This window comes from Aeromonas sp. TS_SC_11, assembly GCF_057318915.1.
Window position 1 is genome coordinate 4,376,007 of record NZ_CM170470.1, and the last position, 115,343, is coordinate 4,491,349.

Annotated in this window: 105 protein-coding genes (1 of these 105 only partly in view); 35 read left to right on the top strand and 70 right to left on the bottom strand. The window is 57.8% G+C overall.

From position 1 onward, the window contains the following. Nucleotides 1–295 precede the first annotated feature (295 nt). The 7 genes from AC1P02_RS20205 to AC1P02_RS20235 form a co-directional block, all read right to left on the bottom strand. Nucleotides 296–1,585: a nucleotide sugar dehydrogenase gene (locus AC1P02_RS20205; RefSeq protein WP_265421179.1), complete on the bottom strand. Its 1,290-nt coding sequence runs from the start codon at nt 1,583–1,585 to the stop codon at nt 296–298. 167 nt (nt 1,586–1,752) lie between these two features. After that, entirely contained in the window at nt 1,753–2,634 is an 882-nt protein-coding gene (rfbA, locus tag AC1P02_RS20210; protein ID WP_429178795.1) for a glucose-1-phosphate thymidylyltransferase RfbA, read from the bottom strand. 64 nt (nt 2,635–2,698) lie between these two features. Then, nucleotides 2,699–3,643 (bottom strand): dTDP-4-dehydrorhamnose reductase, encoded by a 945-nt coding sequence (gene rfbD, locus AC1P02_RS20215; RefSeq protein WP_429178797.1) that lies wholly within the window; start codon nt 3,641–3,643, stop codon nt 2,699–2,701. Then, on the bottom strand, nt 3,643–4,743 hold the full coding sequence (gene rfbB / locus AC1P02_RS20220; RefSeq protein ID WP_429178799.1) for a dTDP-glucose 4,6-dehydratase: 1,101 nt from the start codon (nt 4,741–4,743) through the stop codon (nt 3,643–3,645). Before rfbB ends, rfbD begins: the two co-directional genes overlap by 1 nt. Before the next feature lie 769 nt (nt 4,744–5,512). Continuing rightward, nucleotides 5,513–6,928 (bottom strand): efflux transporter outer membrane subunit, encoded by a 1,416-nt coding sequence (locus tag AC1P02_RS20225; protein WP_485183125.1) that lies wholly within the window; start codon nt 6,926–6,928, stop codon nt 5,513–5,515. After that, nucleotides 6,921–10,070 carry an efflux RND transporter permease subunit gene (locus tag AC1P02_RS20230; RefSeq protein WP_058394241.1) on the bottom strand — a complete coding sequence of 1,050 codons (3,150 nt, stop codon included), beginning with the start codon at nt 10,068–10,070 and terminating at the stop codon, nt 6,921–6,923. The genes AC1P02_RS20225 and AC1P02_RS20230 overlap by 8 nt, the downstream gene beginning before the upstream one ends. A 17-nt stretch (nt 10,071–10,087) precedes the next feature. Further along, nucleotides 10,088–11,269 (bottom strand): efflux RND transporter periplasmic adaptor subunit, encoded by a 1,182-nt coding sequence (locus AC1P02_RS20235; RefSeq protein ID WP_485183128.1) that lies wholly within the window; start codon nt 11,267–11,269, stop codon nt 10,088–10,090. A gap of 143 nt (nt 11,270–11,412) precedes the next feature. Between AC1P02_RS20235 and AC1P02_RS20240 the strand changes: the two genes are divergently transcribed. The 3 genes from AC1P02_RS20240 to AC1P02_RS20250 all read left to right on the top strand — a co-directional run bounded on the left by AC1P02_RS20240 (nt 11,413) and on the right by AC1P02_RS20250 (nt 14,240). Then, nucleotides 11,413–12,054: a TetR family transcriptional regulator gene (locus tag AC1P02_RS20240; RefSeq protein WP_277734283.1), complete on the top strand. Its 642-nt coding sequence runs from the start codon at nt 11,413–11,415 to the stop codon at nt 12,052–12,054. Between the two features lie 203 nt (nt 12,055–12,257). Continuing rightward, nucleotides 12,258–12,944 carry a class I SAM-dependent methyltransferase gene (locus tag AC1P02_RS20245; protein ID WP_219590216.1) on the top strand — a complete coding sequence of 229 codons (687 nt, stop codon included), beginning with the start codon at nt 12,258–12,260 and terminating at the stop codon, nt 12,942–12,944. 117 nt (nt 12,945–13,061) lie between these two features. Further along, complete coding sequence (locus tag AC1P02_RS20250; protein WP_408132392.1) at nt 13,062–14,240, top strand: dicarboxylate/amino acid:cation symporter; 1,179 nt, start codon at nt 13,062–13,064, stop codon at nt 14,238–14,240. Between the two features lie 63 nt (nt 14,241–14,303). Here the strand turns inward: AC1P02_RS20250 and tesB are convergent, their stop codons facing one another. From tesB to rnm, 6 genes are all read right to left on the bottom strand, one after another. Further along, complete coding sequence (gene tesB, locus AC1P02_RS20255) at nt 14,304–15,167, bottom strand: acyl-CoA thioesterase II (RefSeq protein ID WP_005319118.1); 864 nt, start codon at nt 15,165–15,167, stop codon at nt 14,304–14,306. Nucleotides 15,168–15,370: 203 nt separating this feature from the next. Beyond that, nucleotides 15,371–16,294: a 23S rRNA pseudouridine(2605) synthase RluB gene (rluB, locus tag AC1P02_RS20260; RefSeq protein WP_021139995.1), complete on the bottom strand. Its 924-nt coding sequence runs from the start codon at nt 16,292–16,294 to the stop codon at nt 15,371–15,373. Nucleotides 16,295–16,436: 142 nt separating this feature from the next. Further along, the gene (scpB, locus tag AC1P02_RS20265) at nt 16,437–17,006 is read right to left on the bottom strand and encodes an SMC-Scp complex subunit ScpB (protein WP_021139994.1); all 570 of its coding nucleotides are present in this window, start codon (nt 17,004–17,006) and stop codon (nt 16,437–16,439) included. Nucleotides 17,007–17,104: 98 nt separating this feature from the next. Then, the gene (locus AC1P02_RS20270; protein WP_170946482.1) at nt 17,105–17,989 is read right to left on the bottom strand and encodes a segregation and condensation protein A; all 885 of its coding nucleotides are present in this window, start codon (nt 17,987–17,989) and stop codon (nt 17,105–17,107) included. Continuing rightward, nucleotides 17,982–18,602: an L-threonylcarbamoyladenylate synthase gene (locus tag AC1P02_RS20275; protein WP_005319127.1), complete on the bottom strand. Its 621-nt coding sequence runs from the start codon at nt 18,600–18,602 to the stop codon at nt 17,982–17,984. The genes AC1P02_RS20270 and AC1P02_RS20275 overlap by 8 nt, the downstream gene beginning before the upstream one ends. Before the next feature lie 136 nt (nt 18,603–18,738). Beyond that, the gene (gene rnm / locus AC1P02_RS20280; protein WP_256684579.1) at nt 18,739–19,620 is read right to left on the bottom strand and encodes an RNase RNM; all 882 of its coding nucleotides are present in this window, start codon (nt 19,618–19,620) and stop codon (nt 18,739–18,741) included. Between the two features lie 424 nt (nt 19,621–20,044). On the opposite strand from rnm, the gene AC1P02_RS20285 reads away from it, so the two are divergent. The 6 genes from AC1P02_RS20285 to trpA all read left to right on the top strand — a co-directional run bounded on the left by AC1P02_RS20285 (nt 20,045) and on the right by trpA (nt 26,858). Then, nucleotides 20,045–21,682, top strand: a complete 1,638-nt coding sequence (locus AC1P02_RS20285; protein WP_111587520.1) for an anthranilate synthase component 1 — start codon at nt 20,045–20,047, stop codon at nt 21,680–21,682. Continuing rightward, a complete protein-coding gene (locus AC1P02_RS20290; protein WP_485183135.1) occupies nt 21,675–22,274 on the top strand; it encodes an aminodeoxychorismate/anthranilate synthase component II in 600 nt (199 codons plus the stop codon). The genes AC1P02_RS20285 and AC1P02_RS20290 overlap by 8 nt, the downstream gene beginning before the upstream one ends. A 10-nt stretch (nt 22,275–22,284) precedes the next feature. Next, a complete protein-coding gene (gene trpD, locus AC1P02_RS20295; RefSeq protein WP_485183137.1) occupies nt 22,285–23,298 on the top strand; it encodes an anthranilate phosphoribosyltransferase in 1,014 nt (337 codons plus the stop codon). Beyond that, the gene (gene trpCF, locus AC1P02_RS20300; RefSeq protein ID WP_485183139.1) at nt 23,298–24,794 is read left to right on the top strand and encodes a bifunctional indole-3-glycerol-phosphate synthase TrpC/phosphoribosylanthranilate isomerase TrpF; all 1,497 of its coding nucleotides are present in this window, start codon (nt 23,298–23,300) and stop codon (nt 24,792–24,794) included. The genes trpD and trpCF overlap by 1 nt, the downstream gene beginning before the upstream one ends. A 67-nt stretch (nt 24,795–24,861) precedes the next feature. Then, nucleotides 24,862–26,055: a tryptophan synthase subunit beta gene (trpB, locus tag AC1P02_RS20305; RefSeq protein ID WP_021139986.1), complete on the top strand. Its 1,194-nt coding sequence runs from the start codon at nt 24,862–24,864 to the stop codon at nt 26,053–26,055. Beyond that, entirely contained in the window at nt 26,052–26,858 is an 807-nt protein-coding gene (trpA, locus tag AC1P02_RS20310; RefSeq protein ID WP_219597536.1) for a tryptophan synthase subunit alpha, read from the top strand. The genes trpB and trpA overlap by 4 nt, the downstream gene beginning before the upstream one ends. 616 nt (nt 26,859–27,474) lie before the next feature. Here trpA and AC1P02_RS20315 read toward each other — a convergent pair. Then, nucleotides 27,475–27,816, bottom strand: coding sequence for a phage integrase N-terminal SAM-like domain-containing protein (locus tag AC1P02_RS20315; RefSeq protein ID WP_485183141.1), 342 nt, complete (start codon nt 27,814–27,816; stop codon nt 27,475–27,477). 146 nt (nt 27,817–27,962) lie between these two features. Between AC1P02_RS20315 and AC1P02_RS20320 the strand changes: the two genes are divergently transcribed. The 4 genes from AC1P02_RS20320 to AC1P02_RS20335 all read left to right on the top strand — a co-directional run bounded on the left by AC1P02_RS20320 (nt 27,963) and on the right by AC1P02_RS20335 (nt 31,027). Beyond that, complete coding sequence (locus tag AC1P02_RS20320; RefSeq protein ID WP_485183143.1) at nt 27,963–29,207, top strand: hypothetical protein; 1,245 nt, start codon at nt 27,963–27,965, stop codon at nt 29,205–29,207. 93 nt (nt 29,208–29,300) lie between these two features. Continuing rightward, nucleotides 29,301–29,843, top strand: coding sequence for a cysteine hydrolase family protein (locus tag AC1P02_RS20325; protein ID WP_485183145.1), 543 nt, complete (start codon nt 29,301–29,303; stop codon nt 29,841–29,843). A 121-nt stretch (nt 29,844–29,964) separates the two neighbouring features. After that, on the top strand, nt 29,965–30,384 hold the full coding sequence (locus AC1P02_RS20330; RefSeq protein WP_485183146.1) for a hypothetical protein: 420 nt from the start codon (nt 29,965–29,967) through the stop codon (nt 30,382–30,384). Between the two features lie 316 nt (nt 30,385–30,700). Next, nucleotides 30,701–31,027, top strand: a complete 327-nt coding sequence (locus AC1P02_RS20335) for a hypothetical protein (protein WP_485183148.1) — start codon at nt 30,701–30,703, stop codon at nt 31,025–31,027. Here the strand turns inward: AC1P02_RS20335 and AC1P02_RS20340 are convergent. Then, entirely contained in the window at nt 31,021–31,554 is a 534-nt protein-coding gene (locus AC1P02_RS20340) for a metal-dependent hydrolase (RefSeq protein WP_485183150.1), read from the bottom strand. The two genes, AC1P02_RS20335 and AC1P02_RS20340, sit on opposite strands and share 7 nt — an antisense overlap. A gap of 508 nt (nt 31,555–32,062) precedes the next feature. Between AC1P02_RS20340 and AC1P02_RS20345 the strand changes: the two genes are divergently transcribed. Further along, nucleotides 32,063–34,162 carry a hypothetical protein gene (locus AC1P02_RS20345; protein WP_265432021.1) on the top strand — a complete coding sequence of 700 codons (2,100 nt, stop codon included), beginning with the start codon at nt 32,063–32,065 and terminating at the stop codon, nt 34,160–34,162. 182 nt (nt 34,163–34,344) lie between these two features. On the opposite strand, the gene AC1P02_RS20350 is transcribed toward AC1P02_RS20345, so the two are convergent. Then, nucleotides 34,345–34,836 (bottom strand): Dps family protein, encoded by a 492-nt coding sequence (locus tag AC1P02_RS20350; protein ID WP_159166804.1) that lies wholly within the window; start codon nt 34,834–34,836, stop codon nt 34,345–34,347. Next, nucleotides 34,826–35,011, bottom strand: coding sequence for a hypothetical protein (locus tag AC1P02_RS20355; protein ID WP_275906694.1), 186 nt, complete (start codon nt 35,009–35,011; stop codon nt 34,826–34,828). Before AC1P02_RS20355 ends, AC1P02_RS20350 begins: the two co-directional genes overlap by 11 nt. Before the next feature lie 101 nt (nt 35,012–35,112). On the opposite strand from AC1P02_RS20355, the gene AC1P02_RS20360 reads away from it, so the two are divergent. After that, nucleotides 35,113–35,358 (top strand): hypothetical protein, encoded by a 246-nt coding sequence (locus AC1P02_RS20360; RefSeq protein ID WP_485183152.1) that lies wholly within the window; start codon nt 35,113–35,115, stop codon nt 35,356–35,358. 546 nt (nt 35,359–35,904) lie between these two features. Here AC1P02_RS20360 and AC1P02_RS20365 read toward each other — a convergent pair. Further along, nucleotides 35,905–36,777, bottom strand: coding sequence for a LysR substrate-binding domain-containing protein (locus AC1P02_RS20365; RefSeq protein WP_485183154.1), 873 nt, complete (start codon nt 36,775–36,777; stop codon nt 35,905–35,907). 98 nt (nt 36,778–36,875) lie between these two features. On the opposite strand from AC1P02_RS20365, the gene AC1P02_RS20370 reads away from it, so the two are divergent. The 11 genes from AC1P02_RS20370 (at nt 36,876) to AC1P02_RS20420 (ending at nt 49,737) form a co-directional block, all read left to right on the top strand. Next, nucleotides 36,876–37,289 (top strand): EamA family transporter, encoded by a 414-nt coding sequence (locus AC1P02_RS20370; protein ID WP_485183155.1) that lies wholly within the window; start codon nt 36,876–36,878, stop codon nt 37,287–37,289. 894 nt (nt 37,290–38,183) lie between these two features. After that, nucleotides 38,184–40,091 (top strand): fructose-specific PTS transporter subunit EIIC, encoded by a 1,908-nt coding sequence (locus AC1P02_RS20375; RefSeq protein WP_485183157.1) that lies wholly within the window; start codon nt 38,184–38,186, stop codon nt 40,089–40,091. 469 nt (nt 40,092–40,560) lie between these two features. Beyond that, nucleotides 40,561–41,967 (top strand): hexose-6-phosphate:phosphate antiporter, encoded by a 1,407-nt coding sequence (uhpT, locus tag AC1P02_RS20380; RefSeq protein WP_059113923.1) that lies wholly within the window; start codon nt 40,561–40,563, stop codon nt 41,965–41,967. Between the two features lie 260 nt (nt 41,968–42,227). Next, nucleotides 42,228–42,533, top strand: coding sequence for a PTS fructose transporter subunit IIB (locus AC1P02_RS20385; protein WP_059113924.1), 306 nt, complete (start codon nt 42,228–42,230; stop codon nt 42,531–42,533). Then, on the top strand, nt 42,534–43,301 hold the full coding sequence (locus tag AC1P02_RS20390) for a PTS sugar transporter subunit IIA (protein ID WP_485183160.1): 768 nt from the start codon (nt 42,534–42,536) through the stop codon (nt 43,299–43,301). A gap of 79 nt (nt 43,302–43,380) precedes the next feature. Beyond that, the gene (locus AC1P02_RS20395) at nt 43,381–44,346 is read left to right on the top strand and encodes a pseudouridine synthase (protein ID WP_485183162.1); all 966 of its coding nucleotides are present in this window, start codon (nt 43,381–43,383) and stop codon (nt 44,344–44,346) included. Further along, nucleotides 44,343–44,822: an NUDIX hydrolase gene (locus AC1P02_RS20400; RefSeq protein WP_034524276.1), complete on the top strand. Its 480-nt coding sequence runs from the start codon at nt 44,343–44,345 to the stop codon at nt 44,820–44,822. The genes AC1P02_RS20395 and AC1P02_RS20400 overlap by 4 nt, the downstream gene beginning before the upstream one ends. A 157-nt stretch (nt 44,823–44,979) precedes the next feature. Next, entirely contained in the window at nt 44,980–46,086 is a 1,107-nt protein-coding gene (gene mnmA / locus AC1P02_RS20405; protein ID WP_005319178.1) for a tRNA 2-thiouridine(34) synthase MnmA, read from the top strand. A gap of 198 nt (nt 46,087–46,284) precedes the next feature. Beyond that, nucleotides 46,285–46,896: a high frequency lysogenization protein HflD gene (gene hflD, locus AC1P02_RS20410; RefSeq protein WP_017412872.1), complete on the top strand. Its 612-nt coding sequence runs from the start codon at nt 46,285–46,287 to the stop codon at nt 46,894–46,896. A 175-nt stretch (nt 46,897–47,071) separates the two neighbouring features. Continuing rightward, nucleotides 47,072–48,442, top strand: coding sequence for an adenylosuccinate lyase (purB, locus tag AC1P02_RS20415; protein WP_021140595.1), 1,371 nt, complete (start codon nt 47,072–47,074; stop codon nt 48,440–48,442). A gap of 164 nt (nt 48,443–48,606) precedes the next feature. Continuing rightward, on the top strand, nt 48,607–49,737 hold the full coding sequence (locus AC1P02_RS20420; RefSeq protein ID WP_485183165.1) for a ribosomal protein uL16 3-hydroxylase: 1,131 nt from the start codon (nt 48,607–48,609) through the stop codon (nt 49,735–49,737). Nucleotides 49,738–49,871: 134 nt separating this feature from the next. Here AC1P02_RS20420 and AC1P02_RS20425 read toward each other — a convergent pair whose 3' ends face one another. The 7 genes from AC1P02_RS20425 to AC1P02_RS20455 form a co-directional block, all read right to left on the bottom strand. Then, complete coding sequence (locus tag AC1P02_RS20425) at nt 49,872–52,739, bottom strand: hypothetical protein (protein ID WP_485183166.1); 2,868 nt, start codon at nt 52,737–52,739, stop codon at nt 49,872–49,874. A gap of 634 nt (nt 52,740–53,373) precedes the next feature. Further along, the gene (locus tag AC1P02_RS20430) at nt 53,374–53,883 is read right to left on the bottom strand and encodes a GNAT family N-acetyltransferase (RefSeq protein ID WP_005319210.1); all 510 of its coding nucleotides are present in this window, start codon (nt 53,881–53,883) and stop codon (nt 53,374–53,376) included. A gap of 32 nt (nt 53,884–53,915) precedes the next feature. Further along, nucleotides 53,916–55,550, bottom strand: coding sequence for a GNAT family N-acetyltransferase (locus AC1P02_RS20435; protein WP_485183168.1), 1,635 nt, complete (start codon nt 55,548–55,550; stop codon nt 53,916–53,918). Then, complete coding sequence (locus tag AC1P02_RS20440) at nt 55,550–56,164, bottom strand: glutathione S-transferase family protein (RefSeq protein ID WP_087755286.1); 615 nt, start codon at nt 56,162–56,164, stop codon at nt 55,550–55,552. Before AC1P02_RS20440 ends, AC1P02_RS20435 begins: the two co-directional genes overlap by 1 nt. Before the next feature lie 47 nt (nt 56,165–56,211). Then, nucleotides 56,212–56,850 carry a pyridoxamine 5'-phosphate oxidase gene (pdxH, locus tag AC1P02_RS20445; protein ID WP_219592767.1) on the bottom strand — a complete coding sequence of 213 codons (639 nt, stop codon included), beginning with the start codon at nt 56,848–56,850 and terminating at the stop codon, nt 56,212–56,214. Nucleotides 56,851–57,011: 161 nt separating this feature from the next. Next, nucleotides 57,012–57,335, bottom strand: coding sequence for a hypothetical protein (locus AC1P02_RS20450; RefSeq protein ID WP_099993944.1), 324 nt, complete (start codon nt 57,333–57,335; stop codon nt 57,012–57,014). After that, nucleotides 57,332–59,308 carry a reprolysin-like metallopeptidase gene (locus AC1P02_RS20455; RefSeq protein WP_485183171.1) on the bottom strand — a complete coding sequence of 659 codons (1,977 nt, stop codon included), beginning with the start codon at nt 59,306–59,308 and terminating at the stop codon, nt 57,332–57,334. Before AC1P02_RS20455 ends, AC1P02_RS20450 begins: the two co-directional genes overlap by 4 nt. 210 nt (nt 59,309–59,518) lie before the next feature. On the opposite strand from AC1P02_RS20455, the gene AC1P02_RS20460 reads away from it, so the two are divergent. Next, complete coding sequence (locus AC1P02_RS20460; protein ID WP_058395689.1) at nt 59,519–60,730, top strand: RsmB/NOP family class I SAM-dependent RNA methyltransferase; 1,212 nt, start codon at nt 59,519–59,521, stop codon at nt 60,728–60,730. Between the two features lie 66 nt (nt 60,731–60,796). Here the strand turns inward: AC1P02_RS20460 and AC1P02_RS20465 are convergent, their stop codons facing one another. Then, nucleotides 60,797–61,141: a Grx4 family monothiol glutaredoxin gene (locus tag AC1P02_RS20465; RefSeq protein WP_005319230.1), complete on the bottom strand. Its 345-nt coding sequence runs from the start codon at nt 61,139–61,141 to the stop codon at nt 60,797–60,799. Between the two features lie 286 nt (nt 61,142–61,427). Between AC1P02_RS20465 and sodB the strand changes: the two genes are divergently transcribed. Then, complete coding sequence (gene sodB, locus AC1P02_RS20470; RefSeq protein ID WP_005319233.1) at nt 61,428–62,012, top strand: superoxide dismutase [Fe]; 585 nt, start codon at nt 61,428–61,430, stop codon at nt 62,010–62,012. 116 nt (nt 62,013–62,128) lie between these two features. Here the strand turns inward: sodB and AC1P02_RS20475 are convergent, their stop codons facing one another. The 10 genes from AC1P02_RS20475 to ccmA all read right to left on the bottom strand — a co-directional run bounded on the left by AC1P02_RS20475 (nt 62,129) and on the right by ccmA (nt 70,249). Further along, nucleotides 62,129–62,941 (bottom strand): MlaA family lipoprotein, encoded by an 813-nt coding sequence (locus AC1P02_RS20475; protein ID WP_485183174.1) that lies wholly within the window; start codon nt 62,939–62,941, stop codon nt 62,129–62,131. Between the two features lie 77 nt (nt 62,942–63,018). Then, on the bottom strand, nt 63,019–64,287 hold the full coding sequence (gene ccmI / locus AC1P02_RS20480; protein ID WP_485183176.1) for a c-type cytochrome biogenesis protein CcmI: 1,269 nt from the start codon (nt 64,285–64,287) through the stop codon (nt 63,019–63,021). After that, on the bottom strand, nt 64,284–64,763 hold the full coding sequence (locus AC1P02_RS20485; protein ID WP_058395685.1) for a cytochrome c-type biogenesis protein: 480 nt from the start codon (nt 64,761–64,763) through the stop codon (nt 64,284–64,286). The genes ccmI and AC1P02_RS20485 overlap by 4 nt, the downstream gene beginning before the upstream one ends. Nucleotides 64,764–64,774: 11 nt before the next feature. Then, nucleotides 64,775–65,305, bottom strand: coding sequence for a DsbE family thiol:disulfide interchange protein (locus AC1P02_RS20490; RefSeq protein WP_005319248.1), 531 nt, complete (start codon nt 65,303–65,305; stop codon nt 64,775–64,777). Further along, nucleotides 65,302–67,257 (bottom strand): heme lyase CcmF/NrfE family subunit, encoded by a 1,956-nt coding sequence (locus AC1P02_RS20495; RefSeq protein WP_485183178.1) that lies wholly within the window; start codon nt 67,255–67,257, stop codon nt 65,302–65,304. Before AC1P02_RS20495 ends, AC1P02_RS20490 begins: the two co-directional genes overlap by 4 nt. 82 nt (nt 67,258–67,339) lie before the next feature. Next, the gene (gene ccmE / locus AC1P02_RS20500; RefSeq protein ID WP_005319256.1) at nt 67,340–67,831 is read right to left on the bottom strand and encodes a cytochrome c maturation protein CcmE; all 492 of its coding nucleotides are present in this window, start codon (nt 67,829–67,831) and stop codon (nt 67,340–67,342) included. Then, nucleotides 67,828–68,034, bottom strand: coding sequence for a heme exporter protein CcmD (gene ccmD, locus AC1P02_RS20505; RefSeq protein WP_058395683.1), 207 nt, complete (start codon nt 68,032–68,034; stop codon nt 67,828–67,830). Before ccmD ends, ccmE begins: the two co-directional genes overlap by 4 nt. 2 nt (nt 68,035–68,036) lie before the next feature. Beyond that, nucleotides 68,037–68,777, bottom strand: coding sequence for a heme ABC transporter permease (locus AC1P02_RS20510; protein ID WP_005319261.1), 741 nt, complete (start codon nt 68,775–68,777; stop codon nt 68,037–68,039). A 163-nt stretch (nt 68,778–68,940) separates the two neighbouring features. Next, nucleotides 68,941–69,609: a heme exporter protein CcmB gene (ccmB, locus tag AC1P02_RS20515; RefSeq protein WP_485183181.1), complete on the bottom strand. Its 669-nt coding sequence runs from the start codon at nt 69,607–69,609 to the stop codon at nt 68,941–68,943. Between the two features lie 4 nt (nt 69,610–69,613). Next, nucleotides 69,614–70,249: a cytochrome c biogenesis heme-transporting ATPase CcmA gene (gene ccmA / locus AC1P02_RS20520; RefSeq protein WP_485183183.1), complete on the bottom strand. Its 636-nt coding sequence runs from the start codon at nt 70,247–70,249 to the stop codon at nt 69,614–69,616. 14 nt (nt 70,250–70,263) lie between these two features. Here ccmA and AC1P02_RS20525 point away from each other — a divergent pair, with 14 nt between their 5' ends. After that, on the top strand, nt 70,264–70,419 hold the full coding sequence (locus tag AC1P02_RS20525; protein WP_155601922.1) for a hypothetical protein: 156 nt from the start codon (nt 70,264–70,266) through the stop codon (nt 70,417–70,419). Here the strand turns inward: AC1P02_RS20525 and AC1P02_RS20530 are convergent. From AC1P02_RS20530 to fliE, 29 genes are all read right to left on the bottom strand, one after another. Continuing rightward, a complete protein-coding gene (locus AC1P02_RS20530) occupies nt 70,414–70,800 on the bottom strand; it encodes a DUF2802 domain-containing protein (protein WP_043134707.1) in 387 nt (128 codons plus the stop codon). The two genes, AC1P02_RS20525 and AC1P02_RS20530, sit on opposite strands and share 6 nt — an antisense overlap. An 18-nt stretch (nt 70,801–70,818) precedes the next feature. Further along, entirely contained in the window at nt 70,819–71,307 is a 489-nt protein-coding gene (locus AC1P02_RS20535) for a chemotaxis protein CheW (RefSeq protein ID WP_005298836.1), read from the bottom strand. Between the two features lie 69 nt (nt 71,308–71,376). Continuing rightward, nucleotides 71,377–72,249, bottom strand: a complete 873-nt coding sequence (locus AC1P02_RS20540) for a chemotaxis protein CheW (protein ID WP_485183194.1) — start codon at nt 72,247–72,249, stop codon at nt 71,377–71,379. Then, complete coding sequence (locus tag AC1P02_RS20545) at nt 72,246–73,040, bottom strand: ParA family protein (RefSeq protein ID WP_011898511.1); 795 nt, start codon at nt 73,038–73,040, stop codon at nt 72,246–72,248. The genes AC1P02_RS20540 and AC1P02_RS20545 overlap by 4 nt, the downstream gene beginning before the upstream one ends. A gap of 4 nt (nt 73,041–73,044) precedes the next feature. Then, the gene (locus tag AC1P02_RS20550; protein WP_485183197.1) at nt 73,045–73,962 is read right to left on the bottom strand and encodes an OmpA family protein; all 918 of its coding nucleotides are present in this window, start codon (nt 73,960–73,962) and stop codon (nt 73,045–73,047) included. Nucleotides 73,963–73,964: 2 nt separating this feature from the next. Continuing rightward, nucleotides 73,965–74,702 (bottom strand): flagellar motor protein, encoded by a 738-nt coding sequence (locus AC1P02_RS20555; RefSeq protein ID WP_034524367.1) that lies wholly within the window; start codon nt 74,700–74,702, stop codon nt 73,965–73,967. 2 nt (nt 74,703–74,704) lie between these two features. Further along, the gene (locus AC1P02_RS20560; RefSeq protein ID WP_021140838.1) at nt 74,705–75,820 is read right to left on the bottom strand and encodes a protein-glutamate methylesterase/protein-glutamine glutaminase; all 1,116 of its coding nucleotides are present in this window, start codon (nt 75,818–75,820) and stop codon (nt 74,705–74,707) included. 32 nt (nt 75,821–75,852) lie between these two features. Further along, nucleotides 75,853–78,021, bottom strand: coding sequence for a chemotaxis protein CheA (locus AC1P02_RS20565; RefSeq protein ID WP_485183199.1), 2,169 nt, complete (start codon nt 78,019–78,021; stop codon nt 75,853–75,855). 11 nt (nt 78,022–78,032) lie between these two features. Further along, a complete protein-coding gene (locus AC1P02_RS20570) occupies nt 78,033–78,773 on the bottom strand; it encodes a protein phosphatase CheZ (RefSeq protein WP_005319293.1) in 741 nt (246 codons plus the stop codon). A 12-nt stretch (nt 78,774–78,785) separates the two neighbouring features. Then, entirely contained in the window at nt 78,786–79,157 is a 372-nt protein-coding gene (gene cheY, locus AC1P02_RS20575) for a chemotaxis response regulator CheY (protein WP_425267348.1), read from the bottom strand. Nucleotides 79,158–79,280: 123 nt separating this feature from the next. Beyond that, complete coding sequence (locus AC1P02_RS20580) at nt 79,281–80,000, bottom strand: RNA polymerase sigma factor FliA (protein WP_005319297.1); 720 nt, start codon at nt 79,998–80,000, stop codon at nt 79,281–79,283. Beyond that, entirely contained in the window at nt 79,993–80,877 is an 885-nt protein-coding gene (locus AC1P02_RS20585) for a MinD/ParA family protein (protein WP_034523505.1), read from the bottom strand. The genes AC1P02_RS20580 and AC1P02_RS20585 overlap by 8 nt, the downstream gene beginning before the upstream one ends. After that, the gene (gene flhF / locus AC1P02_RS20590; protein ID WP_021138444.1) at nt 80,870–82,288 is read right to left on the bottom strand and encodes a flagellar biosynthesis GTPase FlhF; all 1,419 of its coding nucleotides are present in this window, start codon (nt 82,286–82,288) and stop codon (nt 80,870–80,872) included. The genes AC1P02_RS20585 and flhF overlap by 8 nt, the downstream gene beginning before the upstream one ends. 16 nt (nt 82,289–82,304) lie before the next feature. Next, nucleotides 82,305–84,407, bottom strand: coding sequence for a flagellar biosynthesis protein FlhA (gene flhA / locus AC1P02_RS20595; protein WP_042468828.1), 2,103 nt, complete (start codon nt 84,405–84,407; stop codon nt 82,305–82,307). Nucleotides 84,408–84,514: 107 nt separating this feature from the next. Next, nucleotides 84,515–85,645: a flagellar biosynthesis protein FlhB gene (flhB, locus tag AC1P02_RS20600; protein ID WP_485183203.1), complete on the bottom strand. Its 1,131-nt coding sequence runs from the start codon at nt 85,643–85,645 to the stop codon at nt 84,515–84,517. 86 nt (nt 85,646–85,731) lie between these two features. Continuing rightward, nucleotides 85,732–86,529 (bottom strand): flagellar biosynthetic protein FliR, encoded by a 798-nt coding sequence (gene fliR, locus AC1P02_RS20605; RefSeq protein ID WP_005319307.1) that lies wholly within the window; start codon nt 86,527–86,529, stop codon nt 85,732–85,734. Nucleotides 86,530–86,608: 79 nt separating this feature from the next. Then, entirely contained in the window at nt 86,609–86,878 is a 270-nt protein-coding gene (fliQ, locus tag AC1P02_RS20610) for a flagellar biosynthesis protein FliQ (protein WP_005319310.1), read from the bottom strand. Between the two features lie 27 nt (nt 86,879–86,905). After that, on the bottom strand, nt 86,906–87,685 hold the full coding sequence (gene fliP, locus AC1P02_RS20615) for a flagellar type III secretion system pore protein FliP (RefSeq protein WP_265452649.1): 780 nt from the start codon (nt 87,683–87,685) through the stop codon (nt 86,906–86,908). Continuing rightward, nucleotides 87,672–88,055 (bottom strand): flagellar biosynthetic protein FliO, encoded by a 384-nt coding sequence (gene fliO, locus AC1P02_RS20620; RefSeq protein WP_087755272.1) that lies wholly within the window; start codon nt 88,053–88,055, stop codon nt 87,672–87,674. Before fliO ends, fliP begins: the two co-directional genes overlap by 14 nt. Nucleotides 88,056–88,116: 61 nt before the next feature. Further along, the gene (fliN, locus tag AC1P02_RS20625) at nt 88,117–88,509 is read right to left on the bottom strand and encodes a flagellar motor switch protein FliN (protein WP_017412373.1); all 393 of its coding nucleotides are present in this window, start codon (nt 88,507–88,509) and stop codon (nt 88,117–88,119) included. Between the two features lie 49 nt (nt 88,510–88,558). Next, complete coding sequence (gene fliM / locus AC1P02_RS20630) at nt 88,559–89,629, bottom strand: flagellar motor switch protein FliM (RefSeq protein WP_005319319.1); 1,071 nt, start codon at nt 89,627–89,629, stop codon at nt 88,559–88,561. A 9-nt stretch (nt 89,630–89,638) separates the two neighbouring features. Beyond that, nucleotides 89,639–90,157, bottom strand: a complete 519-nt coding sequence (gene fliL / locus AC1P02_RS20635; RefSeq protein ID WP_404297618.1) for a flagellar basal body-associated protein FliL — start codon at nt 90,155–90,157, stop codon at nt 89,639–89,641. Between the two features lie 57 nt (nt 90,158–90,214). Further along, nucleotides 90,215–92,134, bottom strand: coding sequence for a flagellar hook-length control protein FliK (locus AC1P02_RS20640; protein WP_485183208.1), 1,920 nt, complete (start codon nt 92,132–92,134; stop codon nt 90,215–90,217). A gap of 92 nt (nt 92,135–92,226) precedes the next feature. Beyond that, nucleotides 92,227–92,667: a flagellar export protein FliJ gene (fliJ, locus tag AC1P02_RS20645; RefSeq protein ID WP_005319326.1), complete on the bottom strand. Its 441-nt coding sequence runs from the start codon at nt 92,665–92,667 to the stop codon at nt 92,227–92,229. Between the two features lie 26 nt (nt 92,668–92,693). Then, nucleotides 92,694–94,025, bottom strand: a complete 1,332-nt coding sequence (fliI, locus tag AC1P02_RS20650) for a flagellar protein export ATPase FliI (RefSeq protein WP_005319328.1) — start codon at nt 94,023–94,025, stop codon at nt 92,694–92,696. A 53-nt stretch (nt 94,026–94,078) separates the two neighbouring features. Then, on the bottom strand, nt 94,079–94,885 hold the full coding sequence (gene fliH, locus AC1P02_RS20655; protein WP_131729761.1) for a flagellar assembly protein FliH: 807 nt from the start codon (nt 94,883–94,885) through the stop codon (nt 94,079–94,081). Between the two features lie 68 nt (nt 94,886–94,953). Next, on the bottom strand, nt 94,954–96,015 hold the full coding sequence (fliG, locus tag AC1P02_RS20660; RefSeq protein ID WP_017412370.1) for a flagellar motor switch protein FliG: 1,062 nt from the start codon (nt 96,013–96,015) through the stop codon (nt 94,954–94,956). Then, nucleotides 96,008–97,717: a flagellar basal-body MS-ring/collar protein FliF gene (gene fliF, locus AC1P02_RS20665; protein ID WP_005319335.1), complete on the bottom strand. Its 1,710-nt coding sequence runs from the start codon at nt 97,715–97,717 to the stop codon at nt 96,008–96,010. The genes fliG and fliF overlap by 8 nt, the downstream gene beginning before the upstream one ends. A 46-nt stretch (nt 97,718–97,763) precedes the next feature. Continuing rightward, the gene (gene fliE / locus AC1P02_RS20670; RefSeq protein WP_011898507.1) at nt 97,764–98,081 is read right to left on the bottom strand and encodes a flagellar hook-basal body complex protein FliE; all 318 of its coding nucleotides are present in this window, start codon (nt 98,079–98,081) and stop codon (nt 97,764–97,766) included. Nucleotides 98,082–98,238: 157 nt separating this feature from the next. Between fliE and AC1P02_RS20675 the strand changes: the two genes are divergently transcribed. Further along, nucleotides 98,239–99,147 carry an AraC family transcriptional regulator gene (locus AC1P02_RS20675; protein ID WP_404297860.1) on the top strand — a complete coding sequence of 303 codons (909 nt, stop codon included), beginning with the start codon at nt 98,239–98,241 and terminating at the stop codon, nt 99,145–99,147. Between the two features lie 66 nt (nt 99,148–99,213). Further along, entirely contained in the window at nt 99,214–100,965 is a 1,752-nt protein-coding gene (locus tag AC1P02_RS20680; protein WP_404297862.1) for an amidohydrolase, read from the top strand. A 92-nt stretch (nt 100,966–101,057) separates the two neighbouring features. On the opposite strand, the gene befA is transcribed toward AC1P02_RS20680, so the two are convergent. Together befA and AC1P02_RS20690 are read right to left on the bottom strand one after the other, a co-directional pair. Beyond that, the gene (befA, locus tag AC1P02_RS20685; RefSeq protein WP_058395669.1) at nt 101,058–101,843 is read right to left on the bottom strand and encodes a beta cell expansion factor BefA; all 786 of its coding nucleotides are present in this window, start codon (nt 101,841–101,843) and stop codon (nt 101,058–101,060) included. Nucleotides 101,844–102,041: 198 nt separating this feature from the next. Further along, on the bottom strand, nt 102,042–102,410 hold the full coding sequence (locus tag AC1P02_RS20690; RefSeq protein WP_005319346.1) for an ArsR/SmtB family transcription factor: 369 nt from the start codon (nt 102,408–102,410) through the stop codon (nt 102,042–102,044). A 251-nt stretch (nt 102,411–102,661) separates the two neighbouring features. Here AC1P02_RS20690 and AC1P02_RS20695 point away from each other — a divergent pair, with 251 nt between their 5' ends. From AC1P02_RS20695 to AC1P02_RS20705, 3 genes are read left to right on the top strand one after another with little or no spacing between them, the layout of a single operon-like run. Further along, a complete protein-coding gene (locus tag AC1P02_RS20695) occupies nt 102,662–102,970 on the top strand; it encodes a DUF134 domain-containing protein (RefSeq protein WP_005319348.1) in 309 nt (102 codons plus the stop codon). Further along, entirely contained in the window at nt 102,967–103,491 is a 525-nt protein-coding gene (locus AC1P02_RS20700) for a NifB/NifX family molybdenum-iron cluster-binding protein (protein WP_087755267.1), read from the top strand. The genes AC1P02_RS20695 and AC1P02_RS20700 overlap by 4 nt, the downstream gene beginning before the upstream one ends. Further along, nucleotides 103,476–103,658 carry a hypothetical protein gene (locus AC1P02_RS20705; protein WP_059112915.1) on the top strand — a complete coding sequence of 61 codons (183 nt, stop codon included), beginning with the start codon at nt 103,476–103,478 and terminating at the stop codon, nt 103,656–103,658. The genes AC1P02_RS20700 and AC1P02_RS20705 overlap by 16 nt, the downstream gene beginning before the upstream one ends. 39 nt (nt 103,659–103,697) lie before the next feature. On the opposite strand, the gene AC1P02_RS20710 is transcribed toward AC1P02_RS20705, so the two are convergent. Then, nucleotides 103,698–104,834, bottom strand: coding sequence for an HD-GYP domain-containing protein (locus tag AC1P02_RS20710; RefSeq protein WP_485183214.1), 1,137 nt, complete (start codon nt 104,832–104,834; stop codon nt 103,698–103,700). Nucleotides 104,835–105,125: 291 nt separating this feature from the next. On the opposite strand from AC1P02_RS20710, the gene rimO reads away from it, so the two are divergent. Beyond that, a complete protein-coding gene (gene rimO / locus AC1P02_RS20715; RefSeq protein WP_096118139.1) occupies nt 105,126–106,454 on the top strand; it encodes a 30S ribosomal protein S12 methylthiotransferase RimO in 1,329 nt (442 codons plus the stop codon). A gap of 147 nt (nt 106,455–106,601) precedes the next feature. Here the strand turns inward: rimO and AC1P02_RS20720 are convergent, their stop codons facing one another. Together AC1P02_RS20720 and rtxA are read right to left on the bottom strand one after the other, a co-directional pair. Further along, nucleotides 106,602–107,069, bottom strand: coding sequence for a GNAT family N-acetyltransferase (locus AC1P02_RS20720; RefSeq protein WP_096118138.1), 468 nt, complete (start codon nt 107,067–107,069; stop codon nt 106,602–106,604). A gap of 380 nt (nt 107,070–107,449) precedes the next feature. Then, nucleotides 107,450–115,343: the 3' portion of an MARTX multifunctional-autoprocessing repeats-in-toxin holotoxin RtxA gene (gene rtxA / locus AC1P02_RS20725; protein ID WP_485183218.1), read on the bottom strand. The gene runs 6,164 nt beyond the window's last position; 7,894 of the gene's 14,058 nt are visible here — the last part of the coding sequence; its start codon lies beyond the right edge, outside the window; its stop codon occupies nt 107,450–107,452.

Below are 115,343 nucleotides of genomic sequence, written 5' to 3' on the forward strand. Positions count from 1 at the left end.
AATTACCTTATTTGTTTAACACCAGACGGAGGGTGTTTACTCGGTTTGTCTATATATTTGTTTTGCTTGGAGTGCCGCATGGTTGACTGCATTCACTCGCCCCATCACATATCCTCGCAGGATTGTGAAAACTGTTCATGGCTCACACTAACGACCAACAAGAAAAATTTAGTCGCTAATATGGCACATCATCACAGTTTTAATGGCTAAATTTTTAGTGTATTCAGTCATTCCAATAGTTCATTGAAAATTGCAAGAGGGCATCTTATGGCAGCCTCTACAATTGAACCGGAGATTAAAAGCGGAAAAGCGTAAACCCCGCCTTGTCACAGGCCTCCCGTGTATAGAGAGCCTTGATATCTGCCAGCACAGGTTGATCAGTACGACAGAACTTGCGTAACTGTTGTGGAGAGAGCTCTCGAAACTCCTGATGACCTACGGCGACAATGAGGCTATCGACTGGAGATTGCTCGCTAATGACACCCAATTCAATACCATACTCATGTTGCACTTCGTCAGTATTAGCCCAAGGATCTATTACGACCACATTCAACCCCCAATTCTTCAGTTCAGTAATCAGGTCAATTACCTTGCTATTACGAATATCGGGACAGTTCTCTTTGAAGGTAATACCCATCACACCAACAACACTGCGAGCAACATCAATACCATTTTTCAGCATCAGCTTTATGACATTTCTGGCAGCATAACGTGCCATGTTATCGTTGATGCGACGACCTGCAAGAATTACCTGAGGGTGATATCCCAACTCTTCGGCCTTGTGCGTCAGATAATAAGGATCAACACCTATACAATGGCCACCAACCATACCAGGACGGAAAGGAAGAAAATTCCATTTGCTACCAGCGGCTTCTAATACTTCTATGGTGTCGATGCCAATACGATCAAAAATGATGGAGAGTTCATTGACGAAGGCAATATTGAGGTCACGTTGACTGTTTTCGATCACCTTTGCTGCTTCCGCAACCTTGATACTGGTAGCAGGGAAGGTGCCGGCTGAAATAATCGAGTTGTAAAGCGCATCTACCTCTACAGCAATTTCAGCAGTCGAACCACTAGTGATCTTCTTGATTTTCGTCAGAGTGTTGACCTTGTCACCAGGGTTTATGCGCTCCGGGCTGTAGCCGCAATAGAAGCCTTCATTGAACTTAAGGCCTGAGAACTTCTCCAGCACAGGTACACATATTTCCTCAGTGCAACCTGGATAGACAGTGGACTCATAGATAACGATAGCCCCCTGCTTCAGCGCCTTAGCCACTGTCTCGCTAGCTTTCACCAATGGCGTTAAATCAGGACGGTTAGCTCCATCAATAGGTGTTGGGACGGTAACGATAAAGATGTCACAATCTTTCAAGGCATTCTGGTCACTGCTATAGGTCAGCCTTGTCGCCTGTTTCAGTTCTTCAGGGGTGACTTCAAGAGTACTGTCCTGAAAACTCATCAGTTCATTGATGCGCGATTGGTTAATATCAAATCCGAGCACGGAACGGTATTTCCCAAACTCTACGGCTAAAGGCAACCCAACATAACCTAGCCCAATAATGGCCACTTTCTTGTTTTGCATCTTTACTCCAAAAGAATATAAAAATAAAATAATAAAATGGTTCAAAGTCAGGATAGTGGTTTGAATACTTCATTTGAGAATGACTAATAAACCTTTAAAAGAAGATCTACATAATATGCAACGTAGTTACTAACCGACTTAAATGTAAAAGAACCTAAAAACACTTGTTATTTCACCTTGGAAACCAATCTCATCAAGTATTGACCATAAGCATTCTTTATCAATGGCGCAGCTAATAGCCTCACTTGAGCAGCATCAATAAATCCCTGACGGTAGGCTATCTCCTCCGGACAAGAAACTTTTAGTCCTTGTCGAGTTTCAATAGTCTGAATAAAGTTGCTCGCCTCAATCATACTCTCGTGAGTACCGGTATCAAGCCAGGCATAGCCACGCCCCATCATGGCCACCGACAGATTTCCTTGCTCAAGATAAATTCGATTAATGTCTGTAATTTCCAGTTCACCGCGAAGAGATGGCTTCAAGTTCTTGGCTATCTCCACAACATTGTTGTCATAAAAATAGAGACCCGTTACCGCATAGTTGCTCTTCGGCTCTTGCGGTTTTTCTTCTAGGGAAATGGCAATTCCCTCGTCATCAAACTCTACTACACCATACCGCTCTGGATCATATACATGGTAGGCAAATACGGTCGCTCCACTGGGAGTGTCTGCGGCTGACACCAACTGTTTCTGCAAATTGTGGCCGTAAAATATATTATCGCCCAAGACCAGAGCACATGCATCTGAACCAATAAACTCCTCACCCAAAATAAACGCTTGTGCCAAACCATCCGGGCTCGGTTGTACCTTGTATTGCAAATTCAACCCCCACTGACTGCCATCTCCCAGCAGCTGTTCAAAACGGGGGGTATCTTGTGGCGTACTGATTATCAAGATATCTCGTATTCCCGCCAGCATCAGGGTACAGAGTGGGTAGTAAATCATTGGTTTGTCATAAATGGGTAGCAGCTGCTTGCTGACTGCCATGGTGACGGGGTAGAGACGAGTGCCTGACCCACCGGCCAGAATAATACCTTTACGTTTGGTCATAATGCTTCATTTCTTATATTTGAATTATTTAACCATGAAAAAGTGTGGCCAAGCGCCACTTCTTTTACCCTTTATTACTATCGACAAGACACGAAATCCCCTTGTCTCGCTTGCCATCCTCATATTGACTCAGGATCTCTACCAGCATCCGCTCGACACCAACAGTCCAGTCTGGTAGCACCAGACCGAATGTTCGCTGGAACTTGCTCGTATCCAGGCGTGAGTTATGAGGCCGCTTGGCAGGCGTCGGAAATTCACTGGCCGGCACAGCATTGAATTGCATGACCGCCAGTTCAACCCCTGCCTCTCTGGCTTTGGCAAACACCAGCTGGGCATAGTCAAACCAGGTGGTGGTACCGGAGGCGACCAGATGATACAGCCCCGCCACCTCTGGTTTGTACTGCGCAATACGGATCGCATGGGCCGTGCAATCGGCCAGCAACTCTGCACCGGTCGGGGCGCCAAACTGGTCATTGATAATCGACATTTCGCTGCGCTCTTTGCCAAAGCGCAGCATGGTCCTGGCAAAGTTTGCCCCACGGGCGGCATACACCCAGCTGGTGCGGAAGATAAGATGACGAGTGCAAAGCACAGCTGCATCTTCCCCTGCCAGCTTGGTTTCACCATAGACGTTGAGCGGTGCGGTCTGATCGCTCTCGACCCAGGAGCGCTCGCCACGGCCATCAAATACGTAGTCGGTGGAGTAGTGCACCAACCAAGCACCCAGTGCCTCAGCTTCTTTGGCAATCGCAGCAACACTGGTGGCATTGAGCAATTGGGCTAGTGCCCGCTCGCTCTCGGCCTTATCAACCGCAGTGTAAGCGGCAGCATTGACAATCACATCCGGCTTGAGCAGACGTACCGTCTCGGCGACACCGGCAGGATTAGTGAAATCACCGCAATAATCGGTGGAGTCAAAATCCACCGCTGTAATATGTCCTAGTGGCGCCAATGCTCGGTGCAGCTCCCAGCCCACCTGGCCATTTTTACCAAACAACAGGACATGCATCAGGCACGCCCATCGTAATTCTGCTCAATCCAGGATTGATAGGCACCGCTCTTCACGTTATTAACCCACAGCTGGTTATCCAAATACCACTGTACCGTCTTGCGGATGCCGGACTCGAAGGTCTCTTGCGGTTGCCAGTTCAGCTCGGCGCTCATCTTGCTGGCGTCGATGGCATAGCGGCGATCGTGACCGGGGCGATCCGCCACATAGGTAATTTGATCGCGGTAAGAACCAGCCTTGGGGACCATCTCGTCGAGCAAATCGCAGATGGTATGGACCACATCCAGATTCTGCTTCTCGTTGTGACCGCCGATGTTGTAGGTCTCCCCTACCGAGCCAGTGGTCACCACCTTGTAAAGCGCGCGAGCATGATCTTCTACGTAGAGCCAATCACGGATCTGGTCACCCTTGCCATAAACCGGCAGTGGCTTGCCATCCAGCGCATTAAGGATCACCAGAGGGATCAGCTTCTCGGGGAAGTGGTAGGGACCATAGTTGTTGGAGCAATTGGTGACCAGGGTCGGCAGACCGTAAGTTCGGCGCCAGGCGCGGACCAGATGGTCGCTGGAGGCCTTGGAGGCCGAATAGGGGCTGCTGGGAGCGTAAGGAGTGGCTTCGGTAAAGAGCGGCAGTGGCTTATTCCACAAGGGATGACCGGCACTCACCTCATCTGGATGGGGCAGATCGCCATACACCTCATCGGTGGAGATGTGGTGGAAGCGGAAAGCCGCTTTGCGTGTCTCGTTCAATTCGTTCCAGTAAGCACGCGCCGATTCCAGCAACGTATAGGTGCCAACAATATTGGTTTCGATGAAATCGGCAGGCCCCGTGATGGAACGATCGACATGGCTCTCGGCCGCCAAGTGCATCACAGCATCCGGTTGATGCAGGGCAAACACCCGATCCAGTTCACCACGGTTGCAGATATCCACCTGCTCGAAAACATAACGCTCACTGGCAGCCACGTCGGCCAGGGACTCCAGATTCCCCGCATAGGTGAGTTTGTCGAGATTGACCACGGCATCCTGCGTGTTTCGAATAATATGACGAACAACCGCCGACCCGATAAAGCCAGCGCCACCAGTGACAAGGATTTTCATAGGTATGCTCTTGAAATGAATATAAAAAAATGAAGGTAAAACGACTTGTAACAATGAGAGTGGAGACAAGGATAAACATGTCTGACCGGCAGATTTCTGACTATCAACGGAAAAAGTGCAATGGCTACCGCCCCTGAGTTACAGCTCCCAGTTCGCTGCTTTTAACCAGAATGAGTGTGCTGTTGGCCATCATGCCCTCCAGCTTGTGGCGTAGCGGCAGCTATCCTTGCCAACTACTTACTTAATAACGGTTCGATGAGAAGTTGATTCTCGAACCTATCTTATTGAGCTATTCCATTTCAACAATAGCGGTGGATTCTAACGCCTTTAGCAACCTGTTGCACCGTCAGATCTTCCCATGCTCCGGGGAAGACGTCATCCCGGCTCATTTTCTTTCCATTCCCGCAGTTTGCTTATATAAGGCAAGTACCGTTGCGGCTAGTCTTTCGCTTGTTCAGTTGCTATTTCTTTGATCTTAAATGCAAAAATGAATTTTTTACTCACCAGGTCTTGCGACAAGCACTAATATGTACGGTCCTGAAAGGGTCTCTCTGTCTTTCGCACACAGCTCAAGTGCTATTTTGCGGTGCTGCCGTCAATTCACATACTACTCAATGACCTGGACATCGGAAACAGGGGTCCTAACTCGATAAAGCACGACGCATTATGTCATCAAGGTGCCATATGCATATGATCTTGCTCAAAAAAACAGGGCGAACCTTGTGGTTCGCCCTGTGGCGTCAGGATAACTCAAAACAGGAAGTGATCGCTACTGCTGGCGCTCGCTTGCTGCATCGGTGTCAGGCTCTTGCCAACCACCACCTATGGCCTTGTAGAGCGCCACCTGGTTGGTCAGCTGGGCCAGACGGGTGCTGATCAGGCCCTGCTTGGCACTGAACAACGAACGCTGGGCATCGAGCCGGGTCAGGTAACTGTCCACACCTTGCTCATAACGGAACTCCGCCAGCTTGAAATAGGTCTGGTTGGCTTCGACCAGAGCCTGTTGTGCCTGCAACTGCTGCTGATAGTCCGCCTGGGCACCCAGGGTATCCGCAACCTCCTTGAAGGCGGTCTGGATGCTCTTCTCGTAGCTCGCCACCGCCTGCCGGGTACTCACTTCAGCCACATCAAGATCGGCGATACGTTTCCCACCGTCGAAGATGGGCAGGTTGATCTGGGGGATAAACGACCAGGTGCCGGTTCCTCCGTCAAACAGGCCGCTCAGCTGGTTGCTGGCCGTCCCCGCCGTCGCGGTGAGCGAGATGGAGGGGAAGAAGGCGGCGCGCGCCGCGCCTATATTGGCATTGGCCGCCTTCAGACTGTGCTCGGCGGCCAGAATATCCGGGCGCTGTTGCAGCAAGCTCGAAGGCGCGCCCACCGGGATCGCCGCCAATTTTACCTCGGCCAGGGTCACCGGCTGGCTATCCAGCACTGGAACCTGGGTGCCAAGGAGCAGTGCCAGACCATTGCGATCCTGCTTCACCTGGCGTTGGTACTGGGCCAGGCTGACCCGGGCGCTTTCCAGTGCGGTACGCCCTTGCGCCAGCTCCATCTCGGAGGCCGCGCCCAGGCGATACTTGTGCTCGGTCAGGCCATAACTTTCCTGCTCGGTCGACAGGGTCGCTTCGCTCAGCGCCAGCAACTCCTGATCCGCCAGCAAGGTGAGATAGGCATTGGCCACCGACGCTATCAACGCAATCTGGGTGCTGCGCCGGGTCTCGATCTCGGCAAGGTAGGTCTCCAGAGCCTGATCTTTCAGGCTCTGGATCCGGCCAAACAGGTCCAGCTCATAGGCGGTGATGCCGAGATTGGCATCATACTGGCTGCTGATGGTCCCCTGCCCCGTGCTGCTGAGATCGTCGGATCCCTGCTGGCGGGTGCCCGAGCCGTTCGCTGCCAGGGTCGGCAGTTGCGCCGCCCGCTGAATACGGTACCTGGCTTCATACGCCTCGACGTTGAGAGCCGCGATCCGCAGATCCCGGTTGTTCTCCAGTGCAGTATCGATGAGCCTTTGCAGCGTCGGGTCGAGAAACTGTTGCTGCCAGGGGGAGACGGCCGCCTCCCCTGCGGTCTCATTGCTCTGCCAGGAGGCGCCTTGGGGTAATTCAGGTCTTTGATAGTCAGGGGCCATGGAACAGGCCCCCAGCAGCAGTGTCACGCTCAAGGCGACCAGCGTCTTAGTCATGATGGGTCTCCTTGGCAAGCGCAGCCTGCTCTTCCTGTGAATTGTGCTTGGTGAAGTGGCGAGTCACCAGCACGAAGAACAGCGGCACGAAGAAGATGGCCAGCACAGTCGCACTGATCATCCCCCCCATCACACCGGTACCGATGGCGTTACGACTGCTGGCACCGGCACCCGAGCTGATGACCAGCGGCAGTACACCCAGGATAAAGGCGAGGGAGGTCATCAGGATGGGACGCAAACGCAGACGCGCAGCCTCCACCACGGCTTCACCCAAGCCCATTCCCTTGTCGTACAGCTCCTTGGCAAACTCAACGATAAGTATCGCGTTCTTGGCCGACAGCCCTATGGTGGTGAGCAAGCCTACCTGGAAGTAGACGTCGTTCTCCAGCCCGCGCATGGTCGCTGCCAATATGGCCCCCAAGACTCCAAGCGGTACCACCAGCATGACAGAGAAGGGAATGCTCCAGCTCTCGTACAGCGCCGCCAGACAGAGGAACACCACCAGCAGAGAGATGGCGTACAAGGCTGGCGCCTGGGAACCCGCTTGCCGCTCCTGCAAGGAGAGGCCAGTCCACTCGATACCTATCCCTTCCGGCAACTGCTTCACCATCTGCTCGATGGCTGCCATGGCGTCACCGGTACTCTTGCCAGGCGCCGCTTCACCCACTATCTCCATCGCCGACACGCCATTATAGCGTTCCAGACGGGGCGAGCCGAAGCTCCACTCCGTGCTGGCAAAGGCGGAGAAGGGCACCATCTGGCCTGTGCTGTTGCGCACATACCACAGCTTGAGATCTTCCGGATTCATCCGGAAGGGGGCATCCGCCTGCAGGTAGACCTTCTTGACCCGACCCCGGTCGACGAAGTCGTTCACGTAAGAAGAGCCCCAGGCCGTAGAGAGAGTGCTGTTGATGTCGCTGATGGAAAGCCCCTGAGCCAGCGCCTTCTCGTAGTCAATCTTGACGTCGAGCTGGGGCGTGTCTTCCATCCCGTTCGGGCGCACCCGCACCAGGTTGGGATCCTGCGCCGCCATGCCAAGCAACTGGTTGCGCGCCGCCATCAGCTTGTCATGACCCAGTCCTGCGCGATCTTGCAGGTAGAAGTCAAAGCCGGTGGCCGTGCCCAGTTCAGGAATGGGAGGCAGGTTGAAGGCGAACACCTGAGCTTCCTTGATGCTGAACAGATAACCCATGGCGCGGCCTATGATGGCATTGGCGCTGCGATCAGGGCTGCTGCGCTCTTTCCAGTCTTTCAGCTTGATAAACGCCATGCCGCTGTTCTGGCCGCTACCGGCGAAGCTGAAGCCCGCCACCGTCAGCACAGAGTCGACGTTGTCCTTCTCGTTTTTCAGGAAGTAATCGCGCATGTCCGCCAGTACCACTTCGGTGCGCTGCTTAGTAGCGCCGACCGGCAGTTGCACCATGGACATGATGACCCCCTGATCCTCTTCCGGCAGGAAGGAGGTGGGCATGCGCATAAACAGCACGGCCAGCACCGCCAACATGGCGACATAGATGATGCTGTAGCGGGCGCCCTGCTTGATCACCTTGCGCACACCGCTCTGGTAGCGGTTGGCACCAGAATCAAAGGCCCGGTTGAACCAGCCGAAGAAGCCACGCTGGGCACCGAACTCCCCATGCTTGATGGGCTTGAGCAGGGTAGCACACAGTGCCGGCGTCAGGATCAGGGCCACCAGCACAGACAACACCATGGCCGAGACGATGGTGAGAGAGAACTGGCGATAGATGGCACCGGTCGAACCACCAAAGAAGGCCATGGGCACAAAGACCGCAGAGAGCACCAGGGCGATCCCCACCAGGGCACCGGTGATCTGGGTCATGGACTTGCGGGTCGCTTCCAGCGGGGAGAGATCCTCCTCGCTCATCAGCCGCTCCACGTTCTCCACCACCACGATGGCATCATCCACCAGCAGGCCGATGGCCAGCACCAGACCAAACATGGTCAGGGTATTGATGGAGAAGCCGAACGCCGACATGACGCCAAAGGTCCCAAGCAATACAACCGGCACGGCTATGGTCGGGATCAGGGTGGCACGGAAATTCTGCAAGAACAGATACATAACGCAGAACACCAGGAAGATCGCCTCGATCAGGGTCTGTACCACCTCCTCGATGGAGATTTGCACGAAGGGGGTAGTGTCGTACGGATAGACAACCTTCATGTTGGCCGGGAAGTAGGCGGAGAGCTCGTCCAGCTTGCCGCGTATCTTCTCGGCGGTATCGAGGGCGTTGGCACCGGTCGCCAGCTTGATGGCAACCGCCGCGGTAGACTGGCCGTTGTAAAGCGCATCAGCGTCGTAGTTTTCACCCGCCAGCTCAACCCGGGCCACATCCTGCAACCGTACCTTGGAGCCGTCCTGATTCACCCGCAGCAGGATATTGTTGAACTCCTCCACGGTAGAGAGACGGGTCTGCCCCATGATGGTGGCAGTAAACTGCTGACTTTCGACCGAGGGCGTGCCCCCCACCTTGCCAAACGCCACCTGGGCATTCTGTGCCTTGATGGCGTTCTGCACATCAATCGGGGTCATCTGTACCCGGGTGAGTTTGTTCGGATCGAGCCAGACACGCATTGAGTACTGGCTGCCGAACAGTGTGATGTCCCCTACCCCGTCCAGACGGCTCAGCGGCTCCTTGATGTTGGCCACCACATAGTCGGCCAGGTCATCGTTGTTCATGCTGCCGTCACCGGAGATGAAGGCCGCCACCATCAGGAAGCTGCTGGAGGTCTTCTGAACCCGGATCCCCTGTTGCTGAACCTCTTGCGGCAACAGCGACATCGCCTGCTGCAGCTTGTTCTGCACCTGCACCTGGGCGATATCGGGATCTGTCCCCGCCTGGAAGGTGAGGGTCACCGACACATTGCCGGAGGAATCAGATTGGGAGGACATGTAGAGCAGGTGATCCAGCCCCGTCATGTTCTGCTCGATGATCTGGGTCACAGAGTCTTCTACCGTCTTGGCAGAAGCTCCCGGATAGCTTGCAGATATGCCCACGGCGGGCGGTGCAATGCTGGGATACTGGGCGATCGGCAGGCCTATGATGGCCAGGCTCCCTGCCAGCATGATCACCAGGGCAATTACCCAGGCGAAAATGGGTCTGTCTATGAAAAATCGTGCCATGAGGCGACTACTCCATCCTACTTGTTGGCCGGGGTCTGTTCAGACGGCACGGTGGCCGCCTGTTCAGTGGGCGCGACGACAGCCCCGGGTTGTACCTTTTGCAGACCGGCGACGATCACCCGCTCACCCGTCTTGAGACCGGATTCCACCACCCAGTCACTGCCAACGATGCGGCTCACCTGCACCTCGCGCAGCTCGACCTTGTTGTCCGCCGTCACCACCATTACAGTAGCGCCCCCCTTGGGGGTGCGGGTCACGGCTGTTTGCGGCACCAGCAGCCCTTTTGCACGCTCGCCCTCTTGCAGAGTGGCGCGCATGAACATGCCGGGCAGCAACAGTTGATGAGGGTTCGGCACTATCACCCGAAGAGTCACCATGCCGGTGGTCTCATCCACGGTCACGTCGGAGAACTGCAATGAGCCCTCTTCGCTGTAGCTGCTGCCATCTTCCAGCTGGAAGCGCACCTTGGCGCCCTTGTTCTCGTCCTGAACGAGCTTGCCAGCGGCGATCTGGCGCTTGAGGCGCAACAGGTCGGCGGTGGACTGGCGCACATCCACATACATGGGATCGAGCTGCTGGATGGAGGTAAGGCTGTCAGCCTGCTGGGCTGTCACCAGAGCACCCTCGGTCACAGCTGACTTGCCGATGCGACCGCTGATGGGAGCCGTGATACGGGTATAGGCCAGATTGATGTTGGCACTCTGCAAGGCCGCCTTGGCAGCGCCTATCTCGGCCAGTTGCTGCTTCCAGGCGGCATCGGCGTCGTCATACTCCTGGCTGCTGATGGCTTTCACCTTCACCAGTTCGGCATAACGCTTTGCCTTGAGGCGAGCGCTCTGCTCGTTGGCCTGCGCCTTGGCCAGATTGGCCTTGGCACTGGCCACGTTGGCCTGATAAACCGCAGGATCGATCTGATAGAGCAGTTGCCCGGCCTTGACGTCGCTGCCTTCGGTAAACAGACGCTTGAGAATGATGCCACTCACCTGGGGACGCACCTCGGCGACCCGCAGCGGCGCGCTGCGACCGGTCAGCTCAGAGGTGAGTTGCAGCGGTGCCGTATGCAGGGTCACCACATCCACGGCGGCGGGTGGCATGTCACCCGGCCCTTGCTGGGCACCGCCCTGTTCGCCACAAGCTGCCAGCAGACCACCTGCCAGCAGGGCAAGGCCAACCGAACGTGCGAGAATATGTTTATGCATGGAGAACCTTAACCTTTGTCAGTCAATGAATAACCACAGGGTTTACAGGTCCCTGTTGGTAAAATCGGAAAGATGAGGCAATATACATACATTCATAAATGTATGTAAGTGACTTTTTTTACTTTTACAAGGCGCAGATATCGATGGCCAGAAGAACCAAAGAAGAGGCGCAGCAGACCCGCTGCCACATCATGAGTACGGCCCTTAATCTGTTCTGTTCACACGGCTTGGCCAAGACCAGCCTGACCGATATTGCCAGGGCCGCCGACCTGACCCGTGGCGCCATCTACTGGCACTTCAAGAATAAAGAAGAGCTGTTCGTCTCCTTGTGGGAGGAGTTGTGCCAGCCGCTCTCCCACCAGCTCGATGCCTGCGTTGCCGAGCAGGAGCCCGATCCCCTCGGCAAGCTGCGCAGCTTCCTCAAGGAGGTGCTGGTGAAGATCAGTACCAATCCGGCTCATCAGCAGATGTTCACCATCATGTTCAATCTGGAATCGCTGGAAGGGGAAGCCATCTCCCTGCGCGAACATATGCGCGGCCAGGCCGCCAACTTTTTCCGGGATCTTGAGATCACCCTGACCAATGCCATCCGCCAGGGTCAACTCCCCAAGACGCTGGATACCCAGCGCGCCGCCACCCTGCTGCACTGCACTCTGGATGGCTACATCATCAACTGGCTGCACTTCCCTGAGCGTATCAACCTGACCCGCGAGGCCGATTTCCTGCTCGACAGCCTGTTTACCCTGATAGCCCTCCCAAACGGCCCGGCCACCTGCCGCCCCTGATCTGCATGGGCCGGCCCCGAGCTGGCCCGCATTCCTTGCTGGCAAGGCGCAACGGGATCTTGCCCTGCTTCTTGCTCAGCCAGGAGGTAGTCACAGCGTCACGGTTCAGTGTCCACCCAGGCGGTATTATTTCGCTTACCTGAGCCTTTGGTAGCGCGCCGCCAAATTTGCTAGAGTAGCGCCCTCGAAAGAAGGTGCCTGCCATGTCCATATCGCCACTGCCCAACCATGATGCTTCCCCCAGTCATGATGCCTCCCCCAGTCTGCCATCTGTGGCGGATCCAGGCACACTGTCAGCCCGTCAGCGTTTTCTGAAACCGCTGGCGGCAGGCGCCCATCTGCTGGAAGCGGGCTGCGGAGCGGGCGAGGATCTGCTCTTTTTCCGGCAGCAGGGGTTCATGGTCACCGCCTTTGATGCCAGCCTGGCCCAGGCCAAGCTGGCCTCGCGCCGCTGCGGCCAGCCGGTGCGGGTCTGCCGCTTCGAGCAGATGCACAACGTCCTGCCCTTTGACGGCATCTGGGCCAGCGGCTCCCTGCCCTGCCTGGTCGAGGAGGAGCTTGCCCCCGCCCTGATGCATCTCGCCAGCCTGCTCAAACCCCGGGCGCCGCTCTACTGCTCCTTCCCTTATGACGAGGGAAAATCCGGCAACCCAGTGGCATCCTCACAGGACGAATACCCGCTGCAGACCCGGCTCGATGAAGCCCGCCTGCAACAACTGATCGCTCCCCTGCCGTTTGAGCTGCATCAGAGCTGGTGCGGCGAGGATGCCGAGCACGGCCGCTGGCTGCATGCCCTGCTGATCCGGCTACCCGATCTCGCTCCCACCACGAATCAATATCGCCGCCGTCGCTTCAAAGGGCCCATCCCCCGCAATTCATCATCCAGCTAACAATATTTAACTCTGAGCTAACCAGGTGTTGGAAGACAAGATGCGGCACTTGTGTTAAAAAGCGGCATTAAAATCAGAATTAAATAACAAATCAGACACTAACACCTGGATTTCCTTATGAAACTTGTCCTCAAACTGGTTGCCGGTATTCTTGCCGGTCTCTTGCTCGGTCTCTACGCCCCGGAATGGGTTGCACGCCTGCTGTTTACGGCCAAGACAGTCATAGGTCAGCTGATCACCTTCACCATTCCGCTCATCATTCTGTTCTTCATCATGAGCGGTATCGCCAGCCTGCCGAAGAACTCCGGCAAGCTGCTGGGCAAGACGGTGGCTCTCTCTTATTGCTCCACCATACTGGCAGGTCTGTTCGCCTTCACAGTGGCAAGCCATCTGATCCCGCTGCTGACCACAGCCGCCGAACCCACCACGGAAACCGCCATCAAGCTCAGCTCCTACGTCACTCTGGAGATACCGCCGCTGTTCGGAGTCATGTCTGCCCTGGCCGCCGCCTTCGTGTTCGGCATCGGCATCAGCGCCACCGAGGCCACCGACCTGCGCCGCGTAGCCGATCAGGGCCGTGACATCATAGACCGCCTGCTGGCCCGCGTGATTATCCCGCTGCTGCCGTTCTACATCGCCGGTGTCTTCGTCGAGATGACGGTGGAGGGCACCGTCTTCGCCACCCTCAAGACCTTCGGCGTGGTGCTGGTGATGGCCATCGTCATGCACTGGTTCTGGCTCAGCGTGCTGTTCGTCGGTACGGGTCTGGCGCTCGGTCGCTCACCCGCCATGCTTATCAAGAACATGCTGCCCGCCTACTTCACCGCTCTCGGCACCATGTCCAGCGCCGCCACCATTCCGGTTGCGCTGCAGGCCAGCAAGAACAACGGCGTGAGCCATGGCATCGCCAACTTCACAGTGCCCCTGTGCGCCACCATCCACCTGTGTGGCTCCACCATCACGCTGGTGACCTGCGCCACCGCAGTCATGTTCCTCTCCGAGCACCTGGCCATTCCCGGCTATGGCACCATGCTGCCCTTCATCATGATGCTGGGCGTCATCATGATAGCCGCACCGGGCGCACCGGGTGGCGGCGTCATGTCGGCCCTGGGTCTGCTCACCTCCATGCTGGGTTTCGGGGAAGCCTCCATCGCCCTGATGATCGCCCTCTACCTGGCGCAGGACAGCTTTGGCACCGCCTGCAACGTCACAGGTGATGGCGTCATCGCCCTGTGGGCCGACCGTTTCGCCCAGGGTGGGGAAGTACAGCTCGCCCCCGAGCGTGAAACGGCCTGACTGCCGGTTCGGAAAACAAAACGGGAGCCACTGGCTCCCGTTTTTTATAGCTGGCATCTGAGGTCAACCGCGTCGGCGGATCACCCCTTCCTGCGCCGTGCTCGCCACCAGCACACCATCGCGGGTAAAGAACTGGCCGCGCACCAGACCACGACCTGCGCTGGCGCTCGGGCTGTCCACCACGTAGAGCAGCCAGTCATCCAGCCTGAAGTCCCGGTGGAACCACATGGAGTGATCGATGGTGGCCACCTGCATGTCCGGCTCCCAGTAAGAGACGCCATGGGGCTGCAGGGCGGTAAACAGGAAGTGGAAATCGGAGGCATAGGCTAGCAGGTACTTGTGGACCCGCTGATCATCCGGCATCTGGCCATTGGCCTTGAACCAGACATGGCGCAGCGGCTCGTGCACATCCGGACGGATCGGGTCGACCAGGGTCACAGGGCGAATTTCGATGGGCTTCTCGCACATGATCTTGTCACGCAGGGCGGGCGGGATCTGATGCTCGTAGGGACGCACCAGCTCCAGTTCGCTCTTGAGCTGCTCGGGTGGGGTGATCCCCGCCGGCATGCTGATCTGATGCTCGAACCCTTCGGCCTCGACCTGGAACGAGGCGTTGAGATAGAAGATGGGCTTGCCACCCTGGATGGCCTTGACCCGGCGGGTAGAGACGGTCTGACCGTCGCGGATATTCTCCACGTCGTAGATGATGGGACGATTGGCATCACCGGGACGCAAGAAGTAGGAGTGAAAACTGTGCACCTGACGATCGGCGGCCACCGTCTGTTTGGCGGCTGACAAGGCCTGCCCCATTACCTGTCCGCCAAACACGGCCCGCAGACCGAGATCCTGGCTCTGGCCCCTAAACAGGCCCTCCTCAATTTTCTCGAGCGCCAGCAGGGCCAGCAGCTCATCCAATACCTTGCTCATTATTATCTCCTGTATCAGTGCCGCAAAGGCTAACAAGCCCGCTCTGGCAGAGCAACCTTGCCCCTCTCCCCCAGCGGGTCCGCCGGGTGGTTTAATTCAGCAAGGAGGGGATTGGAATAATAAGCGGCAAACAGCTGCAACAAAAAGGCCCGCCTGAGAGGCGGGCCTTTCCTTGCATGAACCCATGAGGCTCAGCGCAATGCTTACTTGCTGCCGGTACCCGAGTTGCGGGTAGAGGAAGTCGGCTTGCGACGGGCCGTGGTGCTGCGGGCGCGCGGCTCCATACCCTGCATGTCCTTGTGACGCTTGACGGCACGACGGATCTGGGCAGCCTGCTTGTGGCGGGTGCTCTTGCCATCCTGCTGCAGATCGACCTTGGATTCGGTCTCCGGCGGCATGTTGACTAGGCCGCGCAGGTAGTTCACTTCCGGCAGTTTCAGCTCCTGCCAGCCACCGCGGGGGATGCCACGATCCAGGGTGACGTCGCCGTAGCGCACCCGCATCAGGCGGCTCACCTGCACTTCCTGGGATTCCCACAGGCGGCGCACTTCACGGTTGCGACCTTCGGTCAGGGTGACGTTGAACCACTGGTTCAGACCTTCACCGCCGGCCGGTTTGATCTTGTTGAACTTGGCCATGCCATCTTCCAGCTGCACGCCTTTGCGCAGGCGCTGCAACATGGCTTCGGTGATCTCGCCAAACACGCGCACTGCGTATTCGCGCTCCACTTCGTGGCTCGGGTGCATCAGGCGGTTGGCCAGTTCACCGTCTGTGGTGAACAGCAACAGGCCTGAGGTATTGACGTCGAGACGGCCTACCGCGATCCAGCGGGCACTGTCCAGCTTGGGCAGACGATCGAACACGGTCGGACGACCTTCCGGATCGTGACGGGTACACATCTCCCCTTCGGGCTTGTGATACGCCAGCACACGGCAGATCATCTCTTCCTCGGCACGGGTCTTGACCGTATGGCCATCGACACGGATCACGGCGTTCACTTCGACGCGATCTCCCAGTGTGGCGACCTTGCCATCCACACTGACCCGACCTGCGGTGATCAGGGCCTCCATCTCACGACGGGAGCCGTGACCCGCGCGGGCCAACACTTTTTGCAGTTTTTCACTCATCGGGGTTACCTGATTGTTGATCGCTGCCCGCCAGCATAACGGGCAACGTTGACTACTGTGCCAGATCCCGTCAGGGCAATCCGGCACCACTTTAATCATTAAGAGACCTGGCCCGCGCCTTGGCAAATGCCAACGACATGGATCAGGTTTCACGGCCCTCAGCCGGCATAACGGCCAGGGGGGTTTGCAGTTCAGGATCCAGCTCGGGGAGCTGATCCAGGCTCTGCAGATTGAAATAATCCAGAAATTCCCGGGTGGTGGCGAGCAGCTCCGGGCGACCCACCACCTCCTTGTGACCAACGCTGCGCACCCAGCCACGGTCTTTCAGGGTATTCACTATCTGGCTAGACACCGCCACCCCGCGGATGGCTTCGATCTCGGCCCGGGTGATGGGCTGCCGATACGCAATCAGCGTCAGCGTCTCCATCACGGCGCGCGAATAACGGGGAGCCCGTTCGCTCCAGAGCCTTGAGAGCTCCTCGGCATACTCCTGGCGCGCCTGAAAGCGCCAGCCGGAGGCAACTTCTTTAAGCTCCACTCCCCGCTCGCTGTAATCCTGTCGCAATTCGGCCAGCAGCAGCTGAATATAGCGGCCGGTGACGGGGTAATCCGCCAGCACACCGCTTTTCAGCTCGCTCACGGTCAAAGGGCGCCCGGCAATAAAAATCGCGGCTTCGACCAGTGTCTTGAGTCGTTCAGCAGGCAGCGCCACGGTTGCCCTCCTTGCTCATGACGTCGGGCTGGCTGGGCAACGGGAAATTCACGCAACCCCCGGCAAGTTGGCTGCGAGGAAGTGACAAAGAAAACAACTCAGTGCGCATGTTCACGCTCCCCGGTCTCCTCTTGGCTCGCCAGGGCAAAATGGATCGGACCCAGGGGTTCAGCCTGCAGGATCCAGATCAGGGACTCCTTGCACAGCTCCAGCAGCGCCAGAAACGTCACCAGCACCCCCATGCGTCCCTCTTCCATTTTGAGTACCTGTTCCAGCCGCAATGTCTGGCCCAGAGAGAGCATGGCCAAGATCTCCGCCATGCGCACCCGGGTCGGGATCTGCTCACGGCGGATCTGGTGATGTTCGAAATGAGTCGCGCGTTTTACCACACTTTGCATGTAAAGGGCGAGCTCAACCAGTGAAACATCGGGAGTCAGTGGCTTGAGAGAGCCGAAATCCGGCGGCAGGGCGGCGGCGATATAAATCTCCCGCTCCACTCGTGGCAAGGCATTGAGGCGCTCGCCCCCCACCTTGAAGCGCTCATATTCCTGCAGTCGACGAATAAGGGTGACGCGGGGATCTTCTCCCTCCTCTTCGTCCTCAAGTTCGGGGGCCTTGGGCAGCAAAAGACGGGATTTGATCTCCGCGAGCCAGGCCGCCATCAGCAGATATTCAGCCGCCAGCTCCAGATTGAGCCCCTGCATCAGCTCCACGTACTCCATGTACTGGGCGGTGATCTGCAGGATCGGCAGGTTCAGGATATCCAGCTGCTGGCGCCGAATGAGATAGAGCAGCAGATCGAGGGGCCCTTCGAAGGTATCGAGAAACACTTCCAGCGCATCGGGCGGAATAAACAGATCCTGGGGCAGCTCATGATAGGGCTGCCCCAGCACTTTCGCGATGGGGGATGGGGCAAGCCCCTCCCCCATGGTGACCTGTGCTGGCGTGGCCATCACAGGTGCCGGGTCGGCAGTATCACTCAAACGGCGTGGGATCCCCGGCACCGCGACGACGCAGCACTGTCTCGTCGTCGGAGAAGTCCACCACGGTTGTGGGCTGCTCGCCCAGATAGCCACCGTTGACCACCAGATCCAGCTGTTTGCCCAGCTTGTCGAAGATCTCTTCCGGATCAAACTCCGCCATCTCCGAACCCGGCAGGATCAGGGTGGTGGAGAGCAGCGGCTCACCGAGCGCTTCCAGCAGGGCCAGCGCTATGTTGTTGGCCGGCACCCGGATGCCGATGGTCTTCTTCTTCTCGTTCATCAGGCGGCGCGGCACTTCCTTGGTCGCCTTGAAGATGAAGGTGTAGGGCCCGGGTGTGTTGCCCTTGACCAGACGAAACGCCGTGTTGTCTACCTTGGCATAGGTAGAGATCTCGGAGAGATCCCGGCACACCAGGGTGAAGTCGTGGGTGGGATCAATGCGACGGATGCGGCAAATGCGCTCCAGCGCGCCCTTGTCACCCATCTGGCAACCGAGCGCATAACCGGAATCGGTCGGATAGGCAATGACGCCGCCGTTCTGGATGATCTGCACCGCCTGGCCGATCAGACGGGCCTGAGGGTTTTCCGGGTGTACGTAAAAATGCTGACTCATAGCTCGTTCTCGCAATGGGGGCGGCAATGCCTGCCCGCTCGTATGGTCACGGGTTCCAGACCCATGACGCTACCTTAACCTGTTTGACGCCGGTTTGCCCTCCCATGCAACAGAGGGCCAACCGGCAGACCCCGTGCTAGCGATTGGCCAGCAGGGCGGCGTGCTGCTCGGTGGTGAGACCAAAGTGGTCCGGATAGGCCAGCCAGAGCGGCATGCCTTCTTTTGGCAGCCAGAGGTGGCGGCCCAGCTCGGTCCAGCTGGACGGAAAATGAAAATCAGACCCCACCGAAATATAGAGGTCGTGATCCTTGGCCCACTGGCCCAGATTGGCCCGTTCCTGCGGACTCTGCTGGGGAAGTGACACCTCCATGGCATCGCCACCGGCCGCCTTGAAGGCCACCAGCAGCCGCTTGATCCACTTGGCGGTGAGATCGTAACGGCTGGGGTGAGCCAGTACCGCCAACCCACCGGCGGCGTGAATGGCGGTGATGGCCTCGCTCATCTCGGGCCATTCGGCCGGGGCATACCCTTTATTGCCACGGCTCAGGTACTTTTTGAATACCTTCTGCATGTTGTCAGCCACACCGCGCGCTACCAGCACACGGGCAAAATGGGCCCGGGTCACGGCAGCATCACCGGCCAGCGCCTTGGCCTCTTCATAGGTGCCGGGGATCAGGCACTTCTCCAGACGGCGCCCTATTTCCAGCGCGCGCGTCTCGCGGCGAGCCCGTTGGCCCGCCAAAAACGCCACCAGCTGCGGATTTTTTTCATCCACCCCCAGCGCCACCACATGGATCTCGTGGTGCTCCCAGCCGGTGGAGATCTCGACCCCGCTCACCAGTCGTAGCGGCAGCTGCTCGGCTTCGATGGTACGACGCACCTCATCAAGCCCGTCAAGGGTATCGTGGTCAGTGACTGCTAACACTTCGACCTGTTTTTCGGCGGCGCGGCGCACCAGATCGGCGGGGCTCAGCACGCCGTCGGAGGCAGTGGTATGGCAGTGAAGATCGAATCTCATCAGGTTATTCCGCTCTCATGGTCAGGTCCCCATCGGGATAGATAGGCAAAAAAGCGACTTGACTTGGCCGCGGCTTTATCGTTTTCTGTAGGCACTTCATTGCAAACATCTTTTTACAGGACTTTATCATGCAAACGACTTCCATCCTGACCATCTGGTGGTGGCACACTCCCTGACATGCGGGCGTGTGGTCGTTGCTGTATCTGTAATCTGACAGCAAATTAAGAACCCAAAGAAAAAGCCCGCTGACCCCAGCGGGCTTTTTTATTATCCGGCAAATGGACCTGTGATGAAACCGAGAATTCAGACAAGAACACTGACATGGCGATGGCAACCCTACTGAAACCGCCTAAACCAATTTAATTTTCAAGGAATTCAATGTCATGAACATCGGTAAAACGCATCACACGCAAGGGAACGCACTATGACCGTCAATACGACTCGCTTGCCCCTGGGTGAATTCGATACCCTCAAGCTCAATGCCCCCTATGTGGCCGACCCGCTGGCACTCTATACCCAGCTCTGCCAGGGGCGCCCCAACAACCTGCTGCTGGAATCGGTGGAGATCGACTCCAAGGCCGGCAAGCAGAGCCTGCTGCTGGTCGATGCCTGCCTGCGCATCGAGTGCCGGGGGCGCACTGTGCGGGTTCGCACTCTGAACGACAACGGCGCCCAGTTGCAGAGCCTGCTGGCCGAGCGTCTGCCCGCCGTCATCAGCCAGACGCTGGTGGATGGCGAGTTGCAGCTCGACTTCCCCGCCTCCGATCGGGCTCTGGATGAAGACAGTCGCCTCAAGGGAACCAGCGTGCTGGACGTGCTGCGCACCCTGCAACAGGAGCTGCAGTGCCAGCTGGGTAAAGAAGCACTGTTTATGGCAGGCAGCTTCGCCTACGACCTGATCGCCTCTTTCGAGGATCTGCCAGAGGTGCCGGAGGGGAGCAACAACTGCCCCGACTACTGCTTCTATGTGGCCGAGACCCTGATCACCATCGACCATATCGAGCGCTCTACCCAGCTGCTGGCCTGCATCTTTGGCGGCGACAGCGACGAGAGCCATGTGGACGACAGATATGCCCGTCTCACCGAGCGACTCACCGACTTCAAACTGGCCTGCCAGCAAGCCCGGATCCCGGCGCAAACCACTGCGGCCCTGACCGGCGGCATGAGTGTGGACAAGAGCGACAAACAGTTCTGCGCCGAGGTGGAGAAGCTCAAGGGCTTTATCCGCCGTGGCGACATCTTCCAGGTGGTGCCGTCCCGCTGCTTCTCCCTGCCCTGCCCGAGCCCGCTGGCCGCCTATCGCCGCCTCAAGCAGACCAACCCCAGCCCCTACATGTTCTACGTGCAGGATGAGAACTTCACCCTGTTTGGCGCCTCGCCGGAGAGCGCGGTCAAGTTCTGCGCCGCCAGCCGCGACGTCGAGATGTACCCCATCGCCGGTACCCGCCGCCGCGGCTTCAACCCGGATGGCAGCATCAACCGGGATCTCGATGGTCGCATCGAGCTGGAGCTGCGTCAGGATGAAAAAGAGGTGGCCGAACACCTGATGCTGGTGGATCTGGGCCGCAACGACATAGCCCGCATCTCGGAGCCGGGCACCCGCTACGTCAAGGAGCTGCTCAAGGTGGATCGCTACAGCCACGTGATGCACCTGGTCTCCAAGGTAGTGGGCACATTGCGCTCTGACCTTGACGCCCTGCACGCCTATCAGGCCTGCATGAACATGGGCACCCTCACCGGCGCCCCCAAGATCCGCGCCAGCGAGCTCATTCGCATGGTGGAAGGCAAGCGCCGCGGCAGCTACGGCGGCGCCGTCGGCTACATCAATGGCGCGGGGGAGATGGATACCTGCATCGTCATTCGCTCCGCCTTTGTCAAAGATGGCGTGGCTCATGTGCAGGCCGGTGCCGGTGTGGTCTATGACTCCAAACCCCAGGCCGAAGCGGACGAGACCCGCGCCAAGGCGGCCGCCGTGCTGGCCGCCATCGCCGCCAGCCATGGCACCTCACTGCAAGCCCTGAGCGCCCAGCAGGAGCAACATAAGGACGTGAGCCATGACTGATATCTTCCTGCTCGATAACTTCGATTCGTTCACCTACAACCTGGTGGATCAGTTCCGCTCCCTCGGCTATCCGGTGCAGATCTACCGCAACAGCCTGCCCGCGAGCCGCATCATGAGCGAGATCGCCGCCTGCGAAGGGGATGCCGTGCTGGTGCTCTCACCGGGGCCGGGCGCCCCCCATGAAGCGGGTTGCCTGATCGATCTGATCAAGCTGGCCCGTGGTCAGGTGCCCATCCTCGGCATCTGCCTCGGTCATCAGGCCCTGTGCGAAGCCTACGGCGGCACCGTCGGTGCGGCGGGGGAAATCGTCCACGGCAAGCGCTCCCTGATTGAGCACAACGGCCACGGCGCCTTTGCTGGTCTGCCGAGCCCGCTGCCGGTGGCCCGCTACCACTCGCTGGTCGCCACCTATGTGCCGGAAGAGCTGACTGTGATTGCCCACTATCAGGGCATGCCCATGGCCATAGAGCAGCAGGATGACAGGGTGCTGGGCTTCCAGTTCCACCCCGAATCCATCATGACCTCGGAAGGGGCCCGTCTGCTGACTCAGGCGCTCGCCCATATCACCCGTCCAGTTAGCAGTGTGCGGTAAGGAAGACCCTATGCATCATCATCTCAACACTCTCTATCAGGGTCAGTCTCTGAGCCGTGAAAGCACCCGTGACGCCTTCGGGCAAGTGGTTCGTGGCGAAGTGGATCCCATAGTGCTCGCCAGTTTATTGACCGCCCTCAAGATCAAGGGGGAGACACCGGAGGAGATCGCCGGCGCCGCCGAAGCCCTGCTGGCGGAAGCGCGCGACTTCCCGCGTCCGGATTATGAGTTTTGCGACATCGTCGGTACCGGTGGCGATGGCCTCAACACCATCAACGTTTCCACCACCTCGGCGCTGGTCGCCGCCGCCTGCGGCCTGAAAGTGGCCAAGCATGGCAACCGCTCGGTATCGAGCAAGTCGGGTTCGAGCGATCTGCTCGACAAGATGGGCATCAAGCTCGACATGAGCCCGACGCAGGCGCGTCACTGCCTGGACGAACTCGGCATCTGCTTCCTGTTCGCCCCCCAGTACCACGCTGGCGTGCGCCACGCCATGCCGGTGCGTCAGGCCCTCAAGACCCGCACCCTGTTCAACGTGCTGGGGCCGCTTATCAACCCCGCCCGCCCCACCTATCAGCTGATGGGGGTCTATGCCCCCGAGCTGGTGCGCCCCATCGCCGAAACCCTGCTGGCACTGGGATTGAAAACAGGTATGGTGGTTCACGGCGCCGGGCTGGATGAAATTGCCATCCACGGCCCGACCCAGGTGGCCCAGATCCGTGACGGCGAGATCCGCGAATTCATGATCACCCCGGCTGACTTTGGCCTCGAGACCTATCCGGTCAGCGCCATTCAAGGGGGCGAGCCGGAAGAGAACCGCGCCATCACCGCCGCCATTCTGGCAGGGCAAGGCACTCCGGCGCACAACGCCGCCATCGCCGCCAACGTGGCCCCGCTGCTGCTGATGGCAGGCAAGGCGGCGGATCTCAAGAGCGCGGCGGCCGAGGTGCTGGCGGTGCTGGCGAGCGGCAAGGCGGCTGATCTGGCCGCCCGGCTGGCCACCCTGAGCCATCAGGAGGCATGATGTCAGCCACTACTTCGCACAGCAGTCATTCAGAACGCCCGACCGGCAATACCCAGTTTCGCAAGGATAACGAGATGTCAGACCCCATTGCCCCCCATGCCTACCTGAATATGGCCTCCATCAACCAGACCATTCTCGGCAAAATCGTGGCGGCCAAGCAGGAGTGGGTTGCCACCCGCAAGCTGGCCCAGCCACTGGAGAGCTTCCAGAGTGAACTGGTAGCAAGCGATCGGGATTTTGTCGGTGCGCTCAAGGCCGGTTCCACCCGCTTTATTCTGGAGTGCAAGAAGGCCTCCCCTTCCAAGGGCTTGATCCGCAATGACTTCAGCCCGGAGGCCATCGCCGATATCTATGGCAAATACGCCACCGCCATCTCTGTGCTGACCGATGAGAAGTTCTTTCAGGGGGATTTCGCCTTTTTGCCGCGAGTGCGCACCCGCGTCCAGCAACCGGTGCTGTGCAAGGATTTCATGATTGACCCCTATCAGCTCTATCTGGCCCGCCACTATCAGGCGGACGCCATACTGCTGATGCTCTCCGTGCTCACCGACGAGGGCTATCGCGCCCTGTTTGCGGTGGCCAAAGAGCTGGATCTGGGCGTGCTCACCGAGGTAAGCAACGAGGAGGAGCTGACCCGCGCCATCGCGCTGGGGGCGCCGGTCATCGGCATCAACAACCGGGATCTGCGGGACTTGAGCGTGGATCTCAACCGCACCAAGCTGCTGGCCAGAGACATTCCCGCCGACCGGGTCGTGATCAGCGAATCGGGCATCAAGGATCGCACCCAGGTGGCCGACCTTCGCCACCATGCCAAGGGCTTCCTGGTGGGCTCCTCCCTGATGGAGGAAGCCGATCTGGAGGCCGCAGTGCGCAAGCTGGTGCTGGGCCAGAACAAGGTATGCGGCCTGACCCGCGCCGAAGATGCCACCGCCGCCCATCAGGCAGGCGCCGTATTCGGCGGACTTATCTTTGTGGCGAAGAGCCCGCGCTATGTGGACATTCCCACCGCCCGTACCGTGATGGCGGGTGCGCCGCTCTCCTATGTGGGGGTGTTTCGCAATGCCCAGCAAGAGACCATCGCCAAAACGGTGGAGGTGCTGGGACTGGCCGCGGTGCAACTGCATGGGGATGAAGACGCCGCCTATATCGACAACCTGCGTCCGCTGTTGCCGGCGACCTGCCAAGTCTGGAAGGCAGTCGGCATCACAAGTGGCGAGCCGCTGCCCGCTCTCGACTATCCGGCGGATCGGCTGCTGCTCGATACGAAAGTAGGCAGCCAGAGCGGCGGCACCGGTCAGGCGTTCGACTGGCGCCTGCTGGCCAATCTCGATAAAGCCAGGCTGATGCTGGCAGGCGGGCTGAATCCCGACAACGCCCTGCAGGCGGCTCAGGTCGGCTGCCTCGGCCTTGATTTCAACTCGGGGGTAGAGAGTGCCCCGGGCCAGAAAGATGGCCACAAACTCGCCGCCGCCTTCGCCGCCCTGCGCGCGCTCTAAGGCGGCCACTGGATCTCTGTATCGTTTTTGATGTTCCGTTTTTGACTCAAGGTATAAGGAAGAAACCATGACCCTGCTCAACCCGTTTTTTGGTGAATTTGGCGGCATGTATGTGCCCCAAATCCTCATCCCCGCCCTGCTTCAGCTGGAAAAAGCCTTCGTCGATGCCCAGGAAGACCCGGCCTTTATCGCCGAATTTCAGGAGCTGCTGACCGAGTATGCCGGTCGCCCGACCCCGCTCACCCTGACCCGCAACCTGACCAAGGGCACCAAGACCCGCCTCTACCTCAAGCGCGAAGACCTGCTGCACGGCGGCGCCCACAAGACCAACCAGGTACTGGGTCAGGCGCTGCTGGCCAAGCGGATGGGCAAGAGCGAGATCATCGCCGAGACCGGCGCCGGTCAACATGGCGTCGCCACTGCGCTGGCCTGCGCCCTGCTCGGCCTCAAGTGCCGGGTCTATATGGGCGCCAAGGATTGCGAGCGCCAGAAGCCCAACGTATTTCGCATGAAGCTGATGGGCGCCACCGTCATTCCGGTGCACTCCGGCTCATCCACCCTGAAAGATGCCTGCAACGAGGCGCTGCGTGACTGGGCTGCCAACTACGACTCCGCCCACTACCTGCTGGGCACCGCTGCCGGTCCGCACCCCTTCCCCACTATCGTGCGGGAGTTCCAGAAGATGATCGGCGAAGAGGCCAAGGCCCAGTGCTTCAAGAAAGAGGAACGGCTGCCTGATGCGGTGATCGCCTGCGTCGGCGGCGGTTCCAACGCCATCGGCATGTTTGCCGACTTCATCGACAACAAGGAGGTACGTCTTATCGGGGTCGAGCCGGGTGGTCACGGCATCGAGAGTGGCGAGCACGGTGCGCCGCTGGGTCACGGCAGCAAGGGGGTCTTCTTTGGCATGCACTCCTACCTGATGCAGGACAAGCAGGGGCAAATTCAGGAGTCCTACTCCGTCTCGGCGGGGCTCGACTTCCCCTCCGTCGGCCCGCAGCACGCCCATCTGGCTTCCATCGGCCGCGCCGAGTATGTCTCCATCACCGACAAGGAGGCGCTGGACGCCTTCCAGGAGCTGGCCAAATCCGAGGGGATTATCCCTGCGCTGGAGTCCTCCCACGCGCTGGCTCACGCCCTCAAGATGGCCCGCAGTGAACCGGAAAAAGAGCAGGTGCTCATCGTCAACCTCTCCGGCCGTGGCGACAAAGATATCTTCACCGTTGCCGACATCTTTGAAAAAGAAGGAACCTTGTCATGAACCGTTACGCACAACTCTTCTCCCGTCTGGATGCGGTCAATCAGGGCGCCTTTGTACCGTTCGTGATGCTGGGTGACCCCACCCCCGAATTGTCGCTGGCCATCGTCGATGCCCTGGTCGAAGGGGGCGCCGATGCCCTCGAACTCGGCATTCCCTTCTCCGATCCGGTGGCGGACGGCCCCACCATTCAGGGCGCCGCCCTGCGCGCCTTCGAGAGCCACACCACCCCGGACGACTGCTTCGATCTGCTCGCTCGCATCCGAGCCAAGTACCCGCAGCTACCCATTGGCCTGCTGGTTTACGCGAATCTCGTTTATGTGCGCCACATCGACGGCTTCTATGAGAAGTGCCAGCAGGCGGGTGTGGATTCTGTGCTGGTCGCTGACGTGCCGGTACAGATGTGCGCCCCCTACAAGGCGGCCGCCGACAAGTTCGGTATCGACAGCATCTTTATCGCCCCGCCCAATGGCGATGCCGAGACCCTGAAACAGGTGGCGGAGCTGGGCAGTGGTTACACCTATCTGGTGAGCCGCGCTGGCGTGACCGGTGCCGAGACCAAGGCCGGTATGCCGGTGGATGGCCTGATCAATACCCTGCGCGAGTTCAAGGCGCCCCCCGCCCTGCTCGGCTTTGGCATCAGCGAACCGGCGCAAGTACGTGAAGCCATTGCCGCCGGTGCCGCCGGTGCCATCTCCGGCTCCGCCGTGGTGAAGATCATCGAGACCCACCACAAGAATCCGGAGCATATGCTTACTCGTCTGAAAGAGTTTGTGGAAGGGATGAAGGCCGCGACCAACCGATAAGGGACGGCATTGGTCAAATACCATTGGCCGTGTCTGCAAAAAGGGAGCCTGATAGGCTCCCTTTTCTTACCCGACGTCTGGTGTTGGCTTCTCTGTAGGTCTGATTAGCGAAGCGTAATCAGACGATCGCGGAGTTGATCTGGTAGCGCGGCTTCGCCACGCAGGACGCGAGGACTCCGTCCTCGATGGGGTTTCGCCCGCCCTTCTGGCCGGGGCGAGTGACTTTGGAAAGACCCAAAGTCACCAAAGGTCTTCTCCCCCGCCAAGCCGCCCGCCTACGGCGGTTTCCCTTATCTCGCTCTCTGGGTCGGACGGAACGCCGCAGATGGTACATCCCTGTACCAACCGCGGCTGCGCCGTCATCCCTGACGGCGCTCCTGACTCATTGAGCTGGACTCGGCGGTTTGGAGGGGGATCAAGACAAGACAGTGCCAACCCACAGCCCCCGTCTAACCGCAGATATGCTCCCTCTCCCCTTGGGAGAGGGTTGGGGTGAGGGGAATTTCCATACTCTCTGCTGAAGCAATGACGCACTTAAAATATCGATTGCTCACTAATTAATTGAGCCAACTCAGGTTTCTATCAACTTCCTCTTTCCATGTCTCAATCCGGCCCCTTAAGATGACAATCGACAATCCATCTCTCGGGAACATGTCATGGAAGCGATTGTTGCTACCTCGCGGGTGAAAAGCAGCGAACTGGGGGCTGAAACCCAGGGGCGGTAGCCTTGCCTGAAGAAACAGACAAGCAAGGTGAGAAAGGCATTGACCTCGACGGCACCGAGTTTTTGCGGGTGTAGTAGTTGATTAAAAAATATGAAATTGCGGACCCAGTACCAGTAGGACTTTTCAGTACGGATGCTGTAGTGATGCAAACGCATCACTGTCCTGAACTGTTTTTTTATACAGTGGTAATGATAGAGTAAAAAAGAGGAGGTCAAGCGAGTACATTCAAGCATCAGAGGTAGACTAGTAACGCTTTGATTTAATTGTTTTTTTCATGACCACCATCAGTGCAGAGCGGAGTTATATGGAAGGCTCTACTATCGGATTAGTGCCGCCTTCTATCTAATCACTGTTATCTGCTTAATTAGGAGAAGTGAATTTGAATGTTGAATATCTTGTTCTAATTGATTCAAAAGAACCTTATTGCCAGTCTGTGGATTCCTTAAATAACCTGATTCAAGCATATGATCAGGTAAGAATTTGTGGAAATAAAATATTTTTTTCTGAGTGCGAGTTTAAATATGATGTAAATTTCGACAATGTCGGAGAAGGGCATCAAAGATATTTTCATATAAAACTCGCTCTAGTAAATAGTGCCAATCAACAGCAATTTCGGGAGCTTCTAAAGCTGCTTCGAGCCATCTTGACAAAAATTAGCGGCAGGCCCGCAGAGATTTTATGGGATGAAATAGCGAGTAAGCTTTGTGAGGACGCTTATCCCAAAATACATCACACAGAAAATTTGCTAAGAAAGCTGATAGCTAAATTTATGCTTGCGAATATAGGTGTCCGTTGGACAAAAGATGCCATTCCAAATGAAGTAGAAGAATCGATTAAAACTAAAAAATCAGACCGTTCAGATAATTATCTGCATGATCTGGATTTCATTCAACTTTCTAACCTGCTTTTTAAGGAGTATTCCACTGGAGATATTAGAAAGATAACCGAAAGAATATCTGAGGCGAGTAGCATATCTGATCTTGATATAGGCGAATTAAAAGAACTCGTTCCCCAGTCAAACTGGCAAAGGTACTTCTCGCCAATTGTTGAGTGTGATAGTGGATATCTGAAGAAGCGTTGGGATCGATTATATGAGCTGCGATGTAAAGTCGCGCATAATCGCTTTATTACATTAGATGAGTCGAATGAAATTAATGTAATAACCCGTGAAGTTGATGAGAAATTTGTTAGGGCAATTGAAGGTCTTGGTCAAGTAAAGGTGTCCGACGAACAAAAAGAAGAAGTTGCAGAAAATGTAGCTGCGACATCAAACGATTTGTTTGCCGACTTCTTAAGGAAATGGGAGTTACTTTTATCATCTATAAGAGATCTTGATGAGCTGGTTGCAACTGACGCTAATGAAATTAGCAAACTGCAGGGTAAGAATAATTGGAGAAACCTAATCAACTTTGCAATTAAAAAGAAATATCTTACAAAAGAATTCAAAAACAAAGTTCAAGAAGTTGGCCAGTTTCGCAACGCGATTGTTCACAATCCCGACCTCATATTTACCGAAGAAGGTATTTTGGAGAAGATTTCAATAATGGATGATCTTATTGAGGAGTTGTGGGAGAGCGCCGAAGGAGTGCGGATAGGTCTTTCGAGGATGAGAGAAGCACTTTAATGCAGATAACAAACGCGTCAATTAGGACGCTCGCAAGCTCGCGCCTGTTACGCGGGCGTTAACTAGCAATTAAAATTTCGAGTATACATTCAAATGACAAAAGCATTATTAATTATTGACGTCCAAGTCGGCTTATTTGAACCAACACCATCACCTTACAAATCTGATGAAGTGATTTCAAATATCAATAAACTCACTGATAAGGCGCGACCGTCTAAAACGCCGATCATTTGGATACAACATGAAACACCAAGCCATGAAATTCTAAAGTTTCAAAGTTCTGGCTGGAAATTGCCTAATAATTTGAATCGGACTGAATCAGATTTTTATGTTCGCAAAACCACACCTGACTCTTTTTTTAAAACCGACTTACTTCAAATATTAACAAACCAAACTGTTTCTGAATTGGTGGTCTGTGGTTATGCAACTGAATTTTGTGTAGATACAACGATTCGAAGTGCAGCGGAAAAAGGTTTTCAAATCACGTTAGTGAGTGATACTCATACCACACATGATAAACAACACGCACCTGCTGAGTTCATAATTCAACACCACAACGCCACGTTGCCAAATATTACAAGTTTCGGTGTAAAAATTAAAACTGAGCAATCCGCATTAGTCGAATTTGCTAGTTAAAAAACTTGATGCGGGACCGCTTTGCGGTCCCACAAATTGAAGTTAAGTGCCTATGAGAATCGTCAGCATCATTGCTCTATTACTGATGATTTGCTGCAACCTAAATGCAGAGGACAAATCAATGGATCAAGAAGAAGCCAAAAAAACTTGGGACGAGTACCATGAAAAAATAAAAATGCGCCGCCTTGCAGAAGCGAAAATTATAAATGCTGAACTTGGCAGCAATGGCATCACTACAGAAACCGATCTAATACTAGACTTCAATTTCTTCACTCAAGATAAAGAAGGTGCCAAAGGTATAAAAGAGCAGCTTAGTGAAAACTATGAAATGTCGATGTATCAGGATGGCGAATACTGGAAAATTTCAGGCACCTCTCGACCATATGCTGTGAATTTATCCACTGAGCAACATTTAGGCTGGGTAGAGTTCATGCACGATGTGGCTCTTTCTTATGGCTGCATTTTTAGCTCATGGACTGTTACCGAACATAAAACAAAGAAGTCATGGTCAAATGAAAATATTGAAACAGAGTTTAATTAGGGTAGCACTAAACAAGCGCATGTTGCCGGACTGGTGTTCCGCTGCGATCCAAACCAGCAGCAAATGCGGACGTTGTTTATTATATAGGAAATATGAAAGCTCATTTATTGAAATGATAGCGCTTATTTGAGGTCAGTTGCTGAAGCATTACTGATACTTCGTCCTTATTTTTATTTGGGCTCTTTGTCAGAACACAAACCTGGGACACCCACCTTTCTGAACCAGACATGGCATAGCCAACATTCAAAATGATGGGTGTCCCAGCTCTGCTGCATCTCAGCCCCAAAAGTTAGCGTTAGGATATTTGAGAAGTTGTGTGATAAATATCAACCGAAAAACAAAACGATTGGCCATTCTCTGCACCTTCCTGTTTCTGATCAGACTCGGATTTCGCGCCTTTGGCTATGACCTGTTTTATCACAATCCAAATAACCCCTCTGGCATATCGGATTTGATTGAAGTGGCATTGGCCATCATTTATCTGGCGAGTCTGGGTCTCTGCATACTGCATGCCCTGTGGATATTGCTCCGGCACTGGGATCAAGGTGCCTTGGGGGCCTCAGCCCTGCTCGCCCTCTGTGCCGTCCAGTGGCACAGCTATGACTATCTTCATCACCTGGCCGCCAGTCTCAACCTCTACTGAGAACCCCTCCACACCCGCCACCCCATCAATACCAGCATCAATACAACCCCCGGCAGCCAGATCCAGTAGAGCTCGGAGAGGATCACGGCCTCGCCTCGGGCGGTGAGATAGGCCTCCAGCTTGAAGGGGGCGACCCGGATCACCTGCCAGGGGGCAAAGAAGCGCTCGTCACGCCACGGCCAGAGCCAGCCAACCCCCTTGCCGCCGGTGGTGAGCGAATCGAGCAGGCTGTGGGAAAGCAGAGAGACCAGCAGAAACGACCAGACGGTGGCAGCGCTCGCCCTAAGCTGCCGATGAAACAGCATGACCAGCGTGGGCAGGGCAAAGGCGAACAGCAGGGAATGGGTAAAGCCGCGGTGGCCGAGAACATGGCCGTAGGCGACCCCCAGTTTAAAGGCGAGCACATCGGCATCGGGCAGCATGGCGATGGCAATACCTGCCAGCAGCAGGTGCGGCGGGATAATCCGGCTGCCAAGCCCGAGCCCAAGGCAGAGGGGCACGGCGGCGTGGGTGACTATGGTAGGCATCTCGTAAAGCTCCAACTGAAAACTGGTGCCTACCCTACCCCCGCTCGGTGAAGTGAACATGAAGTGCCGCACGACTCTGCAAGCCAGATCAGTCCATTCCTCACCCCCTTCCTTTTATGAAAACGTGAACGTTGCTATCACAACCAGTATTCAGATGCTGCCATTATCATGGTGAAACGGCCAATCCCGCCGAGCTTGGCTATCTGGCACGCTACCGGTGCGAGGTTAAGCGCCCTTGCCACCATTTTCAGGCACAGGCTGCGCTGTGGCCCAATCAGCAGTTGTAACCAGCCAATGGAGGCAGGTCACTATCCCAGCCAGCCCAACTCTTGCTGCACGCATGAAAAACGAACTCATGGATTTGCGGCCAGTTGCTGTGCCCATGATCACACAGTGACAACTCTCACGACCCTCTCACCGCCCCCTCGCTTTTTATCATCTAGAGTTACCAGGCAGTGCAAAAGCTGCTGATTTATATACATTCGCCGCCAAAGAGGGATCTTGTTTCATGACAGAGCATACTGATCTGCTGCCCACCAGCACGGATGATGAGCAAAACGCCGGCAACCGCTATCTCTACTACACAGAGGGGGACCTGGCCCGCATTCTCGACAATCTTGAGCAGCTTCGCAGTGCTGTATTCCCCACCGCCCCGGGGGATAACGAAACCGGCACCACAGTGCCGCATAATTTTCCGTCCGTCTGCCTGGTGGGGCTGGGGCGCTGCGGCTCCAACATCGCCCAGGATGTGGCCTCGCTGGTTTACAACGCCCGCAGCTTTTACATGAACGAGTTCAACAGCGAGGAGCAGCGCAAGCGGGAGAAGGAGTTTGGCCCCTTGAGCTGGATCCGCCGCAACCTGCGACTGCCCAGCAATGGCGCCCGCCCTGTCTTTCTGATCGAACCCATGGTGATGCTGGGGGACCTGGACAAGGACATAGATGGCCGCATCCGCCACTCCAATCGCAGCGGCGAAGGTGGCTCCTTGCGCGACTACGCCAAGATGCGGGTGATGGACTTGTCTGAGATCCACGCCGGGGGCGCGGGGAACGCCCCCATCCTGGGTCAGTATCTGGCCAAGATCATTCTCAACAAGAGCCCCCACTACTTCGCCAACTCAGAGTGGCAGGCGATCCATACCTATCTGGTGGACTCCTGCGGCATCAAGGCCAACCAGTCCCGCCTCTATTTCTACATTTTCAGTGCCGGGGGCGGCACCGGCTCCGGCATGGCCTCCGAATTCGGGCTGGCCCAGCAGTACTCCTACATGAGCAAGACCTTCTCGCCCCCGTCAGAAGAGGAAGAGCACCTCTCCCTCGGGGAGCACTTCATGTTCGATCCCATCTTCACCAGCGGCATCTGCATACTGCCCAATATCTGTGATCGGGGCATCGAGATTTCAGAAGCGCTGCACATCAACGCCGGGCGCCTGTTGTGCAAATACCTGGCCGAGGAGTGGGACTTCTCCTATCACTTCGACAACGAGCAGGCGTGCGATGCCAGCATGCTCAAGCGGATCAGGCCCTGGAATGCCATGATGCTGATCTCCAACGACATCATGCGCTACGCCGAAGAGAGCGACGATGGCGAGATCCAGCACGTTGACGTCAACACCATGGAGAAGTACGCCAACCAGTACATCTCCCAGCAGATCTTCAACATTCTCACCGCTCAGGCCGTCACCACCGACTACGACGAGAACTACTTTCGCCGGGCAGGCATCGACATCAGCGAGACCATTCGCCTCGATGCCAATGACCTCTTCATGAGTCTGGCGGGACCGGTGGCGGTGGCTTATGCCGAGTCCATCTCGCCCCCCGGCGGCATGTTTGACAAGGAGGGCGGGCTCAATGTGGACGACCTCTTCATTCGATCCATCGAGCTGCCCCACTTCAACAAGATGACCCAGGCCATAGAGGGGATCAGCCTGCTGCCCATCGAAGCGGGCAACTATCGGGAGTATCTGGACGACTATGTGAAAAGTGGCCATGACCCGGCCCACCTCAACGAACTGCACTTCTTCAAGAACTGCTCCTCTGTGGTGTCTATCATCTCCCTGCCCAAGGAGTACAAGCTCTCCTATATGGATCTCAACCGGCTCAAGTCACACCTCAACGGGCTCTTTCCCAATACCACCCTCAAGCGTTATGCCCTGGTCATAGGTGCGTCGGCCAACATCTCCCTCACCACCCTGATCGTCAAGAGCCCCTGCCTGAGCGATGACTTCCTGACCCTGATAGTGGCCTTTATCAAGCGCTGCTTTGCCAAGGATCACTATCGCTTCGACGATCACCTCGACAAGGTGGTGATCGAGATGATCTGCAACGAGGAGTGGAACGAAGAGCTGCTCGACAGCATGCTCAACGAGTTCGAAAACCCGGCCAAGATCCTCGATACCAACTGGTACGCCATCAAGCCCATGTACGAGAAGAAGTACCGTGAGCTTATCCGCGAGAAAGAGAAGTTCGTCTCCATCAACGACATTCGCCTCAGCCGCGAGTCGGTGAAAAAGGCACTGCTTTATCTGAGGGAGATCTATCGCCACAGAGTCAGCAAGACCCGCATCCTCTCCCTCAATCCCAGACTCGGGGAGACAGGGCCAGGGTAGCCCCATGGCAGTTCCGCGAGGCTCACCGCCTGACCTGTGGCGGTGAGCTCACCGCCTTCTGAGAGGGATGGACCAAGAGACAGCTGACAGGAAAATTACCGCCCCCAAAAACGAAGGAGCCCAATGGGCTCCTTTTTATTGATCTCGTTGCAGCTGGCCACACAAGGCCAAGGCACACAGTGTCAGGAGAGCATGCTTCTCAGCATCCAGGCCGTCTTCTCATGCACATCAAGGCGCTGGGTGAGCACATCGGCGGTGGGCTGATCGTTGGCCTCATCCACCAGATTGAACAACTTTCTGGCGGTTCTGGCCGTGGCCTCTTGTGCCAGCACCAGATGCTTGATCATTTCATTGGCACAAGGCACCCCTTCCACTTCTTTGATGGAGGAGAGCCGTACAAATTCCTTGTAGGTACCCGGTGCCGGAAATCCCAGGGCGCGGATCCGTTCTGCGATAATATCCAATGCATTCCACTGCTCCGTGTACTGGTCCATAAACATATTGTGCAGACTATTGAACTGGGGGCCGGTCACGTTCCAGTGGAAATTATGCGTCATCAGATACAAGGTATAACTGTCTGCAAGCAGTGCCGACAGACCATCTGCAATTTTTTGGCGATCGGTGGTTGAGATGCCTATATCCATTTCTGGTAAAACCATGATGTCATTCTTCATTAATAAAACTCCTGTCATTCACTTTTTTCTCAATGAATTTTGCTGACGCTTTTGCAACAACAACCCCATCGACCGACGCTACGGCATTCAACCGGTGAATACCGTGACCTTGGTCTACTATTTGCGCCGAAAGATATATTTCGCTTCCGATATTAATCGGCGCCTGAAACGCCATGACAACCTCCAGATAAAGAGCTGTGGCGTACCTTGCATAGCTGTAATTTGTGTATGACAGGCGTATGCTATTGGCGCCCCATACGAGAGTGAAGGCCACAAGTGACCACCCAGACTGAACTGCATGTTTGCGCTAAATGCGGCATCAAAACCAACCATCTGGTGGTACTGGTCGCCCGCGACCACAGCCAGGACATCATGCCCAAGGAGCCGCGCAAAACCTTCTGGCAAGCCTTTCGCGCCAGCCTCCTGACCAACGCGGTATTCGGCCAGACCCTGGCCTATCAGACCACCCATGTACGGCATCTGATTTGCGAGCGCTGCGGCGAGAAGTTTCTTGAGTATTGAGTACCTGTTGCCCCCGGCAAGGGGCGATAGCCAGCCTGCTGCCGCACAAATACGCCACGCTCGCTCACCCATTTGTTGATCACCGGCCGCTTTCTCGCAAAGCACCGTTTTACCCCCTTCCACCACCGCTTGCTATGCCCCACTTGCAACCAGGCTCCCTCGGGATCGCTGTCTGTGCCGCAACAAGGTAATCAAACAGCCATGTCCCGTTATATCACCGGTTAACCGCAGCAGACTGGAAGCTGTCATCACAGGTGGTAGCGTAGTTTTTAGGTTGGCGCAGAGCGTAGCTAAGCCCGACAGGCGAGCATTATTGCGCCAGCCAGAGCGGAATAAACGTGGATGCAAGAGATTGGCACACCAGAATTGACGATACATTTCGCGGTAAACCTTGGCTTCACTTCGTTCAGCACCAGCCTACGATTTTTAGCCCAAGATACGAGATGAGCCATATATCTAACGAGACGGCAATCGAAACGACGGCACCTTGCCCATGAAGTGCTTCCTGATCGCACAAACTGGGCTGAGCCCCCTTTCTTCAGTGCTCTACTGTCCTTCACCATCATTGAGCGTTACAACATTATGCTGCATTTCTCTTAGAAACAGATTGGTTAAATCTTGAACCGTTTCATCCATATCTCCCCGCTGGCGATAAACTGCAATTGTAATATTTGGAAGTGTAGGGAGCTGGGTCAATCTCTGGCTATGCTTGGGGGGTGTTTGAGAAAATAAAGCGACGACGCCCAGCCCAGCCTCTGTAGCAGCCTGTAAAGCTGCAAGGCTACTGCTCTCAAATGCTATATGCCAAGGAATACCTTCTCTATTCAATGCCTCTAATATACGATTACGCCATGAGCAAGGTTGACTAAAAATGACTAAAGGTAATGATTCACCTTGATGTTCGAACCCATGCGCTGCAAACCAATAAAGTGGGAAACTGAATTCCTGAATTGGTGCTGGCGCATTGACAATCGGCATGCTGACCAACACATCCAACTCACCACGTTCAAACGCAGCAAATAGTGACTGTTTGTTAGTCACCTCAACCCGCAAGCTTAATCCAGGATGTACACAAGCAAAGTCTGCTAGTACGCGGGTAAAGTGATTACTCACAAGATCTTCAACCAAACCAATACTGCAATGCAGCTTACCTTGTGATGCAGGCTTTAGACTCAGTTGATCGGTTAGACTCAAAATGCGTTCTGCATAAGGTAATAACGCCTCCCCCTCCGTACTTAAACGTATTCCTCTGTTGGAGCGAAGCAGCAATGCATGGCCTAGTTGCTGCTCTAAACGCTGAATTTGCTGGCTAAGCGCTGGCTGTGTTTTCCCTTGCAATATTGCGGCCCGGTTAATGCTGCCACATCGTACAACACTCACGAAGGAGCGCAGCAGTGCGGTATCAAAGTCATTTGTCATAAATGAATCTTATAGCTGCCATTCATTTTTGCAGTCTACCTATGAACTGTGGCATCCGCTAGACTGAGCATGCTTTTATTTTTTAGCTGGAGTTCACGATGTATGTTTTAGCTGTCATTCTTGCGGTCGCAGGTTCGGTCGTATACCATCTTTCGATTAAATTTGTACCTAGTGGTGTCAATCCATTTTTATCTTTGTCCTTGAGTTATGGCATCGCCCTTTTATTATGTTTACCTGGCATTTATTTTTATGACGGTAGTCGCAGCTTCCAAATATTAAACTGGAGTGTTGCGGGTGTGGCGCTGGGAATTTTGGGGATTGAGCTTGGATTCTTGTTGCTATATCGAGCCGGTGGCCATCTGGGGATATCTTCATTCCTGACCAATGCGGCAGGTACACTCTTGCTTTTACCTATTGGACTGTTTTTTTTTCGAGAAGCCTTTTCAGTCACTCGATTGCTGGGCATGGGTGTCGCCCTCTGCGGTCTATGGATGATGATGCCACGTAAATAATAAAGCCCGTAGGTTCGACTAGTAAAGCTGATTCGGGTATTGGCGTATCTTGGATATTGAATTTTCGAACGCCACGGCAACCTTTAGCGAAGTAGGTTGATGCTTAATTTAATGGCACCTCATGTTCATTTAGAAAGAGCACACTGAAAAGTGTCCATATTCAAGTATGTCCTTACTTGCGCCAATAGAGTTAACAGGATTATACAAGAGTGAATCAATACAGACGTCCCCCAATAACTAAACCAGATTGCTTGTGAAAGTAATATCCAGCCTGGCCATTACGGCGCTACTCGGCTTGAACCCGGCACTTATCCGGCAGGATTTTCATATGGATTTGCTTTAGCGGGCGGTGGGACGCCTCTGTCTGATCGTGATTCTCGTCGCGGCCGCTATGGCGGGAATTGGCTGGCCAGTGCATCGCTATCACGCCAAGCAACAACAGCCGGAGTCGCTGACAAGCATCCTGCGGTTGCCCCGGAGATCCCGCTCGCCAAGCCCATTTCTCCAGTTTGTACTCCCCAAAGCTCCCCCTGATGACAGCCATTTATGTGCGCCGGCTCACATCTCACTCCATCATGCACCCTCACAAATTTACAGAAGAAGCTTCTCTCTCCCGTCCAGACTGGTAGGGCCACAGTAATATGGCCGCAAGGGGGATACTGCTAACAGAATGATTTTATATGCAAAAACCCATTTTATTCGCTACTGGCACCCAACTCCTCGCTTTGAGATCCGGCTCACACCCGGGGTTTTACCGCACAATAATCCAGTCATTCGCACATTTGTCCGATAGGGTGGCTTGCTCACCGGCGCGATAATAGTGAGGTCAATTTTGTCTGCATGCCGTGTTGCACGACATGCCAACAGGCTCCCTCACGGGAGCGGGAGAGCGCAATGATCACCACACTGATCAACGAACATCTGATCAATCTCGATTTGAACGCAACGAGCAAGGAGGAGGTCTTCAGCGAGATGGCCCGCTTGCTGGTCGCGCAGGGCAAGGTCAGCGATGAGCAGCAGTTCATCAAGGACTTGTGGGCCCGGGAAGAGCTGGACAACACCGGCTTCGAGGAGGGCGTTGCCCTGCCCCACGCCAAGAGTGCGGCGGTGAGCACACCGGCGGTGGCCATCGGCATCAGCCGCAACGGCATCGAGTATGGCGCCGAGGATGGTAAGCCGTCCCAGCTGTTCTTCATGATTGCCTCCCCGGCCGGTGGCGCCAACCACCATATCGAGGTGCTGGCCGAGCTCTCCGCCAAGCTGATTGAAGAAGGTTTCATTGCCAAGTTGCTGGCTGCCAAGAGCTCGGCTGCCGCGCTGGCGCTGCTGCTGGAGCGCAAGGAGGAGCAAACCGCTGCCCCGACCACCAGCAAGGGCTTCATCATAGGTGTCACCGGTTGTCCGGCCGGCATCGCCCACACCTATCTGGCGGCAGAATCCCTGGAGCGTGCCGCCAAAGAGCTGGGTTACGAGGTGAAGGTGGAGACCAACGGCTCCATCGGCGTCAAGAACAGCCCGACCGCAGCCGAGATTGCCCGTGCCAGCGCCATCGTCGTCGCCTGTGACAAGCAGGTGGACATGGCTCGATTCAACGGCAAGCCGCTCATCAAGACTGGGGTGAAAGCCCCCATCAAGGATGGCAAGGGTCTCATTGAGCAAGCGCTGAAGGCGCCAGCCTATGTGGCAGGCAAAGAGGACAAGAAAGGAGAGGATAAGAGCACGGGCGGCAGTTCCGATCTCTATCGCTACCTGATGAACGGCGTCTCCCACATGATCCCATTCGTGGTGACCGGTGGTCTGCTGATCGCGCTGGCGCTGGCTATCGGCGGCAACCCGACCCCGAGCGGCATGCAGATCCCGGAAGGGAGCATGTGGAATCAGATCCTCAACGTGGGCGTGGCCGCCTTCACCCTGATGATCCCCATACTGGCGGGCTATATCGCCTACGCCATCGGTGACCGTCCGGCACTGGCCCCGGGCTTTATCGGCGGCTGGATCGCCAACAACGGCAGCTTCTACGGCGCCGACGCCGGGACCGGCTTTATCGGTGCCATCATAGCGGGCCTGCTGGTCGGTTATCTGGTGCGCTGGATTGCTACCCGTCACTACCACAAGATGGTGCAGCCGCTGGTGCCTATCCTGATCGCACCCATCGTCGGATCGCTCTTTATCGCTGCGGTCTTCATCTTCATCATTGGCGCCCCCATTGCCGACATGATGACGGGTCTGAACGCCATGCTGCTCTCCATGAGCGGTGGCAGTCTGGTGCTGCTGGGCATAGTGCTGGGGGGCATGGCCGGCTTTGACATGGGTGGCCCGGTCAACAAGGTGGCCTTCCTGTTCTCGGTGGGCATGATAGCCTCCGGTCAGACCCAGTTCATGGGAGCCATGGCCTGCGCCATCCCGGCCGCACCGCTCGGCATGTCGCTGGCGACCGTGCTCGGTCGCAAGCTGGGCATCTTCGATGCCTCTGAAATCGAAGCGGGCAAAGCCGCCGGTGCCATGGGCCTGGTGGGTATCTCTGAAGGGGCGATCCCGTTCGCCGCCCGTGACCCGCTCGCCGTCATCCCCGCCAACGTGCTGGGCAGCATGACAGCCGCGGTGATGGCCTTCCTGTTCGGCATCACCAACAGCGTGGCCCACGGTGGCCCCATCGTTGCCCTGCTGGGTGCGGTCAACAAGCCGCTGCTGGCGCTGCTCTGCATGATCTGTGGCGCCATCGTCACCGGCGTGGTGGCGGTTGCCCTGAAAAAACTGCGGGTGAAGAAAACCGACGAGGTAGGACTCGCCAAGGCGGCCTGATCACCTTCTTACTCCCATATGAAAAGAGGCCACCTGCGGGTGGCCTCTTTTATGGCGTCAGATATCCGCCAATACTGCTGACGATAGCCTGCTTACCCCATAGCACAACCTCACACCCCCAGCCCTGTCTGGCTGCCACTCTTCTCGTAGCATGACCCCGCCGTGGGCCGCCACTGTGTGATCCTCTTCACGCTTCATGGCCGGATCCCGTCAAACTAGGAAATTTTCCTAATGCCACTAGGGATGGCTCTCACGCCATTTGCGCCGCACCTCATTAAAGTCACGCTACCTGATGTAGTGACCCGACCCCCGCAGTGGCGCAGGTTCGGGCATGGGTTCAATCGACAGGGGAGCGAGGTGCACAGTCCAACCTCTTTCTGTTGTCCTTTCCGTGGCGTGACCTCTGACACCAACCAAAAAATGAGGGGCGCGGCGGAAATACCGTCTATCTCGCAGAGGATGAACGAAGATGTTGAAATTTCTCCAACAGGTCCGGGTGCCGACCCTGGAACTGCCGGTCGAAGCCCGGCGCAAGCTCTGGTTCAAGCCGTTTATGCAATCTTATCTGGTTGTATTTATTGGCTATCTGACCATGTACCTGATCCGCAAGAACTTCAACATTGCGCAGAACGACATGATCCAGGAGTACGGTCTCTCCATGACCGAGCTTGGCATGATTGGCCTTGGCTTCTCCATCACCTACGGGGTGGGCAAGACGGTCGTCTCCTACTATGCCGATGGCAAGAACACCAAGCAGTTCCTGCCGCTGATGCTGATCCTCTCCGCCCTGTGCATGCTGGGCTTCAGTGCCAGCATGGGCGGCACGGGTTTCAGCCTCTACTTCATGATCTTCTTCTATGCGCTGAGCGGCTTCTTCCAGAGCTGTGGTGGCTCCTGCAGCTACTCCACCATCACCAAATGGACACCTCGCAACAAGCGCGGCACCTACCTCGGTATGTGGAACCTCTCCCACAACGTGGGCGGTGCAGGTGCGGCCGGTGTGGCGCTGTTCGGTGCCAACTACCTGTTCGATGGCAATGTGCTCGGCATGTTCATCTTCCCGTCCATGATCGCGCTGGTGGTCGGCTTTATCGGCCTGCGTTTTGGCAGCGATTCACCAGAAGCCTATGGTCTGGGCAAGGTGGAAGAGCTGTTTGACGAAGTGGCCAGTGAAGAAGACATCGCCACCGAAGAGCAGAAGCTGACCAAGGGTCAGATCTTCGTGAAGTACGTGCTGATGAACAAGGTGATCTGGCTGCTCTGCTTTGCCAACATCTTCCTCTACGTGGTGCGCATCGGTATCGACCAGTGGTCCACCGTGTACGCTCACCAGGAGCTGGGCTTCTCCAAGGAGATCGCCATCCAGGGCTTCACCTTCTTCGAAGTAGGCGCCCTGGTCGGCACCCTGATGTGGGGCTACCTCTCGGATCTGGCGAACGGTCGTCGCGGTCTGGTGGCCTGTGTGGCACTGGCGCTGATTATCGCCACGCTGGGTCTCTACCAGCATGCCACCACCCAGTTCATGTTCCTGGGCTCCCTGTTCCTGCTGGGCTTCCTGGTGTTTGGTCCGCAACTGCTGATCGGCGTGGCCGCCGTGGGCTTTGTGCCCAAGCAGGGGATCAGCGTGGCCGATGGCGTCAAGGGCACCTTTGCCTACCTCATCGGTGACAGCTTCGCCAAACTGGGTCTGGGCATGATCGCCGATGGCACCCCCATCTTCGGTCTGACCGGCTGGGCCGGCACCTTCGCGGCGCTGGACATGGCCGCAGCCGCCTGTCTGGTGTTGATGGCCTGCGTGGCTGTGGCCGAGGAGCGCAAGATCCGCCGAATCAAGCGTGAACTGAAAGCCGCTACCCTGGCTACCCAATCCGTCTGAACCAACGCGCACTGAACGCCGCCGAGCTGGCGACCCAGTCAGCCTGAACCCGCGTTAACTGAATACAACCGGCCCCGCCTTCTGGCAGGGCCGGTTTTTTATTGCCACGCCCGCCGTCAGCAGATGAATCCAGATTCTCGCCATCCCTGTGCAAGCCAGCACCAGTGCGCCGCCAAGATCCCATTTTTGCCCCACGCCTTTGGCAAAAGCCGCCCCTTGGCGCTATCTTGTTGCCCCACCGCCATTTGCTTCGAGAACCGATGAAGATCCTCGCCGTCACCGCCTGCCCTACCGGCATAGCCCACACCTATATGGCCGCAGAGGCGCTGCAAAAAGCCGCCGACAAGCTGGGGCTGAAGATCAAGGTTGAAACCCAGGGCGCCATGGGACTGGAGAACATTCTCACAGCGCGGGACATTGCCAACGCCGACCTGGTGCTGATCGCCTCCGACATCGAGATAGAGCAGAAGGATCGCTTCCTTGGTTGCACGGTTCGCCAGGTATCGCTGGAATCCGTGCTGCTCAATGCCAGCGCCGTACTCAAAACCGCCACCGTCGGCGTCTGAATGCTCACCCGCGAGCTCACCTTCTTCTGCCGGCTGGGGCTGACCATCACCCAGGCCAAGCAGCTGAGTCGACTGGCCGGGCTGTTCAAATCCCATATCCAGCTTATCAATGTCACCCACCGCCAACGCGTGGAGGCGACCAGCCAGCTTTCCCTGCTCACCCTGGCTACCCAGCCCGGCGATCTCTGTCTGCTGCTTATCGAAGGGCTGGATGCGGAACTGGCCCACATGGCCTTCACCTGCTGGTGCGTGGAACTGGGCCAGCCCCTTGGCAGACCGGGGAGCGCCGCCCCGGCCGAGCAGCGCCTTGGCCTCGCCCAGCCCGACTACTGTTTTTCCCTCGCCCAGCTGGGGCACGCAGCGGCATCGCTGGACAAATCCCTGGCCCTGAGGGTGCTGGTCGATCTCTTGCCCGCCGAGCTGGTACGCGACAGACCAGCGCTTGAGCAGGCCATCGCCAAGCGTGAGCAGATCGCTGCCACCATCATACGGCCCGGCCTCGCCATGCCCCACGTGATCTGCCCCGCCATCCGCCAGCCCGCCCTCTCGCTGCTCAGTTGCGCCGAGCCCATCGAGTGGGGATCGGCGCTCGGGCCGGTACGGACCATCATATTGCTGGCAATCCCGGCCGGGCTCGCCCCCGAGCAATTGCGCCCCCTCACCCGGCTGGCCCGCGCCATGATGGACGAGGTGGTCAGCACGGCGCTCTTGCACGCAAGCTCGGCCCCCGCCCGTCAGGCCATCGTCATCGAAGGGCTGTTGAGTTAGGCGAACAAGCCCGACCATGCCCCATGGCGGCGGCCCCCTGTGATACACTCCGGCATCCCCTGTTTTTGGTATGCATGCGATGAAATCTGCCCGCCCCCGTCTCTCCCTCCAAGGCCGCACGACCGCCGCTGAGCGCACCCCACAAGATGACGCCAACCGGCCTGGTCTGACACGCTCACGGCCCGGCACCCGGCATGCACAGGCAGCTGAACAGGCCGGGCAGAAACCGCAGGTGGCACCCGCCGATCGCAAGTTGCTGCTCTTGAACAAGCCCTACATGGTGCTGTGCCAGTTCACCGACGAGGCGGGACGGGAGACCCTCAAGGATTACATCAAGGAGCCCGGCATCTATGCCGCCGGCAGGCTGGACCGCGACAGCGAGGGGCTCTTGCTGCTCACCAACGACGGCAAGTTGCAGGCTCGCCTCACCCAGCCCGGGGAGAAGACACCCAAGACTTACTGGGTGCAGGTGGAAGGCATACCGAGCGAAGAGAAACTGGCCGCCCTGCGCGCCGGGGTTGAACTCAACGACGGCATGACACTGCCCGCCGAGGCAAGGCTCATGGATGAGCCCGATGTGTGGCCACGCAATCCGCCGATACGGATGCGCAAGGAGATCCCCACCCGCTGGCTAGAGATCAAGATAGTAGAGGGGCGCAACCGTCAGGTGCGGCGCATGACGGCCCATATCGGCCACCCCACACTGCGCCTGATCCGCTACGCCATCGGCGACTGGACCTTGGGTAACTGGCAAGAAGACGGGCTGGCCCCCGGCGAAAGCCGCAGCCTGCCTGCCCCCGAGCTGGCACCGGTATCGCCAGCTCGTCCGCGCAAGCCTCAAACCAGCAGTAGCACCGCCAAACCTGCGGACGACAGACCACGCAGAACGGCCCAGTCCAGTCGGAAAAACCCGCCACGCAGCGCAGGCAAGCCAGCCATCGACCAGGCAGGCTCTCGTCCCCCTGCCGAGAGCAAGCCCCGTAGCAGCGGTCGCGGCACGGCCCGCCGTCCTGCCCGTCACACCACAGACAAGGAGTCATCATGATGGATCGCCCGCCGATGGAAGAGAGAATGCCGGCCAGATTGACGGTGGCGGCGCTGGTGCACTGGCAGGGTCGTTTCCTGCTGGTGGAAGAAGAGATCAAGGGCCAGCGCCGCTTCAACCAGCCCGCCGGCCATGTGGAACCGGGTGAAAACCTGATTGAAGCGGCCTGCCGCGAGCTCAAAGAAGAGACAGGACTGACCGCCACGCCCAGCGCCTGGCTCGGGGTCTATCTCTACAAACCGGCCGACAGCGAGGCCACCTTTGTGCGCACTGCCGTCATCTTCGACCTTGAAAAGGCGCCGGGTCAGCACCATCCAGAGGATCCTGACGGCGATGTGCTGGCCTGCCACTGGCTCACCCTGGAGGAGATAGCCGAGTGCAAACCGGCCCTGCGCAGCCCCCTGGTGTGGCAGTGCATTCAGGATTATCTGGGGGGCACCCGCTTGCCACTGTCGGCACTCAAGGCCTTTATCTGAGGTCGTTTGGCACCATTTTTTCATCATGGTGCCGACAAACAGAAAAACGATTTCCTGCCTTGCTACCCCTCAAGGGGAAGCGGACAGGGAGATGTGACCGAGGGCGCAAAACTCTGGTAGAATACGCCCCGTTTAAACGAACTGGTAACTTCGACTAATGACAGACAACAGCCAAATCAAGGTGATCGTCGGCATGTCCGGCGGCGTGGATTCTTCCGTCTCGGCCTACCTGCTCCAGCAGCAGGGTTATCAGGTCGAAGGCTTGTTCATGAAGAACTGGGAAGAAGACGACACGGACGAGTACTGCTCTGCCTCCCAGGATTTGGCTGATGCCAAGGCCGTCTGCGACAAGCTGGGTATGAAGCTGCATACCATCAACTTCGCTGCCGAGTACTGGGACAATGTGTTCGAGCACTTCCTGGAAGAGTACAAGGCAGGCCGCACACCGAACCCGGATATCCTGTGCAACAAGGAAATCAAGTTCAAGGCGTTCCTCGAATTTGCCGCCGAAGAGCTGGGTGCCACCTACATCGCCACCGGCCACTATGTGCGCCGTGACGACAGCACCGGCCACCCGCGCCTGCTGCGCGGTCTCGACAGCAACAAGGATCAGAGCTACTTCCTCTACACCCTGAGCGAAAAGCAGGTGGGTCAGAGCCTGTTCCCGGTGGGCGATCTGGAGAAGCCGGAGGTGCGCCGCATCGCCGAACAGCTGGATCTCATCACCGCCAAGAAGAAAGACTCCACCGGTATCTGCTTCATCGGTGAGCGCAAATTCAAGGACTTCCTGGCCAAGTTCCTGCCTGCCCAGCCCGGCCCCATCGAAACCGTGGACGGCAAGGTGATCGGCGAGCATCAGGGCTTGATGTACCACACTCTGGGTCAGCGCAAGGGACTCGGCATTGGTGGTCGCAAAGACGCCACCGAAGAGGCCTGGTACGTGGTGGACAAAGAGGTGGAGCGCAACACCCTGGTGGTGGCACAGGGCGAGCACCCGCGTCTCTACTCAGACGGCCTGATTGCCAGCCAGCTGCACTGGGTGGATCGCACCCCGATCCGCGCACCGCGTCGCTGCACCGTCAAGACACGCTATCGCCAGCAGGATATCCCCTGCCTCATTCAGCCCATCGATGACGAGACCATACGGGTCATCTTCGACGAGAAACAGGCAGCCGTGACTCCGGGTCAATCCGCCGTCTTTTATGACGGAGAAGTGTGCCTGGGCGGCGGCATCATCGAGCAGCGTTTCAGCCATCCGGTGTAAATCCTGACGGCGGTGACATCGATGATCGACAAATACCAGGGCTGAACCATGGCCTTTGCAAGCACGCTGAAACAGTGCGTCAGCCATGCGGTTTGGGCCAACAACAGAAGGCAGCGAACGTGAGCGACCAATTCCAAGGCCGGATCATGGCCTGCTGCGGCATCAGCCGGTGAACCAACATAACAGGGCTGTGAAACGATGAGCGACAAATTTCAAGACAGAACCATGGCCTTTGCCGGCATCTGCCAGGCGGCCTATCTGGTACAAAAAGTGGCCCGTGATGGCACTTGCGATGAAGCGTCCCTGCGCGAGAGCCTGCAAAGCGTGCTGGTGACCGATCCCAAGCAGCCGCTGGAGGTGTTTGGCAACCATCTGGCCATTCGCGATGGCTATCGCGCCCTGGTCGAGCAACTGGGATCCGACGGCAGCCAGAAAAATGCCGAGCTGACCCGTTACGTGGTGAGCCTGATTGCGCTGGAGCGCAAGCTGGCCAAGCGCAAGGACATTCTCAACATGCTGGGGGAGCGGATCAGCCAGATCGGCCGCCAGCAACAGCATTTCGATCTGCTCGACGAGCAGATCCTGGCCAACATGGCGAGCATCTACAGCGATCTCATCAGCCCCATAGGGCCGCGCATCCAGATAGCGGGTACCCCGCTGTTCCTGCAGCAGCCCCTGGTGCAGCACAAGGTGCGCGCCCTGCTGCTGGCAGGCATTCGTGCCTGCGTGCTGTGGCGCCAGCTTGGCGGCAGCCGTACCCAGATCATTTTCGCTCGCAAGAAAATGGTCGAACTGGCCAAACGTTTCTAAGAATCGGCTCGAGCTCCGTCGTGAGAGGCCGGAAGCAAGGTGAAGAGCAGCACAGGTACCGGAGTTTATGTCGATAAATGAGGATGCCGAGCAGCACATGAGCCTTGATAACGGTCTAGTAACAGGAGCGCGAGTTGATGAGAATCCCCCACACCAATCATCAGGAGTTCACCCCATGGAGCTGTCCGCGCTGACTGCTGTTTCCCCGATTGACGGTCGTTATGGCGACAAGGCCGATGCCCTGCGCCCTATCTTCTCCGAATTCGGTCTGCTGCGTTTTCGCGTCGAAGTTGAGGTGCGCTGGTTGCAAAAACTGGCCAGCCACGTCGGGATCCCGGAAGTCCCTGCCCTGAGCGCGGCTGCCAACGCCCTGCTCGACGGTATTGTCAGCAACTTCAACGAGAGTGACGCCGCCCGTATCAAACAGATAGAGCGCACCACCAACCATGATGTGAAAGCGGTGGAGTACTTCCTCAAAGAGAAGGTGGAAGTGAACCCTGAGCTGGCCGCCGTCAGCGAATTCATTCACTTCGCCTGCACCTCGGAAGACATCAACAACAACTCCCACGGCCTGATGCTGAAAACAGCCCGTGACGAGGTCATCAAGCCTTATTGCGAGAAGCTGATCAGCGAACTCAAGCGTCTGGCTCACGAGTACCGTGACATGCCGCTGCTGTCGCGCACCCACGGTCAGCCGGCCACACCGAGCACCATGGGCAAGGAGATGGCCAACGTCGCCTATCGCCTGGAGCGCCAGTTCAAGCAGATCATGGCGGTGGAGATCCTCGGCAAGATCAACGGTGCCGTGGGCAACTACAACGCCCACGTCAGCGCCTACCCGGAAGTGGACTGGCACCAGTTCTCCGAGGAGTTCGTCACCTCCCTGGGCCTGAACTGGAACCCCTACACTACCCAGATCGAGCCCCACGACTATATTGCCGAGCTGTTCGACGCCATGGCCCGCTTCAACACCATCCTTATCGACTTCGATCGCGATGTGTGGGGTTATATCTCCCTGGGTCACTTCAAGCAGCGCACTGTGGCAGGCGAAATCGGCTCCTCCACCATGCCGCACAAGGTCAACCCCATCGACTTCGAGAACTCCGAAGGCAATCTGGGTCTGGCCAACGCCGTGTTCCAGCACCTGGCCTCCAAGCTGCCCATCTCCCGCTGGCAGCGAGACCTCACCGACTCGACCGTGCTGCGCAACCTGGGTGTGGCCGTCGGTTACTCCCTGATTGCCTATCAGGCGACCCTGAAGGGGATCTCCAAGCTGGAAGCCAACGCCGGTGCCATGGCCGCCGATCTGGATGCCAACTGGGAAGTGCTGGCCGAGCCGATCCAGACTGTGATGCGTCGCTACGGCATCGAGAAGCCCTACGAGAAGCTCAAAGAACTGACCCGTGGTCGCCGCGTCGATGCCGAAGGCATGCGTACCTTTATCGACACCCTCGAGCTCCCCGAGCACGTGAAAGTCGAGCTGAAGAAGCTGACCCCGGCCAACTATATCGGTCAGGCCCAGCGTCTGGTGGATCTGCTGAAATAAGCCGATAACCTGATACATCAGGGGCCCTGTGCACATTGCGCAACAGGGCCCCTGTTATTTTTGACGGCCATACGTTTTGCCATACAAGAGGCCTTGCCCAAGGCCCGCAGCCATCTTGGGCAAGACCTTTCCTGACTCTTTCTGATCTTTTGACGAGAAGCACTATGTACGAACTCAATCTGGATATCGCTCACTTCCTCGAGCACTACTGGCAGAAACGCCCCCTCCTTATAAAAGGCGGCTTCACCGACTTTCAGGATCCCATCAGCCCCGACGAGCTGGCGGGTCTGGCCATGGAAGAGGTCATCGAATCCCGTCTGGTGACCCGCTTCGACGGCAAGTGGGAAGCGGCTCACGGTCCCTTCGAATCTTACGATCACCTGGGGGAAGAGAACTGGACTGTGCTGGTGCAGGCTTGCAACCACTGGGCCCCCGAGGTGCATGAGCTGGCACTGCCGTTCCAGTTCATTCCGGGCTGGCGCTTTGACGATGTGATGGTGAGCTTCTCCACCCCTCATGGTGGTGTCGGCCCCCACATCGACAACTACGACGTCTTCATCACCCAGGGCCAGGGCAAGCGTCACTGGCGAGTAGGCGATGCCAAGCCTCTCAACGAGTTTGCCGCCCACGCCGCCCTGCTGCATTGCGAGCCGTTCGAGGCGATCATCGACGTCATCATGGAGCCGGGCGACATCCTCTACATTCCGCCCGGATTCCCTCACGAAGGCTACGCCATCGAACCCTCCATGAATTTCTCGGTAGGCTTCCGCGCGCCGGATGCCAAGGCACTCATCTCCTCCTTTGCCGATCACCTGATCGACAACGAAATGCGTACCGAGCGCTACGGCGATGGGGATCTCAAGCCTCGCGTCCGTCACGGCGAGATCCAGCCCCATGAGCTGCACCGCCTGCGCGAACTTATGCAGCAGGCTCTGGACGACGAGACCCTGTTCAAGGAGTGGTTCGGCGCCATGATCTCCGAGGCCAAGCACGATCTGGACGTCAGCCCCATGGAACCTGACTACAGCGCCGAGGAAGTGGCCGACCTGCTGACCCAGGGCGAACCCGCCATCAAGGTGCCGGGCCTGCGCTCTGTCTGGTTCAGCGGCGAGAGCCGTACCTGCTACATCGACGGCGAAGCCTGGACCCTGCCGAGCGACGATGCGGCCGCCATCTCCCTGTTGTGTGACAAAGACATCATCACCCAGGCCGACATGGTGGAACTGGCCGATCAGGCCGGCTTCTTGCAACTGCTGACCCGTCTGGTCAACCGCGGCTACTGGTTCTTCAGCTAATCTGGCTGACAAAGACGAATAAGGCGCATTGATGGCGCCTTTCTTATTGCAGGAAGTTGATTCCCCCTTATTTGCAGCATGGACCCGTGTCATGGTGACTACTCATGTCAAGCGATGGACAAGGGTATCATCCGCTACTTCGGAATAAATGCATTCTTGTAGAAGGATCTGAATCCATTATCCGGCACCTGAAACTCAACCCCATTGTGCAATGACAATGAGGCATCGCCAGTCTTATTCATAATTGCGCCATAGCGCGCATAACCACTTTTGCCATCGTGATACATAAAGTCCATCCGCGAAACCAGATCATTGGTTTTCTTGAACAACCTGCCGACAATCGGCGAGTCTGAGGACATGGGATTATTGATGGTCCGCAGTAATTTCATACTGGTATAATCACCATCGTCATCCTGGGTCAGCAGATAATGGTAGCGAGTCTCGGGAGCCTGCAGACCACCTAACCGATAGATCAAATTCACGTTAGTACCGAGTGCCAGTGCATTAAGGCCTGATGTTATCGGTGCATTGCGCTGACCGACAAAGTCAGATATTATCCTGCGAGCTACACCACCTTTCACTTGATAGATATGTCGGGTAGTAAAGATAAGGAACATGGTCTCATCAAGGTCATTGATGGCAACCACATCCAGCGGATATTCTTGCCATTCTAGATTTAATTGACTCGTCAGTTCATTGCTACTTGTCGGGGCATCTTCCAGATGAGACGTCAAGAAGGCGCGTGAAAAGCTTGAGTTGTTACTCAGCACCACAAATATTGCAGCGCGACTATTATTGCTTGCCTGACTCTCAACGGCATGTAAGCAGGTCTGCAAATCACTCCCCGGCCACCAGTTACTGATTGGTGTTGTGGCTCCCGCAGTGAAGAAATTCGATATATTTCCGTAACCTGGCTTCTGAATATTGGCAAAATTATAAATCTTGCCATTTCTTGGAGAGGTTACCAATGCCCCTGGCTGAGTATAAATCGGGTTATCATGATCAGCGATACTTGGGACGTAATCCCAATCGGTATTCATGGTCTTTGCATCAAATGTGCATACCATAGTTCGCTTCCAGTAACTGGATACCCGGCAAATATATGCACCAAGGTCTTCATACTCAAGCCCCCGCGGTTTAATATATTCATTGGTATATCTCGCGATCGGGGTAGGTTTGATATCTTCTTTTTTTAGTAACGTGTAGAGCCACTGGGCGATGGCTACTACTATGCCTATCACCGCAATAATAATCCCCAAGGGGCCGGCAATGGCAAGCCCCATAAAAGAGGCAATGGCGACGCCCAACGCCACTGTGGCGACCAGCATGTTGATTGCCGCAAATATAATATCCCCAATATCCCCGCCCTCGACAGCCTGATATAGGTTATACGCTGCCAAGGCCGCCCCCAGCGCAGCCAATCCAACAAAACATATATTGATAACCCGAGCGATATTTTGAGTGGCGAGAAACATCTTGCTGGCTATCTGCCGCTCTATCACATTCGTGAGATGCTCGCCTTTGGCTGCAAGGTTGCTCAAAAACTGACTGAATTTCCCCATATTAATGGCTATGCTATTTATGATTCCTTCACCATTGCCATAAATAAACATGGTCACTTTATCAAGGAACCGACCGAGCTGGATCACATTCAGTACCGTATCAAAAAGGGCCGCCCCCAACTCCATCAAAGGAACAGGGTTGCTCCATTCCTCCCGCTCGGTCGCCGTCAACCAGGTAAAGTTGCCTACTCCCAGCAACAAGGTGAACACGGAAAGAAATGAATCTGTGGAGAAGGCAGCGGGAGCCACACCGGAGAAGGCTGTGGGAGCCATACTACCCGTCGCCCCTGCCAGACTGGGGTACTTATTAAGAATACGCCGCTGGGCATCCCCATCCTGCAAGGTGCTCGTTCTCAAGCTCATATTATTCAGTTCATTCCAGAAGCTATCCGGACTATTTTGGTTGAAGAAATTGTTCCAGAAGGTGCGCTGAGTACCGCTTTCATTTCTCAGCAAGGTCACCACATCATCGAAATTTCTCCTGTTGGCCAGGACTGTGTATTTCTCGCTTTGGTGACCCCAACTCATGTTCATGGCAAACCCGCTGTAAACAGAACCCGCCATGGTGCGTTCAAATGTTTTCAGCTCATCCTCGGTGATGCGACGACCGGATGAAATATTGAGTGCCCTTACTTTATTGATGGTGTTATACACTTTCCACATCGCTTTTTCAAACGATGAGCCCGATCCCAGATACTCCTGAACTTTAAAAGAACTGATAAGTTCGTCTAGCACCTCATTATTGGAGTAGTGTTCGATAAGTTGACGAGCCCAACTTTCCCCCCCTGCTTTGTAGGTGGTTAACTTTCCATTTTGACAATAATGGGTGGCGACTGAGTATAGCTGATCGATAATCTCTTTAAATTGCGCCCCCTTTTCTGCTTGCTTAATATTCGCATTTACCTTCACCATATCCCAAGAGTTATACAGCTTCCGGTCAGCCACAGTGACATTAGTTTGCTTGCTATATGAGTGTTGCAACAAGCCACTTACATATTCAACCATGTTGTCAGTAAAATAGCGTCGATTGCTGGTGAAAATGGCGTTAACCGAGTTGATGCCATCACTCATTGTCAGCACCTTATCATTAGGCTTCATGCCAGCGCCCAAGTCTGCACTTAATGTGCCGTTCTGATACTGGAATTCGAACTTCATTAACTCTTGAAACATCACCTGGGCAAGATATTGAGCTTCATCAGTTTCTTGTGCAAAGTTGACCCGATTCGAATCAACGGTGGGCTGGTTAGACGCCATCACGTAAAAGTCGATCTCATCCAGTTCAGCGAAAGTGCCACTATTCAGGATAGAAATGGCGGCCTTCACGGGGGCAGGAAAAACGCTGCTCGCCGCCAAGCCAAGCAATGACATGGAAGAGAAAGTGAGGAAGTCGCGACGACCCTGTGAAACTTCACGATGAATAATCTCTGACAGTTTTTTCATATAATATATCTCTATCCGTGCTCTATGGTTTTCCAGATTGCTCAGTTTCTTCATACAATAGCCAGGTAGGTCATATCATAATGACTGAGCATATGAGTATTTTTAGGATGACAGGTAAAAATAGGTGACCACATCAGCATAATGAATACGTAAGTAACAACTACACTACTGATATTTATAAAAAAAAATAAAATATAGATAATTAAAGCTACAGCAATCCAGCCACGCATCCTTGTTTGTATATTTTACAACCTACCTTCACATTCTCATTTGAGTCAAACATCAATAATGAGGTCAAACCAAAAAATGCTACCCGTTAGACAAAAACAGACTTTATTGCGGGAAAATTTGTAACAAGATATTGCGAAGGAAAAACCGCTTGAAAACAGGACTCCCCCCCAGGTCCGGTATTGGGTCAACGCTGCGGCATTGCGTGAAAAATCAGCGTAGCGTTTCCCCGAGACCAAAGGCTCCTGGGCACGCCTTCACCCATCCGGTTGCAAGGACGCTGAGCTCAGCCTCTGATGACAATGAAGGGGAAGGAAAAGGAAGAGAGGAAGCCAGATATAAAGAAGAAAGATTGCGTGCCCTGTCTTGATAACAAAACGGCAGCCTGAAGGCTGCCGTTCTTTGCTCATTGTTCTTCGGGGATCTCGTCAAACAGGGGGTGGTAGAGCACTTCGCCGGCCATGCCCGCCAGGCCACCTTCCTGCAGCTCCATCGCCAGAAAACAGTCGGCGGGAACTTCATAGATGCAGTGCAGACCGAACTCGCTGGCGGGACGAAAACCGAAGCGACCGTAGTAGGTCGGATCGCCGAGCACCACCACCGCCTTCCAGTCCATCTCCAGCGCCGTATCCAGCCCCTCACGCACCAGATCCGAGCCGATACCCTGCCCCTGCCAGTCCGGATGGACGGCAACAGGCGCCAGACCGAGCCAGGGCCCTTCCATGCCGTTAATGGTGATCGGGCTCAGCATCAGGTGCCCCATGAACTCGTACTCTTCCTCTTCGACCATGGTCACCACGGCAGCGCCACATTCGCGCAGGCGGTTGACCAGTTCGGCCTCATCGGAACGGCCAAAGGCGGCGCTCACCAGTTCATAGACCGGCAGCATGTCGCCGGGGCGCTCGGTTCTCAGCATACAGCGTTACTCCTCGTACAGCAGAGCGGGCATTATTCCACAAAGTGCCGGTCGGCCTGAGCACCTTTGTCCAGAAATGGGAGGGTGGGCTCAAGAAAGCGAGCCGCAAGCAGCCGCAGTACCCCTTGCAAGGCCACCGGCGTCATGGCCGTGATGGCCTCACCGTAGGCCGCGAACAGCTCGGCATCGTCCTGTTCCAGCCGTGCCAAAGCAAGCTCGGGCCCCTGATGCCAGCGCCCGGCCAGCTCATCGATGAGCTCTGGCAGCTCCACCAGCAGCCAGAGCTGATGATAACGCCCCGCGACCGAAGCCCCATCACGCCCCCCTGCCGCGGGCAGCCCTGTGTGGCGCACCATCTTGTCAATCCAGTCGAGCCGCTGTTGCCGCTGCGTGCGGGTGAGCAGAACGGGCCCCTGGCGCAGCAGGCTGGTCAGTTGCAGCAGGCAGGCAAGCCCCTGCTCGTCTCTGTCTTTTAGCAGCAAGCCACCCAGCAGATGCAACTGCTCGGGTTCGACCTGCTCCAGCTGACTGAGCGGATGGCACACAATGTCGAGCAGGGCCCCATCATAGGGTGCTGCACCGGGCAAGGTGGGTATGCACTTGTCATCCAGAAACAGGGTGAGCTGCAACGAGCCGTCATGACCCGACCCGGCCAGTGCATCGGCACCATGCAAAATAGCCACGGCCACCCGCTCGTTCGCCAGCCAGGGCGCCAGTTGCTGCATCACCGGCTCGGGCAGGGGGATGGCCCTGTCCAGTCGCCAATAGCTCACCTCGCACGGCTGCTGGGCAGTTCGGGCGCGCAGCCCGCGATAGTGCATGCCGAGTTTGGCCATCACCCGACCGGAGGCGAGGTTGCCCGGCATGTGACGGGCGGTCAACGCCGGCAGTTGCAAGGTGTCGAACGCAAATGACTTGACCAGCTGCGCAGCCCGGGTAGCCAGCCCCCGGTTCTGCCAGGGGACGCCGACCCACCAGGCCAGCTCGCCGTTCCAGTGCAGCGAAATCACCCCGACCAGCGGGGCCACTTCAGCCCCCTGCGGCAGCGTCATGGCCCAGCTCCAGCCAAGCCCCAGCGCGCCCTTGCGCCCACTGCTGGCGAGCCAGTCACGGGCGCCTTCCGGTGGGTAAGGGTGAGGAATATTGAGGGTATAGCGGGAGAGCGCCTCATCGCTGCAGTAGCGCACCACCTCGGCCTCGTCGTCGGCCAGCAATGGCCGCAACACCAGGGGGCAGCCAGAGGGTGACGCCAGACCGGATTCACGCAGCAGGGGCACGGCCAAGCGGCGGGCAAGCAGGCGCTTGAGCACGGCGCCCATGTCGTCATCCGCGGTCAGCACCAGATCAGCCCCGAGCGGCCCCAGGGTGAGCAGGCCGCTCTCCTTGGCCAGGGTCAGCAGAGAGGGGGACGCACTGATCAGGATCTGACGGCTGGGGTCGAGATGAGGATCCGCGCTCAGATCGCCATCGAGCCAGGCCGCCAGCAGCCCGCTGGCGGACAAGATGTCATCAGGGGGGCAGCCAGACCAGAGGTCAGCCCCCTGCCCCAGATGGGGTGCGCTCTCTTTGCACAACAGCAGTTTCCAGCAATGACCCTGCTGCTGCCAGGCTTGCAGCACAGGAGACCAATGGGGTTGCCACAGCGCCCGCTCGATCAGCAGCTCCATCAGCTTGCCTGACAGGCTGCAGGCAGGCTCAGGTGGCGGGGATGGGCCTCAATGCGGGCGATCCAGGCCCGGATGGCAGGCCAGCCCTGCAAGGAGAAGATCCCCTCCTCCGCCACATGGGTGTAGGCATAGAGAGCCATGTCGGCGATGGTCGGTGCCTCGCCGCACAGGTAGGGACTCTGTTTCAACTGCTGCTCCATCACCGCCAACGCCTGCTCGCCACCGGCCTTGAGGCCATCGAGCCGTGCCTCCTGAGATTCCGGCCGCCCCAGATAGTGGACGATGAAGCGCGCCACGGCTATGTAGGGCTCGTGGCTGTATTGCTCGAAGAACAGCCACTTGAGCACCTCGGCCTGCTGGCGGGGATCCGCCGGCCAGAGCGTGGAGCCCTGCGCCAGATAGAAGAGGATGGCGTTGGATTCCGCCAACGTATCCCCTTCATCGATGGCCAGCACGGGGATCTTGCCGTTGGGATTCATGGCCAGAAAGGCCGGGGTTTGGGTATCACCGGCCTGTATATCCACCGGTACCCAGGTCAGAGGCAGCTCGAGCCAACGGGCCAGCAGCCACACCTTGTAACAGTTGCCGGATCTCAGGTCGCCATACAGACGCATACAGACTCCTTGTCAGCGCAGGAGATTGAACGGGATAAAACAGACTCTCAGGGTGCCAGCCGCTCTATGTGCCAGCCATTCACCTCGCGGGTGTAGTAGAAGCGATCGTGCAGGCGATGCTCGCCCCCCTGCCAGAACTCTACCGTGTCGATCACCACCCGATAGCCGCCCCAGAAGCTCGGCAGCGGCACTTCGCCATTGGCAAACTTCTGCTTGAGCTCGAGGAACTTGGCCTCCAGCACGCCGCGGGCCGAGATGCGGGTCGACTGCTTGGAGACCCAGGCAGCTATCTGACTATCCTTGGGGCGACTATGGAAGTACTTCATCACCTCGAAGGTGCTCATCTTCTCCACCCGGCCGGTGACGTGCACCTGGCGGTCCAGAGTGTGCCAGGGGAAGAGCAGACTGATGCGGGGATTGCCTTCCAGCTGGTGTGCCTTGCGGCTGCCCATGTTGGTGTAGAACACCATGCCCTGGGCATCGTAGTGCTTGAGCAGCACGGTGCGCTGCCAGGGTTGCCCCTCGGCATCCACGGTCGCCACCACCATGGCGGTGGGATCGGTCAACTTGGCCTCGCAGGCCTGGGCCAGCCACTTCTCGAACAGGGCCAGGGGGTCGGCCGGCAGATCGGCCCGGTGCAATCCGCCCCGGGTGTATTCACGGCGCAGATCAGCCACATCCATCATCTTGATTTTCCTTCTCTCTTTTTGCCGCCGATGCGGCCATGCGTGCTGGCATTGTGCGACGAGCACGCCATGGGTACAAGCCTCGGGGCGGTCAAATGCCAGCGCCAAAAAAGAAAGGGAGGCTTGCGCCTCCCCTTTTCTGCCCACACCCGGCTGCGGGCTTATTGCTTGCCGGCAGCCGGTGGACAATGGGCCAGCATGCGCTGGTTATACTCGGCCGCATAGGCCCTCAGCCTGGCCTGAGCCTCTTCCTGACCGGGTCTGATGACATCTCCCAGTCCATCGAGGTAGCGCACGCCACAACGCGCCTTGGCCGCTTCCTGCTCACTTGCCGCAATACCGGGCGCCACTTCGCCGCGCCCGGCCCGCACTATCAGCCGGTAATCCTGCCTGGCAAGGCTGGCGCTGACCGTCTGCTCCAGGGTGTCGGCATCCGCCTGACACCCGCCAAGCAGGGTAAGCAGCAGCAAGCCGGTGGCTCTCATGCCCGCCTCCTTTGCCAGCCGAACAGAGCCAGCGCCAGTGCCCAGAAGCCAAGAGAACCACCGCCACCACCACCCGAGCTGCCGCCACTTTGCGCGACCGGCAACTTGAGCGGGCTGATGGCGAAGAAGATATTGTCGCTACAGGCCACCTTCAGCCTGACGCTGCTGGTGAGGTTGGTCGGCAGAGTCACGGTGGCCGAACCACTGTTGGGCTGGCTGCTAGCCAGGGTCGACCAGTTTGCCCCTTCATCCTGAGTCACGAACAGGTCTACCTTGCTGCAGTTGATAGGCGCAGCATGGGTGCCAGCCACATCCCAACTGACGGCCTGGCTGGCCCCCGGCGTCACCGTCACGCCCAACGGACTGGTCAGGCGGAAGGCGCTGCCGGTGTTGACCACCTGCACCTTCATATCATCGCTGGCGACGCCGCCCTGGCCATCACGCACAGTGAGCCGGAAGTTGAGCTCCCGGTTGGTGGTGGGCCAGGTCTCGCCCTTGGCCAAGGTACCGGTCAGCAAGGAGGGCAGGCTTGGCAGGATCCGCTCTGGCGAGCTGGTGGGTGAGACGAACCGGAACAGCGGGCGGGTACCATCGTCGATCATGTCGAGGGTACTGCTGGACTCTGTGCCCAGATCGATCTGCTCCCAGGTGTAGGTCAGGGGATCCTTGTCCAGATCCGCCCCTGCCCCTCTGAGCACAAAAGGGACATTGGCAGGAATGGCGTAATTGGCACCCGCTGCGGCCTGAGGTGAGTTGTTGCTGAGGCTCAGTGTGGTACCACAGGTCGGCACAGTGGCCATGTGCGCCCGCATCTGCTCGATGGATTTGCTGTGGAAATAGGGGTCACTGTGGGGCTGGATATTCTCGTCATCACAGATACCGGCATAGGCCATGATGGAAGTGCCGCTGCCCGGTTCAAACGCCTGCTCGGCGACCCGGTTGCCCCCGCCACAACTTTTGGTAGTGCCGTTGAAGGTGTGGTCGGCACCGAACTGGTGGCCGATTTCGTGTGCCACATAGTCGATAAAGAAGGCATCTCCCACAGGGTTGGATGAGCCTGTCATGCCGTCCGATTTGGTGGCAGTACAGAGCACCCCCAATCCGGCCAGACCACCACCGCCGGTGTTGACCACATGACCTATGTCGAATGGCCCCAGCGCTCCGCTAGGCAAGGTCTGCGCAGTAGCCTGTACCTGGCCGTTGACATCGACATCCGTGTCGTCATTGCTGAACGGATCGCTCGCCGGATCGGTAAAGATGATGGCGTCATTGCCGCTGGCCAGCTGGAACTCTGCCCCCACGTCGCGCTGATATACCTCGTTCACCCGGTTGAGCAGGGTGGCAATCGCCCCCATGGTCAGCACCTTGGAGCCACCGTGGAACTGGGTATACTCTCCGGCTGCCGAGATGGCGATGGTATAGCGCTTGCGCTCGTTGCCATCCACCTGCACCTTGCGGGCCAGGGTGTTGGCGTCACGGCCGATCACCTTGTCGGCCTCCTCTTCCAACCGGCTGTAGGCATCCTGTTGGTAGTAGACGGCATAGCCTTCGGCATTGGGCAGCGGATCGACGAACACCATCTTGCCCTGATGGCTGAACATGGCGTGGAAGCCCTGCGGACCAAGATCGAAACGGCCCGTCTCTACCGGCGCAGCCGGATTATGACCCTTGAACGTCAGGATATCGGGATACTTGACGGCAAGATCGGCGGGCAACAGGTCATAGGCCTGCAGCGCGAAGGTCACTTCCCCCCCGTCAGGCAGGGGCAAGGTCAGCTGGCGTCCCCCGGCCTGCAGTCCGGCAAAGTAATCGAGGGGCACCTTGGCCACTCGAAACTGGTTCGCCCGCACTTCATAACCGTCAGTCACCGTGGCGCGCGCCGCCACTGTGCTCCACTCATTGGCCGCAAGGCCACCAGAGCTCATCAGACTGGCCACAACCAGCGCCAGGGGCGAATATTTCATCAACTGCATCTTTTTAGTCCTTTTAAATGCACTCAGCTGAACAACCACCGGCATCATTTTCCTGCTGGTCCGATTAGTCCAGCGCCATCGTCTGTACATTCCCCGAATGGGGAGTGTTGCGCCAACCCTGTCTAACCCCTATCATTGCGCGGATTTATCAGTTTTAGAACCGCGCTCGATAGGGAGGCGGTTCATCTTTATCTGGCCAAGGTTAATCTCATGCTCAAGTCCCCACTGTTGCCCCGTTCCGGGGATCTGGTCGTTGCCATAGTTGACGATGTATTAGGCCAGGGTCTCACCCTGGACAGAGCCTATGCACGTCACTTCTCCGGCATCGAAATCAAGCCACAAGAACAGGCAAGGATTGCCCTGGTCACCGGCGACCTGCTGCGTCGCCTCAGCCTCTACTGCGCCCTGACCGGTATTCAGGTGCGTCAGGCCGAAAAAAACGTCTGGCCACTGCTGCACAGTTGGCACGCCTTCCACAAGATAGTTCAGTCCAACCACCCGACCCTGGATCGCTTCAACGAAGAGGCATTCCGTCGCCGCCTGACAGAAGCGAAGAAAAATCCGGTGCTGATGGATGGTTGCCCTGCCTGGCTGGAAAAGCTGGGCAGCGAGCAGTTGGGCGAAGCCTGGCCTGCAGAGCGCGCCGCCCTGGCCTGGATGCCCAAGCGTTACCTGAGGGTCAACACCCTCAAATGCACGCGGGAGCAGCTGCAAGCCGCGCTGGCCAAGGAGCAGGTCAACACCATTCCGGTTGAAGGGGTCGCTACCGCCCTGCAGGTCACCTCTGATGCCGCCCTGTTTCGTACCAAGGCGTTTGCCGACGGCTGGTTCGAGCAGCAGGACGCAGGCTCCCAGCTGGTTGCAGCGGCGCTGGAAGTCACCCCTGGCATGCGAGTCATCGATGCCTGCGCCGGTGCCGGCGGCAAGACCCTGCACATCGCTGCCATGATGGAAGGCAAGGGCCGTCTGCTGGCAATGGATGTGGAAGAGTGGAAGCTGGAAAACCTCAAGCAGCGCGCCCGCCGTGCCGGTGCCCACAACGTGGAAACCCGCGTCATCGAGAGCAGCAAGACTGTCAAGCGCCTCAAAGGCACCGCCGATCGCGTACTGCTGGACGTGCCCTGCTCCGGTCTTGGCGTGCTCAAGCGCAATCCGGATGCCAAATGGCGCGACACCGCCGAGCGACTGCCGGTGCTGGTTGCCTTGCAAGAGGAGATACTGCAGCGTTATAGCCAGATGGTGAAGGTGGGGGGTCTGCTGGTCTATGCAACCTGCTCCATCCTGCCCCAGGAGAACCGTCAGCAAGTAGACAAATTCCTGGCTGCCAACGACAACTATCGTCTGCGGGATGACCACACAGTCAGCCCGTCAGCGACCGGCTTTGACGGCTTCTATATGGCTCGCATCGAGCGCATCAGCTGATCCTGTCTGCCGTGATAAAAAAAGGGGAGCCATTGGCTCCCCTTTTTGCATGATGCAGATGCGACCTTATTCGGCAGCAACGTCATCCTGCTTGTGCTTGGCGGCAGTTTCCTTGATCAGGGTCTGCAGCTCGCCGGCCTGGAACATCTCGATCAGGATATCGCAGCCACCGACCAGCTCACCCTCTACCCACAGTTGCGGGAAGGTGGGCCAGTTGGCGAACTTCGGCAACTCGGCACGGATGTCCGGATTTTGCAGTATGTCGACATAAGCAAACGGCTCGCCACAGGACATCAGAGCCTGGGAGGCCTGGGCAGAGAAACCGCAGCTGGGTAGCTTGGGGGAACCCTTCATGTACAGGATGATGGGATTGTCAGCCAGCTGCTGTTTGATCTTTTCAATAGTTTCCATAGGTGCCTCACTAGAGCGATTTCGGCGGCCATTCTACTGCAATCCTTGCAGACCACAAACTGACAAACCGTCCTGGATGCAAGAAGTGATGAATCAATACGCCGTAGCTTGATCCGGATCATGGCGAGAATCAAGAGTTGTTAGCCCATCTTTGATGCTGGTACAATCGACGGGCTTTGGGCCATCTGGCCCCATCATTTCAAGAACAATTCTTTTCAAAATAGAAAAGAGTACGCAATGTCTTGCAACCGTCGCCTTCGCACGGCCAGCCAATGGAGAGTAGAAAATGGCTTTCGAACTTCCCGCTCTGCCCTACGCAATCAATGCCCTGGAACCGCACATCTCCCAGGAAACTCTGGAATATCATCACGGCAAGCACCACAACACCTACGTGGTCAACCTGAACAACCTGGTGCCAGGTACCGAGTTTGAAGGCAAGTCTCTGGAAGAGATCATCAAGACCTCCACTGGCGGCATCTTCAACAACGCCGCCCAGATCTGGAACCACACCTTCTACTGGCATTGCCTCTCCCCGAACGGTGGCAACGAGCCGACCGGCGCCCTGGCTGATGCCATCAACAAGGCGTTTGGCTCCTTCGCCGAGTTCAAGGATGCCTTCACCAAGTCTGCCATCGGCAACTTCGGTTCCAGCTGGACTTGGCTGGTGAAGAAAGCCGACGGCTCCCTGGCCATCGTCAACACTTCCAACGCCGGTTGCCCGCTGACCGAAGCCGGTACTACGCCGCTGCTGACCGTCGACCTGTGGGAACACGCCTACTACATCGATTTCCGCAACCTGCGTCCGAAGTACATGGAAACCTTCTGGACCCTGGTGAACTGGGAATTCGTGGCCAAGAACCTGGCTGCCTGATAGCCGCTTCTTGCCAAAACGCCCCGCACTGCGGGGCGTTTTTTTATGGCAGAAATGAGCCGGCAGCGGATATGAAAAAGGCGCCCGAAGGCGCCTGTTATCGACAGCCAGTGGCATCACTGGTCTATCTCGTCCAGATAGTCATCCAGATTGGCATCGTCGGCTTTCTCCGCCGGCGTCTGCTTGAACTCGGTCTGACGACCGGTCACTTTGTTCTGGTTGTGCTGCAGATAGAAATCCTTGGTCAGGGCATAAGGATCGAGCGCGTTGTCGATGATCCTCTCCTGATCGATCAGCTTGGATCGGGTACCCAATCCATCCAGCATCCAGTGGGTGACTCGCAGCGGCAGCGTCAACAGGGCATAGGGGAAGTAGATGGTATCTATGGTATCCCCCACCAGCTTGCGCGTCGTGGTAGGTCCGTAGACGGGCACCATCAGATAGGCACCATCGCCGATGTCGGCACGACCCAGCACTGTATTGAGTTCCAGCTTGTCGCGTTCGAGCCCGGCATGCTTGGCCACATCGAAGATACCCAGCAAACCGATAGTGGTGTTGAGGGTAAAGCGGCCGAGGTTGGTCCCCGCGCCTTGCAAGTCACCGGTGATCAGGTGGTTGACCATGCTGCTCGGCTCGTTGAAGTTCTCAACCAGGTTCTCGATGCCATCCTTCATGCCTTGCGGAATATAGCGGGCATAGCCATGCACCACGGGGCGGGCCACATAGGGCTCCAGCACATCGTAGTTGACCACCCACATGGCCCGGTTTGCCCCCTGGAAGGGATCGCGGCCATCGCTGGCAGTACTGGTCGCCTCGGGCCGACCCGATGCTTCATTGAGATCAAGACTCTCGGGGCCCGGCTTGGGTGGGCCACCCGCACAGCCTCCCAACAACAATGCCGCCATCAATGCCACTGAACGCACATACATATGGAAGTCCTAGTTTCTTATTGTGATTAATCCGAATTATAGGCACCCGCCCCATAGAGGGGCGGGGCAAAGGGGTATTAGAGGGCGTGATCGATACGGATGTCAATCGGCGCTGAAGGAATCGCATCCGTCGGGATAGATGTCGATACCCCTTCGAACGCCCCTTCCTTGTTCATCACGTTGCCGCCGCGAGAAAGCCGTGCCTTGAACTGCAGTTGCGGATAGGCGGAAAGCTTGCTGCCCTCCATCATGGCATCACCATCCCCCAGGGAAAGGGTGACAGGCAAAGTGGGTCCTGCGATGCGCTTCACGGCAATGGGCATGGGCGGTCCATTGGGCACCACGGCAAAAACGAACAGATGAGCATCTTCCGGCATCTGAATGCCGGCAGCCAGGGTGACATGGATCGGAAACTCCCCTTTCTTCACCTCCAGCTGTTGCCCCTGCTCATCACTCTTGTTGGCTGCACCAGGGGTCGTCACCGCTATGCCACGCTGTTTCAACTGCTGCTCGGCATAGTCGATGGAGCGCTCCACCATGGCGTAGCGGGTCGAACCCTTCTCCATCAGCGGCAGCATCTCGCGCCAGCGCATCAGCGCTGTCTTGAAGTCCTCTTTTTGCAGCGCCATGAAGGCATAGACGGAGCGGGCCTCTATGTTGGCCGGATCCAGCGCAATGGCGCTACGCAGCAGCCCATCGGCCTGGGCGTCATCCCCAGTCATCATCAGCGCCTGGGCGTAGGGCACGGCTACCATGGTCTTCTGCGGAGCCAGATCATAGGCGCGCTCAAGGGCCTCGCGGGCCATGTCAGGATCATTGCCATCCAGCGACAAACGACCCAGCAGCAGCCAGCCACGGTAATCATTCGGCTCGTCTTTAAGACGGGTACGCAACGCCAGCATGAAGTCCAGCAGGTCCTGCTCGGTCACCTGGGCATCCCGTTCGACCAGAATGCGGTTGCTCAGCTCACCCAGTCGACTGCTGGCATCCTGCCAGCGCTGGACTTCCTGCCAGGCACCCAGCTTGTAATAGAGACCCAGACTCACCAGCACCAGCACCAGCACACCCGGGATCCAGATCAAACTCTTGCCGCCACGGGCGCTCTGCTCCACATCGGGGATGTCATCCAGCAGGCTGCGTTGCAGCTCGACCAGGGATTCCGGCTCCTCCGACAATATTCCTTGCTCGCGCTCTTCGCCGATTTCCAGCAAACGCTGACGATAAAGCTGCTTGTTGAGAGCCGAACGGCTGATGCTCTGCTTGCCCTCTCCACGCCACAGCGGCATCGCCAGAGTCAGACTCACCAACACCAGCAAGGCCGCGATCACAATCAAAAATGCGGTCATTGTTTCTCTTCCTCTTTGAGCAGGGCAGCCAGACGTTCCTGCTCCTGTGCGCTCAGGGCGCCATCCGCCTGTTTGGCCATGACGGGACGACGGCGACTGCGCACCACCACAGTGACGGCGCCAATGACGATGACCAACAGCGGGCCGAGCCAGAGGATCAGGGTCGACGCCATCAGCGGCGGATTATACAAAATGAAGTTGCCGTAGCGGGCGACCATGTAGTCCACCACTTCCTGCTTCTCCTTGCCCTCACGTACCATCTGGTAGGTCTTGTCCCGCAAGTCCTTGGCAAGCCCTGCATTGGAATCGGCGATGTCCTGGTTCTGACACTTGGGGCAGCGCAACTCGCGGGTCAGCTCGCGAAAAGTCTGCTCTTGCGCGGGAGTGTCAAAGGTATAGACATCAATCGCAGCCAGAGCCGGTCCTGCGCCACCCAATCCCGCCAGCAACAGCAGGGAGGCAATCAGTGTTTTCATCAGGCGCCTTCTCATTTCATGGACTCGAAGATGGGCTTGAGGGTAGTGGCCCAGACTTGTGGATTCACATCCCCCACATGGCGATAGCGAATGATGCCCTGACTGTCGATAAAGAAGGTCTCGGGTGCCCCATAGACCCCCAAATCCAGCCCCAGCATGCCATCCGGGTCATACAGGTTGACCTGATAGGGATTGCCAAGCTCGGTCAACCAGCGGATGGCCTTGTCCCGCTCATCCTTGTAGTTCATGCCGACGATGGGGATGCCCTGCTCCGCCAGTTGCTTGAGGTAGGTGTGTTCGCCGTAACAGGTCGGGCACCAGGTAGCCCAGACGTTGAGCAGCATGGGGCGCCCCTTGAGGATGCTGCGATCATGCTGCTTGTTCAGGTCATAGATGTCCTGCAGGGTGAACACGGGCACTTCCTTGTCCACCATCACTGACTCGAGCTTGGTCGGGTCGGAATAGAGCCCTTTGAACAGGAAGACAGCACCCAACAGAAAAATAATGAAGGGGATCAGAAACAGCCAGGTTTTCTTGTTCATGCCTTGGCCTCCTCTTCACGACGGCCAAAACGGTAACGCTTGTCCAGCATGGCCAGCACGCCGCCAATGGCCATGAAGACGCCACCGAACCAGATCCAGCGCACGAAGGGTTTGTAATAAATCCGCACCGCCCAGGCGCCGTTGTCCAGCTGCTCGCCAAGGGCTGCATAGAGATCCCGGGTAAAACCGGCGTCAATCGCCGCTTCCGTCATCGGCATCCGGCTCACTGTGTACATCCGCTTCTCGGGTTTGAGCAGGGCCACCTGCTTGCCATCTTTGTGAACTTCCAGCACACCTTTGAAGCCGTCGTAGTTGGGGCCATTCTTTTCCCGAATGCCGGTGAAAACAAACTCGTAATCGGCAAATTGCACCCTGTCACCGGCCTGCATGCGCAGATCTTTTTCGATGCTGTAGTTCTGGGTACAGGCGATACCTATGATGCTGACGGCCAGCCCCACGTGACCCAGGATCATGGCCCAATGGCTGTTGCCCAGCTTGCGCACCCCGGTGGCAAAGGGGTGCTTGTGGGTGGCGCGTACCCAGGTCTCCTGGATGCTGGTGATGATGATCCAGGTCCCCAGACCAATTCCCACAGCAGCCCAGGGTTTGAACGCCTCGGCCAGCCACAGTGGCAGCAAGATGGCGGCGACCAGACTCAGAACCAGAGCGAGGATCACCTTGTCCTTGAGTTCGCCCAGCCCCTGACGGCGCCAGCGAAACAGCGGGCCAACCCCCATCAGCAGGGCAAACGGAATGATCAGCCAGCTGTAGATATGGTTGAAGAAGGGAGTGCCGATGGAGATGCTGCCAAGTCCCAGCTCCTTGTGCACCAGCGGCAACAGGGTGCCGAGCAACACGGTCAACAGACCCGCCACCAGCATGATGTTGTTGCCGAGCAGCAGGGTCTCGCGACTCCACAGCTCGTGCTTGCCGTGACTCTTCACCTGCGAGCCCTTGAAGGCGAACAGCAGGAGCGAACTGCCGATAACCGCCAGCAGGAAGCCCAGAATGAACAGGCCGCGGGTCGGGTCGGAGGCGAACGCATGCACCGACACCAATACGCCGGAACGCACCAGGAAGGTGCCGAGCAGGCTCAGGGAGAAGGCGGAGAGTGCCAGCAGCACTGTCCAGGCCTTGAAAGTGGCCCGCTTCTCGCTTACCGCCAGCGAGTGCAGCAGGGCAGTACCTGCCAGCCAGGGCATGAAGGAGGCGTTTTCTACCGGATCCCAAAACCACCAGCCACCCCAGCCGAGCTCGTAATAAGCCCACCAGGAGCCAAGCACTATGCCCAAGGTCAGGAAGACCCAGGCCGCCATGGTCCAGGGACGGGACCAGCGCGCCCAGGTGGCGTCGAGACGCCCCGTCATCAGGGAGGCGATGGCAAAGGCAAAGGCGACCGAGAAGCCCACATACCCCATGTAGAGCATGGGCGGATGGAAGATAAGACCCGGATCCTGCAACAAGGGGTTAAGATCGCGGCCATCCACAGGGAAGTAAGGCAGGGTCCGGGTGAAAGGGTCGGAGGTAAAGAGCACGAAGGCGGTGAAACCAACCGAGATAAGCCCCAGAACCCCGAGCACCCGCGCTACCGCATCGAGCGGCAGGCTGCGGCTGAACAGGGCCACCGCTGCCGTCCAGCCTGCCAGCGTCAGTACCCAGAGCAGCAAGGAGCCCTCATGGGCCCCCCAGACGGCAGAGATCCGATACGCCAGCGGCAAGAGGGTGTTGGAGTTGGTGGCCACATACTGCACGGTAAAGTCGTGGTCGATAAAGGCCCAGGTCAGGCACAGAAACGACAGCAACAGCAGCAAAAACTGGGCATAGGCCAGCGGACGGGCGGTCGACATCATGCCAAGGCGCCCCCATTGAGCGCCGAGCAAGGGATAAACCCCCAGCAAGATGGCGGTGGCAAAGGCCAGGATCAGTGAAAACTGCCCTAATTCCGGGATCATTTCAGAGTTCCTTCAGGTTGAGTTACAGCACACACCTGTGCGCGGGTGAGAAACGATGAAAACGGTGAGCGGGCAGCCAGACTCATTGTTTGGCTCCTTTCAACTGCGCCTCGGTATATTCCGGCTTGAAATGCATACCATTGGTGGCATCGGCCACTTCCGGCGGCATGTAGTTTTCATCGTGCTTGGCCAGCACCTCGAACGCCTCCACCGTAGTGGCGTTCTTGAGAGTACCCTGGGCCACTATGCCCTGCCCTTCCCGGAACAAGTCCGGCAGTATGCCGTCAAACTCGACGGTCACCAGATGTCCGCCATTATCCACCAGCTTGAAGGCTACCTTGAGGCTTTGCTGATCTCGCAGCACTGAACCCGGTACCACCAGCCCACCAATACGCAGACGCTGCCCCTCTTCGGGCTTGATCTTGTCCGGTCCCTTGCCTTCTACCAGCTCACTCGGGGTGTAGAAGAGATCGATGTTCTGGCTGAGGGCATAGAGCACCAGGCCGATCACGGCGGCCAAACCGGCACTGATCGCCAGTATGATGGTGAGGCGTTTTTTGCGTCTCGGGTTCATAGGGTGTTCTCCATCTGCTGGGCCGCCTTGCGGCGGGCCTCTCGCTCCTGCTTGCTACGCAACTCGCCAAGCAGGCTGCGGGTTTTTATACGGGTGGAAATGACGATGCCAACCAGGCAGATCAGGGTCAGACCAAAAGAGAGCCAGACATAGAAGGCGTAACCGCCCATCGCCATGAAGTCACTGAAAGAGGCAAAGTGCATGCTTACTTCTCCTGCTTGGCAAGATCGATGACCCAGGGGCGATGCCACTCCCGCATCAAGAGCTCGTTTCGAAAACGCATCAGGGTCAAGGCTCCAAGGAAGGCGGCAAACGCCAGTATCATGATGAGCAGCGGCCACAGCATCTCGGGGGAAATGGAGGGTTTGTCAAACTTGGTGATGCTGGCGCCCTGGTGCAAGGTGTTCCACCACTCCACCGAGTAGTGAATGATGGGCAGGTTGATCACCCCCACCAGTGCCAGAATGCCAGCGGCGCGGCCAGCCACCACCTTGTCGCTGAAAGCGTTGTAGAGAGCAATCACCCCCAGGTAGAGAAACAGCAGGATCAGCTCGGAAGTGAGGCGCGCATCCCATACCCACCAGGTGCCCCACATGGGTTTGCCCCAGGCAGCACCGGTAAACAGCGCAATAAAGGTGAACACGGCACCGACCGGCGCAATGGCCGCCACCGTCATGTCGGCCATTCGCAGTTGCCACACCAGCCCGATAAAGGCGGCCACTGCCATGGTGGAGTAGGCCCCCATGGAGAGAATGGCGGAAGGAACATGGATATAGATGATCCGGAAGGAGTCACCCTGCTGATAGTCGGCCGGTGCAAAGGCCAGCCCCCAGACAGTGCCGATGATAAATGACAGCAGACTTGTCACGGCAAACCAGGGCAGCAAGGTCCCTGCCAGCCCATAGGCTCGCTCGGGTTTAGCGTAAGGGTGCAACCATTTCCACATAGCTCACAAAACCTTTTTGTTATTAATTGTTTGGCGAGGCCTACCATACTGACCTCGGGGTGACATCAAATACCCCGAAAGCAATAAGCGACCCTCTTCTTGATCCATCGCAACATAATTTTTCCACAATGACCCATAAGGATCCCTGTGCTCATGTCCATCGTCAGTTCAGGCTGACCCTGAGCGCCGCCGATACCGCCAGCGGGGTCAGGGTCAAAGCTCCCACCAGCATGGCGGCCAAAATAGCGAGCTGGCCAGCATAGGGCAAGCCCATCCCCGCCGCATCGATGGCAGAGGTGGCAAAAATCAGTACCGGAATATAGAGCGGCAGGATCAGCAAGCTGAGCAGTACGCCCCCCTTGCGCAGCCCCACCGTCAGGGCTACGCCGACGGCCCCGAGCAGACTCAGCACAGGGGTTCCCAGCGCCAGGGTCGCGACCACGGCCAGATAGGAGTTCATGTCCAGTGACAACAGGATGGCAAGCAGCGGTGAGATCAGCAGCAGTGGCAGCCCTGTCAGCAACCAGTGAGCGATCACTTTTGCCAGCGCCAGCAGCCCGAGGGGATGAGGCATCAGCATCATCTGCTCAAGCGCCCCATCGCTGAAATCATCCCGAAACAGCCGCTCAAAGGAAAGCATGGCCGCCAGCAAGGCGGCCACCCATATGATACCGGGGGCTATGCGAGCCAACAGCTTGGGCTCAGGGCCTATGCCGAGGGGAAACAGGGTGATGACGATCAGGAAAAACCAGAGCGGGTTTAAAATGTCGGAGCGCTGGCGCAGAGCCATCAGCAACTCGCGGTGAATAAGCTGGATTACGGCGCGCAACATCAAGCTACTCCTGCAGCAAAGGGGTCAGCGACAGGGTCTTCAACCGTCCCTGCATCAGAGTCATGTCCTGGTGGGTGGTGAGGATCACCATGCCTCCCCGCTCGGCGTGGGCCAGGAAGAGGCGTTCCAGTACCTTGACCCCCTGCTTGTCGATGGCGGTAAAGGGCTCATCCAGGATCCAGAGCGCCGGTTTATCACTGAGCCAAAGCCTTGCCAGTGCCACCCGGCGCTGCTGACCGGCGGAGAGTTGTCCGCTGGGATTGTCCTCGAAACCGGCAAGCCCGACCTGGGCCAGCACTCGCCACAGATCCACCCCGGTTTGGGTCGGATGATGCAGTTTCTGATAGAAGGCGAGATTTTCGAGCGGTGTCAGCGCCGCCTTGACACCGGGCTGATGGCCCAGATAGAGCAGGTTGGCATGATATTCATCGCGACAGTGGCGGATATTTTCGCCATTCCAGCACACTTCACCGGCAAACGGCTGGGACAGACCCGTCAAGAGGCGCAACAGGCTGGTCTTGCCCACGCCATTGGGACCTTCAATCTGCACCAGATCGCAGGGAGCCACCGCAAAGGAGAGGTGTTCAAACAGAGTGCGATCTTCACGCACGCAGCTCAGATTGTTAACTTGAAGCAGCATGAGGATGTAATCAGATGAAAAGAGGCGGCCTGCATATTAACACAGTATTAGAATGCGTCTTTTCAAAGATGCCAATTATCAGCAGGATTTGTGGGGAAGATCCCGCCTTTTCGGCGCGCAAAGCGGGAGATGAAAATCAGGAAGGCGAGCGCCTTCCCGATGATTTATGAGCGGCCTTTTCGCAATGAAATCAAGAGTTCAGCCTCGGCCTTTGGCAATTCGCACTCGTTCATGACCTCGTCGAGGTCGGCACCCAGCTCGACCATCTTGGCGGCACGGCTGTAAAGGCGGCGTTCCGGATCCTGCAGGGTCAGCTCCTGCTGGCGATCGTTGACCTGCTGCATGGCCCCTTCGACCGACTGCAAACGCTGGCCCATGCCGATGGCCCCCGTGTGCAGTTCCATCATCTGCTTGCGCAGACTCTCGAGCTGGCCTTGCAGCGTCTCCACCCTGGCCTCGGACTCTCGTTGGCCACGTCGGCTGCTGATCACCCCGTACAGGGCCAGCACCAACGCCAACAAGGACACCCCCAAGGCAGCTATTTCAATAATCAAAACATCACCTTTCTATCAGAGGGAACCAATATCTTCCCACTCTTCATCGGAGAGCAGCTTGTTCAGATCGACCAGGATCAGCAGTTGACCATCACGGTTGCTGACACCCTGAATGAACTTGGCGCTCTCTTCGGTACCCACCGCAGGGGCGGCATCAATCTCGGAGGAACGCAGATAGACCACCTCGGCCACACTGTCGACCATGATACCAATCACCTGCTTCTCCGCCTCGATGATGACGATGCGCGAGTTCTCGCTCACATCTCCGGAAGGCAGGCCGAAACGGGAACGGGTATCGATAACGGTCACCACATTGCCGCGCAGGTTGATGATACCCAGCACATATTCGGGCGCACCCGGCACAGGGGCGATTTCGGTGTAGCGCAACACCTCCTGCACCTGCATCACGTTGATGCCGTAGGTTTCATTTTCCAGCTGGAAGGTGACCCATTGCAGCACTTCATCTTCGGCCAGATTCTGTGCAATATTGCGCTTTTCTGTCATGTTTTTATTCCTTTTATGAAAACGTCTACTGGTAAAACTAGCAATAAAACAGCACAAGTGCAGAAGTTATCAGCGACCTTCTATGTTGACCCCGCGCTCCAGCAACAGGAGCAATTCCCTGACATGCAGCAGGGCGCACATCTTCTCCTTGACCATGCCAGCCAGCCAAGGGCGTTTACCCTCCTGATGGCGCCATTTGACCTGATCACGATGCAATAACTCCGTGCCTTTCAGATGATGGCAGGCGAGCCCCCAGGGAGATTCACCCAACATGATCAGATACTTGTAATCCGGTATCTCCAGGTGCTGACCCGGCATCACCCACTGCGCGGTATCCACCACGTTCATCTTCTGCTCGCGGGAAGTCATGATGCCACGATACCAGTCGGGCTGACCAAACAGCGACGAGACTTCGCCCATCTGATGGATCCCGCCAAGCTCGGTCAGGGGCACTGCAAAGGTGACGCCAGCAACTTCGAAGAACAGCGCCTGAAATTCCTTGCCGGTATCGATATTTTCCCAGGTCGATGATGCCACCGCTTCTTGAGGCGCCAGCTCTACCGTCGTTTCTGTCATCACCAACGTTGCCGGTTCGACCACCGCCGGGGCCGGCATCTCCTCTGGCCAGACAGGCTCAACTGGCAACAAGGCATCTTCAGCCTCGATCTGCAAGGGCTCGCTGACGACCTCTTCATGGCTCAGGGCATCCATTTCAAACTGCACCTGACCCACCTGGGCGAGCAACTCGCTCAGCTGTTCGAGCCGTTCATCCGCTTCCAGATAGGGTTGAACGACTACCTCGGGAGCAGCCAGAGGCTGGCGTTGCAACAAGATCACGGGCGCAGGTTCAAGCTCTTCTGACGGCTCCGTCAGCAGGACCTCATCCAGCAACAGGGAATGGAAGTAATCATCCATTGCCCTCACTTGAGTAGTGTCTCTCATGATGTCACCTCATGAGCACGTTGACGCTCCTGGGCATCAAGATAGTTGAGCAAAGTCTCATAGGCATAAGTGCCGCGGCTGCTCGGCGAATAAATAGAAGGGGGAATGTGGAGCAAACTGGCATCCCGAAACTTGGTATCGATGGGGATGACGGCGTTCCATACGGCATCGCCATGTTGTTCCTTGATGGACTTCAGGGTCATCAGGGAGGCGCGGGTTCGCTTGTCAAACATGGTGGGGATCACGGTGAAGCGGAACTTCTCCCGCTTGGAGCGTTGCATGATTTCGAAAGTTTTCATCATCCGCTCCAGCCCCTTGAGCGCCAGAAATTCGGTTTGTACCGGTACCAGTATCCGATCACAGGCCGCCAGAGCGTTGACCATCATGACGCCCAACACCGGCGGGCAATCGATGAGCACATAGTCATACTGATCCTGAATACGCAGCAGGGCACGCTTGATCACCAATCCCATCCCTTCCCGGTTTCCCATCACCCGATCCAGGGTAGCCAATGTGATGGAAGCCGGCAGAAGATGGATATTTTCGAATTTGGTTCTCAGCGTCAGTTTATTGACCAGCTCGGCAGTAGGTTTGGCAGCCTGAAACAATTCATAGAGAGTGCCGTCCAGCCGGTCTGAATCAAAGTCGAGATATGCAGTCAAGGAAGCATGGGGGTCAGTGTCAATCAATAGCACCCGCTGTCCGCGCTGAGCCAGAATACCGGCTAACGAGACCACTGTGGTGGTTTTACCGACCCCACCTTTTTGGTTGGCAACCGTCCAAACAATCACTGTATCAATCCTGCCTTGTTGTTATACGTATGCCACCACCTGGCAGAGTGATCACCTTGACCTCGCCTGCCTCGACTGCCTGTTGCACTGCGGGAACCGGCTCCACCGTCACAGGCTTGACGGGAGCGGGGGCGGGTGGCACCCAGGCGAACTTGGAAATAGCGACCACCACCTTGCGATTCTGTAAACGTCCCTGTTCGCTGTCATTCTCGGTAAAGGGAGAAAACTCGCCGTAGGCCTCGTAAGCAAGTCGCTGGGGGGCAACTCCCTTGGCGATGAGAGCCGTGAGCACGGCCTCCGCTCTTGCCGCTGACAACGTCCAGTTGGAACGGAAAATTTCATTATTTATCTGCTGGTTATCTGTGTAGCCTCGCACTCTCACATAGTTATCGACCGGTTTGAGAATACTTGAAAGAGTATTGAGCACAGTCTCGGCATTAGTGCTCATAAAGGCACTGCCACTACCAAACAAGAGTCCAGAGCTCAGCTCTACCGTCAACCAGTTGTCATCCAGCGTGAGCTTGACTACCCCCGCCTCCACCAGTGAGCCCATGTTTTCCTGCAATTGGGTATCTATCGTCGCAAGAGTCGTACCATCTTGCTTGATGGGAACACCAGAAATGGGAGCAATCGAAGGGGAGTCTTGTCTGGCACTCTCCAGCACTGCAGATGTGGCAGAGACCTCGCCGTTCAACAGGGATGTCCCCTGCCCTTCCAGCAAGCCATCGCTGCGTGGCGGCATGACGCTGAAAGCCTGAGTCATGCCATCAATGACGGCGCGATACTTGTCCTTGTTGACCAGCGCCACCGAGTAGAGCACCACGAACAGAGCAAAGATCAGCGTCATATAGTCGGCATAGGAAACCAGCCATCGATCGAGGTGCTCTCGACCTTGCAGGTGCAAACGATAGCGCTTGCGCATGGCTACTCTCCTTTCAGATAAGCCTTCAACCGCCGTTCAACCTGCGGGCCATTTTCGCCGTGAGCAATCGCCATCAAACCTTCCAGCGTCATCTCCTGAAACAGAGCGTAATGATAGTGAAAGGCGCGCAGACGATTGGCAATCGGTAAATAAAAGAGGTTGGCAAAGCCGACCCCATAGATGGTGGCAACAAAGGCAACGGCAATTCCGGCACCAAGAGCAGCGGGATCTTCCAGATTGAACATGGCCTGGATCAGACCTATCACTGCACCTATGATGCCAATGGTCGGACTATATCCCCCCATGGCCTCAAAGACCCTGGCGGAGTGCTCGTTGCGCTCCTGCTCGATATCGATGTCCGCTTCCAGCAACATGCGGATATCCTCTATCGATACCCCGTCCACTATCATGGTGAGGCCCTGACGGGTGAACTCGTCACTCTCCTGATCGGCCTGATTTTCCAGCGCCAACAGTCCCTGCTGGCGGGCAAACACAGCCCATCCCTGCAGCCGCTCGGCTTGATTGAGCAGATCCCAGGCAGGAGGGATCAACATCCAGCGCAACTGCCTGATGGCTTCAAGCAGATACTTGCGCGGTGTCTGCAAAATGACCGCGCCCCAGGTGCCACCCACCACGATGACAAAGGCGGGGCCATCGAGCAGGGTGAGCAGGGTGCCGCCATGCCACAACTGGGCAATGGCAATGGCTCCCAGCGCCAGGATCAGGCCGAACATGCCCATCTTTAGCGACCCAGCTCAACCAGAATACGCTGTGCCACCCGATCCAGCGGCAGTGACTCAGTGGCGATACCCGCCTTGGCAACGGCTTGCGGCATACCATATACGACACAGGACGCTTCATCCTGAGCCCAGATGGTTGACCCCTGTTCCTTGAGCAGGCGAGCGCCATCCCGGCCATCGGCCCCCATGCCGGTCAATACGATGGCAAGCACCTTGTCGGCATAGGTTTTGGCCGCTGAAGCAAAGGTAATATCGACACAAGGTTTGTAGTTGACCTTGTCGTTACCCTCGACAATCCGGATACGGGCACCGACACCACGCCCTTCCAGCAACATCTGTTTGCCACCGGGCGCCAGATAGGCATGACCGGGTTTGAGTACATCACCATCTTCCGCCTCCTTGACCCCGATCTGGCACAGGCCATTGAGACGAGCGGCAAAGGCGGCGGTAAAGGTCGCCGGCATATGCTGGATAAGCAATATGGGGTGAGGAAAATCAGCGGGCAGCTTGGTCAACACATTTTGCAGTGCAACCGGGCCGCCGGTGGAGGTACCGATAGCTACCAGCTGATAAGTCTTGCCACTGCGCTTGAACGCCGCCGCCGGCACACTCCGCTGTGGCTCGGCCTGACGATCACCAGGACGTGACAGCGAACTGCCCAATGGGCTGCGAGCAGCAGGTTCCGGCGCTTTGGCTCGAGCCGGTGCCGCCATCAGGAAGCGCTTGCGCGAAATATCCTTGACCCGTTGTTGCAACAGCCGGATCGCCTCATCCTTGTCACGGGCAATGTCTTCAAATTTCTTGGGCAGAAAGTCGAGAGCACCGGCATCCAGCGCATCGAGCGTGGCCTTGGCCCCTTCATGGGTCAGAGAGGAGAACATAAGGATCGGAGTGGGACACTTGGCCATGATCTCGCGTACGGCGCTGATGCCATCCATCACGGGCATCTCTATGTCCATGGTGATCACATCAGGCCGCAGAGCCAGCGCTTTGTCTACTGCCTCCCGTCCATTCTGGGCCGTGTCTATCACCGTCAGCATGGGATCCTGATTGATGATTTCACTGACCCGGCGGCGGAAGAAGCTCGAATCGTCGACAACTAGTACCTTGACTGCCATTGTTATTTTTCTAACTCCTTGGGCCTGAGCTATCAATGTCTACGCGCATACGCTTTGAGCAGACTCGGCACATCCAGAATGAGTGCGATACCACCATCACTGGTGATAGTGGCCCCGGCCATGCCAGGGGTTCCTTGCAGCAGGTTGTCCAGCGGCTTGATCACCACCTCTTCCTGGCCAATCAGGTTATCCACGACAAAACCTATCTGCTGGGTGCCAATCTGCACTATCACCACATGGCCCGTATCCTGCCGTGATTTCTTGTTCGTCCCTTTCACCAGCCACTTGTGCAGATAAAAGAGCGGAATGGCCTTGTCACGCACTATGATAGTGAGCTGACCATCCACCACGTTGGCCTTTTTGAGGTCCAGATGGAAAATCTCGTTCACACACCCCAGCGGCAAGGCAAACGTCTGTTCACCCACTTCCACCATCAGCGTCGGCAAGATAGCCAGAGTCAAAGGCACCTTGATCTCGAGGCGGGTCCCTTTACCCCAGGTTGAATCGATATAGACGGAGCCATTCAGGCTCACAATGCTGGTTTTCACCACATCCATACCGACACCACGGCCTGAGATATCGGATATCTCTGATTTGGTAGAGAAACCAGGCGCAAAAATCAGGTTGTAGGCATCGTTGTCACTCATACGAGCCGCGCTGTCTGCATCCAGCACACCACGACTGATAGCGATGGACTTGAGCTTCTCCGGATCCATGCCGGCACCATCATCCTCGATACAAAGCAGGATGTGGTCACCCTGCTGGGAGGCACTCAGGGTAATGGTGCCCTGACGTGGCTTGCCCGCTTTTTCACGAACATCCGGCATCTCGACCCCATGGTCACAGGAGTTGCGCACCAAGTGAACCAGCGGATCGGCCAGGGCCTCGACCAGGTTTTTATCCAGGTCAGTCTCTTCCCCGACCATCACCAGCTCAATGTCTTTCTTGAGAGTGCGAGCCAGATCGCGCACGACGCGCGGGAAGCGACCAAATACTTTTTTGATGGGCTGCATGCGGGTTTTCATTACCGCGCCTTGCAGATCGGCCGTCACCACGTCCAGATTGGCAACCGCTTTTGACATATCTTCATCGTTGCTGGCGATGCCGAGGCTCACCAGACGATTACGAACCAGCACCAGCTCACCCACCATGTTCATGATGACGTCCAATGTCTTGGTATCTACCCGAACCGTGGTATCGCTTTGCACTGCATTTTCTGCGGGTGCTGACGGTTGTTTGACGGGGGCTGGGGCCGGTTTTGCGGCAACAGTCGGCGCGGCTGCGGGTTTTGGTGTCGGCGCAGGCGTCGGCTTGGCCGCAGGGGCTGCGCTCACCGGAGCTGCTGGTGTTGGGGCGGCTGCTACCGGTGCTGCAGGTGGCGTGATACTGGTTTTCGGTCCCTGGCCACGACCATGCAGCTCATCAAGCAGACGCTCGAACTCATCGTCATCGATAAGTTCGTCGACTTCTTTTTGTACCGACGTCAAGGGGTTGACCTCGAGGGCGCCGCTATGCTGACCCTGACCATGCAACTGATCGAGCAAGGCTTCGAACTCGTCGTCGGTGATGTCACCGGTGCCGGTCAATATGGAATTGGCAACCGGGGTCGGCGCACCGCCAGCACCATGCAATTCATCGAGCAAACGCTCGAACTCATCGGCAGAGATTTCATCGATGGAGCCGCCACCATTGACGGGCAATGGTGCAGCAACCGCCTCGGGTTCGGAAACCACGACAGCAGTCTCAACCGGTTCTTCCCCCTGGACAGGGGCATTATTGCCAGCGGAGGCAGTCAGCAGCTGCTCTTGCCCCTCGGGCTTGCAGAGCTCATGCAGATCATGCAGGATTTCAGCGGAGGCAGGGCTTGGTGGTTCGCGATTCTGCACCTGGGCGAACATCACATTGATGGCGTCCAGTGCCTGCAAAATGACATCCATCAACTCGGCAGTGACGGTTCGCTTGCCATTGCGCAAGATGTCGAACACGTTTTCGGCACCGTGACAGACGTCTACCAATTCTCCCAGAGAGAGAAAACCGGCGCCGCCTTTAACGGTATGAAAGCCTCGAAATATGGCATTCAACAGATTCTTGTCATCGGGTCGCTTTTCCAAGTCGACCAGTTGTTCGGACAACTGTTCCAATATTTCGGATGCTTCGACCAAAAAGTCTTGCAGTATGTCTTCATCAACTTCGAAGGCCATGCGTCACTCCATTAGAATCCCAGGCTAGACAGCAGATCGTCCACATCATCCTGACCATTGACCACATCGGAACGCGTCTCAGGGTTCATGATGGGGCCTTCGGCTTCAATCCCGCTTACAGGAAGGCGTTGAGATGAATGCTCAGCCGCAGCCTCACCAAACATAGTCAGCATTTCTATTAATTTTGTTTCAACTTCCTGAACCAGCTTGATGACCTTGCGGATCATCTGGCCGGTCAAATCCTGAAAATCTTGCGCCATCAGGATTTCTGTCAGCAGTTGCCGTAATTTATCGGCATCAGATTCAGAAGCCTTAATAAAATCATCCAGTTGGTGACATAAAGACTTAAATTGTCCAACATTCATGTCCCTGCTCATCAGGGCATTCCAGTTGGGCAGAACCAGCTGAATATTGTCATTGAGCCGGTCAGCAATCGGCAGGCTGGCTTCCACCGCATCCATGGTGCGGTTGGCTGCCTTATCAGTCATGTCGATAACGTAGCTGAGACGCTCCCGTGCATCGGGAATATCATGGGTCGCCAGGTCGGGGATCCGCGGATCCAGCCGGAAATCCTGTAGGGAATCATGCAGTTGTCGGGTCAGTTGACCCACTTTGTCAAAGAGAGCGGCGGCATTGGGGGCACATGCATCAGCAATGATGGTATCGGCCTGTTCAAATTCGCCTTGCTCAAGATGGGCAACAAGCATCCTTGCCTGATCGAGCGAAATCATTGCACTCGTTTTGGCCTTCATCCCTGCTGCTCCTTAGCCGATTCGTTCAAAGATTTTGTCGAGTTTCTCTTTGAGCGTTGCAGCGGTGAAAGGCTTGACGATATAGCCATTGACGCCCGCCTGGGCGGCTTCAATGATCTGTTCGCGCTTGGCTTCAGCCGTTACCATCAGCACCGGCAGATGCTTGAGTTTGTCATCGACGCGAATCGCCTTGAGCAAGTCGATACCTTGCATACCGGGCATGTTCCAGTCGGTGACCACGAACTGATAATCACCATTTTTCAACATTGGCAAGGCCGTGTTGCCGTCATCTGCTTCGTGGGTATTGTTAAATCCCAAGTCACGCAGCAAGTTCTTGATAATCCGGCGCATCGTTGAAAAATCGTCAACAATGAGGATTTTCATGTTCTTGTCCAAAATTCCCTCCTAAATAGCCGCCATAGCGGCTCACTTACATGATGCAGATCGCAGGTTTTGTTTTGCGGATTATGCCTTAGAGTTTTGTTTCAGTGTAGCTAGTACAAACACTTATACATGCCAATCTCTTAAACGAGCGCGTAATCTGTGCATCGCCTGACTGTGTATCTGGCTCACACGAGACTCACTTACGTTCAATACCTCGCCTATTTCACGCAAGTTCAGTTCTTCATCGTAGTAAAGGGAGAGCACCAACGCTTCCCGTTCCGGCAAGCGTCCAATGTGTTCGGCAAGAGCACCTTGAAAACGCTCGGCTGCCAGTTCGTCAAAACCACTGTTGCCTCCAGCATCGTCGGGATGACCAATCACATCCTCGCTGACCCCCAGGTCCTCGATACCGATGATCTTGCCGCAGGAGACATCCTGCAGCATGGTGTGATACTCACCGAGACTGACCCCCATCTGGACCGCCACCTCGGTATCGCGGGCATCACGGCCATGCGCTTGTTCAACATTTTCGATGGCTTCGGCGATGGCACGGCTGTTGCGATGCACGGAACGCGGCACCCAGTCGCCCCGCCGAATCTCGTCGAGCATGGAGCCACGAATGCGGATCCCGGCGTAGGTCTCAAAACTGGCGCCCTTGCTGCCGTCAAAATTGCGGGAAGCTTCGAGCAGCCCAATCATACCTGCCTGGATCAGGTCATCCAGCAAGACACTGCTTGGCAGGCGAGCCAATAAATGCTGGGCAATCCGCTTCACCAGTGGAGCATGACGCTCGACCAGCACATAGGAATCCTGATGACGCAAGTACGCTTGGGCTTTATTCACGGGAACCTTCCTGTGCTATGACCGGCTTTTGCAGCAAATTTTCCAGGAAAAATTCGAGATGACCGCCGGGTTGGTTAGGAATGGGCCAGCTTGCCGCCTTGTTGGCGAGGGCGCGAAACGCCAGCGCTGCAGGTGACTTGGGGAAGGCTTCGACAATCAGCTTCTGCTTGCGCACGGCAGCCCGCAAGTTGGTGTCGTAAGGCACGCAGGCCACCAGCTCCAGCGAGGTGTCCAGAAAACGATCGGTTACACGGGTCAGCTTGGCATAGAGCTCCTGCCCTTCGCGCAGGCTGCGCACCATGTTGGCCACCACCTTGAAGCGAAACACGCCGTGATCCTTCGAGAGGATCTTGATCAGCGCATAGGCATCCGTGATGGAGGTAGGCTCGTCGCACACCACTATCATGATGTCCTGAGCGGCGCGAGTGAAACTCAGCACCATCTCGGAAATGCCCGCCGCCGTATCCACCATCAGGATATCGACCTGAGTCTTCATCTCGCTGAAGGCGCGGATAAGCTCGGCATGCTGCACCGGGGAGAGTTCCACCATGGACTGGGTACCTGATGTCGCCGGCACTATCATCATGCCGTAGGGCCCCTCGACTATGATGTCGTCTATGGTGCACTCGCCGGCCAGCACATGGGAGAGGTTGCGGTGTACCCGCAGCCCCAGCATGACGTCAACGTTAGCAAGGCCAAGGTCGGCGTCCAGCACCATCACCCGTTTGCCTTGGGCGGCCATGGCACCCGCCACGTTCAGGGTCACGTTGGTCTTGCCCACGCCACCCTTGCCACCGGAAACGGCGATCACTTTTACTCGATTGTTTTGACGCATTTTGCGCAGACCACTCGCCTGATCCATATGTATGTTACTCATAAAACTCCGAATCTTCGGCCTCGCCAAAGCCTGCCCCCCAGAAATAGGGTTCTTCTGTTTCCTGCTCCAGCGAGCCCATGGCAGCCCCGACGAGCTGCGCCGCATTGGCAACTTGAATATCTTCCGGAACCCTTTGTCCATCAGTGATATAGCTGATGGGCAATGCATTCTGGATACACACGTTAATCACTTCGCCCAGATTCAGACTCTCATCCAATTTGGTAAGTATGCAGCCGCTTAATGGAATACGCCGGAAATGGTCTACCGCCTCCTGCATCACTCGACGCTGGGAAGTGGCTGACATCACCAGGTAGCTGCGGATGCGAACCTTGGCATTCTTGACCAGGGTATCGAGCTGCTCGGTCAGCCGTATATCCCGCTGCCCGACCCCTGCGGTATCGATGAGTACCAGCCGACGATGGCGGAACTGATAAAGCGCATTGGCCAGCTCTTCGGCATCACGCACCTGCCGAACCGGACACCCCATGATGCGACCATAGGTCTGCAACTGTTCATGGGCACCAATCCGGTAGTTGTCCGTGGTGATGAGCGCCACCTGCTCGGCGCCATACTTCATGGCAAACCGTGCCGCCAGTTTGGCGATGGTGGTGGTTTTGCCCACCCCGGTCGGTCCGAGCAGGGCAACCGCCCCACCCTGTCGTAAAATGTCGTCTTCGCTGATCTTGAGCTGGGCGGTCAGCACCTCGGCCAACTGGGCCATGGCCTGATGGATGGACATATCCTCAGGGATAAGGCCCGCCAGCTGATCGGCAAACGCATCATCAAAGCCTATCTTCTTGAGTTCCTTGATGAGCAGGGCCCGCATAGGTTCACGGCGTTCCACTTCCTGCCACATCAGTCCGGAGATCTGGTGCTCCAGCAGCTTGCGAATGCTGGCCATCTCCTTGCGCATCCCTTCCATCTCCTGCTCTCGCGGCGCAGGCTGGGGAGCGCGACCCGGGGTCGCCACTCTGGCTTTGGGCTTGGCGGGCTCGGGCGCCGCTCCCCACTGGCCCTGTTCGGCCAGGGTGCGAGGCGCGGATCCGGCAGCAGCCATCGGGGCCCCACCGTTGAGACCGGCCGGGTTGGATGGATTCAGCTTCTGCTGGCGTGCCAGCAGCGCGGCCAGGGTATCGGCATAGTGTTCGTTCTGTTCCTTGGCCGGGGTGGGCACAGGGCGCGTCATCTGCCGTCCGGCAGACGAGATATTGACGCTCTCATCGTTCAACTGACGGCGAACCGGCGCATCTTTGGGTCCCGGAACCTGGGATTGATAATCGACAGCAGCGACTATCTCCACCCCTCCGGTGACTTTCTTGTTGGACATGATGACGGCATCGGGCCCGAGAGTCTCCTTGACCTCAGCCAGCGCCGTTCTCATATCCTTGGCAAAAAACCGCTTAATCTTCACCCGTCATCTCCGCTAACTAGTTCTGTCCTACCGCACTGACGATGCGGATTTGCTTGTCATCAGGCACTTCCTGATAAGACAGAACGCGTAATCCAGGAATGGCATTCTTGACAAATTTCGCCAGGGTATTGCGCAGTATCCCTGATGTCAGAAGCACGGCCGGTTGGCCTTCCAGTTCTTGTCGTTGAGTGGCTTCCACCAGCGAGCGCTGCATCCGCTCCGCCAGGCCCGGCTCTATGCCAGCGCCATCACCACCCCCTGCCTGCAGGGATTGATGCAATATACGTTCCAATTCTGGCGACAATGTGATCACCGGTAACTCGGGATCCGGGCCGGCAATCTCCTGCACTATCAGGCGGCGCAGGGCGATACGGCAGGCGGCCGTGAGCACTTCCGGGTCCGGGCTGCGCGGGGCATATTCCACCAGGGTCTGCAGGATAGTGCGCATATCACGGATTGGCACGCCTTCATTGAGCAAATTCTGCAATACCTTCACCAGGTTACCCATGCTGATGACCTCGGGAACCAATCCTTCCACCAGTTTGCTCTGGTGCTTCCCTATCATGTCGAGCAGTTGCTGCACCTCGTCATGTCCCAGCAGCAAGGCGGCATGGTTGGAGAGGATCTGGCTCAAGTGGGTAGCGACCACTGTCGCGGTATCCACCACTGTATAACCCAGGGTCTGCGCCTGGGAGACCTGCTCCTTGGCGACCCACACCGCCTCCAGCCCGAAGGCGGGATCCCGGGTGGCAATGCCCTGGATCTGGCCGAACACCTGGCCCGGGTTGATGGCCATCTCCTTATCATGGTAAACATTGGCCTCGCCGGTACTGACCCCCATCAAGGTGATGCGGTATTGATTGGGCGCCAGATCCAGATTGTCCCGAATATGTACGGCAGGAACCAGAAAGCCGAGCTCCTGAGAAAGTTTCTTGCGCACCCCTTTGATCCGGCTGAGCAGTTCACCACCCTGATTGCGATCCACCAGAGGGATGAGCTGATAGCCCACCTCCAGCCCGATAATATCCACCGGCATCACATCGTCCCAGCTCAGCTCTTTCTGCTCATGAGGCTGCTCTGAAGTAGCCGGCATCAGCTCGCCCTTGGCGGCCTTGGCCGCAGCACGTTTCTCACGGCGCAGCAGCCACCAGGCTCCGGTGGCAGAGATGGCTCCCAGACTCAGGAAAGCAAAATGTGGCATGCCGGGAACCAGCCCCATCATCAGCAGGATGCCGGCCGAGATGGTCAGTGCCTTGGGATTGTCAAACAACTGACCCAGTACCGCCGTGCCCATGTCCTGATCCGTATTCTGCCGGGTCACTATGATGGCGGCGGCGATGGAGAGCAGCAGGGAGGGGATCTGAGCAACCAGACCGTCACCAATGGCAAGCAGGGTATATATTTCAGCCGCTTCACCAAAGGTGAGCTGGTGCTGCATCATGCCGATGATGAAACCGCCGATGATGTTGATAAAGAGGATCATGATGCCCGCGATAGCATCCCCTTTCACAAATTTGGAGGCACCGTCCATGGAGCCGTAGAAGTCGGCTTCCTGGGTCACATCCTGACGACGTTTTTTGGCATCTTCCTGGTTGATGAGACCAGCGTTCAAATCCGCGTCGATGGCCATCTGTTTGCCGGGCATGGCATCCAGGGTGAAACGGGCGCTCACCTCTGCGATCCGCCCCGCACCCTTGGTGATGACCACAAAGTTGATGATCATCAGGATCGTAAAGACGATGATACCGACCGCATAGTTGCCGCCGATCACCACGTTGCCGAACGCCTCGATCACATGACCGGCTGCAGCGCTGCCATTATGACCTTCCAGCAAGACCACCCGGGTTGACGCCACGTTGAGCGCCAGGCGCAGCAAGGTAGCGAGCAGCAAAACGGTTGGAAAGGCAGCAAATTCGAGAGGGCGGCGGGTATAGACGGCGACCAGCAAGACCACGATGGAAAGCGCAATATTGAAGGAGAAGAGGACATCCAGCATCAGCGGCGGGATGGGCAGCACGACCATACCAAGAGACGCCAGCACCAGCAGCGGTGTCCCCACCCCCTTGGTCAGCAATCCCCTGTGCTCTTTCAATCGGCCCAATGATGCCTGGAATTTCATCGTTTTTCTCAATCTTAAACTGCTGGTGTCAGATTAAAGCAAACATCAAGCCAACAATTCAATGCATTGATTTTAAATGATTTTATTTTGACTGCGTCAGAAGTTTGTCATTTTCGAAATTCGGGCGGAATGGGCAGATCCTTGGAGATCGGATTGGGGCGCCGGCCGCTGCCACGACGGAATTTTTTGAGCTGATAAATATAAGCCAACACCTGAGCCACGGCGGCAAACAGGCCTTCCGGGATTTCGTGCCCAATCTCGGTGGAGTGAAAGATGGCGCGGGTGAGTGCCGGGGACGGCATGATGGGGATCTTGTACTCCCTGGCTATCTCCCTGATCTTCATTGCGATCTCATCTGTTCCCTTGGCGACTACCTTGGGCGCTGCACCCGGCTTGGCAATGTCGTATTTGAGCGCCACCGAGTAGTGGGTCGGGTTGGTGATGATGACGTCTGCCTTTGGCACATCTCCCATCATGCGTCGCATCGCCATCTGCATCTGCAACTGCCGTATCCGTCCCTTCACCTCGGGTTTACCTTCGCTGTCCTTGAATTCGTCTTTCACTTCCTGCTTGGTCATCTTGAGCTGGCGGGTGTGGTTCCAAGTCTGGAAGGGTACATCTATGGCCACTATGGGGATGAGAGCACAACAGAGGATGATCAGCATCCACAGCAGCAGGTCCAGCGCATCTATGATTCCCCCGGGAAACCCCTCCATGGAGAGGTTGAGCAGATGGTTGAACTGGCTCGACAACATCCACCAGGCAAACAAACTGATGAAGACCACCTTGGCAATGGACTTGACCAGTTCGATCAGGGACTGCACCCCGAACATCCGCTTGATGCCGCTGAGCGGGCTCAGCTTGCTCCACTTTGGCATCATGGCCTCGGAGGAGAAATTCATCCCCCCCAGCAGGGTATTGCCGACGAAAGCCGCTATGGCCACCAGCATGAACAGCAGGCCAAGCGGATAGACAAGCTCCCTTAGCAAGGCCGGCAACATGGCGCCCATGGCGTTGGGATCAAAAGCCTGATCCCGGTCCAGAGTAAAGCCAATGGTGAGGATCTTGACCATGGCGCCGGCCAGACTCTCCTTGACCATCAGCAGACCGAAAACGGCTGCCAGCAGGACGCTGGCGGTACCCAGCTCCTTGGAGCGTGCAATCTGCCCTTTTTCCCGGGCCTGTTGCAGTCGTTTGCCCGTGGGTTGTTCGGTACGTTCCTGATCGGTATCAGCCATCTTGCTGACCTCCGCAACGCCGGACGCAGCTCAGCGGCACTCGCCTCCAGAGGAAGTGAAGCTGTTCGGTATCAAGCCACGCGCAATCAACCATTCTGATCACCGAAGCACTGGACATTAATCAGCTCGCAGCTGGTCTCCTGCACCCGCTCCCACATGGAATCGAAGTGACCGAGAAAACCGCCTATGGTGAGCCAGAGGATGAAGAGACCGGACATCATGCTGACCGCAAAACCGATACTGAAGATATTGAGCTGGGGGGCTGCCCGGGTCATGACACCGAACGCAAAGTTGATGAGCAGCAGCGCGACTATGGCCGACAGCGCCATCACCAGAGAGGCCTGGTACATGATCCCCAGAAAACCGACCAGACTGCGGATGGCAGGCAGGGTGAGCCCGGCATCGGAGACCGGCAAAGTCTCGAAACTCAGCACTACCATGCGCAGCATGATGAGGTGACCATCTACCGCCAGAAACACCAGAGTTGCCAGCATCAGGTAGAACTGGCCTACCACAGGGGCAGACTGGCCATTCATGGGGTCCACCAGGGTCGCAAAGCCCAGACTGGTCTGCATGGCGATGACCTGGCCGGCCATCACGAAGCTCTCCATCAGAAACTGGGTCATCAGGCCGAGGGCAATGCCGATGAGCAGCTGCTGGGTCAACACCAGAAAACTGCCGACGGAGAACAGCTCAACCTTGGGCATGGGAGGCAACAAGGGGGCGATCATGAAGGTCAGTGCCAGCGCCAGCCCGATGCGGATCCGGGCTGGCGTCAGCCGACTGCCAAACACCGCCATCACCATCAAGAGACCGCTCACCCGCGCCAACGGCCAGAGGATGGAAGACAACCACTCCATGATAAGAGCGGTTGTATAGGTCATACTGCCGCCTCGGAAGCCTGCAGACATACCAGCAGCAGTGGGTTGTCAGACGGCAATCCTGGCCGCGTCGTGGAGTGCATCATCCCACCACCTCGGGAATTTGACTCACCATCAGCAGGAAGAAATCCATCAGGCTCTGCAAGCCCCAGTGTGCCCCCGCCCCCAGTGCAAACAGGGTGACGATGAGACGAGGCAGGAAGCTCAAGGTCTGTTCGTTGATGGAGGTAGCGGCCTGAAAGATGGCCACCACCAGACCTATCATCAAACTCGGTAAAATCACGGCGCACACCATGATAGTCACCAGCCAGAGTGCCTCACGGAATACGTCGACAAAGGTTTCCGGACTCATGCTGCTTGCTCCTTGCGTTTGTCCGACTTAACCACCGGCGCCCAGGCCGAAACTGTTGGCCAGAGAGCCCAGTATCAGGTTCCAGCCATCCACCATGACGAACAGCATCAGCTTGAATGGCAGGGAAACCAGCATGGGTGACAGCATCATCATACCCATGGCCATCAGGATACTGGCTACCACCAGATCGATCACCAAGAAGGGCAAAAACAGCATAAAGCCTATCTGGAAGGCGGTCTTCAACTCGCTGGTCACAAACGCCGGGATCAGCACTCGCAGTGGCACCTCGGCGGGTTTATCCACCTGCACGTCGGCGATTTCCATGAAGGTATTGAGATCCTTTATCCGGGTCTGGGAGAGCATGAACTGATGGATGGGCAGTTCGGCCTTCTCCAGTGCCTCCTTGGCCTGAATGGTCTCGGCCAGATAGGGTTGCAGCGCCTCGTCGTTGATACGATCCAGCACGGGGGACATGATGAAAAACGACATGAAGAGGGCAATGCCGATCAACACCTGGTTGGAGGGGCTCTGCTGCAAACCGATCGCCTGGCGCAATATGCCAAGCACTATGATGATGCGGGTAAACGAGGTCATCATGATGACAACCGCAGGCAAGAAAGAGAGCGCCGTCATCAGCGCCAGCACTTGCAGGGTCAGGCTGTATTCCTGACTGCCATCCGCCAGGGTCTTGATGGTCACGGCCGACATGCCATCCTGGGCCAGCGCCAGCGGCGAGAACAGCACCAGCGTTGATAACAGGCCGACCAGCAACCCCATTGGTAACCTCAAGCCGTTAGCTTTTTTCATGTTTGCCCATCAATTTGCCAAGTTGCTGGGAAAACGCCTGGGGCTGGCTCTCGTCCAGCGGCGTATCCAGGCGATAGAGAAAATTGACCTGCTGCGGTGTCACCCCGATCAACAACTGCTGTTCACCCACTTTGACTACCAGCAGCTTCTCCTTGTAACCCACAGGCAGGCTGGCGATGACACGCATCTGACCGCCCCCCATGGCGGTGGCTATCTTGCTCTTCTTGAGCAGAAAGCCCAGCACCAGGATGAGGCCGATCACCATCAGGCTGGAGAGCAACCAGGAGGTGAGGCTGGGAGGATTGGCTCCCGCGCCGGGGCTGGCCAGTGCAGGGAGGGACAACAGCAGTAACAGGAACGCGCGGATCATATTAGTTTCTGGATCCTGTCGGCCTGAGTGATGATGACCTCGGTCAGCGCAATGGTGCTGGTCATTTGAGTTTCTTGATCCTTTCAATCTGGCTGATGACATCGGTCAGACGAATACCAAACTTGTCGTTCACTACCACCACTTCGCCGTGGGCGATCAGGGTGCCATTGACCAGCACGTCCAGCGGCTCACCCGCCACCCGATCCAGCTCCACCACAGAGCCCTGGTTCAGTTGCAGCAAGTTGCGGATGCTGATCTGGCTGCGGCCCACTTCCATGGCGATGGTGACCGGAATATCCAGAATGGTATCGAGTTTGCGCCGCTCCTCGGCACTGATGGGGGCGTCATCGGTGAGCTCCTCAAGGGGAGCGGGTTTGGCTTCGGCAATCACCTGCTCTTCCAGTGCGGCTGCCCAGGCGTCCGCCATCAGATCCTCTTCATCAGTTCCGCTCATCTTGCTTCCTTATGCTAATTCGTGACCATCTGTCGTGACAGACTGTCGATTATCGCTGTTGATCTTCGATGCTGCGCTCGAGCTCTTCCAGCTCGGCCTCACCATCGATACGTATGCCGCCCCGGGTCACCAGATGCATCTCTGTCTTGACCCCTTCAGGGCGCTTGAGTTTGTCGGTAATCTTGAGGGCCACGTTATCCTTGGTCCGCCCCATCTTGGCATGGAAGGTGGGCAAATCTTCCACGTAGACCAGCAGGTTCTCAGGCATCTCCACCGGGATTATGTCACCGGGCTTGAGCTCCATCAGCTCGCGCAGTGTCAGATCCGTCTCCAGCAGCTTGGCTCTGAGCTCGACCTTGACGTCCATGATCTCGTCGCGCAGCGCCTTGCTCCAGCGTACGTCAGTGTCACCCTTGTCGCTCTGCACACCGGCATCCAGCAGTTCGCGGATGGGCTCCAGCATGGAGTAAGGCATGGCGACGTGAAAGTCACCGCCACCCCCATCGAGCTCGATGTGGAAGGAGCTCACCACTATCACCTCGGTGGGACTGACGATGTTGGCCATGGCAGGGTTCACCTCGGAGTCGAGGTATTCGAAGCCCACGTCCATGACGGGGGCCCAGGCGTCCTTGTAATCCTCAAATACCAGCTTGAGCAGCATCTGTATGATGCGGCGCTCGGTGGGTGTGAACTCGCGACCCTCGATCTTGGCGTGGTAGCGACCATCGCCGCCAAAGAAGTTTTCCACCAGGATGAAGACCAGTCGGGCCTCCATGGTGATGAGTGCCGTGCCCTTGAGCGGACGGAAACGCACCATGTTCAGGCTGGTCGGCACAAACAGTGTGTGTACGTATTCGCCGAATTTGAGCATCTGCACGCCGTTGATGGAAACCTCGGCGGTGCGGCGCATCATGTTGAACAGGCTGATCCGCATGTGACGGGCAAAGCGCTCGTTCACCAGCTCCAGGGTCGGCATACGGCCACGGACGATGCGGTCCTGGGAGGAGAAGTCAAACTGGGCAACACCGGGATCCCCCGCTGCGCCTATCTCTTCCTCTTCGACATCATCGACACCGTGCAAGAGGGCATCAATTTCGTCCTGACTTAACAGATCGCTCACGCTTCACCCTTATTGCATTACAAAGCCGGTAAACAGCACTTGTTCGATAACGGGGGAAGAGACCAGGTCACCCAGTACCCGACGGCACTCTTCCAGTGAATCCTTGCGCAGCTTCTCCTTGCCTTCGAAGGTCATCAGCTGCTCGCTGGTGGCGGCACTGAAAATCCGCAGCAAGGTGCCTTCAATCAGGGGGATATTTTGCTTGGCCAGGTTCTCGTCGGCGGTGCCACGCACCATCAGCTGCACCTTGATCTGCACCAGCCGATCCCGCTGCCCGCCCGAGACGTTGAACACGAAGGGACGCGGCATGCCCACATAGAGCGAAGGTTTCGGTGCCGTATCTTTCGGCTTGACATCTGCCCCCTCGGCAGCAGCATCCGCAGCCGGCTTGTCAGAGCCGGAGAGCATGAACCAGGCACCAGCACCGCCACCCGCCAGCACTATCACTGCCAGGGCGATGATCATGATCAGCTTCTTTTTCTTGCCTGCCGCCGGATCTTTAAGCGTCAGTTCGTTGTCATCTGCCATCCCTTGTCCACCCTAGTCTCAAACTTGTTCGATATCATAAACTTACTCAGGCTGGCATCAAGCATAGAAATCAATTCCGGCGTCGTTTGTCGATTCCATCGACAAACGACTGCCTGCCGCCGTGACCTCTGCCTCAGTTTGGCCCGTTTCAGAAAACGATCCGCTGCCATGTTGACCTGACTGGCCCTGGCCGGAAAAAGCGGACTGTCCCTGAGACTGCTGCTGTGGCTGTTGTTGTACCAGAGTCTGACCAAGCTGGATGCCCTGTCCGGCCAGCATATCACGCAGGCGGGGCATGGCTTGCTCCAGCATTTCGCGAGTCTGCCCATGCTGCACCACAAAGTGCACGTTGGCTTGGTTGTCGGATCCTATCTGGATCTGGATTTTCATCTTGCCAAGACCCAGGGGATCGAGCTGGATCTCCGCCTGCTGCAACTTGTCCGTCAGCATCAGATTTACCTTCTGATGCAACTGGGCAGGGGTCTCCGGACTGGCCAGCTTGAGGTGAGCCAAATGCTGGGGATCACGCCGCGCCGATATGTCGGTGGTCGGCTTGCTGTCATTGTTCACGGCCTGGGGCTGACTATTCTGCTGCACCTGCTGGCTGTGGTTGTTGTCCTGGGTAGTAGACTCTGTGCCCAAAGCGCTGTGTCTGCCAAGCTCGGCCACTTTCTGCTTCACATCCAGTTTGACGTCCGCCTTGGTCTTGGGCGAATCACTCGCTTCCATCTGCTTGAGACCGGCCGACAAGGCGTTCAATGATGCTTGCGGCCCTTGTGATTCACTGCTGGCCAGCGCCTGTTGCGGCGCCGTCAATACGGGCTCGGCAGCGTGTGCAACCGGTGTCGTCTGAGCGCCTGTCGCCATGCTGGATACAACAGCCTGGCTATCTGATTTGGCGGCAGGGGCAGCCTTGGCTTGCTCACCCTCTTCAGTGACAGCCTGGGTCTGTGCGGCATCGGTCGAGGTTGTAGTGTCACTGTCGGCCCGGCCCAATCCCTCTTCAAACGCCCTGGTGGCACCCGCCTGAGCAGGCACGGCCTGATTCATGGTGTGCAGGGGCGATGGCTTTTCAGTCCCCTCCTTGTGACCCATAGGGGGGATGGCGGGTTTGGGGCTGCCATCAGCCTCGACAGGATTATTCCCCTCGCCTTTGGCAACCTTTTCCACCGCTTCGGGCGGCAACACCTTGCTCAGTAAGGCGGTCCGTTCAGCACCGGAAAGTGCGGCCTTGCCGCCCTTGTCGGCACTCGCCGTGTCTTTGCCCTTTTCATCACCCTTCAGCTCAGCCGACATGGCAGCGGACGTATCCCCATCCACGGCTTCGGTGGCGGGCGTTTCATCGTTTGCAGCCGCGGCCCCTGTATCAGCCCCTTTGAGCAGGCTGGCCGCCTGTTGCACCAGCAAGGCGGCGTCTCTGGACGCGGCAAGCTTGCCATCACCTTGTTTGCCGTCAAGCGCCAGCGCATCGGCAGATGCGCTGGCCTCACCTTCTTGCGGCAACATATTGCCGTCACCTTCCACAGCCGGGGCAAGGTTGAGAACGGCGGGGGAGACGAGACTGGTATCCTGCTTGAGGGCGTCTTGCAGACGCTGCAAGAAATCAATGGGAGAGGCACTGCTCTCAGCCTCTTCCATTTTTTTCTCCTTGCCGTCCGTGGCGGCCGTCTCCCCTGTGGTATCCGCCAAAGATTTGGCATTACCATGCTTGCGACCTTCCCCCTTGTCAGTGACGACCTTTTCCTTGGCGAGCGGATCAGGGGCAACTTGCTCATCGGCAGCCACTTTGCTGCCCTGCCTGGCACCAGTTGCCTTATCCGTCTGCTGAGCCTTGACCATCTCCTCGGAAAAGCCCCCCTTCAGATCGCTCTGCGAGGCCTGATCACCTTTATCGGACGATGAGATGAGCGGCGCGTTTTTATCGGCAGGAGTCGCAGCCGAAGCGGAGGGGGTATTGGTTAACAGTGTCTGCATCATGATGAAGGTCCCTGACGGCAATCGGGTTCGGGTGCAGCCCTCACGCGAAAGAGAAGGGTGAGGTGCACACTGGATGGTCAGAATAAAGCAAGTTACAGGCCAGAATGATGAAAACGGCGCAGCATGGCGTACTCATCCAGCATCTTCTGCTCCTGACGCTGAGCCTTCTGCTGCTCACGCCCGGCCTGCTTGGCCAGCAGCAGCTCCACCGCCTTGCGCCTCTGCTGGGCTGACAGCCACTCTTGCCGTCGCAGCTCCAGCGCCTGACGCACTTGCCGCACCCCTTCATACTGCTGGGTGGCCGCCTGTTCGAGCTTGCTGATAAAAGCGTGATACTGGGCATTCTGCTGGGCGCCTATGCCCTGCAAGCCACGGTCGGTCCACTGTTGATGGTAAATCTGGCGGTACTGATTGAGCGCTTCCTGCTGCTCCATGAAGATTTTCAGATCCTGCTGGGCCTTGGCCAGTGCCAACCCCGCCTGCTGTTCGGCCTCAAGCAACCGCTCGGACAACATCACCAACCCTTTACTCATGAGCGCGCTCCACCCTTACTACATCGTCAACGCATCAGTGGCATGGCCACCAGTTGCAGGGATTGCAGGCCCTCATCATAGTGAATGACCTCGCGCATACCCTGTTGCAAGAACTGATCCAGATAAGGTTTGTGAACGATGGCACGGTCGATGCGAGGGTCCGAACCCTGGCTGTAAGCACCTATGGTGATGAGATCCCGGTTCTGCTGATAGAGGGAGTAAAACTGCTTGAGGGTGCGCGCCAAATCCATGTGCTCAGGTGAGGTGACCATGGGCATGACACGACTGATGGATTTTTCGATATCGATGGCCGGATAGTGGCCTGCATCGGCCAGCTCCCGCGACAGGACTATGTGGCCGTCGAGGATGGCCCGCGCCGCATCGGCTATGGGATCCTGCAAGTCATCCCCCTCGGTCAACACGGTGAAAAACGCCGTAATGGAGCCCTGACCGTCGCTACCGTTGCCAGCTCGCTCCACCAGCGCCGGTAATTTGGCAAAGACCGATGGCGGATAGCCCTTGGTCGCCGGCGGCTCACCCACCGCCAGTGCGATTTCACGCTGAGCCTGGGCGTAACGGGTCAGCGAATCCATCAGCAGCAGCACATTGAGGCCCTGATCGCGAAAATACTCGGCGATGGCGAGCGCCGTCTCGCACCCCTTGAGACGCATCAGGGGTGAGGCATCGGCCGGTGCCGCCACCACCACGGAGCGGGCACGCCCCTCCTCCCCCAATATGTCTTCGATAAACTCTTTCACTTCCCGGCCCCGTTCACCGATGAGGCCCACCACTACCACATCCGCCACCGAGCCGCGTGTCATCATGCCGAGCAACACGGATTTACCGACGCCGGAACCGGCAAACAGTCCCATCCGCTGGCCCTGCCCTACCGTCAGCACGGCATTGATGGCGCGCACCCCTACGTCCATCGGCTGATGGATGGGGCGTCGGGAGAGAGGGTTGATACGGTGCTGGGCAAATTGCACCGTCTGGGACGAGAGGATGGGACCAAGCCCGTCCAGCGGCTGGCCTATGCCGTCGATGACCCGGCCGAGCAGGTTCATGCCGACAGGAATGCCGTGTTCTTCGGTCATGGGAACCACACGGGCGCCAGGAATGACTCCCTTGAGCTGTTCGCTTGGCATCAGGAACAGGCGATCGCCGGAAAAGCCCACCACCTCGGCCTCCAGCTCGCCATCCTGGGTATCGATGCGACAGAGGGCTCCGATGGCCGCGCGGCAGCCAATGGCCTCCAGCGTGAGTCCCACCACCCGGGTCAATTTACCGGCGACGGGCGGCTTGGGCGCGGTATCGCGGACCCGATACCCTTGCAACCGAGTGAGTAACGAGCCGCTCATCTGGCCTCCTGAGAGAGAAAAAGTCAACCGGGCCCGCTGGCGCCAGCCCGGTGTCAATTATTCGGCAAGTCCCGAGTCGCATTGTCTCGCAAGAAACTGCGCAGCAGCTGATCGATACGCCCCTGCAGGGTCAAATCGACGCTGGAAAGCTCGGTCGCCAGTTGCAGATCACCGGGGGAGAGAGTGGGATCGCTTTGCAACCGCCAGTGGCGCTTGGCGCACTCTTCCACCCCGAACGCCTGCTCGACCCGGGCAATGTCATCGGGATGCAGCATCAGGGTGACGCCCTGCTCGGCGGCCGGCAACAAGGCCAGCCCCTGCTTGAGCGCTTCCAGCAGGATACGGGGTGAGGTCTCTGCCTCGTGCCGCATGAGGGTGCGGGCCAGTTGCATCACCAGCGAGATGAGCTGCTGCTCCACCGCCTGATCCAGCTCATGGAGAGGATTGGCAAGGCGGTCAATCAGCGACTGCCAATGGGCCATCTGCTGATCCACCTGCTCGCGGGCCAGAGCCAGCCCCTCCTCCTTGCCCTGCTCGAGCCCGGCCTGGTGGCCTTGTTGCAAGCCTTCCAGCTTGCCCTCCTCCAGTCCCTTGGCGAATCCGGTGGCCTGACCTTCGGCCATGCCTTCATCCCAGGCGGCCTGACGGATGGCTTCCAGCTCTTCTGCCGTTATGCTGGGGGTGGGTTCAGGAACCGGTTCTTCCACCGGCACTTCTTCTTCCTGCTGATACCAGTCGGGAGAATAACCCAGGGCATTGGTCTCGACCGCGGCCTCGACTTCCATCTCCGGCCAGCCCCACGCCTCGACCCGGGTATCATCCCCATCAGGGCGAACATAACCACGCAGCTTGTTGTTCATGCTTTAAATGCGCCCCTCGCCACGGTCAGATACGGGCCAACGAAACCGAACACTTGATGGTTCATGGTTTAGAGGAACTCCTCGCCGCCACCGGCGCCCAGCATGATCTCGCCGGCATCCGCCAGACGGCGGGCGATGGAGAGGATCTCTTTCTGGGCAGCTTCCACCTCGGAGACCCGGATTGGCCCCATGGCCTCCAGATCGTCCGCCAGCATCTCGGCGGCCCGCTTGGACATGTTCTTGAAAATCTTCTCGCGCATCTGATCGTCCGAGCCCTTGAGCGCCCGTTGCAGCAGCTCGCCCGGCACTTCCCGCAGCATGGTCTGAATGCCGCGGTCGTCCACGTCGATGAGGTTCTCGAACACGAACATCAAATCCTGGATCTGCTGGCTCATCTCTTCGTCCGACTCGCGGATGGAGTCCATCAGCTGGCCTTCGATGTTGGTATCCAGGTAGTTCATGATGTTGGCTGCCGCCTTCAGGCCGCCCATCTTGGCTGCCTGGGCACCCGCCGCACCGGCGAACTGTTTCTCCATGATGTCGTTCAACTCTTGCAACGCCGCCGGTTGCACCTCTTCCAGGTTGGCGATCCGCATCACCAGATCCAGGCGCACCTGCTCCGGGAACTGGCTCAGGATCTCGGCCGACTGCTCAGGCTCCAGATAGGACAATACGATTGTCTGGATCTGCGGGTGTTCGTTCAGGATGATGCTGGCCACCTGGCGTGCATCCATCCACTTGAGGGAGTCGAGGCCGCGGGAGCCCGAACCCAATATGATTTGATCCACCAGGTTGCTGGCTTTGTCTTCGCCAAGGGCCGCCACCAGCGCCTTGCGCACGAAGTCTTCGCTGCCGATGCCGATGTTGGTGTACTTCTGGATATCGTCGATGAATTGACGATGCACCGCCGCCACCCGATCGTGGCTGAAGTCAGACATGGAGGCCATCGACATACCGAGTCGCTGTACCTGCTTGGGCTCGAGGTGACGGAAGATCTGGGCAGCATCCTCTTCATTGAGGCTCAGCATCAATACGGCCGCCATCTCCATCCCGCTCATCTGATCCAGGATCAGGCGCTGTCCCTCGGTAATGTCATTACCGGTGACTTGGGTCTTAATTTCTTCAGGCATCTTTGTTGCTTACCCATTCTTTAATGACCTGTGCGGCCAGATCCGGTTCGTTCGCCACCAGCGCACGTACCGCCTTGAGCAGATCCTCGTCACGGTGCAGATCCGGCAGTTTCAGATGGCCGTCACGTACGCCGAATACCGGCTCGGACTCGGCCTGAGCGGCCAGCAGACTGAGCTCGTCATCCCCACCCAGCACTATGCTGTTGTCCAGATCCAGATCCCCTTCCGGTCGTGCATCCGGGTAAAGCAGACGCTTGAGCATGGGGCGTACCACTGTGACGATCAACACTATGATGACCAGCACCGAGGCCGCGATGCGCACCGCACGCCAGAACCAGGGTTGCTCGTAGATGGGCGCGTCGGCCACATTTTCAAGCTCTGGCCGGTTGAACGGAATGGCGACCACTTCCAGAGTATCACCGCGGGTCACATCAAAGCCAAGCCCGCCGCTCAACAGACGACGCAGGGTATCGAGTTCGGCCTGGGAACGGGCCTCACGGGTGACGGCGCCATCGGCACCGGCGATGGACTTGTAATCCACGGCTACCGAGACTGTCATGCGGCGAATGCCCCCCATCTGGCGGCGAATATGGCTGACGGTGGTATCCAGTTCGAAGTTGCGGGTTGCTTCCTTGCGGGAACGACCAGAGGAAGAGGCGGCTCCGCCATCCCCGCCTGCGGCTTCCTCGGGAATATTCGAGGCAGCGGGTGGCTGATTGGTGAGAGCACCCGGCACACCGCCGTTGCTGCCGCTGGCACTGTTCTCTTCCAGCGTCATCTCGGAACGCACGGCAGGCAGGTCCGGGTTATAGGTCTTGCGGGTCTGCTCCTGCTGGGAGAAGTCGAGGGAGAGGTCAACCTCCGCCGTATAATTGTCGGCACCCAGTACGGGTATCAGGATGGCGTCAATTTTTTGTTTGTATTCCACTTCCTGCTTCTGCTGCATCGCAAACTCCTTGCGGGTCTGGGCAGAGACAGGATCTTGCGAACCGGAATTGAGCAGGCGACCGTTCTGATCGGTCACAGTGACACGGGTCGGCTCCAGGCCATGTACGGCGGAGGCGACCATGTCGACGATGGAATCCACTTCCCCCTGACCAAGAGCATTGCCCTTGAGGCTCAGCACCACGGTCGCACTGGGTTTGCGCTCGTTGCGGGCGAACACGTTGTCCTTGGGAATGGCCAGCAGTACCTGGGCCTTGGCCACGTTCTGGAACTGCTCAATGGCGCTCGCCAGCTGGCGCTCGCGGCTTAACTTGAGGCGCTCCGTCTCCATGCGCTGGCTGACGCCAAAGCTGGAATCCTTGAGCAGGATGGACTCGCCATCGTTGCTGGCATCGGTATTGGTGGCAAGGCCGGCGCGGGTCAGGCGCAGGCGGATATCGGCATATTTTTCGGCGCTGACCAGCACGCTCTTGCCATCCACCTCATAGGGGATCTTCTGGGCGTCAAGGTAGTCCAGGGTCTTGACCAGCTCCTGGGTGCTGTAGGTGCCAAGGGGACGCATGTCCGGCTCCTTGCCCCACAACAGGATGAAAACGGCGATCGCCAGACAGATGGCCAGCCCCAGGATCAGGGTAATTTGCCGCAGCACATCCGTGTTGGACAGGAAGCCGAGAGCTGAACTCTTTTGCTCGTTCTCATCGAGGGCAGCGGAGCTCTCCTCGTTGATCAGCAGTTCGCCATTTTGGTCAGTAGCCACGATTTATGTCCTTATTGCTGACATGTGCATGATATTCAGTAATCTCTTATACCGGCATGTTCATGATGGTCTTGTAGGCATCGACCATCTTGTTGCGCACCTGCACCGTAGCCTCGAAGGCGATAGAGGATTTCTGGCCGGCGATCATCACATCGGACAGATCGACTGACTTGTCACCCATATCGAAACGGGTGCGCAGATCATTGGCGGCGCCTTGCAGTTCGTTGACGTTGCCGAGCGCCTGCTGCAGCAACTGACCAAAGTCAGAGGTGACCTGACGACCAGGCTGAGTCAGCGGCGTGGCGCCAGCTTCAACCTTGAGAGCCTGCATCTCTTGCATCAGGCTGCTTGCACTAATTTCCATATCTCATCCCCAGACAAATCATTGACGCTGGCATCCAATAAGCAATTAGAGTGCCAATGCGTTAGGAGTGGCGTGAGGATGCGTGGCCAGACCAGAGCAGGCGGATTCGACAAGGACTGATGGCTCTGATTAAATCCGGTGTTGACGCCCACTTTTAATGGTTGGCAAGGAGTCATCTCTGGATTATCGCAAACCTGTGTTCAAGGCGATGGACTACATAAGCCAGCATCTGGATCACAATCCCAGTCTGGATGAGGTCGCGACGGCGGCCGCCATCTCCACCTTTCACTTTCACCGCATTTTCAAGACGATGGTCGGAGAGACTATCGCCGGCTTTACCCGGCGCCTGCGCATGGAACGTGCGGCCCGTCGCTTGCTGGCCGCACCGCAGAGCGATATCACCACCCTTGCGATCGCAGCCGGGTTCTCCAGCTCCCAGAATTTCGCCAAAGCCTTTCGCCTGCACTTCGCCATGAGCCCCTCGGAATACCGCCAGCAACAAGGGGGAAACTGGAAAAGCAAGATTGGAAACGATCCCCTTCCCTTTGAAACCTATGATGGCCTGGTCATGCACCCGGTCACTGAACACCAGGGTCTGCTGCAGGGGGCGAGCGTCAAGCAGATGCCTACCCGGCGCGTTGCGTATATGCGCCGTATGGGGCCCTATGGCAAAGAGACCTGCGAGCAAGCCCATCGGGATTTACTCGCACTGTTCGCGTCAGACGAGGCGATGACACTGGCAGGCACCTTGAGTCTCTATTGGGATATTCCTGACATCACCGATGAGACGCGCTGCCGTACTGACGTTTGCATTGAGCTGGATCCCGAGATCCATGCAGGGCGCCAGTTGACCACCCAGACCATCGCCGCTGGCCCCTATGCGGTATGCCAGTTTATCGCTCGCGGTGATCAACTGGTCACCACTTGGGAGATAGCGTTTGGCTGGCTGGTGAGCAAAGGGCTGAGCTGCGACGACCGTCCGTGTTACGAGCAATACCACGCGGGCACTGACCCCGACCGGGATCATTACGTGTTTGATATCTGTATCCCGCTTATCAACCCATAAGCCGATACCCCATTTCCATTCACCCTCTTCGGTGCCTTCGGGCGCCGAAGCGACGGAGTCATGCCCATGAATGTCAAAACGCTGTTTCTTGCCAGCCTGCTGGTGAGCCTTCCGATGGCAGCCAATGCCCAGTCACAGAGCCAGACCCTGATCTTTGGCGGCACCATCTACAGCGGCGATCCGGCGACCCCTCACCCGGAGGCAGTCGGTATTGAAGGTAAAAAGATCGTGGCGGTCGGCAGTTACCAGGAGGTCAGTGCCCGGCTCGGCAGCCATGCCAACCAGATTGATCTGAAAGGAAAGTATCTGATGCCGGGGCTCATCGATAGTCATGTGCATGCGGCCTTTGCCGGATTTCAGGCCATGACGGTTAACTTTCCCGATGCAATGAGTCAGGTTAAGCAACTGCAACAATTTCTGACCAGCAGCCAGGATGACCCCCGTCTGACACTCGGTGACGTGCAGCTATACAGCAATGTCTCGCTCGATTACTGGCATCAGCTACCCCTGCTCGATCAGGTGTTCAATGGTCCGCAATACCAGCAAATCCCCGTAGTGTTGGCCGGATCGGATGCCCACACCGGCTGGGCCAATCAGGCCATGCTGCGCAAGGCAGGCATTGATGGCGAGGCCCTTGCCAGTCGTTATGCCACGCTGAAAGGCAATTTTGGCCTCACCCCATCCGGCAAGCTGAATGGCTTTGCCTCGGAAGGCGGCTGGGATGCCATCCTCAAAGCCCTGCCACCGGTCAGCGACGAGACGATTGCCAGTGCCATCATGACCGCTGCCAAGCAGCTCAATCAGGTTGGCATTACCGCCTGGATGGACCCTATCAGCAATATTCGCCCCCTCGCGCCTATCTTCAACGCCGAGCCGGATCGCCGTGACACCGGCCTGTTGCCGGCATACAGCATGCTATCGCGGGAAGGCAAGCTGACCGGGCATGTATCCGCCCTTGCTCTGGTGGGGATCAACGCCTCTCCCGCCATCATTGATGACGTCCTGGCGCTCCAGCGGCAGTTCCAAGATGCCCCGGATGTCAAACTGGTGGGGATCAAGATCCTGCAAGATGGAGTTATCGAGTTTCCATCCCAGACCGCCAAGTTGAGCGAGCCCTATCTCAACCGCCCCGGTTACAGCGGCAGAGACGATCTGGACAAGCAGCGCTTCAACGAGCTGATCCGCACGGCGGATGCCCATCAACTGATCGCTCATTTCCACGCTATCGGCGATCGGGCCGTCCGTGAATCCCTCGATGCCATCGCCTATGCACGGGCCCACAATCAGGATCGCCACCTGCTGCACAGCATCACGCATCTGGAAGTGGTGAGCCCGGCCAGCATTGCCCGTTTCAAACCACTCAATGTGGCTGCGTCGATGCAACTGTTGTGGGCCGGGAAAAACGTGGCGACCACCATGCTGCTGGAGGGGAAAGTGCCCCCTGCCCTGCTGGCCCGTCTCTATCCGGCAGGCAGCCTGCTGCAAAGCGGCGCCATTCTCGCCGGTGCCAGTGACTGGCCGGTATCCAGCCCCAACCCCTTCCTTGCGATATATACCGCGATCACCCGCCAGGGCGAACTTGGCTTGCTGCCCCCCGCCAGCGAGCAGATCAGCCGCCAGGCTATCTTGCAGGCTTACACGCTCAACGCCGCCAAGGTGATTGGACAGGAGAAACAGACAGGATCGATCAGCGTAGGCAAGAGTGCTGATCTGGTATTGCTGGATCGCAATCTGGAGCAGGTTGCGAGCGAGCAGATCAAGGATACCAAGGTGCTGTGGACCATGTTCAAAGGCAAACGGGTCTATCAGACCCTCTAATCCAGAGAGAGGAAAAAGGCCCACTATGCGGGCCTTCATGAATAGGTCATGGCAAAACCATTACCTGCTGTGACCAGCTGATAACGACTCGATTATCGGCTTTTTTCAGTCAGATCCTTGTCCACCCAGTACTTGGATCCCGAGATGCTGGCATCAAGCAGCAGCCCCGTCTCGCCGATCTGATAGATGGCCATGCCGCCATTGTACTTGGCGGTGAGTCCGGCGCTCTCCTTGCCCGCTACCGCCCCCACCTCTGAGGTCGCCTCCCAGCCCTTGGTCACGAAGGCATCGAACCTGGCCTTGTCTTCAAACAGGATCACCTGCTGGTAGAACTTGCCGCCAAGGCCGGCCGAAAGGCCAGCGCCCAGCATTTTCATGTAGGTGTGCTGGCCGCTGCCGCGATTGATCGCCACCCCTGCCCCCTGATTGGTTTGCAACATCAGGGAGAACTTGCGTGAATCGAACACCGCATAGCCATACGCCCGGTCAAACAACAACTTGGCAGAGGGTTGTTCGTTGAACAGCCTCACCAGGGCTGTGTCGGCCATGGTATCGAGGGCGAGTCGTGCTTCTGGCGCCGTCTTGGGCTCACGCATCTCGTCGAGCTTCTTGTCGGCCACAACCAGCCACTCCTTGCCGGTTGCTATGCTCTTGTCGGTCCAGGCCCCGGCTGTATTGAACGCCTCCGAGCCCCACTGGGAGACGGACGCCCAGGTCGCCTTGGAGAAATCGGTCACGCTCCGCCACGCCTCCTTGCTGGTGTCGCTCACAGCCGTGCCGAGGTCGGCGGCGGCCTCCTTTACCTTGGCCCAATCGGCCAGTATGGGGGTCGAGGCCAGCGCCAATGTCGTTGCCAATACCAGGAATCGAATCTTCATGGGTTCTCCACCATCTGTGATGAGCTGACCCTCACAGTAGCAGAATAAGGGACCGCCGGATAAGTGTGAGGCCCACAACACCAGTCAGTGGATGACGCACGGCCTGACCTCATATGAACACCTGAGCACCCAATCCGGTATCCGAGATGCCCGGCAAGCCTGGTTGAAAGGGTCAGTTACCCCATGACGGCGCTGGCGTTATTCCTTGTCGCAGCAGGCGTTGGCAGGCAGAACATGAGGGGAACAACTGGACTCGGCACGCATCATACCGCATGCCTCGGGGTGACCGGCGCAGCACTCCTCCGTGAGGTAGCCTATCAATGCCAGCATGAGAGGGATGTTGGCGCGATAACGCAGGAAGCGACCCTCTTGCTCCACCGACAGCAAGCCGGCGTGCAACATGGCCTTGAGGTGAAATGACAATGTGTTGGGGGCGATATCGAGACTGCTGGAAAGCTCCCCGGCCACCCGTCCCTCCAGGCCCGCTTTCACCAGCAGACGCCAGACATCGAGCCGAATGCCGGAGGAGAGGGATTCAAACACCTTGGTGGCCATCGCTTTGTTCATGTCATTCACCTTGAATTTTCATCAATAACTCATTATTTCAGCAAGATACGTACGATTAACATGCCTGAGACAAGCGACTCGTTCCTCCCGGGAACGAGCACTGATCGTTGCACAACCAGACCCAACCATCTTGCGACCAGCGCACTGTAACAGGGCCTTCGTCCCTGATATGCAATGAAAACACATGTTTTATTCATTTGCATACCCTGATTGTCCGGCGTATAAATGGCATATGCCAAATAGGAGTGCTTATGCCCAGACCCAAAATTGCCCGCCAGATCTGTGGCCGCCCCGCCAACAGTTGCTTCAAACCCAATGGCCGCCCCATGCACCAGCTGGAGCAGGTCGCCCTTGCTGCCGACGAATTCGAGGCACTGCGCCTGGTGGATCTGGAAGGCATGCAGCAACAGGAGGCCGCCGTCGTGATGGGGGTATCTCGTCAGACCCTGGCCAACATCCTTAAAAAAGCCCGCTACAAGGTGGTGGACTGTCTGAGCCAGGGCAAAGCCTTGATGATGCAGGCGAGCGACCCCGACACCAGTGGAGACATACCCCTATGAATACAGAGCATGGTCTGATGATGGCGCCAGCAGCCAACCGCGCCGTCATGCTGACCCGGGGCCAGCTGTCCAGTCACTTTACCCGCGCCGAACAGCTGCAAATAGTAAGCCCCGAGGGCACTGTGCTCGCCACCCTGCCCAACCCGGCAGCCGGTGAGGGGTGTGGCGGCAAACAGGCGCTGCTGGTCACCCTCAAGGCTCATCAAGTCAATCAGGTAGTAGTACGCAATATCGGTGAGCGAATGCTGGGACGCTTGTTGACCGGCGGCATGCAGGTGGTGCAGTGTCGCTCGGCGCGACTGCCGTGGCCGGCACTGCTGGCTGAAGGCAATTTGCAACCTCTGACCGAGCCAAGCCAGGGCCGCAGGTCACAACGCCATGCTGGCAAACCCGTCATCCACGCCATCAAACGCGATGGCCATGACGGCGCTGAGCGTCCCCCTTGTCAGGGAGGCTGCTGCGGCGAAGGGAACACAGGGTGCCACAACACCAAGGAGGCAAACTCATGTCACTGCTGCTGATCACCATACTGGCCGCCTTTGTGCTGATCGTCGCCATGGGCTCCCTGCTCTGGTGGCGCCAGTACAGGCTGGCGCAAAAGCGCGCGGATAAAGCGGTGCGCCCCTGTGGCTGCGCGAGCGCCTGCACCGATCACCTGTACCAGATAAGCGAACCAGGACCCAAGTAGAAAGGTGAGAACCGGCAAGACTGGGGCAAATTGCTGACATCAGTGGCTTGAACCACGGCCAGGTCTCGAAATATCGCTGCCGACCTGGCTGGTGGCGGGCTCCTGATACTGCTGATGTATGATGCGAAACGCCTCCTTGTTGCGAAGCGCGGCTTCCACGCAGACGGGGTCAAACTGGCTGCCGGCATGCTCCTCCAGATAGGCAAACGCCCTGTCAAACGGCCAGGCCTGCTTGTAGGGACGCTCGCTGGTGAGAGCATCGAACACATCTGCCACCGCAACGATGCGCGCCGCCAGAGGAATAGCCTCCCCCGCCAGCCCCTGCGGGTAACCGGTGCCGTCAAAACGCTCATGATGGAAGGCGATGATATGGGTCAGCATGTCGGTATGGTGAATGCCATCAAGGCCAAATTCACTGATCATCAGGGCAATCATCTCCCGCCCCTTGCCGGGGTGGATCTTCATGATCTCGAACTCTTCCGGCGTCAGCTTGCCCGGTTTGAGCAAGATGGCGTCAGGCACCGCAATCTTGCCGATGTCGTGCAGCTCGGAGAAGAGGTAGATAAACTCCACCTCCTCGTCGCTGAGCGAATGGCGCGTCGCCACAGAGCGGGCGATCAGCCGGGAGTAGGCCGACATCCGGTGCAGATGGTTGGCGGTTTCCTCATCCCGATAACGGCTGAACTCCCGTGCCGTAGTGAGGGCGCCGCCAAGGGTCTGGATGGAGAAAAACTCCACCGCTATGATGGCCGACAGCACCTGGGCATAGGCTGACAACTCGCTGCGAATAGGCTCCCTGAAATAACCCGGCTCCATCGCATCGCAAAACAGAAAGCCGAACAGCTTGCTGTTGAACAGCAGCGGCTCCGTATAGCTGGAGGCATACCCCGCTTCCAGCAGCTTGCGGCTGTGCTCCGAGCTCGAACCCAGCAGGGAGTCCAGACTGTCGAGCACTCTGGGCTGTTTGTGTTCCGCCAGATAGCGCAGGGAGGGCACCTCGCTCAGTTTGACCTCGTACTGCACCAGAGGAGAGTTCCCCTCAGTGCTGTGGGCAAAGGTCTTGAGCCTGTCCGTATGCGGGTCATAGATAGCGATGGCCACCCGGCTCAACTTGTCAAAGCGCTGCCTGAGCGTGGCATGCACATGCTGCATTCTCTCGCCAAATGAGCTTTCCATCCCGTCCTCCCTGCTGGTGTACCTGTTGGGAGTATAGTGACGCCCATCAGCAGCCCCCATCTCGTTAACTGAAAACTCAACAAGATGTGAGCGGGTCGACGATCGGCTGGCCCAGTCGAGATGAACCCAAAAAGGGTAGCCTGGCTGGCGCAGTGCTTGGGTGCTGTATAGAGGAATCTGCCTCCGCCAGAGATATTGTTCCGTTCTACCGTACTGGCTGTATAGTTTTTGGTTAGCCATTCCGGTAAAATCCGCGCCCTTATAAGAGAGCCACCTAAGAGTGATTGAGCGATGTCCAACACAAAACAGGCCCCCAAAGTAGGATTCGTCTCCTTGGGTTGCCCCAAAAATCTGGTCGATTCCGAGCGCATCCTGACCCAGCTGCGTACCGAAGGGTACGATGTGGTGCCCAGCTATGATGATGCGGAGCTGGTGGTGGTCAACACCTGCGGCTTTATCGACAGCGCGGTGCAAGAGTCGCTGGAAGCCATCGGCGAGGCCCTGGCCGAAAACGGCAAGGTGATCGTCACCGGCTGCCTCGGCGCCAAAGAGAACCAGATCCGCGAGATCCACCCCAAGGTGCTCGAGATCACCGGCCCCCACGCCTATGAAGAGGTGCTGGGTCACGTCCACAAATACGTGGCCAAGCCGACCCACAACCCCTTCACCAGCCTGGTGCCGGCCCACGGCGTCAAGCTGACCCCGCGCCACTACGCCTATCTGAAGATTTCCGAAGGCTGCAACCACCGCTGCACCTTCTGCATTATCCCCTCCATGCGCGGGGATCTGGTGAGCCGCCCCATCGGCGAAGTGCTGGCCGAAGCCAAGCGCCTGAAAGAAGCCGGCGTCAAAGAGATATTGGTGATCTCCCAGGACACCTCCGCCTATGGCGTCGACGTCAAGCACCGCACCGGTTTCTACGACGGCATGCCGGTCAAGACCAGCATGGTGGCCCTGTGCGAAGAGCTGGCCAAGCTCGACATCTGGGTACGCCTGCATTACGTCTACCCCTACCCGCACGTGGATGACGTCATACCGCTGATGCGCGACGGCAAGGTACTGCCTTACCTCGACATTCCACTGCAACACGCCAGCCCGCGCATCCTCAAATTGATGAAGCGCCCGGGTACCGTCGAGCGCACCCTGGAGCGGATCCAGAAGTGGCGCGAGATCTGCCCCGAGATCACCCTGCGTTCCACCTTCATCGTCGGCTTCCCCGGCGAGACCGAAGAAGAGTTCCAGATGCTGCTGGACTTCATCGACAAGGCGGAACTGGACAGGGTCGGCTGCTTCAAATACAGCCCGGTCGAGGGTGCCAAGGCCAACGAACTGCCGGATCCTGTGCCGGAAGAGATCCAGGAAGAGCGCTTCCAGCGCTTCATGGAGCTGCAGCAGCAGGTCTCCATCCGCAAGCTGGCTCGCCGGGTCGGCAAAGAGATGACAGTGCTGATCGACGAGGTGGACGAAGAGGGTGCCACCGGCCGCTCCTTCGCCGATGCCCCCGAGATCGACGGCTTGGTCTACCTGAACGGTGAAACCGGCCTCAAACCCGGCGATCTGGTCAAGGTCCGCATCGATGAAGCGGACGAATACGACCTGTGGGCCAGCCTGATAGGCTAAGTCCGCAGTCCATGATGGCACCTGTCCGGCAGGCGCCAATAAAAAGCCAGTCAGTGACCCTGACTGGCTTTTTTATTGATCGCACTAAATGGTTATGCGCGCTGAAGCGGGGAGCAAGCTGCTGCAGATCAGCGCTTCTGACGAGGATTAGATGCCGGTATCCGCCACCATCACCAGAACATGAACGCCTTTATCATTGACCTCCTCAAGGGCCTTGAAACCATGACGGCAATAAACGCCACCGGTCAGGTTCTCGGTTTGCAAGTACAGCTTGCTGATCCCCGCCCTGCGAGCACGGCTGAGGATCTCTGTTACCAGCAAGGAGGCAACACCCTGCCCGCGCGCTTTTTCAACGACATATACCCCACCCAACCAATGCTCGTACTCGGGAAACATCGCCATTTCACGGATCTTGAGCTCCGCAGCCCCCACCCATTCACCGGCCTGGCGGGCCAGTACCATCAGCGGAGCCCGGTCAACCTGGGTGGCCGCCATGACCTTGGCCAGCACCTGCTCTTGAGTAAAGCGACCACTGTCGCGGCACCATTCGTCAAAATACCATGAGGCAACCACACCTGCGGCAGATGGCGCATCCGCCAGTAACAACAACTCCATAAAGCCTCTTTTGCGTATAACCCATGACCTGCAGGGAGGAATGAACACGGCGAGGCCAAGCCCCGGGTAGCGCTGACAGGCGGCGCCCTGGCCGCTGGCAGCGCGTCCCCATGGACCCGCTTGCCCCAGACCAGGTTATCGAATGGATATCATAACCAGCCTGAGAGTGAAAGGCGCCTATGGCTGGAAAGGCAGGCGCAGCCCCATCCATTGGCAGAGCCTGTGATAGGCAGCGAGCAGGCTGTGCTAAGGAGCCGGTAGCCAAGGCGCGCTTTCCCGTCGTCACGCACCACCAAGGAGGCTCACGCCCACCGTTTTCCCATAAAAAAACCTGCTCCGAAGAGCAGGTTTTGCATGTCATTGAGTTGGCTTCAGGTCGCTCAGGCGACGTGCGCCCGACCCTGTATCACATCCCCCCAGGCAGACTGCACCAGGCTGTTGGCCTGACTGTCGAGGCGATTGATCAGTCCCATGTCGCCCGCTTCGGGGGCGAAGCTGCTCATGGCCTGGATCAGGCTGTCGACCGCATGGTGAGAGAGCGCCGTGTAGGCGCGCTCGCCCTCTGCCTGCTGCTCGCCAAGACCTATGACCAGCTGGGCCCGGTTGTCGGCAAAGTAGTTGCTGAAGGTGGCGCTGCCCAGTTGCTCGAACTTGCCCTGCTCGCTCGCCCCGTCGGTGTGACGGTTGACCAGCAGTTGCAAGTCGTAGCCGCTGCGCTTGAACCAGAGATCCCGCCAGCTGACGTCGTTGAAGACGATGAAGTCCTCCTTGCCGATGTCCTGCACCAGATTCTCTATCACCTCGCCACTGAACACGAAGCTGTCGACGCCGGTGCCGCCACTGAAGCGGTTCTGATAACCCCCCAGCACCAGCAGGTCATCGCCGTCCCCGCCATCAAGCTGGCTGAACTTGGCGACCCGGTCGGCGATCAGCCGATCCCGGCCGTCACCGCCCCGGATGCTGGCGTGATAACCCATCAGCTTGACCTGATTGTTGCCATGCTCCGCCAGCAGGCGGTTGTGGTTGCCAAACACAATGGCAACGTCATCCCCCTCACCCAACCGGATCTGGTTGTGATGGCCTATGGTCACCGCAAAGTCCTGATCCGCGCCGGCATCGATCTGGTTGTAGTTGCCGGAGGTGACCAGATAATCCTGGCCAGCGCCCCCTTCCACTATCCCCTCTTCACCGAAGATGAAGGCCTGATCGTTGCCCTCGCCCATGAAGGCGCGGTTGACACGGCCGGCCAGCACGGCGACATCGTCACCCTGCCCGCCAAACATCATGTTCTCCCGTCCCATCATGATGCCAGTGTCCTGACCGGTACCGCCGGTGAAGATGTTGGAGGTACCGGTGGCATAGAAGACATCGTCCCCGCGACCACCCCAGAAGTTGTTGTTGTCGCCGAGGTAAGCCCCCAGATCCTTGCCGTCTCCCCCCCAGTTGAAGTTGTAGTTGCCAAGGGAGACGTGCATGTCGCCATCCCCCTGCAGGTGACCACTGTTGCGCAGGAAGTCGAAGGTCTGCTCCTTCATGTTGAGCAGATCGGCCGTCAGGTTCTGCTTGAGGTTGCTGGCCAGCGCCTTGATCTCCGCCTGCTTGTCGCCGTTGAACAGGGCCGCAAACAGGTTGGGCAGGCTCAGGGCGTTGAAACCGAACGCCTTCTCCTGTGCGGCGGCCGGCTGGGTAGCGGCCTTGGCAGAGCCTTCCCCCTGCTGCACCGACACCTCACCGGGTTTGGCCTCTTCGGGGGCCGCCTCCTGCAAGCCGTGGGTGCGGGCAAAATCGCCGAGGGCATCTGTGCCCAGATCCAGCCCGGCCTTGAGGCTGTCGAGCCACTTGGCAGGATCGGTCAGGCTCTTGAGCTGATCGCCACCAAATTCGGCGATGACCCCCAGCATCTCCTGCAACAGCGCAGGCGCATCGATGGCCGCGCCATCGCGCGCCACCAGCTGACCCCGGGCGTTGTAATCCACGCCGAAGATATCTGCCAGCGTGGTGTCGGCACCGACCCCGGCCAGTCGGCCCAGCAGCCGGTTTTGCAGCTGGCGCGGCAGATCGGTCGGAGTGAAGGTAAAGGTGGTCTTGGCCTGCCCGGTCGACGTGAACTCCTGGGTCAGGATGCCGAACAAGGAACCCAGGTTGGTGTCCAGCATCGCCTGGATGTTGTCACCAAACACAAAGTTCCAGTTGCCCGTGGTGACCTGGATATCGGCCCCCTGCCCGGCAACCGCGAAGTTGAATGCTAGCTTCTCGTTGGCCTGGCGCAGCTTGTCCGCCCGGCTCAGAGGTCCCTTTTCACCCTGACCGCCGCCCAAGACGTGCTGGTTGAACGCCTTGTTGAGGGTCGCTTCCAGATCGCTCTTGAGGCCGCGACTGCTGCGCTCATGGTCGCTGTCCAGAGCCGTGAGCGAGCCGTACTTGACGCTGCTGGTCTGATCCAGCCCGGCCATGTCCGCCACGAACTTGTTGGCCCCAGCCAGGGTCCACTGCTCCCACTGGCTGGAAACCCAGTTCGGCTGAAAGCCGTCACCGGCTATCTGCTGCAGGGCACCGGCGATACGGGCCGCCCCACCAAAGGGGTTGACCATGGGCGGCGTGGGGATGGATTTCTCCAGCATCACGATGAGATCGTTGCTGCGCCCCTGGTTGAAGCTGACGTTGCGTTGGCCCACGAACAGCTGGGCCCCCTCCAACGCCCGGTAACCGGCGATGTCCAGGCTGTGTTTGCTGTCGCCATCCCCGATGTGCACCATGACGTTGTTGTCGCCGAAGGCCAGTGACTTCATGCCCCCCGTACCCACTTTGACACCCAGGTTGCTGGTACCCCAGTTGATGGCGGTAAATTCGCCATCCCCCACGTTGACCTGAATGTTGCCGGAGTAGCTGACGGCATTGTCGGCCTCTCCAGCGGCAGGCTCGGACTGGCGCTGTTTTTCGGGGGCAACGAAGGTCTCGTCGTTGTCGGCGATGGCGCCGCGGGCACGACTCTCGCCGTCACCCCGGCCCACGTTGGCCAGATCGATATCCCCTTCGGCCACGCCGCCGCGCACCAGCTCGGTGTGCGCCACAGGCTCGCCGGCTTCGTTGAGGGTCAGCACCACCTTGTTGCCGGCCACCTTGCGGGCCCAGACATCATCTTCACCACGGGTGTGCTTGCGACCAGCCAGATCGACCGCCACCTCGCTGCTGCGGGCCGATACCTGGGCACTGATCCCCTCGTTTTTCAATGCCTTGATGAAGCGGCTCGCAAACCCTGTCTGCTGGTCGTCGCTCACCAGGGAGCACCCCACCAGGCTGACGTAGCTCGGCTTGCTCGCCACACCCGCCTCTTGCAGGCGCTCGCCGAACCGGCGCAGACGCCCGGCCAGCTCATCGGCACTGTAGCCACTGAGTCGGCTGTTGTTCTGCTCGTCACCGTCACGACCGTGACCCACCACCTGCCAGCGAATATTGCCAGCCAGCTGAGCAGGATCGCCATACACCACCCGATAGTTGCCATCCGCATCCAGCTGCACCACCAGGCTGCGATCGGGGTGCTTGCCCGCCAGACTGGCCGCCGCTTTGGTGGCAACCGGATCATCTTCGGTCTGGATGATGATCTGGCCATCGAAGCGGGTCTCGCCCCCCTGGCGGCCCTGTGTCACCTCAGGCTGCTGCCACTGGGTAACCTGCTGGTTGCGTACCGGCTGATCCGCACCGTCCAGGCCCGCCACCGGCGTCCATTTCCTGGCGACATCGCCGTACTCGACCCGCTGGCTGGCGTCATCCTCCTGCAGGCGGAAGCGGTTGTCCGCATCCACCTTCAGGGCGGGCAGCCCCAGACGGTGGGTAATGCCCGGCACAAAGCCTTCGATCCCCTTGTGAGAGGCAAGGTGCGCGCTGCCGTAGATGGCGACAAACTTCTCGCCAGCCGGCAACTTGCCCAGCACGTCGACGGCGACGTTGTTGGCCGCCCCGGCGCGATACATGAGGCCGTGCTCAGTCCCGGCAATCGCGGGTCTTGCCGTACTGCCGTCGTCCAGCGCCACAATCCGCAGCCCTTTCTCACGCGCTCGCTCGAACAGGGAGGGATCCAGATGCTTGGTTTTCAGCATGGTTGCCAGCTCGGGAGACATGTCTCCCCCCGCCAGATAGCGGTCTATCAGCGGCTGCGCCAGCTCGCCGCGCAGGTGCTCCAGACCGATGACGGTCACCCCCTGCGCCTTGAGGGCATCCATCTGCTCGTGGACGAAGCGCAGACCATTCACGTCGCTGCCATGGGTTTCCCCGATCAGCAGGCCGTTGCGGTTCTCCAGCAGGCGTGACAATTGTCCCGTCAGCGTGCTCTCCTGCGCCACCTGATCGTTCAGATCCCGCAGGGCGTTCCCGGCATAGCGGGCATCCCAGGCCGCTATGTCTGTCTGCTTGCTGCTGTGATAGATATTCTCAACCTGCTCGATGCGGCGTGACTCCAGCTCGCCGAGATAGCGGCGGTCGGCAAACTTGTCCAGCATGATCATCTCGGCAGAGAGCTCGGAGCCGGGCGCCGCCTGCTTGGCTGCCTCCTTGATGAAGTAGACAGTCATCTGGGCAGACTGATCCCCCGTCATGTCCTGCAACTCCTGATAGGAGTAGCCCAGGTGCAGCACCTTGCCGGTCTCGTCCAGCACGGCCTTGCTCAGCAGCCCCTTCGACTGGGCATCTGCCAGCCACGTCTTCAGCTCGCCATACTGCTCGCCGAGCGCGACATGGAAGCTGGCATCAAACGGCAGATCCGCAGGCGCTTGCCCCTGGTATCCCCCCTTGGCCGCCAGATAGGGATCTTGTGCCACCCAGCGCAGCAACATCTGGGTGAGACCCGGATGCTTGCCATTCGCCTCCTCGGCAGCCTTGCCGATGACGAGGGCTGCCAGATCGGGGCGACTCTTGGCCAGTGTCGCGACATCGGCTTGCAGCGACGCCAGCTCACCGCGATAGAGCCCGCCGTTGAGCTGGCTCTGCAGCTTGCTCAGCGCCGGGTTTCTGCCGGAGCCTTCGTGCCTGGTCTGGTAGTCGTCGATCAGCTTGTTCAGCCGCAATGCGGCCTCCACCTGCGCCTGCCCGGTGGCGCCGTGCAGCACGGCGAGCTGATCCAGGATCCCCTGATAAGACTCGCCAATGGGCTTGGCAAATACCTGGGCGGCTTTTTTCAGCTCATCCGGGCTGTAGGCATCGGCAAACAGGCTGGTTGCCCGCTCCTGCGTCATCACTTTGCCCGGCAGCCCCGCCATCGGGCTCTCGTCAAATACCGGCAACTGCAGGATCTCCTGCAGCGTGACCTTGTTGGCAAGATCCTTGGACGGCTTGAAGCGGGCAAGCGCGTCCCCGTTCATCTCGGTCACCCGGAAGAACAGCGGCTTGCCATCCGCTCCCGGCGTCAGGTGGTAGCCGTTCGCCATGTCGAGCCCCTCCTTGCCAAAGAAGCGGGTCATGTAACGACTGAATTTCTCGGCGGAGGAGAACTCGACTATGCCCACATTGGGATCGTAGAAACCGTAGACTCGGCCCGACTCACCCTGCTTGGACCAGGCGGCCATGGCGTGGCCCGGTGCGTCCAGCTCCAGCAAGACGGGGGCGGCGTTCCCCTTGGCGGTCAGCTTGCCGAGCACGCTATCGAGCGAGATGGCGCTCTTGCCTTCCCACTTATCCTTGACGATGTCGTACTTGATGCTGCGCAGGCTGTCGTAGTTGTAGGACGCCGGCGTGTTGTTGTGGATCTCGGCCAGACTGCCCACCAGCTTGCGGGCGTTGTCCAGCTCGGCGGCTGAGTAGCGATCCGGATTGTTGATGACGGCGGCCGCAGAGTAGAGCTTCTCCATCATGCGCCGCGCCAGATCCGGCTGCCCCTCGCTCTCCAGCTGCTTGGCGACCAGCACCAGTTTGGAGAGGGGATCGCAGCGGCCACCGAAGCCGTCATCCGCCAGGTTCAGCAACAGCAACTGGGGAGCCAGATGCTCCCTTGCCAGCGGATCTGCGCCCCCTTGCGAGGCCACGTCACGGAACAGGCGGTTGAACTGTTCAACCTTGGGTTTGATGGTGCTCTTGAGCGCCCGGTTCTCGATCTCCCAGGCGAGCGCCCCCTGCTGCTGTGGCGTCAGGGTCGGCTGGACGAACAGATCGACAAGCTGGGTCATGCTCATGTCGGGCTGGAAGCCGTCAACCACCTTGCCGGCCAGCCCCTGCTGGTAACCCGCGAGGAACGCCTTGGTGGTACGTATATCCTTGGCCACGCCGTTGCTGCCCACCTGTGGGGCGAGCGCCTCCTGGTAGCGCTTGAGATCGCGCTTGATGCCCTCGATGCCCTTGAGCGGCGCCTCGGCACCCGCCTCTGACTGACTGCGGTTGAACAGATCGCCGACTATCTGCTCGGCATATTGGCCCATCAAGCGGTTGCTGGCCAGATGGCCATAGAAGGTCTGCTCACCGCTGACCTGATACCCGGCCACGGCCAGCTTGGCCCGCAGTTTTTCACCCTCGCTGCCAAGCCCTTCGTTGTCGGTCAGCAGCATGATGGGCGTACTCTTGGGCAGGCCGTCGAGGTTTTTCTCTACCGAGAAACGGCCGTTGACCGCCTTGGCAAGCGCCCCGACCAGACCGCCCGGATTGGGCAGCTCATGGGCAGTGATCGCCTTGCTCATGCTGGGCATGGGACGATCGAGCAAGAGGGCGCCCACCGGCTTGCCCTGCTCGGCGGCATAACGGGCCAGATCGGCGGCGATGGGGCCGCCCATGGAGTAGCCGTGGATCAGGATCTTGCCGGGTGCCACACCGCGCTCTTCCACCAGATAGCGGAACATGGTGCGGGCATCCTGATAGACCCCCTGTTCGCTTGGGCCGCCATCGCTGGCACCGTAGCCACGCAGGTTGACCGCCAGCATGTCGATGCCCTGCTTCTGGTAATGGCTGCGAACGGCATCGGCCTGCTCCTCGGCAGAAGAGCCTGAGCCATGCAGGAACAGCACCACCTCGGGCTTGCCATCCTCCTGCGTCCCTTGCCGTTCGGTCCCCTTGTGCAGGTAACCGGACAGGCGGCCGGCGTCCCCTTGCAGGGTCACTTGTGCAGCCTCCCCTTTGCTCACCGCATGGTCGAGCAACTGCCGGGTGATGTCGCCCACCTGGCGGCGCTCATCACGGGTGCCATACAGGTTGTCGTTGAGGAAACGGGTCAGGGGATTGAGCGGCTGCCTGTCTACCGGTGCCGCATCGATATCCAACACGCGAGAAGCATCGCCTCCCGATTTCTTGTCACCCAGGGCTTGCAGACCTGCAGCGTCATCCTGGAGATGCTCAGCAGTGAGCTGGCTCCACGCCTCGGCATGGTTGGCCATCACCCATTCGGCCTTGTGGTTGGCCGATGCGACCTTCTTGGCATTCTTGACGGGGGGGAGCCCCTGGCTCTCCCGATACGCCTGATACCAGCCGTCAAAATCTGCGCTCTGCTCAACCAGGTTGTTGACTGCCGCCACTATGGTGCGCCGGCTGACCGGGTCGAACTGGTCGAGGGTTTTCACCTCCACCCTGGCGGTTGATTCTGACTTGGGCACAAACTGGCTCAGCTCGTTGGGTACCTGACGAAACTCGAACAGGATCGCCGGTTCGGGATGTTTGCTGTCACCCGTAGTGGCATTGTTGATGCCGTGGCCCGCGACTTCGCCGCCGACCTTGAAGTAGTCATAAATGTTCTGTGCCAACCCCGGCGAGTAGGCCGCTTTCAGGGTCGCCAGGATCTGATCCGACACGACCTTTTTGTCATGACTGCTGAGCAGTGCCAACATGGCAACGGGCTTGGTTCTTGGCAGAATTTCCCAGGCATTCTTGACCTTGGGATCTGTCAGCCCCTGCGCATTGGGGGCGATCCCTTCCGAGACAGGATCCCAGTCATTGATATGGAGACCATATTCCCGTGCCAGGTCGGCCGTCTTGCCATAAACGGAGGTTAGATAGGCAAAGACATTTTGCGCGGTGGCCGCATCCTCCAACGGCACATTGGCCGTGTTTGACAGGAAGAGCTCCTTCAACTCGGCGTGATACCAGGGGGCCGACTCCAGCAGACGGATCTCCTGGGACGAACCGGTACCGAACGCCTTCGCACTCACAGCCATGGTCGCCTGTTGACCGCTCGGCGTCATGCCGATGGTCTGCCCCTGACCGTCACGAGAGGCGCCATTGCCAGCGGCGATGACGTGGTTGGCATTGGAGATGACCAGCGTGAAGCGGCCATCCTCGCTGACCAGGTCCGGCAGCTTGGTGTGG

Coding starts and splice junctions, on each gene's coding strand:
- AC1P02_RS20205 (WP_265421179.1), bottom strand. CDS start 1,585: ATGCAAAACAAGAAAGTGGCCATTATTGGGCTAGGTTATGTTGGGTTG.
- rfbA (WP_429178795.1), bottom strand. CDS start 2,634: ATGACCAAACGTAAAGGTATTATTCTGGCCGGTGGGTCAGGCACTCGT.
- rfbD (WP_429178797.1), bottom strand. CDS start 3,643: ATGCATGTCCTGTTGTTTGGTAAAAATGGCCAGGTGGGCTGGGAGCTG.
- rfbB (WP_429178799.1), bottom strand. CDS start 4,743: ATGAAAATCCTTGTCACTGGTGGCGCTGGCTTTATCGGGTCGGCGGTT.
- AC1P02_RS20225 (WP_485183125.1), bottom strand. CDS start 6,928: ATGACTAAGACGCTGGTCGCCTTGAGCGTGACACTGCTGCTGGGGGCC.
- AC1P02_RS20230 (WP_058394241.1), bottom strand. CDS start 10,070: ATGGCACGATTTTTCATAGACAGACCCATTTTCGCCTGGGTAATTGCC.
- AC1P02_RS20235 (WP_485183128.1), bottom strand. CDS start 11,269: ATGCATAAACATATTCTCGCACGTTCGGTTGGCCTTGCCCTGCTGGCA.
- AC1P02_RS20240 (WP_277734283.1), top strand. CDS start 11,413: ATGGCCAGAAGAACCAAAGAAGAGGCGCAGCAGACCCGCTGCCACATC.
- AC1P02_RS20245 (WP_219590216.1), top strand. CDS start 12,258: ATGTCCATATCGCCACTGCCCAACCATGATGCTTCCCCCAGTCATGAT.
- AC1P02_RS20250 (WP_408132392.1), top strand. CDS start 13,062: ATGAAACTTGTCCTCAAACTGGTTGCCGGTATTCTTGCCGGTCTCTTG.
- tesB (WP_005319118.1), bottom strand. CDS start 15,167: ATGAGCAAGGTATTGGATGAGCTGCTGGCCCTGCTGGCGCTCGAGAAA.
- rluB (WP_021139995.1), bottom strand. CDS start 16,294: ATGAGTGAAAAACTGCAAAAAGTGTTGGCCCGCGCGGGTCACGGCTCC.
- AC1P02_RS20275 (WP_005319127.1), bottom strand. CDS start 18,602: ATGAGTCAGCATTTTTACGTACACCCGGAAAACCCTCAGGCCCGTCTG.
- rnm (WP_256684579.1), bottom strand. CDS start 19,620: ATGAGATTCGATCTTCACTGCCATACCACTGCCTCCGACGGCGTGCTG.
- AC1P02_RS20285 (WP_111587520.1), top strand. CDS start 20,045: ATGACCGTCAATACGACTCGCTTGCCCCTGGGTGAATTCGATACCCTC.
- AC1P02_RS20290 (WP_485183135.1), top strand. CDS start 21,675: ATGACTGATATCTTCCTGCTCGATAACTTCGATTCGTTCACCTACAAC.
- trpD (WP_485183137.1), top strand. CDS start 22,285: ATGCATCATCATCTCAACACTCTCTATCAGGGTCAGTCTCTGAGCCGT.
- trpCF (WP_485183139.1), top strand. CDS start 23,298: ATGTCAGCCACTACTTCGCACAGCAGTCATTCAGAACGCCCGACCGGC.
- trpB (WP_021139986.1), top strand. CDS start 24,862: ATGACCCTGCTCAACCCGTTTTTTGGTGAATTTGGCGGCATGTATGTG.
- trpA (WP_219597536.1), top strand. CDS start 26,052: ATGAACCGTTACGCACAACTCTTCTCCCGTCTGGATGCGGTCAATCAG.
- AC1P02_RS20315 (WP_485183141.1), bottom strand. CDS start 27,816: ATGCTTGAATGTACTCGCTTGACCTCCTCTTTTTTACTCTATCATTAC.
- AC1P02_RS20325 (WP_485183145.1), top strand. CDS start 29,301: ATGACAAAAGCATTATTAATTATTGACGTCCAAGTCGGCTTATTTGAA.
- AC1P02_RS20330 (WP_485183146.1), top strand. CDS start 29,965: ATGGATCAAGAAGAAGCCAAAAAAACTTGGGACGAGTACCATGAAAAA.
- AC1P02_RS20340 (WP_485183150.1), bottom strand. CDS start 31,554: ATGCCTACCATAGTCACCCACGCCGCCGTGCCCCTCTGCCTTGGGCTC.
- AC1P02_RS20345 (WP_265432021.1), top strand. CDS start 32,063: ATGACAGAGCATACTGATCTGCTGCCCACCAGCACGGATGATGAGCAA.
- AC1P02_RS20350 (WP_159166804.1), bottom strand. CDS start 34,836: ATGAAGAATGACATCATGGTTTTACCAGAAATGGATATAGGCATCTCA.
- AC1P02_RS20355 (WP_275906694.1), bottom strand. CDS start 35,011: ATGGCGTTTCAGGCGCCGATTAATATCGGAAGCGAAATATATCTTTCG.
- AC1P02_RS20365 (WP_485183154.1), bottom strand. CDS start 36,777: ATGACAAATGACTTTGATACCGCACTGCTGCGCTCCTTCGTGAGTGTT.
- AC1P02_RS20370 (WP_485183155.1), top strand. CDS start 36,876: ATGTATGTTTTAGCTGTCATTCTTGCGGTCGCAGGTTCGGTCGTATAC.
- AC1P02_RS20375 (WP_485183157.1), top strand. CDS start 38,184: ATGATCACCACACTGATCAACGAACATCTGATCAATCTCGATTTGAAC.
- uhpT (WP_059113923.1), top strand. CDS start 40,561: ATGTTGAAATTTCTCCAACAGGTCCGGGTGCCGACCCTGGAACTGCCG.
- AC1P02_RS20385 (WP_059113924.1), top strand. CDS start 42,228: ATGAAGATCCTCGCCGTCACCGCCTGCCCTACCGGCATAGCCCACACC.
- AC1P02_RS20390 (WP_485183160.1), top strand. CDS start 42,534: ATGCTCACCCGCGAGCTCACCTTCTTCTGCCGGCTGGGGCTGACCATC.
- AC1P02_RS20395 (WP_485183162.1), top strand. CDS start 43,381: ATGAAATCTGCCCGCCCCCGTCTCTCCCTCCAAGGCCGCACGACCGCC.
- AC1P02_RS20400 (WP_034524276.1), top strand. CDS start 44,343: ATGATGGATCGCCCGCCGATGGAAGAGAGAATGCCGGCCAGATTGACG.
- mnmA (WP_005319178.1), top strand. CDS start 44,980: ATGACAGACAACAGCCAAATCAAGGTGATCGTCGGCATGTCCGGCGGC.
- hflD (WP_017412872.1), top strand. CDS start 46,285: ATGAGCGACAAATTTCAAGACAGAACCATGGCCTTTGCCGGCATCTGC.
- purB (WP_021140595.1), top strand. CDS start 47,072: ATGGAGCTGTCCGCGCTGACTGCTGTTTCCCCGATTGACGGTCGTTAT.
- AC1P02_RS20420 (WP_485183165.1), top strand. CDS start 48,607: ATGTACGAACTCAATCTGGATATCGCTCACTTCCTCGAGCACTACTGG.
- AC1P02_RS20425 (WP_485183166.1), bottom strand. CDS start 52,739: ATGAAAAAACTGTCAGAGATTATTCATCGTGAAGTTTCACAGGGTCGT.
- AC1P02_RS20430 (WP_005319210.1), bottom strand. CDS start 53,883: ATGCTGAGAACCGAGCGCCCCGGCGACATGCTGCCGGTCTATGAACTG.
- AC1P02_RS20435 (WP_485183168.1), bottom strand. CDS start 55,550: ATGGAGCTGCTGATCGAGCGGGCGCTGTGGCAACCCCATTGGTCTCCT.
- AC1P02_RS20440 (WP_087755286.1), bottom strand. CDS start 56,164: ATGCGTCTGTATGGCGACCTGAGATCCGGCAACTGTTACAAGGTGTGG.
- pdxH (WP_219592767.1), bottom strand. CDS start 56,850: ATGATGGATGTGGCTGATCTGCGCCGTGAATACACCCGGGGCGGATTG.
- AC1P02_RS20450 (WP_099993944.1), bottom strand. CDS start 57,335: ATGAGAGCCACCGGCTTGCTGCTGCTTACCCTGCTTGGCGGGTGTCAG.
- AC1P02_RS20455 (WP_485183171.1), bottom strand. CDS start 59,308: ATGCAGTTGATGAAATATTCGCCCCTGGCGCTGGTTGTGGCCAGTCTG.
- AC1P02_RS20460 (WP_058395689.1), top strand. CDS start 59,519: ATGCTCAAGTCCCCACTGTTGCCCCGTTCCGGGGATCTGGTCGTTGCC.
- AC1P02_RS20465 (WP_005319230.1), bottom strand. CDS start 61,141: ATGGAAACTATTGAAAAGATCAAACAGCAGCTGGCTGACAATCCCATC.
- sodB (WP_005319233.1), top strand. CDS start 61,428: ATGGCTTTCGAACTTCCCGCTCTGCCCTACGCAATCAATGCCCTGGAA.
- AC1P02_RS20475 (WP_485183174.1), bottom strand. CDS start 62,941: ATGTATGTGCGTTCAGTGGCATTGATGGCGGCATTGTTGTTGGGAGGC.
- ccmI (WP_485183176.1), bottom strand. CDS start 64,287: ATGACCGCATTTTTGATTGTGATCGCGGCCTTGCTGGTGTTGGTGAGT.
- AC1P02_RS20485 (WP_058395685.1), bottom strand. CDS start 64,763: ATGAAAACACTGATTGCCTCCCTGCTGTTGCTGGCGGGATTGGGTGGC.
- AC1P02_RS20490 (WP_005319248.1), bottom strand. CDS start 65,305: ATGAACAAGAAAACCTGGCTGTTTCTGATCCCCTTCATTATTTTTCTG.
- AC1P02_RS20495 (WP_485183178.1), bottom strand. CDS start 67,257: ATGATCCCGGAATTAGGGCAGTTTTCACTGATCCTGGCCTTTGCCACC.
- ccmE (WP_005319256.1), bottom strand. CDS start 67,831: ATGAACCCGAGACGCAAAAAACGCCTCACCATCATACTGGCGATCAGT.
- ccmD (WP_058395683.1), bottom strand. CDS start 68,034: ATGCACTTTGCCTCTTTCAGTGACTTCATGGCGATGGGCGGTTACGCC.
- AC1P02_RS20510 (WP_005319261.1), bottom strand. CDS start 68,777: ATGTGGAAATGGTTGCACCCTTACGCTAAACCCGAGCGAGCCTATGGG.
- ccmB (WP_485183181.1), bottom strand. CDS start 69,609: ATGTTGCGCGCCGTAATCCAGCTTATTCACCGCGAGTTGCTGATGGCT.
- ccmA (WP_485183183.1), bottom strand. CDS start 70,249: ATGCTGCTTCAAGTTAACAATCTGAGCTGCGTGCGTGAAGATCGCACT.
- AC1P02_RS20525 (WP_155601922.1), top strand. CDS start 70,264: ATGAAAAGAGGCGGCCTGCATATTAACACAGTATTAGAATGCGTCTTT.
- AC1P02_RS20535 (WP_005298836.1), bottom strand. CDS start 71,307: ATGACAGAAAAGCGCAATATTGCACAGAATCTGGCCGAAGATGAAGTG.
- AC1P02_RS20540 (WP_485183194.1), bottom strand. CDS start 72,249: ATGAGAGACACTACTCAAGTGAGGGCAATGGATGATTACTTCCATTCC.
- AC1P02_RS20550 (WP_485183197.1), bottom strand. CDS start 73,962: ATGCGCAAGCGCTATCGTTTGCACCTGCAAGGTCGAGAGCACCTCGAT.
- AC1P02_RS20555 (WP_034524367.1), bottom strand. CDS start 74,702: ATGGGCATGTTCGGCCTGATCCTGGCGCTGGGAGCCATTGCCATTGCC.
- AC1P02_RS20560 (WP_021140838.1), bottom strand. CDS start 75,820: ATGGCAGTCAAGGTACTAGTTGTCGACGATTCGAGCTTCTTCCGCCGC.
- AC1P02_RS20565 (WP_485183199.1), bottom strand. CDS start 78,021: ATGGCCTTCGAAGTTGATGAAGACATACTGCAAGACTTTTTGGTCGAA.
- AC1P02_RS20570 (WP_005319293.1), bottom strand. CDS start 78,773: ATGAAGGCCAAAACGAGTGCAATGATTTCGCTCGATCAGGCAAGGATG.
- cheY (WP_425267348.1), bottom strand. CDS start 79,157: ATGAAAATCCTCATTGTTGACGATTTTTCAACGATGCGCCGGATTATC.
- AC1P02_RS20585 (WP_034523505.1), bottom strand. CDS start 80,877: ATGAGTAACATACATATGGATCAGGCGAGTGGTCTGCGCAAAATGCGT.
- flhA (WP_042468828.1), bottom strand. CDS start 84,407: ATGAAATTCCAGGCATCATTGGGCCGATTGAAAGAGCACAGGGGATTG.
- flhB (WP_485183203.1), bottom strand. CDS start 85,645: ATGGCTGATACCGATCAGGAACGTACCGAACAACCCACGGGCAAACGA.
- fliR (WP_005319307.1), bottom strand. CDS start 86,529: ATGACCTATACAACCGCTCTTATCATGGAGTGGTTGTCTTCCATCCTC.
- fliQ (WP_005319310.1), bottom strand. CDS start 86,878: ATGAGTCCGGAAACCTTTGTCGACGTATTCCGTGAGGCACTCTGGCTG.
- fliP (WP_265452649.1), bottom strand. CDS start 87,685: ATGAAAAAAGCTAACGGCTTGAGGTTACCAATGGGGTTGCTGGTCGGC.
- fliO (WP_087755272.1), bottom strand. CDS start 88,055: ATGATCCGCGCGTTCCTGTTACTGCTGTTGTCCCTCCCTGCACTGGCC.
- fliN (WP_017412373.1), bottom strand. CDS start 88,509: ATGAGCGGAACTGATGAAGAGGATCTGATGGCGGACGCCTGGGCAGCC.
- fliL (WP_404297618.1), bottom strand. CDS start 90,157: ATGGCAGATGACAACGAACTGACGCTTAAAGATCCGGCGGCAGGCAAG.
- AC1P02_RS20640 (WP_485183208.1), bottom strand. CDS start 92,134: ATGATGCAGACACTGTTAACCAATACCCCCTCCGCTTCGGCTGCGACT.
- fliJ (WP_005319326.1), bottom strand. CDS start 92,667: ATGAGTAAAGGGTTGGTGATGTTGTCCGAGCGGTTGCTTGAGGCCGAA.
- fliI (WP_005319328.1), bottom strand. CDS start 94,025: ATGAGCGGCTCGTTACTCACTCGGTTGCAAGGGTATCGGGTCCGCGAT.
- fliH (WP_131729761.1), bottom strand. CDS start 94,885: ATGAACAACAAGCTGCGTGGTTATGTTCGCCCTGATGGGGATGATACC.
- fliG (WP_017412370.1), bottom strand. CDS start 96,015: ATGCCTGAAGAAATTAAGACCCAAGTCACCGGTAATGACATTACCGAG.
- fliE (WP_011898507.1), bottom strand. CDS start 98,081: ATGGAAATTAGTGCAAGCAGCCTGATGCAAGAGATGCAGGCTCTCAAG.
- AC1P02_RS20675 (WP_404297860.1), top strand. CDS start 98,239: ATGGTTGGCAAGGAGTCATCTCTGGATTATCGCAAACCTGTGTTCAAG.
- AC1P02_RS20680 (WP_404297862.1), top strand. CDS start 99,214: ATGAATGTCAAAACGCTGTTTCTTGCCAGCCTGCTGGTGAGCCTTCCG.
- befA (WP_058395669.1), bottom strand. CDS start 101,843: ATGAAGATTCGATTCCTGGTATTGGCAACGACATTGGCGCTGGCCTCG.
- AC1P02_RS20690 (WP_005319346.1), bottom strand. CDS start 102,410: ATGAACAAAGCGATGGCCACCAAGGTGTTTGAATCCCTCTCCTCCGGC.
- AC1P02_RS20695 (WP_005319348.1), top strand. CDS start 102,662: ATGCCCAGACCCAAAATTGCCCGCCAGATCTGTGGCCGCCCCGCCAAC.
- AC1P02_RS20700 (WP_087755267.1), top strand. CDS start 102,967: ATGAATACAGAGCATGGTCTGATGATGGCGCCAGCAGCCAACCGCGCC.
- AC1P02_RS20705 (WP_059112915.1), top strand. CDS start 103,476: ATGTCACTGCTGCTGATCACCATACTGGCCGCCTTTGTGCTGATCGTC.
- AC1P02_RS20710 (WP_485183214.1), bottom strand. CDS start 104,834: ATGGAAAGCTCATTTGGCGAGAGAATGCAGCATGTGCATGCCACGCTC.
- rimO (WP_096118139.1), top strand. CDS start 105,126: ATGTCCAACACAAAACAGGCCCCCAAAGTAGGATTCGTCTCCTTGGGT.
- AC1P02_RS20720 (WP_096118138.1), bottom strand. CDS start 107,069: ATGGAGTTGTTGTTACTGGCGGATGCGCCATCTGCCGCAGGTGTGGTT.